The sequence below is a fragment of the Actinoplanes sp. NPDC051494 genome, assembly GCF_044454705.1.
In the GTDB taxonomy this organism is placed as follows: domain Bacteria; phylum Actinomycetota; class Actinomycetes; order Mycobacteriales; family Micromonosporaceae; genus Actinoplanes.
Window position 1 is genome coordinate 1 of record NZ_JBITDZ010000003.1, and the last position, 92,852, is coordinate 92,852.

Sequence of the window (92,852 nt, forward strand, 5' to 3'; positions counted from 1 at the left end):
CCCGGCGGGCGCGGCGCCCCCCCCCGCCCCCCGCCGCGTGGCGGGCGCGGGGGTGGTTGCGTCTGCCCCCCCCCCCCCCCGGGGGGGCGCGCCGGCGCCCCCGGCCCCCCCCCCCCCCCCCCCCCCCCCCCCCCCCCCCCCCCGCGCCTGTTTGCATGCCATGCCGCGCCCGGAGGCCGGATGACGCGCGGACCGCTCGCGAACTTTCCGTGGGGTTGCTGAGGCTTCGACGCTCGTGCATACTTGCTTCATGCCTAGAGGTCATGGAGCAAGTCTCGATGGCCTGCTGCTTGCTGTGGAGATCGTGTCACCCAGTTCGGTGACGATGGATGAAGTGAACAAGATGCGGGAGTATGCCGCGGCGGGAATTCCCCGGTACTGGATCGTCGCTCAGGACGAAGCGCAAACCGTGGACATGTATGTGCTCGGACCGGATCGGACTTATGAAATGGCGGCGAAGGTGCCGCTCGCCGAGGTCCTCCGGTCGCTCCCGGGGAACTACGGGCTTGACGGGCCTGCTCGCTGACCTTGTTCGTGGGCTGACCAGGTAGCGTTCGGGGCGTGTCCGCGCCGTTGTTTCTTGTCGACGATCTGCCTACTTCCTCCCGGTACACGCTCGGGGGCAAAGAGGGGCATCACGCTGCTGATGTGCAGCGGCTGAAGGCCGGGGAGGCGGTGCTGCTCTCCGACGGCCGGGGTGGGCTGGCCCGGGGTGAGGTCGCCGCCGTCGGCCGGGGCAGTGTCGACATCAAGGTGGGGAAGCGGACGCTCGTACCCGCCTCGGATCCGCGGCTGGTCGTCGTGCAGGGGATCGCCAAGGGTGACCGGGGTGAGCTGGCCGTGCAGGCGATGACCGAGATCGGGGTCGACGAGATCGTCCCGTGGGCCGCGTCGCGGTCGGTGGCGCAGTGGCGCGGCGATCGCGGCGTACGCGCGAAAGAGAAGTGGGTCTCGACCGCGCGGGAAGCCGCCAAGCAGGCCCGCCGGCCGTGGCTTCCGGTGGTCTCCGGTGATCCGGATCTTTCCACCAAGAAGGTGGCCGTGCGGTTGGGTGCGGCCAGTGCCGCGTTCGTGCTGCACGAGGAGGCGACCGACCGGCTGACCGCCGCGAAGCTGCCCGACGCCGGGGAGATCGTGCTGGTCGTGGGGCCGGAAGGTGGGATCACCGATCAGGAGCTGGGTTCGTTCGTCGCGGCGGGGGCGCAGCCGGTGAAGCTCGGCGAGTCGGTGCTGCGGACCTCGACCGCCGGGATGGCCGCGCTGGCCGTGCTGTCCGCGCGTCTCGAGCGATGGTGAGAGGCGCACCCGGGCGGCCGATGCTGACGGATAGGGAAGGCTAGCCTAAGCTTCGCCCATGGTCCTGACGCGTACGCCGGCGCCCGCGCGTCCGGAGCCGTCCGGGGGGCTTGCCGGTACCCAGGCGCGCCGTGGGATCGGGCTCGTCGTGGCGGTGACCGTTCTCGCTCTGGTGTGTCTGCTCAGCATCGCGCTCGGCACCCGGAACATCTCGCCGCACACCGTCTGGGACGCGTTCGTCCACTACGCCGACACCGACGACCAGTCGATCGTGCGGGACCTGCGGGTGCCGCGGACGATCCTGGGACTGCTGGCCGGGGTCGCTTTCGGACTGTCCGGTGCGGTCATCCAGGCGGTCACCCGTAACCCGCTCGCCGACACCCAGGTGCTCGGCGTCAATTCCGGTGCCGCGCTGTTCGTGGTCCTCGCCGTCGGGGTGTTCGGGCTGACCAGCCTCTCGCAGTACATGTGGTTCGGTTTCCTCGGTGTCGCCTTCGCGCTGACCCTGGTGTATCTGCTCGGCTCGGTGGGCCGCGGCGGTGCCACCCCGGTGCGGCTCACGCTGGCCGGCATCGCGCTCGGCGCGGTGATGGACGGGATCTCCGGCGGTATCCGGCTGGTCCGTCCGCGGGCCTTCGACTACCTGCGGTTCTGGGATGTCGGGTCGCTGTCCGGCCGGCCCGCCGACGTGGCGCTGACGATCGCGCCGTTCGTGCTGGCCGGGGCGGTGCTGGCCCTGGTCGTGGCGCGGTCGCTGAACGCGGTGGCGCTCGGTGACGACCTGGCCCGTACGCTGGGGGCGAACATCGGCCGGACCCGGGTGCTGGCCACGGTCGCGGTGATGCTGCTGACCGGGGCGGCCACCGCGGCGGTCGGGCCGATCGGGTTCGTCGGGCTGATGGTCCCGCACGTGGTGCGGTGGATCGTCGGGCCGGACCAGCGGTGGATCTTCGTGTACACGGTGGTGCTCGGGCCGGTGCTGCTGCTGGTCGCCGACATCCTGGGCCGGCTCGTGGTGCGCCCCGGCGAGCTGCGGGTCGGTGTGATCACCGCGTTCGTCGGTGCGCCCGTGCTGATCTGGTGGGTTCGCCGTGCCAGGGTGAGTGGCCTGTGAGCAGAGTAGATTTCGGCCGGCGGGTGCTCGTCCTGCGGCCGTCCACCGGGGTGAACGCGCGGGTCGCCCTCAGACCCTTGCTGGTCACCGGCATCCTCACGCTGCTGGCGCTGGCCATCGGTGTGCTGGCGCTGGGCACCGGGGAGTTCACGCTCAGCCCGTCGCAGGTCGTCGAGGCGCTGGCCGGGGAGGGCACCCGGGCGGCCCGGCTCGTGGTTGTGGAATGGCGGCTGCCCCGGGTGTTGCTCGCCCTGGTCATCGGCGCGGCGCTGGGGCTGGCCGGCGCGGTCTTCCAGGCGCTCACCCGCAACCCGCTGGGCAGCCCGGACATCATCGGGTTCAACACCGGCGCGTACACGGGTGTCCTGGTCGTCACCGTTCTTTTCGGCAACGGCTACTATTTCCTGGCCGGTGGTGCGCTGGCCGGTGGGCTCGCCACCGCCGCGGTCGTCTACCTGCTCGCGTTCAAGCGCGGGGTCCAGGGCTTCCGGCTGATCATCGTGGGGATCGCGATCAGCGCCATGCTCGCCTCCGCGAACCAGTGGTTCATCATCAAGATGGACCTGCAGGCCGCCTACGCCGCCGCATTGTGGGGTCAGGGCAGCCTCAACGGGCTCGGCTGGGCGCAGGTCACCCCGGCGGTGGTCATCGTGGGCGTGCTGGTCCTGGTTCTCATCGGGTACGGCCCCCGCCTCGCCCTGCTCGAGATGGGTGAGGATGCCGCGGCGGCGCTGGGCGTGCGCGTGGAGCCCGTACGTCTCGCGTACCTGGTGGTGGGTGTCGCCCTGACCGCCGTCGCGACCGCGACCGCCGGTCCGATCTCGTTCGTCGCGCTGGCCGCGCCGCAGCTCGCCCAGCGTCTGACCCGGACGCCCGGCATCGCCCTGGTCCCGTCCGCCGCGATGGGGGCGTTCCTGCTCATGCTGAGCGACTGGCTCGCGCAGCGGGCGTTCGCGCCGACCCAGCTGCCGGTCGGTGTGGTGACCGTGTCGGTGGGCGGGCTCTACTTCGTCTGGCTGTTGATCCGCCAAGCTCGCCGATAAGGACATCCATGAGCCTGACCGCCCGTGACATCACCATCGGATACGACAAGAAGACGATCAGCGAGCATCTGTCCCTGGAGGTGCCGGAGGGCCGGTTCACCGCGATCATCGGCCCGAACGCGTGCGGCAAGTCGACGTTGCTGCGGGCGCTCTCCCGGTTGCTCAAACCGAACGCGGGTGAGGTGCTGCTGGACGGCCGGGACATCCATTCGCGCCCGGCCAAGGAGGTCGCCCGCCGGCTGGGGTTGCTGCCGCAGTCGTCGATCGCGCCGGACGGCATCTCGGTGGCCGAGCTGGTCGCCCGGGGCCGGTTCCCGCATCAGAAACTGATCCGGCAGTGGTCGCCCGCGGACGAGGCCGCCGTGGTGTCGGCGATGGCCGCGACCGGGGTCACCGAGCTTTCCGGGGAGCTGGTCGACACGCTGTCCGGCGGTCAGCGGCAGCGCGTGTGGGTGGCGATGGTGCTGGCCCAGCAGACCCCGATCGTGCTGCTGGACGAGCCGACCACGTTCCTGGACATCGCGCATCAGATCGAACTGCTGGAGCTGTGCGTACGCCTCAACCGGGACCAGAACACGACGATGGTGGCCGTGCTGCACGACCTGAATCAGGCGGCCCGCTACGCCGATCATCTGGTGGTGATGAAGGCGGGGGCGATCGTCGCCCAGGGTGATCCGCGGGAAGTGATGACCGCCGATCTCGTGGAGCAGGTGTTCGGCCTCGGTTGCCGCATCATCGACGACCCGGAGACGCACACCCCGCTGGTGATTCCGCGCTCCAGCTTAGGCTAGCCTTACTTCTCCAGGAGAAGAGGAGTCCTCATGTCCAGCAACCCCTTCGACGACGAGAACGGCACGTTCCATGTCCTCGTGAACGACGAGGAGCAGCACTCGCTCTGGCCGGCGTTCAAGGAGATCCCGTCCGGCTGGCGCAGCGTGTTCGGCCCGTCGTCGCGTCAGGAGGCCCTGGACCACGTGGACCGCACGTGGACCGACCTGCGGCCGAAGAGCCTGCGTGACAGCATGTCGCCGCAGTGAGCCGTTCCGGTTCGCGCGTCCTGCGCCGGGTCGTCACCCGCAACGGCAAGCGGCTCTGGACCGGCACCGCGCTGATCGGTGTGCACCAGGCCTGTGAGGCGTCGATCCCGATCCTCATCGGCGTCACCGTCGACCAGGCGGTCGGGCCCGGTGACGGCCGGTCGCTGCTGCTGTGGGTGGGTGCGCTGGGCCTGCTCTTCGTCGTGCTGAACACCGCGTACCGGTTCGGGTCGCGGCAGCTGATGAAGGCGATCGCGGAGGAGGGCCACCAGCTGCGGCTCGAGGTCACCGCGAAGATCCTGCACCCGCGCGGGGCCCGGACCGGGTTCCGCGCCGGTGATCTGCTGACCGTGTCCACCACCGACGCCGACGAGACGTCGTACCTGCTCGACTATGTGCCGAGGATCGCGGGCTCGATCGTCGCCACCGCCATCAGTGCCGTGACCCTGCTGCTGATCAGCGTCCCGCTGGGCCTGGCCGTGCTGGTCGCCACCCCGATCGTGCTGGTCGTGCTGCAGGTCAGCGCGCCGCTGATCACCAAGCGGGTCGCCGAGCAGCAGGCCCAGGCCGGGCGGGCCACGTCGCTGGCCACCGACCTGGTCACCGGGCTGCGCCCGCTGCGGGGCATCGGCGCCCAGGACGCGGCCGCCGACCGCTACCGCACGGTCAGCCGCCGGTCGCTGGCGGCGACCCTGCGCGCGGCCCGCACCCAGGGCGGCTACCAGGCCGCCTCCACCACGCTGAGCACATTGCTGGCCTGCGGCATCGCGATCCTGGCCGGCTGGTTCGCGCTGACCGGGCGGATCACCGTGGGCCAGTTCATCACCGTGATCGGTTCCGCGCAGTTCCTCATGGAGCCGTTCGGTCTGCTGGCCATCGTGCCGAGCTGGATCGCCGAGGCCCGCGCCTCCGCCGACCGGGTCGCCCAGGTCACCGACGCCGGGATGATCCTGCCCGAGGGGGTGGCCGAGCCCAGCGACCAGCGTTGCGAGCTGCGCCTGTCCGGGGTGCGGCACGGCCCCCTGGAAGGCCTGGACCTGCACGTGCGTCCCGGTGAGTTCGTCGGTGTGGTCGCCCGCCGGCCCGGCGACGCCGAGGCCCTGGTGAAACTGCTCGCGATGCCCACCGAGTTCGAGGGCACGGTGCAGATCGCCGGCGTCGCGCTGGAGAGCGTCGAGCGGTCCCGGGCCCGTGGCCTGCTGCTCGTGGAACCGCACAACACGGACCTCTTCACCGGCACCATCGGGAGCAACGTGGCCCTGTCGAACGACGAGCACCTGGCGGAGGCGCTGACCGCGGCCGCCGCCGACGACGTGCTCTCGCTGTCCGCCGAGGGGCTGGACGCGCCCGTCGCCGAACGCGGCGCGAGCCTGTCCGGCGGGCAACGTCAACGCCTCGCCCTGGCCCGCGCGCTGCTCGCCCGCCCGCCGGTGCTGGTGCTGCACGACCCCACGACCGCGGTCGACGCGGTCACCGAGCACGCCATCGCGCAGGGCATCCGCGCGCTGCGGCACGGCCCGGACTCCGGCTTCGGCACCATCGTGATCACCAGCAGCCCCGCGCTGCTCGCCGCGACCGACCGCGTGGTCGTGCTCGGCGACGGTGTGGTCACCTCCGAGGGCTCGCACGCCGAGCTCGGCGACGCGAACGACGACTACCGCCGGATGGTGCTGCGATGACCCTCCCCATCGCCACGGCCAGGGAAAGCCGCGCCTGGCTGGGCGCCGAGCTGCGTACCCGCAAGGTCGAGGTCGCCTACACGCTGGGCGCGGGCATCGTCGCGGCCACCGCGACGATCATCCCGGTGTACGTGCTCGGCATGCTCGTCGACCGGGTCCGCGAGGGGGCCGGCACCTCCGCCATCGGCTCGATCTCACTGGTCATCCTGGTGTCCGCGCTCATCGGGGGCGCCGCGACCGGCCTCTCGGCGTACCTGTCCGGGCGCCTCGGCGCCCGGATGCTCGCCGACCTGCGCGAGAGCACCGTCGCGACCGCGTTGCGCCTGCCCGCGCTGGTGCTGGACCGGGCCGGCCGCGGCGACCTGCTCTCCCGGGTGGGCGCGGACATCGCGGCCATCGGCAAGGCCGTCTCCGACGTGCTGCCGCAGGTTATCTCGGCGCTGCTGCTCGGCCTGCTCAGCCTCGTGGCGATGGCCGGCATCGACTGGCGGCTCGGCCTGGCCGGTGCCGTCGCGGTGCCGTTCTACGTGTTCGCGCTGCGCTGGTACCTGCCGAAAGCCGCACCGCGCTACGCGGATCAGCGGGTGGCCATCGCCGAACGCTCCCAGCTGCTGGTGGAGAGCATGCAGGGACTGCGGACGGTGCACGCGTACCGGCTCGAGGACCGGCACCTGGGTGAGATCGGTACGGCCTCCCGCAAGGCCCGGGACATCTCGGTGAACGTCTTCATCCTGTTCACCCGGTTCGGTGGCCGGATCAACCGGGCCGAGTTCTTCGGGCTCGCGGTGATCCTGGTGACCGGCTTCTGGCTGGTCCGCAACGGCTCGGTGACGGTCGGCGAGACCTCGGCGGCGGCGCTGCTGTTCCACCGCCTGTTCAACCCGGTCGCCATGCTGATGTTCACCTTCGACGAGATGCAGTCCGCGGGTGCGAGCCTCAGCCGGCTGGTCGGCGTGGTGCGGATGGACGTGCCGGTGGTGCCGTCCGGCGAGCGTCCGGCCGGATCGGCGCTGACCCTCGACAAGGTCGGCTTCAGCTACGACGGCACCACACCGGTGCTGCACGAGGTGTCGCTGCGGATCGAGCCGGGGGAGCGCGTCGCCCTGGTCGGTTCCACCGGGGCGGGGAAGACCACGGCGGCGTCGATCGCCGCCGGCATCCTGCGACCGACGAGCGGTTCCGCGTACGTGGACGGGGTCCCCGTTGCTGATCTGCCCCCGCGGACCGTGGCCATCGTCAGCCAGGAGACGCACGTCTTCGCCGGCCCGCTCATCGAGGATCTGCGCCTGGCCCGTCCGGGCGCGTCCATCGACGAGGCGGTGGCCGCGTTGGCGAAGGTCGGTGCGCTGACCTGGGCGCAGGCGCTACCCGAGGGGCTGGACACGCTGGTCGGCGACGGTGAGCACGAGCTGACCGCGGCCCAGGCACAGCAGCTCGCCCTGGCCCGGCTGGTCCTGCTGGACCCGGCCGTGGCGGTGCTGGACGAGGCGACAGCGGAAGCGGGCAGCGCGGGCGCCCGGGCCCTGGAGGACTCCGCCGCGGCGGCGCTCGAGGGACGTACGTCACTGGTCGTCGCGCACCGCCTCACCCAGGCGGCGGCGGCGGACCGGGTCATCGTGATGGAACACGGGTCCATCGTGGAGTCCGGCCCGCACGACGAGCTGGTCGCGGCCGGTGGGCGCTATGCGAGCCTCTGGGCCGCGTGGTCGTCGCGTACCCCTGCGTAATTGCTGCCGTCGGTGGCCCGGGCCGTTTCGGTCCGGGCCACTGTGTTTCTCCGATGAGAGGTTAGGCTAACCTAAATCCGCGTCGGTGACGCGCGCCCTCAGGGCGTTCCACATCGGAGGTGCGGGTTTCATGACGGCTGGGCTGCAAGGGATCGAGTCTTCGCTGGCGCGGTGGAACAACCACACCACGCCCGCCGAGGTTTCCACCGTGGTCGATGCCTTCGTCGCCACGGCGGCCCGGAACCCGGACGCCCTGGCGCTGGTCGCGGGCGAGACCCGGCTGACCTACGGCGAACTCCGCGGACGGGTCTTCGCGCTCGCCCGGCACCTGCGCGAACGCGGTGTCGGCGCCGAGGACGTGGTCGGTGTCGGCATGCCCCGCTCCGCCGAGATGGTCGTCGCGGTCCTCGGCATCATGGTCGCCGGCGCCGCGTTCGTACCCGTCGATCCCGCCTGGCCCGCGCAGCGCCGTGAGCAGGTCCTCGACGAAGCCGGAGCTGCCCTGGTCCTGACCGAGCTTCCCGACGGTTCCGGTGACACCCCGGTGACCCCGATCGACCCGCGCGGGCTCGCGTACGTCATCTTCACGTCGGGGTCGACCGGCCGCCCGAAGGGCGCCATGATCCGGCACGAGGCGATCCACGAACGGCTGCGCTGGCAGCGCGACGAGATCCTGCACTTCGGCCCGGGCGACGCGACGCTGTTCAAGGCGCCGCTGTCGTTCGACATCAGCGTCAACGAGATCCTGCTGCCGCTGGTCTCCGGCGGTTACGTCGTGGTCGCCGAACCCGGCGGCGAACGTGACCCGCAGTACCTCCTCGACCTGATCGCCACCGAGGGCGTCACGTTCGTCTACCTGGTCAGCTCCATGCTCGACGTGCTGCTGCAACTCGCCCGCGACACCCACCAGCTCGACGGCCTGCGCCATGTCTGGTGCGGCGGCGAGGTGCTCACCCCGGAGCTGTTCGACCGGTTCCGCACCCAGCTCACCACCACGCTGTACCACGGCTACGGCCCGGCCGAGGCCACCATCGGCGTCTCCCACGTCATCTACCGCGACCACGCCGAACGCATCGCCACCTCGATCGGCCGGCCGAACCCGCACACCCAGCTCTACGTCCTCGACGACGACCTCACCCCGGTCGGCGCGGGCGTCACCGGCGAGCTGTACGCGGCCGGGTTCCTGCTGGGCCGCGGCTACGTCAACGCCCCCGCGCTGACCGGCGCCCGCTTCGTCGCCAACCCGTTCGGCGCGCCCGGCACCCGGATGTACCGCACCGGCGACCTGGCCCGCTGGACCGGCGACGGCAGCCTCGAGTTCGTCGGCCGGGCCGACAACCAGGTCAAGATCCGCGGCATGCGCCTCGAACTGGAAGAGGTCGAAGCGGTCGCCTCGAGCCATCCCGCGGTGCGCCAGGCCGTCGTGACCATCCAGGACAGACACCTGATCGGGTACGCGGTGACGTCCGCTCCCACCACCGCCGATGACCTGCGTACCTGGTGCGCGGACCGGCTACCCGAATACATGGTCCCGTCGGTCTTCGTGCTGCTCGACGCGTTCCCGCTCACCGCGAACAGCAAGGTGGACCGGCGCGCCCTGCCCGTACCCGTGCTCGGCCCGGCGCGGTCCCGGGCCCCGCGCACCCCCGCCGAGACCGCCCTGTGCGAGGTGTTCGCCACCGTCCTCGGCCTGGAGTCGGTCGGCGCCGAGGACGACTTCTTCGCGCTCGGCGGTGACAGCATCGTGGCCATCGGCGCGGTCCGCGCGGCCCGCCGGGCCGGGTTCACGGTGCGCGCACGGGACCTGTTCGCCAACCCCACCCCGGCCGGCCTGGCCCTGGTGGTGTCGCCGGTCGCCGCGGTGGAGACCGCCCAGGTGGAGGCGGTGGGCGAGGTGCCGCCGACGCCGATCCTGACCTGGCTCGACGAGGTGGGTGACGGGGAGCGCGGGTTCTTCCAGGCGACGACGCTGCCGGTCGGGCCGGGGGAGCCTTCCGTGCTGGTGGACGCGCTGCTCGCGGCGCACGACGTGCTGCGGGGATCGCTGGACGGGGCGGTGCTGACCGTCCACCCGGTGGGGTATCTGAGCGCGGCCGACGTGCTGCGGACGGGGGAGGACCTCGAGGCGACCGTTGCCCGGTTGAGCACGGACCGGCTGGTGGCGTTCTCGCACCTGCCGGCGAGCGGTGAGCTGATCGTGGCCGTGCACCACGCGATCGTGGACGGGGTGTCGCTGCGGGTGCTGGCCGAGGACCTGAGGTCGGGGCTGCCGATCGCGCCGGCACCGACATCGTTCCGGCAGTGGGCGACAGCTCTGCGGGCGGCGGACTTCAGCGCCGACCTCCCGTTCTGGACCGCGGCTGCCGCCCTTGCGGACGGAACGTTCGTTCTGCCGGCGCCGGGGGTGGGTGACACCGTCAGCACCGAGGAGAAGCTGACCGTCGTGCTGTCCGAGCGGGTCACCGACCGGCTGCTCAGTGTCGTCCCCGCGGCCGTCCACGGTGGCGTCAACGACGCGCTCGTCGCGGCGCTCGCGCTGGCCGTCTCACCGGACCAGCCGTTCCTGCTGGAGCTGGAGGGGCACGGCCGCGAGGAGGACGCCGTCGACCTGGATCTGTCGCGGACGTTCGGCTGGTTCACCACGCTGTTCCCGGTGCCGCTCGACGTCTCCGGGCTCGCTCCGGCCGCCGCGGTCAAGGCCGTGAAAGAGCAGCTGCGGGCAGTGCCGAACAACGGCATCTCGTACGGTGCGTTGCGCTATCTCGCGAACCGTGAAGAGCTGGCCGTCCAGCCGAGGGTCCTGTTCAACTACCTCGGCCGCTTCGATGCCGGTGCGGAGGTCGTGGAGCGCCGTGACCCGCGGATGCCGCTGCCCCGCGCCCTGGAGGTCAACGCCGTCACCGTCGGCTCGCAGCTGTCCGCGGTCTTCAGCTGGCCGGGCCGCGTCCTGTCCCGCGACGACGTGCGGGCTCTCGCGGACCGCTGGGTCGAGCAGCTCACCGCCATCGCCGACGATCCCGCCGTCACCGGGCACACCCCGGGTGACTTCCCGCTGGTGCGCCTCAGTCAGTCCGACGTGGACGCGCTCGGCCCCGACGTCCGTGACGTGCTGCCGCTGACCCCGTTGCAGGCCGGCCTCTACTTCCACGCCACCTACGCTCCCGGCGCCGACCCGTACGTGGTGCAGCAGCTCATCCACCTCGACGGCCCGCTGGACGCTGAACGGCTGCGCCGGGCCGCGTCCGCGCTGTTCGACCGGCACCCGAACCTGGCCGCCGCGTTCCGGGCGACCGCCGGTGGTGAGCTGGTCGCCGTCGAGGGCGGCCCGGTGCGGGCCCCGTGGCGGTACGTGGTCAGCGGTGACGTGGACGCGATCGCCGCCGCCGAGCGGGCCGAGCCGTTCGACCTGTCCCGGCCGCCCGGTATGCGGTATGCCCTGGTGCGGACCGGTGCGAGCGGGCATGTACTGGTCCAGACCGTGCACCACATCGTGGCCGACGGCTGGTCGGTGCCGCTGATCCTCAACGACCTGCTGGCGCTGTACGCCGGGGAGAGCCTGCCGAGGCCGCCCGCGTTCAAGGACTTCCTGACCCATCGCGGCGACGGTGACCCGGACGCGTACGCACGTCTGCTCGGCGGCGTCACCGAGCCCACCCTGCTGGCGCCCGGCGCGGACCGGCCCGCGGCGACCGTCACCGCCTCCGTGGACGGCGCGGCTGTCCGCGCGGTCGCCCAGCGGCACGGCGTGACAGTCGGCAACGTCATCGCCGCGGCCTGGGGCGTGCTCGTCGGCCGGGTCACCGGGAGCTCCGACGTGCTGTTCGGCTCGACGGTGTCGGGGCGTGGCGGGGACCTGCCGGGTGTCGACGCGATCGCCGGGCTGCTCATCAACACCGTTCCGGCCCGGGTGCGCTGGACCGGTGGGGAGACCGTGAGCGACGTGCTGCGCCGGTTCGCCACGGATCAGCGGGAGGTCGTCGAGCACGAGCAGACCTCGCTCGCGGAGGTACAGCGGCGGCTGGGCCTGCCGGAACTGTTCGACAGCCTCGTGGTCATCGAGAACTATCCGGCCGCGTCCGCCCCGGAGAACGGTGGGCTGCGGATCACCGGCATGGACGTGATCGAGGCCCCGCACTACCCGGTGACGCTGATGGTCAAGCCCGGCGACACGATCACCGTCACCCTGACGCACCGGCTCGACCCGCCGGCCGCCGAGCGCCTGCTCGACCAGTACCTCCGCGTCCTCACCGCCGACACCGCGACTCCCGTCGCCGGTCTGCGACTGATGTCCGACGAGGACCGTGCGGGCGTCCTCGCTCGCGGCGCTCTCCACGAAACCGGCCACCTCCCCCTCGTCGCCGAGATGATCGGGGCGGTGGACCCGGCGCGGATCGCGGTCCGGGCCGGCGAGGTCGAGCTGACCTACGCCGAGTTGTGGACCCGTTCCGGTGCGGTCGCGGCCACGCTGCACGAGACCGGGGTACGCCGCGGCGATGTCGTCGCGGTAGCCACCCGGCGTACGGCCGACCTGCCCGTCGCGCTGCTCGGTGTGCTCCGGGCCGGCGCCGCGTACCTGCCGGTGGACCCGGGATATCCGGCCGCCCGGGTCGAGTTCATGCTGGACGACGCGCGACCGGTGGTGGTGCTGGCCGACGACGCGAGCAACCGCGCGCTGCCCCCGCACGACCTGCCCGTGGTCCGGATGCGTGCCGCCCTGGGAGAAGCAGCTCGGAGCGAAGCTCCGCAGGCCACGGTCGGTGCGCTCGACGCCGCGTCCGTGGTCTACACGAGCGGTTCCACCGGGCGCCCGAAAGCCGTCGTCGGCACCCACGGTGCCCTCGCGAACCGGCTGGCCTGGGCCCGGGACCGCTGGGACGGCGCGGTCCGGGTCGCGAAGAGCTCGATGAGCTTCATCGACGGCACCACCGAACTGCTCGGCGGCCTGGTCGCCGGCGCCACCGTGGTCGTCGCCGACGAGACGGCCGCGTCGGACGGGACGGCACTCGCCCGTCTCGTCGCGGCGTCCGGGGCCACCCAGTTGCTCGCCGTGCCCAGCCTCGCGGCGGCGCTCGCGGAGACCGCACCGGAGCAGGTCCGTGGCCTCGAACGGTGGCTCACCAGCGGTGAGGCCCTGGACGCCGGCACGGTCGCCGCACTCGCGGCCGCGTCGCCCGGGGCCGAGCTCGTCAACTCGTACGGTGCCTCCGAGAACACCGGGGACGTGCTGGCCGGGACCGTCACGCCGGGCGCGACCGTCACCCTGGGCCGGGCCGTCCCGGGCGTGCGCGTCCTGCTGCTCGACGCCGCGCTCGAACCGGTCGCCCCCGGTGCGGCCGGCGAGATCTACGTGGGTGGGGTGCAGCTCGCGCGCGGTTACCGCGGCCAGGGCGGCGCCACCGCGGCCCGTTTCGTGGCCGACCCCTTCACCCCCGGCGAGCGCCTGTACCGCACCGGTGACCTGGGCCGATGGGCCGGCGACGAGGTCGAGTTCCTCGGCCGCAACGACGACCAGGTCAAGGTCAACGGCCACCGGGTCGAGCTGGCCGAGGTCGAGGCCGCGCTGCTGCGGCGGCTCGGCGTGCGGGAGGCCGTCGCCGTGGCCCGCGACGGAAGAAGCCTGCACGGGTACGTCGTGGGCGAACCGGGCGAGGTGCTGGACCCGCAGGCCCTGCTCGCCACGCTGCGTTCGGAGCTGCCGTCCTACCTGGTCCCGGCCACGGTGACCGTGCTCGACGCCGTACCCCTGCTGCCGAACGGCAAGCGTGACCGCCGCGCGCTGCCGGACCCGGTCGCCGCCGTCGCCGTTGCTCCCCGCACCCCGCGGGAGGCGCAGGTCGTGGCCCGTTTCGCCGAGGTGCTGGGCGCGGAGCCGGTCGGCGTGCACGACGACTTCTTCGCCCGCGGCGGGGACAGCATCACCGCGATCCGCCTGGTCAACCTGCTGGGCCGGGACGGGGTCGTGCTGTCCACCCAGGACATCTTCCGCACCCGCACCGCGGCCGCGATCGCCGCCACCGCCGACGGACCGGCGGACGTCCCGGAGCCGGACGCAGCCGTCGCCGCCGAGGTGTGGGACCTGTCCCCCCTCCAGCAGGGCGTGTACTACCAGGCCACGTTCGCCGACGGTGCCAACACCTACATCGCGCAGAACGTCTTCGACTTCGACCGGCGGCTCGACGTGCCGGCCCTGGAACTCGCGTTCGCCGCGTTGCTGGACCGGCACCCCACGCTGCGCGCGTCGTTCGTCGGCGAACCCCGCCCGCAGCAGCACATCGCCGCGCACGTCCCGGCCGTCGTCACCGTGCTCGAGGGCGACCCGGACGCGATTGCCGCGTCGGACCGGGAGCGTCCCTTCGACCTGACCGCACCGCCGCTGGTCCGCCTGACCGTGGTGCGCAACCCCGACGGCACCGACCGCATGCTGCTGACCTGCCACTTCCTGCTCTGGGACGGCTGGTCGCGCGAGCTGGTGCTGCGGGAGTTGTTCGCCCTGTACGACTCCCGGGGCACCCGCGGAGCCCTGCCCGGGGACGGCCCCGGCTTCCCCGACTACCTGGCGTGGATCGCCGCGCAGGACCGGGACGCCTCGGCCGCCGCGTGGAAGGCGGCGCTGGACGAGCCGACGATCGCGGTGCCGGAGGCCGCCGGCCGGGAACCGATGCTGTCCGAACGGGTTCTCGCCACGCTGCCGACCGCGATCACCACCCGCCTCACCGAGCAGGCCCGCCGGGCCGGGGTCACGCTCAACTCGGTGCTGACCGCGGCGCTGGGCCTGGTGCTCGGGCACCGCACCGGACGCGGCGACGTCACGTTCGGCACCACGGTGGCCGGCCGGCCGACGGCCCTGCCGGGCATCGAGAACGTCATCGGCCTGTTCCTCAACACCGTGCCGGCCCGGGTCGCGGCGACCCCGGCCACGAGCGTGGCCGACCTGGCCCGGCGTGCGCAACGGGACCGTCTCGACCTGGCACCGCACGAGTACCTCGGGCTCGGCGACATCCAGCGGGCGGTGGGGCACGACCAGCTCTTCGACACGCTGTACGTGTTGCAGAACTTCCTCGCGGACAGCACCTTCGCCGACCTCGAGGCCGCGCAGGGCATCGTGGACGTGCAGTACACCGACACCACGCACTACCCGCTGACCTGGGTGCTCACCCCGGGCGCGAACCTGCGCGTGAAGCTGGAATACCGCCCCGACGTCATCACCGAGACGCTTGCCCGCGAGATGGTCGACACGCTGCTGGCCGTGCTCCGGACCCTGGCCGACGACCTCGACGTCCCGGCCGGCTCGATCCCGGTGCCACCCCCGGCGCCCGCGTCCGTCCTGACGTCCGGGTCCGGGTCCGTCCCGGCGTCCGGGCCTCTCCGCGGCCGCGAGACCGACATCCCCGAGGTGACCATCGCGGACATGCTTGCGGCGCAAGCTGCGACAACACCCGATCTCACCGCGCTGGTCTTCGGCGAGCAACGCCTGACCTACGCCGAGCTCGACGCCCGGATCAACGCGGTCGCCCGCGGCCTGATCGAACGCGGCGCCGGTCCGGAGCAGGTCGTCGCGCTCGCCCTGCCCCGCACCATCGACATGGTCGTCGCACTGTTCGCCGTGCTGCGGGCCGGCGCCGCCTACCTGCCGCTCGACCGCGACCTGCCCGAGGACCGCCGGCAGCTGATGATCGACGACGCCCGGCCCGTCCTCGTACTGTCCTCGCTGGACGGCGTCGCCGACCCCGACGATTCCCCCGTGCACGTGCACGTGGACGTCGACCTCGACCGGCCCGCGTACGTCATCTACACCTCCGGCTCGACCGGCCGTCCCAAGGGCGTCGTCACGCCGTACCGTGGCCTGACCAACATGCAGTTGAACCACCGGGCCGAGATCTTCGCACCGACCGTGGCCCGGGCCCGCGCGGCCGGCGTCGACCGGCTGCGCATCGCGCACACCGTCAGCTTCTCCTTCGACATGTCGTGGGAGGAGCTCCTCTGGCTGGTCGAGGGCCACGAGGTGCACGTCTGCGACGAGGAACTGCGCCGCGACGCCACCGCGCTGGTCGCCTACTGCCGCGAGCACGGCATCGACGTCATCAACGTGACCCCCACGTACGCGCATCATCTGTTCGACGAGGGCCTGCTCGACGGGCACCGGATGTGGCTCGTGCTGCTCGGCGGCGAAGCCGTCACCGACGCGGTGTGGTCCCGGCTCAGCGACCCGGACGGCCCGGCCGGCTACAACCTCTACGGACCGACCGAATACACGATCAACACCCTGGGCGCGGGTACGAACGACAGCGCCACCCCCACCGTCGGCAAGCCCATCTTCAACACGGCCGGACACGTGCTCGACGACTGGCTGCGCCCGGTCCCGTCCGGGGTGGCCGGCGAGCTGTACATCGCCGGCGCCGGCCTCGCCCGCGGTTATCTCGACCGCCCGGCGCTGACCGCGTCCCGGTTCGTCGCCGGCCCGGACGGCAGCCGGCTGTACCGCACCGGTGACCTGGTCCGCGAGCGCCCGGACGGCAACCTCGACTTCCTCGGTCGCACCGACGACCAGGTGAAGATCCGCGGCTACCGCATCGAACTGGGCGAGGTGGAGAGCGCCGTCGCCGCGGTGCCCGGTGTGCGCCAGGCGGCCGTCCTCGCCCGGGACGGCAAGCTGCACGCCTACCTGGTCGGCCCGGTCAGCCCGGCCGACGTGCGCGCGGCGCTGATCGAACGGCTGCCGTCGTACATGGTCCCGTCGCTGTACGCGGTCGTCGACGCGCTGCCGCTGACCGTCAACGGCAAACTCGACGCCCGGGCGCTGCCGGCGGCGACCCCGATCCTCGGCGTGGGCCGCGGTCCGCGCGACGACCGGGAACGCCTGCTCGCCGGCATCTACGCCGAGGTGCTGAGCCTGCCGCAGGTCGGCATCGACGAGGACTTCTTCGCGATCGGCGGCGACAGCATCTCGTCGATCGCGGTGGCCGGCCGGGCCCGCAAAGCCGGCCTGCACGTGACCCCGCGCGACGTGTTCCGCCGCCGCAGCGTCCAGGCCCTCGCCGCGGCGCTGCCCGCGACCGTGGTGGCCACCGTGACCGACGACGGCTCCGGTGACATCGCCCTGACCCCGATGCTGGCCGAGACGGTGAAGTCCGCGACCCCGCTGGGCCACTTCTACCAGTCCATGGCCTGGCACACCCCGGCCGCGCTGACCCGGGCCGGCCTGGAGAGGATCCTGCAGGCCCTGCTGGACCGCCACGACCTGCTGCGCGCGAGCTTCGACGGAACCCTGCACGTCCCCGCACCCGGTCTACGAGCCGCCGGCCTGATCACCGAGGGACCGATCGACGAGGAGGCCGAGGTCGCCCGGCTCGACCCGGCGAACGGCATCATGCTGCGCGCCGCCTGGGACGGCCACCGTCTGCTGCTGGTCATCCACCACCTGGTCATCGACGGTGTGTCGTGGCGCATCATCACCGAGGACCTGCGGCGCGCGGCCGGTGGCGACGACCTCGAACCGGTCGGGACCTCGTTCCGCACGTTCGCGGCGGCGCAGCGCGAGCACACGAGCGAGGCGGACTTCTGGCGCACCACCCTGGCCGGCCCGCGGCCGCTGCTCGGGGACCGCCCCGCCGACCCGGTTGCCGACACCGCCGCCACCGTCCGCTCGATCACCGTCACGCTGCCCGCCGAGGTGGCCGTACCGCTGCTCACCACCGTGCCGGCCAGCTTCCACGGCGGCGCGAACGACGTGCTGCTCACCGGGCTCGCCGTGGCCGTGAACCGCTGGCAGGGCACCACGGACCCGACCCTGATCAGCCTCGAGGGCCACGGCCGCACCGGCGATCACGACCTGTCCCGCACCATCGGCTGGTTCACCGCCATCCACCCGGTCCGGCTCGAACCCGGCACCACCACCGACCTCCTGGCCGCCACCCGTGCGGTCAAGGAGCAGCTGCGCGCGGTGCCCGCCGACGGCCTCGGTTACGGCGCGCTGCGCTGGCTGGGCGATTACGACCTCGGCCCGGCCCCGGAGATCCTCTTCAACTACCTCGGCCGCTTCGGCGCGGACAGTGGCGGCGACTGGAGCCAGGCCGCCCCGCTGCGCGAGGGCGTCGACCCGGCCAACCCGGCGATGCCACTGGAGATCAACGCCTACACGACCGGTGACGTCTTCGAGGCGACGCTGTCCTGGCCGGCCGGCCTGCTGCCCGAGGAACGGGTCATCGCGCTCGCCGAGCACTGGACCGCCGTCCTGCGCGAGCTGACCACCACGGACCTCACCGGGCACACCCCGTCGGACTTCCCGCTGGTCACCCTCACCCAGGACGACGTCGACGCGTTCGCCGGGGCCACCGACGTGCTGCCGCTGCTGCCGCTGCAGGAGGGCATGTACTTCCACGCTGTCACTTCCGACGTGGACACGTACGCGGTCCAGCAGATCGCGGAACTCACCGGTGAGGTCGACCCGGCCCGCCTGCGTGCCGCGGTCGAGACCGCGGTCGGCCGCCACGACGCGCTGCGCGCCTCGTTCCGCGAACTTCGCGACGGCCGCATCGTGCAGGTCATCGCGGCCGAGGTCCAGGTCCCCTGGCGGGAGATCGACCTTTCCGGTACGACGGCACAAGCCGACGCGCTCGCCGGGACAGCGGCGGCTGAACTGGCCCAGCCGTTCGACCTCGCGCGACCGCCGGTGCTGCGCTACGCGCTCGTCTCCCTGAACGCCACCGAACACCGGCTGATCGAGACGATGCACCACATCCTGGCTGACGGGTGGTCGTATCCGCTGGTGTTCTCCGACATCGTGGCCGCCTATCACGGCCGGGAGCTGCCGGCACCGGTGGCCACGTTCCGCGACCACGTCGAATCGGTCGTCACCCGGGGCCGCGACGCCGCCCGGGAAGCCTGGTCCGCGGCGCTGTCCGGCGCCGAACCCACCACGTTGTACCCGGACATCAGCAGCGTCTCGCACCACGAGAGCTCTTTCTCGTACATCGACCGGGTTGCTGCCCTGGCCGAAACGGCCCGGGCCCACGGCATCACGGTGAGCACGCTGATCCATGGTGCCTGGGGTCTGCTGCTGGGCCGGCTGCTCGGCCGTGACCGGGTCGTCTTCGGTTCGACGGTCTCCGGCCGCGGCGGTGAGCTGCCCGGTGTCGAGGGCATCGTCGGCCTGCTCATCAACACGGTGCCGGTGCCGATGACCTGGCGCCCGGACGAGCCGCTCGCCGACGTGCTGCGCCGGCTGCAGGAACAGCAGACCGACGTCCTCGACGTGCAGCAGGTCGGCCTCGCCGAACTGAACCGGCTCGCCGGAGCGCGCGAACTGTTCGACTCGATGGTCGTGGTGGAGAACTTCCCGCCGGTCGACGGCGGTGACGCGCAGGGTCTCGGCGTGCGCGGCTTCACCGGTACGGACTCCCCGCACTACCCGGTGTCACTGGTGGCGTTCCCCGGCGACCGCCTGACCCTGGAGATCAAGTACGACGCGGCCGTCGGTGCCGCGGCGGCCGACCGGCTCGTCACCCAGATCGCCCACGTCGTCGAGCAGCTGATCGACAACCTGGACCGGCCGGTGTCCGCTCTGTCACTGGGCGCCGAGGTCTCCGTCGCCGCGGAAGCACTGTCCCTGCCGCTGGACATTCTCGACATCTCGCTGGACGTGCCCGAGGCGATCGCGGTCGACGGTCTCACCTACGCGCGGCTGGAAGCGCAGGCGAACCAGCTCGCCCACGAACTGATCGCGCGGGGGGTCCGGCCGGAGTCGAAGGTCGCGGTGCGGCTCCCGCGCGGAGCCGACCTGGTCGTCGCGCTGCTCGCCGTCGTCAAGGCCGGTGGCTGCTACGTACCCGTCGACAGCGCAGCTCCCACGGCCCGTCAGGAATACATCCTGGCGGATGCGGCACCGGTCTGCGTGATCGGCGACGGCGGCATCCCGGTGGCCGCACCCGGCCGTCCGGACACCAGGCCGCAGGTCGCCCTGACCGGCGACAACGCGGCTTACGTCATCTACACCTCAGGATCGACCGGCAAACCCAAGGGCGTCGTGGTCACCCACCGCGACGTGCTCACCCTGTTCGCGGCGGCCTGGCAGAACTTCGATCTCGGTACGGACGACGTGTGGACGATGTTCCACTCGTACGCGTTCGACTTCTCGGTCTGGGAACTCTGGGGTCCGCTGCTGCACGGCGGCCGGCTCGTGACCGTGCCCCACGACGTCGCCCGCGACCCCCAGCGCTTCCGGGCGCTGCTGCGCGACGAACGGGTCACGGTGCTCAGCCAGACCCCGGCCGCGTTCTACCCGCTGATCGAAGCGGACGCGTCCGAACCCGACCGGCTGCCGCTGCGGTACGTGGTGTTCGGCGGCGAAGCACTCGACCTGTCCCGCCTCACCGCCTGGTACACCCGTAACGAGACCCCGCAGCTGGTCAACATGTACGGCATCACCGAGACGACGGTCCACGTGTCGTTCCGTGCGCTGGACCCGGCGGACGTGACCCGGCCCAGCGTCATCGGCACCGCGCTGCCCGGGCTCACCGTGCACGTGCTGGACGCGTACCTGCAACCGGTGCCGGAAGGCGTGACCGGCGAGATGTACATCTCCGGCGACCAGCTCGCCCGGGGTTACCTCGACCGGCCCGCCCTGACCGCGTCCCGATTCGTGGCGAACCCGTTCGGTCCCGGACGGCTCTACCGCTCCGGCGACCTGGCCCGCTGGGAGGATGGCGAACTCGTGTACCTGGGACGCTCGGACCACCAGGTGAAGGTCCGGGGCTACCGCATCGAACCCGGCGAGATCGAGGCCGCCCTCCTGTCCCTCGCCGGCGTCGCCAACACCGCGGTGGTCGTCCGCGACGGCAAACTGGTCGCCTACCTCGTGGCCCGGGCCGGCACCCGCCCGGACGTCGACGCGGTCCGGGCCCACCTGGCCTCGGTGCTCCCGGGATACATGGTGCCGGCGGCGTTCGTGACCCTCGACGCCCTGCCGCTGACCGTGAACGGCAAGCTCGACCGTGACGCGCTGCCCGCCCCGGCCCACGCGGTTACGGCCCATCCGGTGGCGCCGGCGCTCGACGAACCGGCCGCGGTCACCACGTTGCGAGGGCTGTTCGCCGAGGTCCTGGGCCTGGACACGGTGCCAGCCGACGGAGACTTCTTCCACCTCGGTGGCGACAGCATCGTGGCGATCCAGCTCGTCAACCGAGCCAAGCGCAGCGGAGTCAGAATCTCCCCGCGCGACGTCTTCCTCAAACGAACCCCGGCCGCCCTCGCCCCTTCCTCTGCCGCGCTCAGCTCTGCCGCGCTCAGCTCTGCCGCGCTCAGCTCTGCCGGGCCTGCCGGTTCTGCCGCGCCTTCCTCCGCCGGGCCTGTTGGTTCTGCCGGGCCTTCCTCTGCCGGGCTTGCCGGTTCTTCCGCGCCGGCTTTCGAGGGCTCGTCGTCGCCTATCGCCGGTGACGGTGTCGGGGAGGTTGCGCTGCTGCCGATCGTGCTGCGGCTCGCCGAGCTCGGCGGTGGCATCAACCGGCTGCACCAGGCCGATCTGCTGCGCACCCCGGCCGGGGCGACGACTGCCCGGCTCCAGGCGGCGCTCGACCAGCTGGTTGCCCAGCACGACTCGCTACGGCTGCGGCTGAGCCGCCCGGCACCGATGCTGTGGTCCCAGGAAGTCATGGCCACCGGAGCGGTGTCCCTGACCACTGTGGACGGCGTCGACCCGGAAACGATCCGCAACGCGGCCGAGGACGCGGTGACCCGGCTGGACCCCGATACCGGGCGAATCCTGGAAGCGGTCTTCTTCGACGCCGGTCCCACCACACAGGGACGGTTGCTGCTGGTCGCCCATCACCTCGGCGTCGACGGGGTGTCGTGGCACATCCTCATCGAGGACCTGCGGCAGGCGTACGAGGGTGCTGCTCTCGAGCCTGTGGGTACTTCGTTGCGGACGTTCGCCCGTACCGTGACCGAGGAGGCAGGCACCGCGGCAAGGCTGGCCGAATTCCCGCGGTGGCAGAAGACGCTCGCACCCGGCGCCGACCTGGACCCACAGGCGGTCACGTTCGGGCTGACGGTCGGGCAGACCCGCGATCACGAGGTCACCATCCCGGTGGACCCGAAGACCCTGACCGGCGACGTGACGGCAACACTGTTGACCGCCCTGCACACCGCGGTCAACCGCTGGCGAGGCACCGAGAACGACCTGCTCATCGACCTGGAACGGCACGGCCGCGAACACATCGGCGACGTCGACCTGACCCGGACAACCGGTTGGTTCACCTCGATCGCCCCGGTCCGCCTCTCCCCGCCATCCACTGCCCCCACGCCATCCACTGCCCCCACGCCATCCACTGCCCCCACGCCATCCACTGCCCCCACGGTGCCCGAGGCTCCCGCGCTGCCCAAGGCTCCCGCGCTGCCCGAGGCCCCCGCGCTGCCCGGCGCTCCCACACCGCTTGGTGGTCCCGCGCTGCCCGGCGCTCCCGCGCCTTCGGTGCTCCCTGAAGGCGATGGTCTCGGTTACGGCCTGCTGCGGTACGTAAATCCCCGCAGCGCCGCCGCCCTGTCCCGGCTCGGCAGCCCGCAGGTGCTGTTCAACTACCTGGGCCGCTTCACCGACGACGAGGGGGACTGGTCGAGCGCTGACGAGGACATCCGGGTCCGCCCCGACGACGACCTGGGCACGCCGTACCTGCTGGAGATCAACGTCGCGGCCCGCGGCACCTCTCTGCACGCTGTCCTCACCTACGCCGACGAGGGCCTCGGCCTCGACGCTGTCACCGCGATCGCCGACGGCTGGGCCGCTGAGCTGGCTCCCGCTGCCGAGCAGGTCTGGCCGATGTCCCCGCTGCAGGAAGGCCTGTACTTCCAGGCGAAGCTCGCCGGCGACGCGGACGTCTACATCGCCCAGAACGCTTTCGACGTCAACTACCGCCTGGATGTCCCGGCGTTGGAGCGCGCCTTCGCGGCCGTGCTCGCTGCCCACCCGGCCGCCCGGTTGTCCTTCACCGACGACGGGGCGGTGTTGCGCCGCGAGGTGCCGGCGACCGTCGAGGTGATCGAGAACCCGGCGGACCTCGACGCGGTGATGGCCGCCGACCGGGCCCGCCCGTTCGACCTGACACACGCACCGCTGGCCCGGCTCACGGTGATCAGGCTGCCCGGTGACCACGACCGGCTGCTGCTCACCTACCACCTGCTGCTGTGGGACGGATGGTCGCGCGAGCTGGTGCTGCGGGACCTCTTCGGTGCCTACGCCGGCCGGCTGATCCAGCCGGAGGCGGCGAGCTTCACCGACTACCTCGAATGGATCGCCCAGCAGGACTCCCAGGCTTCCCTCGCCGTCTGGACCCGCGCCCTCGACGCCGCCGAACCGACCATCCTGTACCCGGCCGCCGTCGGCACCGAGCCGGTCCTGGCCACCAGCGTCGCCGTCCAGTTCACCGAGGAGCAGACCGCCCGGCTCACCGACCAGGCCCGCACCGCCGGGGTAACCCTGAACACCGTGCTCAGCACCGCGCTCGGCCTGGTGCTCAGCCACGCCTCCGGCCGCCCGGGGGCACTGTTCGGCACCACGGTGGCCGGCCGGCCCACAGAGCTGGACGGCATCGAGGAAGTCGTCGGCGTCTTCCTCAACACGGTGCCGCAGCGCGTCACCTTCACCGCGACCGAGCCGGTGCACGAGGTCCTGCGCCGCGTCCAGGACGAGCGCATCGAGCTGATGGCCCACGAATTCGTAGGCCTGGGCGACATCCAGCGCGCAGCCGGCCGCGGCCAGCTCTTCGACAGCCTCTACGTGCTGCAGAACTTCCTGGACGACGACACCTTCGACGACCTGGAAGCCGAGCACGGCATCGTCGACGTCGACGCGGTCGACGCGACGCACTACCCGCTGACCTGGGTCGCAACCCCGGGCCGAGCCCTGCGGATCCGCCTCGAATACCGCTCCGACGTGGTCACGGCGAACGAAGCGACATCCCTGCTGGACCGGCTCCGGACCGTACTCGAGGACTTCGACGCCACCCGCACCGTCGGCGCGATCTCGCTGCCCGCACCGGAACCCCAGGCCGGCGTCGTCGCGGAGATCCCCGACATCACCATCGCGGAGATGCTCGCCGAGCAGGCGGCCCGCACCCCGACCGCCGCGGCCCTCACCCACGACGGCACCACCCTCAGCTACGCCGAACTGGACGGCCGGGTCAGCGCCGTCGCCCGTGGCCTGCGCTCCCACGGCGCGGGACCCGAGACGATCGTCGGCCTCGCGCTTCCCCGGGGCGTCGACATGGTGGTCGCGCTCTTCGCCGTACTGCGGGCAGGAGCCGCCTACCTACCCCTGGATCTCGACCTTCCAGCCGAACGCCGGCAGACGATGATCGACGACGCGCAGCCGGTATTCGTCCTGACCTCGTTGGCCGGTCTGTACCTGGAGATCGGTGAGCCCTGGCTGGACGACTTCGCGCCGGGCACCCCGGGCCGCCTGGACCGGCCCGCCTACGTCATCTACACCTCCGGCTCGACCGGCAAGCCCAAGGGCGTCGTCACGCCGTACCGCGGGCTGACGAACATGCAGCTCAACCACCGTGCGGCGATCTTCGGACCGACCATCGCCGCGGCGGGCGGCCGGATCCTGACCATCGCGCACACGGTGAGCTTCTCCTTCGACATGTCGTGGGAGGAACTGCTCTGGCTGGTCGAGGGGCACCACGTGCACGTCGCCGACGAGGAGCTGCGCCGCGACGGCCGGGCCCTGGTCGCCTACTGCGCCGAGCACGCGGTCGATGTCGTCAACCTCACCCCGACCTATGCCCAGGCCCTGCTGGACGAGGGTCTGCTCGCCGGTGCCCACCGGCCCTGCCTCGTGCTGCTCGGTGGCGAGGCCGTCTCGGAGAAGCTCTGGGCGACGCTGCGCGACACGGACGGCGTGGCCGGCTACAACCTTTACGGACCGACGGAATACACGATCAACACCCTGGGCGGGGGTACGGAGGACAGTGCCACAGCCACGGTCGGCAAGCCCATCTTCAACACGGTCGGGTACGTCCTGGACAGCTGGCTGCGTCCCGTCCCCCGGGGTGTCGCGGGTGAGCTCTACATCGCCGGCGCCGGTCTGGCCCGGGGTTACCTCAACCGGCCCGGCCTCACCGCCGCCCGTTTCGTCGCGGGCCCGGACGGCAGCCGCCTGTACCGCACCGGCGACCTGGTGCGCCAGCGACCGGACGGCAACCTTGACTTCCTCGGCCGTACGGATGATCAGGTCAAGATCCGTGGTTACCGCATCGAGCTGGGCGAGGTCGAGACCGCGGTGTCGGCGGTTCCCGGCGTGCGCCAGTCGGCGGTTCTCGCCCGCGACGGCGCCCTGGTCGCCTACCTCGTCGGCGATGCGACCCCGGCGCTGGTGCGAGCGGCCCTCGCCGACCGGCTGCCGTCCTACATGGTGCCGTCGCTGTTCGCGACCGTGGACGTGCTGCCGCTGACCGTCAACGGGAAGCTCGACACCGCGGCGCTTCCGGCGCCCGCTCCCGTGGCCCAGTCCTCGCGGCCGCCCGCAGACGACCGGGAACGCCGTCTTTGCGAAGTCTTCGCCGAGGTGCTGGGCCTGCCCGGGTTCGGGGTCGAGGACGACTTCTTCGACGCCGGCGGCCACTCGCTCACCGCGCTGCGGCTGATCGGCCGGGTGCGTGCCGAACTGGGCACGGACCTGTCGCTGCGGGCGCTCTTCGATGCTCGTACCCCGGAGAAGGTGGCCCGGACCACCAGCGGCCCCGCGCGGGCCGCCCTGAGCGCCCGGACGCGTCCTGCGGTGCTGCCGCTGTCGCCGGCGCAGCAGCGGCTCTGGCTGCTCGACCAGCTCGACCCGGGCTCCAGCGCTTACAACTATCCCCTCCTGGTCCGTCTCGGCGGGCACCTGGACCTCGGCGCCCTGTCGCTGGCCCTCGCCGATGTCGTGGCCCGGCACGAGGTGCTGCGCACGGTGATCCGTGGGTCGGCTCAGCACATCGAGGAGCCACCGGCCACCATCCCGGTCGAGACGGGCACCACTGTCGAGGACCTCGTCGCGCGCCCGTTCGACCTCGCCGCCGACCTGCCCGTCCGGGCCGCGGTCGTCGACGAGGGGGAGACCAGCATTATCGCGCTGGTGCTGCATCACATCGCGATGGACGAGTGGTCGGACGGGCCGCTCCTGCGTGATCTCAGCACCGCCTACCTCGCCCGGACCGCTGGTCAGGTCCCCGGCTGGGAACCGCTCCCGGTGCAGTACGCCGATTACGTCCTCTCGCTGGCTCCGGCGTCGCCTGACTACTGGTCGACGGCGCTGGCCGGCCTGCCGGACGAGATCACGTTGCCGGCGGACGGTCCGCGTACCGTGCAGAAGCGGCCGGCGGGCCTGGTGAGCGCGACCCTGCCGGCGTCCTTGATCGACCGCTTGCGGGAGATCGCCCGAGCCGAGTCGGCGAGCCTGTTCATGGCGTTGCACGCGGGCCTTGCCGCGCTGCTGACCAGGCACGGCGCGGGCACCGACATCCCGATCGGCAGCCCGACCTCGGGACGCGGGGACGCGGCTCTGGACGACCTCGTCGGCTTCTTCGTGAACACGATCGTGCTGCGGGCCGACCTGTCCGGCGATCCGACCTTCACCGAGCTCCTGCGCCGGCTCCGGACGGCGGACCTGGCCGCGTTCGAACACGCGGACCAGCCGTTCCAGCAGGTGGTGGAGCTGATCAACCCACCACGGGTGCCGGGGCGCAACCCGCTGTTCCAGACGATGATCGGTTACTTCCACCGGTCCGCCCCCGACGACACGATCCTCGGGATGCCGGTCCTCGACGCACCCGGTTTCGCCGCCGACCCCAAGGTCGACCTCAACGTCACCTTCATCGACGGCGGCCCCGACGGCGTGGAGGTGACCTGCGAATACGATGCCGACCGCTTCACCGCCGGCACCGCGACCCGCCTGCTCGAGCGCCTCGCGCTGCTCATCACGTCGTTCGTCGCCGACCCCACCGTTGCAGTGTCCCGTGCGCCGATGCTCGTCCCCACCGATGAGGCAGACCTGGCGGCCTGGTCCACGGCCCTGCCCTCCCGGGCGGGAACGAACACCCGGCCTGCCGGCCAAGCGCTGATCACGTCGGCGGGCGAGCTGTCCTTCGAGGACCTCGGCCGGGCCTCGGACTCGCAGGCCGCGGCCCTCGTCACCCGCGGTGCCGGGCCGGACAGCGTCGTCGGCATCCACCTGCCGCGCACGGCTGACCTGGTGATCGCGGTGCTCGCCGTGCACAAGGCCGGAGCTGCGTACCTGCCTCTCGACCCGGCCTTCCCGCCGGCCCGCCGGGCCTTCATGATCGAGGACGCCCAGCCGGTGGCGATCATCGACGAGGCGTTCCTGGCCACGGTGACGCCGGCGGCGGGGCCTGCCGTCGCCGAGCCTGATCCTGACTCCGCCGCGTATATCATCTACACCTCCGGATCGACGGGACTGCCCAAGGGCGTCGTGGTGACGCATCGCAACCTTGCTGCGTTCCTCGACGCGTTGCCATTGAATCCGGGCGAGCGTCAACTTGCCGTCACAACCTTGTCGTTCGATATTTCGGTGCTAGAGATTCTCGGCACGCTGCGGGCCGGCGGCACGGTGGTCCTCGCCTCGCCCACCGAGGTGCGTGACCCCCGCCTGCTCAGCGCACTGATCGACAAACACCGGATCACCGCGATGCAGGCGACCCCCGCACTCTGGGCGGCGCTCCTGGAGGCGTCCGATCAAGACCTTTCCGCGGTACGGGCTCTGGTCGGCGGTGAGGCTCTACCGACATCACTGGCAATGGCGTTGCACACACGTACGGCCGAAGTGGTCAATTTGTACGGCCCGACGGAGGTCACGGTGTGGGCCACGAGCGCAGAGGTGGGCCCGGACTGGAACGGCTCGATCGGGCGCACCCTGCCGGGCGTCTCCGCGCAGGTGCTGGACGAGCATCTGCAGCCCGTCCCACCGGGCGTCGCCGGTGAGCTCTACCTCGGTGGTGACCAGGTCACCCGCGGCTATCACGGCCGTCCCGCGCTCACCGCGTCGCGTTTCGTCGCGGGTCCCGGCGGCAGCCGCCTCTACCGAACCGGTGACCTGGCCCGGTGGCGTTCCGGCCGGCTCGACTACCTGGGCCGTACCGATCATCAGGTGAAGGTGCGTGGCTTCCGGATCGAGCTGGAGGAGATCGAAGCGGTCGCGCTGTCCCACCCCGCCGTGACCCGGGCCGTGGTCGTCGCCCGGGCAGACCGGCTGGTGGCCTACCTGACGACAACACCGGAGTTCTCCCAGGCGTCGCTGACCAGGCTCTTCGAGGAGGCATTGCCGGGCTACATGATCCCGGCGATGGTCCATGTCCTCGACGCGTTGCCGCTGACCCCGAACGGCAAGGTCGACCGCAACGCGTTGCCCGACATCGAGATGCCCGCCACGGTCGCCGAGCCGCCCCGTTCCCGGACCGAGGCTGCCGTTGCCCAGCTCGTGGCGGAGGTGCTCGGCGTCCCATCGGTCGGTGTGCACGACGACTTCTTCGCCCTGGGCGGCCACTCGCTGCTGCTCGTGCGGTTGGCGACCGCCCTGCGCGAGACGCTGGGGGCGGAGATCCCGGTAGCCGACCTGTTCACCGCACCGACAGCAGCATCGGTGGCCCGCCTGGTGGACGGCGCGATGCCCGAGGGTGATGCGCTCGCCCCGGTCCTGCGCCTCGCGGACGGGCTGGGCTCGCCGTTGTTCTGCCTCGCCCCGGCAAGTGGTCTCGCCTGGCAGTTCGCCGGGCTGACACGCTTCCTCGGCGTACCGCTGATCGGTCTGCAGTCGCCTCTGCTCTCCGGCGGCGAGCCGCCGGCGGACCTGGCTGACCTCGCGGCCGGGCACGCTGACCGGATCGTCGCGCTTCAACCCTCGGGATCGGTACGCCTCCTGGGCTGGTCCTTCGGCGGCGCGCTGGCGTTGTCCGTGGCCGCCGCGCTGTGGGAGCGCGGGCGGGAGGTGAGCTTCCTCGGCATGCTCGACGCCCGCCGCGACGCGGTGCAGACACCGTCGACGGTGGCCGGACTCCTGACCGAGATGGGCTACACGGTCCCGGATCCGGCGCTGACCGTCGCCGACGCCGTGCGGTTCGTCCAGGAGGCCGGGGGAGCGGTCGCGGCTCTGACCGGCAAGCAGATCGAACGGATCCTCGAGAACTACCTCGCCAGTGACCGGCTGATGGCGGAAGCCTCCCACCCACCGTTCGACGGAGAGGTCTTCTTCGTCGAGGCGACCGTTGCCGAACAGGGTTTTGCCGGGCCCGGCGCCCCGGCATGGCAGCCGCTCGTGACCGCGATGACGATTCACGAACTGCCGGTCGGTCACTCCGAACTGCTGGACCCGGCGACGCTGGAAAAGCTCGGCCCGCTGCTGGCCGCCGCACTGCGATAGACCGGAACCGAGGGGTCAGCACCGTTGTCGGCGCTGACCCATCGGTGTAACGATTCCATTCTCGCAATGCTGCGTCCTCAATGGTGTGGAGCCTCATGACCCATCTTCCGGAATGGCGTGCGAACTGAACCACATCGAATGTGGTGCGCAGCCTCGATAGCGTGGACCGTGCCGCATATCTCGCAGACGCGACAGCGGAGATGCACCCCACCCAGCGTTCGCGCCTCCTCAACGGTCCTCGGCCGGGTGATGTTGCTGCCTCGGAGGAAATCTCTCTGAACCGGTTTCCCCGTGACGCACGTGTGGAGGGCGTACGTCTCATCGAGGATCACGGAAGGGGCGCAGAGATGCGATCCACGCGAATGCTTTCCATTGCCGCGGCTGCTGTGAGTGGCGCGCTGCTGCTGTCGGGGTGTGGGGACAAGGCACCCACGGCTTCTGCGCCCGCTCCGGAGTCTTCTGCCGCCGCGGGGGGTGCGGCCGGTTCGGATCAGACGGTGGCCGATAGCACACAGCTGCAGAACGGCACCGCCAAGACCAGTAAAGCCAATCCGGGCACGGGGGACTGGGCGGCTCCTGAAGGCGGTGTCCTCGATGAGGCCAAGATGATCGAGGCGGAGAAGTGGGTGCAGCTCACGGCCACCCGGCTGGAAGGGCTCGGCGAGGTTCTGGTGAACGGTGCCGGGCTCACTCTTTACCGGTTCGATGAGGACGAGGCGAAGCCGTCGAAAGCGACCTGTAACGGCGAGTGTGCGACCACATGGCCGCCGGTGACCGTCAAGGCGGGCGGCAAGGTCTTCATCGCCGGTGTCGACAAGAAGGACGTCGGCTTCGTGAAGCGGGATGACGGCAAGCTGCAGGTGACCGTCGGCGGGTGGCCCGTCTACCGGTTCGCGAAGGACACCAAGGCCGGGGACACCAAGGGGCAGGGTGTCGGGGACACCTGGTTCGGGGTCCGGCCGGACGGGGGCCGGTCCGGTGCGGGCAAGAACGGTGCGGGCCAGGACGCGGCCGAGGAGACTCCGGAGATCGAGGAGAGCACGCCGCCGGCCCAGGGTAAGCAGGGTCAGGGCGAGCAGGGTGAGGGCGAGCAGGGTCAGGGCGAGCAGGGTCAGGGCGAGCAGGGTGAGGGCGAGCAGGGTCAGGGCGAGCAGGGTCAGGGCGAGCAGGAAAACACTCCGGCCAAGCGCGTCGTACTGTTCAGCGGCTTCTCGTTCAATGTCTTCGACGACGAGGCCGCGTCGCAGGTGATCGAGGCGGACACCGTGCCCGACGGGGGTTGTGTCAACGCGATCGACGCGAAGACGGCTTCCTCGATCGCGTTCGACGGGCTGGTCAAGATCTGGAGCGGGCCGGACTGCACGGGGGAATCGAAGGAGCTCGGGGCCGTCAACGCGGAGAACGTCGGTGGTATCGCTGACCTTCGCGACATCGACTTCAACAACAAGATCGCCTCGGTGAAGGTGCTCAGCTGACCGCACGAGAGCTGGCCGGACGGGAGCTGGCCGGACGGGAGCTGGCCGGACGGGAGCTGGCCGGACGAGAGCTGGCCGGACGGGAGCCGGCCGGACGGGAGCCGGACGAACAGCGGGAGCCGGACGAACAGCGGGAGCCGGCCGCGTAGCGCGGGCTGACGGCGTACCGAAGGCATGAAGAAGGCGGCGGGATGAACCCGCCGCCTTCTCTCGTGTCTTGTGTCAGGACTGGTTGGAGAGGTCCGTCACCGCGGTCGCGGGGTCGCCGTCGGTGGCGGCCTTGAGCTGCGGGACCAGCACGTCCAGCGCGTAGAGCAGAGCGTTCGGGCCGCTGTAGGCCAGTGCGCCGCTCAGCGGGGTCTCGAACGACGTGTAGATGGTGCGGTCCTCGGACGCGACCTTGAGGCGGGCGAAGACCGGGGAGGCCAGCATGTCCTTCTTGGTCGCGCCGTTGACGAACAGGACGTCGCGGTCGAGCAGGTCGAGGCGTTCCTCGCTGACCTCGTCCTTGTCGGTCTGGGCGGCGAAGCCGAGCGCGTCGAACAGGGCGCGGCGGGGGTCGTTGGCGCCGAGCAGCCAGTGCACGCCCTTCTCCGGGCCGAAGTCCGCGACCAGGGTCTTGCCGGCGAACTGCGGGTTGGCGGCCTTGGCCTCGGCCACCTTCGCGTTGACCTTGTCCACGAGCGCCTGCGCCTCGGCCGGCTTGCCCAGGGCCTTACCGGTGGTCAGGGTTTGGACGTCCCACGGGGTCTCTTCGTCCGCGTAGTCCTTGGACTGGATGACCGTCGGCGCGATGTCGGAGAGCTTCTTGTACGTCTCCTCGTTGATCGTCTCGTAGACGGCCAGGATGAGGTCGGGCTGCTGCTTGAGGATCGCCTCGAAGTTGATCTCGGCGGAGAACGTGGTGAGCTGCTTGCCGCCGAGAGCGGTCTGCACCCAGGGGTAGGTCGGGTATTCGGTGAACCATTCCCGGGTGGCGACCGGGACGACACCGAGAGCGAGCACCGGGTCCTGGTCGTTCCAGCCGACGGTGACCACTCGCTCGGGCTGCTTCTCGATGGTGGTGGCACCGAACTTGTGCTCGATCGTCACCGGGAAGGCAGCCGCGGAGGAACCCGAGGCCGCGGGGGCGGCGGCGTCGTCGGAGTCGTCAGAGCCGCAGGCGGCGGCCGTGAGGGCGAGCAAGCCTGCGGCCGCGACGGTGAGGACCCGTCGCCAGCCTCGGATGCGGGGGGTCATATGTGCTCCTGTGAGGTGGTCGTCCGTTGGCTCGATAGTGAGGTTAGGTTAGGCTACCTTTGCTTCGCGATGGGGGTATCCCCGCGACCTTTTTGGAGGACCACAGACATGCAGCGGACCCTGCTCGGCGGCAAGATCCACCGCGCCACGGTGACTCAGGCGGACCTGCACTACGTCGGTTCCATCACCATCGACAAGACCCTCATGGACGCCGCCGACCTCGTCGAGGGCGAGCAGGTGCAGGTGGTGGACATCGACAATGGTCAGCGACTGGTGACCTATGTCATCGAGGGTGCGGCCGGCTCCGGCGTGATCGGCATCAACGGCGCGGCCGCCCGGCTGATCTCGGTGGGCGACCTGGTCATCATCATGTCGTTCAAGCAGGTCGAGGAGTCCGAGCGTGCGGACTACGTGTCGCACGTGGCGCACGTCAACGAGCGCAACGAGCTCGTCGAGATCGGCACCGACCCGTCGCAGCCCGTCCCCGGCTCCACGGACCAGATCTCCAGCAAGGTCCTGGTGCACTGAGCAGCGGCAGGAGGGACGGAGGGGCATGGGCGCGCTGACGGTCTGCCGGGACTGCTGCTGCGGCGACGCGGTCAAGCACCCCGGCGTCGATCATGACGCGCAGCTCGAGGCCATCCGAGCCGCGGCCGGCGAACGGCACCGGGTACGCGTCAGCGAGTGCCTCAAGGTCTGTGAACGATCCAATGTGGTCGTGGTGCACCCGGCGCCGGCCGCCCGCCGGGGCGGCGCCCGCCTCGTCTACCTCGGCGACGTCCTCGAAGATCACCAGGTCAGTGCCGTGATGGACTGGATCGATGCCGGTGGGCCGGGCGTCGCGGCGGTCCCGGAGGTCCTCACCGGACGGGTCTTCGATCCGGCCGACTACGCGGACTGACGATCCAGTTCGGGTCTATGCTTGCGCGCGACGATCGAGCAAGTTGCACACGAACCGAAGGATGCGCACGTGGCAGACGGCCCGGCCGCCCCCGGCGGCGAGCGAGATATCCCCAAGCTGGACACGACAGTGCCCCAGACGGCACGGATCTGGAACTACCTGCTCGGCGGTAAGGACAATTTCGCCGTCGACCGGGAGGTCGGCGATCAGATCATCGCCAACCTGCCGCAGCTCGCCGAGAACGCCCGGCTCTCCCGTGCCTACCTCGCGCGGGCGGTGCGCTATCTCGCCGCCGAGCAGGGCATCCGGCAGTTCCTCGACATCGGCACCGGGCTGCCGACCGCGGACAACACCCACGAGGTCGCCCAATCGGTCGATCCGGAGGCCCGGATCGTCTACGTGGACAACGACCCGCTGGTGCTGGCGCACGCCCGCGCGCTGCTGACCACCAGCGAGAAGGGCGCCACCGACTACATCGACGCCGACATCCGCGACAGCGCGACGATCCTCGAGGAGGCCGCGCGCACGCTGGACTTCGACCAGCCGGTCGCGCTCATCCTGATGGGCATCCTCGGTCACGTCGAGTCCGACGACGAGGCCCGGGCGATCATCACGTCCTTCGTGGATCATCTGCCGTCGGGCAGCTTCGTCGCCATGTACGACGGCAGTGACACCAGCCCGGACAACACCGAGGCGGTCCGGATCTGGAACATCTCGGCCAACCCGAAGTACCACCTGCGTACCCCGGAGCGTTTTGTCGGGCTCTTCGAGGGGCTGGAGATCGTCGAGCCGGGTGCGGTGTCGGTGACCCGCTGGCACCCCGAGCCCGGCGCGGAGCTGGCGGATGAGATCGACCAGTACGCCCTTGTCGGCCGTAAGCCGTAACCAGAGAGCCATGCCGGTGAGCGCACCAGAGCAGAACGGCGGGCCCACGGTCCGCCGGCTGCAGCTCGGCGCCCGTCTGCGGAGTCTGCGCCTGGCCGCGGGGATCTCCCGCGACCAGGCCGGCTACGAGATCCGCGGGTCCGAGTCCAAGATCAGCCGGATGGAGCTGGGTCGCGTCGCGTTCAAGGAGCGCGACGTCACCGACCTGCTCAAGCTGTACGGCGTCACCGATGAGGGCGAGCACGAACGGCTGCTCGCCCTGGCCCGGGAGGCGAATTCACCGGGCTGGTGGCACTCGTACGGGGATGTGCTCACCACCTGGTTCCAGAACTATCTGGATCTCGAGCAGGCGGCGGAGCTGATCCGTACGTACGAGATCCAGTTCGTCCCGGGGTTGTTGCAGACCGACGCCTATGCGCGCGCGGTCATCATGCTCGGTCACGGCACCGCCTCGCCCGAGGAGATCGACCGCCGCGCTGACCTGCGGATGGCCCGCAAGCAGCTGCTGACCCGCGAGCAGTCGCCGCGGCTCTGGGCGGTGATCGACGAGGCGGTGCTGCACCGGCCGATCGGTGGCCGCGAGGTGCTGCGCGAGCAGATCCGTTACCTGCTCGACATCTCGACCCATCGCAACGTACGTCTGCAGGTGATCCCGTTCCTGTCCGGTGGCCACGCGGCGGCCGGCGGCGCGTTCTCGATCCTGCGCTTCGCCCACCAGCACCTGCCCGACGTGGTCTACATCGAGCACCTGACCAGCGGTCTTTATCTGGACAAGCGCGAGGACGTCGACCACTACGCCGCGGCGATGGGCCGGCTCGTCATCGAGGCGGAGCAGCCGGACCGTACCCAGGAGATCCTGCGCAAGGCACTGAGGGACCTGGCCGACTGAAATACTGCGTGCCATGCACGTATTCGGGGAGAACGTGAAACTGCGGGCCATGGGCCCGCCCGACGCCGAGGCGCTCTGGACGTGGAACCACGATCCCGAGGTCATGCGCTGGATGCAGGAGAACTACGCCCAGCCCGTCGAACGCACCCGCACGTGGCTCGAGGAACGTCCCCGCAACGACTACGGGGACGTGCTGTTCGGCATCGAGACCCTGTCCGGCGGCACCCTCATCGGCCTGGTGCGCCTGCACGGCGCCGAGCCGGAGACCGGTTGTGCGGTGCTGGACATCTACATCGGCGAGAAGGATCACTGGGGCAAGGGCTACGGGACCGATGCCGTACGCACCGTGTGCCGCTACGGGTTCGACAAGATGCGCCTGCACAAGGTGTCGCTGACGGTTGTCGCGGAGAACGAGCGCGCCCGGAAGGCGTACGAAAGAGTGGGTTTCGTGGTCGAGGGCCGGCTCCGGAGCTGTTTCCGGCGGGACGGCCGCTGGCACGACGAACTGACCATGGGTCTGTTGGAGGGGGAACTGACATGAGGACCACCACGCTCGGCAGCAAGGGCCCCGAGGTCGGGGTCATCGGCCTCGGCTGCATGGGGATGACGCACGCGTACGACATGGCGGTGCCGCGCGACGACGCCACGTCGATCTCGGTGATCCATCAGGCGCTGGACCTGGGGATGACGCTGATCGACACGGCTGATGTGTACGGGCCGTTCACGAACGAGGAGCTTGTCGGGCGCGCGCTGGCGGGTCACCGGGAGCGGGCGGTGCTGGCCACCAAGGTCGGGCTGCTGTCGGCCGGGACGGCGGGGCTGGTGCGCGACGGCAGCCCGGAGCACGTCCGGACGTCGATCGACGAGAGCCTGCGCCGGCTCGGCACCGACCACGTCGACCTGTACCAGCTGCACCGGGTCGACACCGCGGTGCCGATCGAGGAGACCTGGGGTGCCATGGCCGAGGTCGTGGCCGCCGGCAAGGCGCGGCAGATCGGGCTCAGCGAGGTGAACGTCGACGAGATCAAGCGGGCGCAGGCCGTGCATCCGGTGGCGTCGGTGCAGTCCGAGCTGTCGGTCTGGACCCGTGACGTGCTGCCCGACGTGCTGCCGTACTGCGTGGAGCAGGGCATCGCGTTCCTGCCGTTCTCGCCGCTGGGCCGCGGGTTCCTGGCCGGCCGGTTCGCGTCGTTCGACGACCTGCCGCAGGACGACTTCCGTCGTGCGCTGCCGCGGTTCCAGCAGGACGCGCTGCGGGCCAACCTGGAGATCGTCGCCACGGTACGCGCCATCGCCGGCCGGATCGGTGCGACGCCGGCGCAGGTCGCCCTCGCCTGGGTGCTCGCGCAGGGCAATCAGGTCATCCCGATCCCCGGCACGAAGACGCCGAAATACCTGGCGGACAACGCCGGTGCCGCGGCCGTGACGCTCGGCGAGCCGGAACTCGCCGAGCTGAACGCGCTGCCGGCCCCGGAGGGTGGGCGTTACTGAGCGGGCCTGCTCGTGAGGTAGCCGCCCATGGTCGTGAAGTAGTCATGGGCGGCCAGCTCCACGCCGTCCTGGGTGCGTACCCGGGTGATCAGCAGTGCCCTGCTCCGGCCCCGCCGGGCGCCGGCGCCGGCCACCACGGCGACGCCGTCGCCCTCGCGGTAGAAGATCCGGCCCGGGGTGCCACCGTAGACGGCCTCCGAGACACCCGCGGCGACGATCTCCAAGCGCTGTCCCTTGTGGAAGCAGAAAGCCTGCGGGTACGGCGCTGACTGGGCCCGGACCAGCCGGGACAGCTCCTCGGCGGTCCAGGTCCAGTCGATGCGGATGTCCTCCTCCGAGCGCTTGTGGAAGAAGCTCGCCCGGGAGCGGTCCTGCGGCACGAAGTCAGTGCGGCCCGAGGCGATCTCGGCGAGCCCGTCGACGGTGATCGGCCCGAACAACTCCAGCGTCTTGTGGAACAGGTCGGTGGTCGTGTCGTCCGGGCCGACCGGGACCGCGCGCTGCAGCACGATCGGTCCCGCGTCGAGGGTCTCGTCCATGAGGTGCGCGGTCACGCCGACCTCGGGTTCGTCGTTCAGCAGAGCCCAGATCAAGGGCGAGAAGCCGGCGTACGCGGGCAGCAGCGCGTCGTGCACGTTGAGTGTCCCGAACGCGGGCAGGGAGAAGATCCGCGGCGGGATCCAGGTGCGCCAGTTGGTGGCGACGATCACATCCGGGGCGACCTGTTTGAGGGCTTCGTAGAGCTCGTCGTCGTCCGGTCGCTCACGGACCAGGACCGGCACCCCGGCGCCGGTGGCGAGCTCCTCGACGGAGTCCGACCAGACCTTCTCGTAGGCCCCCTCGCTGCGCGGATGGGTGATGACCATGACGACGTCGTGCTCCGAATCCAGTAATGCCTGCAAGGTTCTGTGACCCCACGTTTGGAAGCCGAACATGACGACGCGCATGAATATCTCCCTCATCGAACACCGTGGACGCAGCGGCTGTGGCTTAGGTTAGGCTAACCGAAACTCAGGGTCAGATCGGCCCTGCCGTGAAGGGGCGGACATGTCTGTACCTGAACTCGATGTCGTGGGGATCGGCTTCGGCCCGTCCAACCTGGCCCTGGCCATCGCCGTCTCCGAGCACAATGGCGCCGGCGGTGCCCCGGTCACCACGCGGTTCCTCGAGCGACAGGCCTCCTTCGGCTGGCATCGCGGCATGCTGCTCGACGACGCCACCATGCAGGTGTCCTTCCTCAAGGACCTGGTGACGTTGCGCAACCCGACCAGCGAATTCAGCTTCCTGCGCTACCTGCACACCCGGGGCCGGCTGATCGACTTCATCAACCACAAGAACCTGTTCCCGCTGCGGGCCGAGTTCCACGACTACTTCATGTGGGCCGCCGAGCAGGTCGCCGACCAGGCCACGTACGACGCCGAGGTGCTCTCGGTGACCGCGGTCGAGGACGGCCGGGGCGAGATCTCCGCCGTCGACGTGGTGTCGCGCCAGGGCGGCCGGATCGCCACCCACCGGGCCCGCAACATCGTCATCGGCACCGGTCTGCGGCCCCGGCTCCCGGAGGGCGTCACCGCCTCCGAGCACATCTGGCACACCAGCGACCTGCTGCACAACCTGCCCCGGGTGCGTGGCACCGCTCCCCGCCGCTTCGTGGTGGTGGGCGCCGGGCAGAGCGCCGCCGAGGCGGTCGCGACGCTGCACACCGCATTCCCCGAGGCCGAGGTCTGCGCGGTCTTCTCCCGGTACGGGTACTCGCCGGCCGACGACAGCTCCTTCGCCAACCGCATCTTCGACCCGCAGGCCGTGGACGAGTTCTACAACGCACCGGAGAACGTCAAGCGGCAGCTCATGGACTACCACGGCAACACGAACTACTCGGTCGTCGACATCGACCTGATCGACGACCTGTACCGCCGGGCGTACCAGGAGAAGGTCCTGGGCCGGGAGCGGCTCCGCATGATCAACATGTCCCGGATGGTCCAGGTGACCGACACCCCCGGCGGCGCCGTCGCGAGCGTCCAGTCGCTGGTGACCGGCGAGGTGACCACCATCGAGGCGGACGTCGTGGTCTGTGCGACGGGATACCACCAGGCCGACCCGTACGCCGTCCTCGGTGACGTGGCGGACCTCTGCGGCCGTGACGAGCAGGGCCGCCCCCGGGTCGAACGGGATTACCGCGCGGCGACCGATCCGAGGCTGCGGGTGGGGGTCTACCTCCAGGGCGGCACCGAGCACACGCACGGCATCACCTCGGCCCTGCTCTCGAACACCGCGATCCGCGTCGGCGAGATCGTCGACTCGGTCGTCACCCGCCGCTCGGCACCGACCCCGGCCCACGTCCCGGTCGGAGTCTGACCGCCGCCCGCCCCCGCGTCTCCCGGTCGGCTAGCGGCCGCCGCCCGGCCCATGTCTCCCGGCCGGCTTCCGGCCGCCGCCCGGCCCATGTCTCCCGGTCGGCTTCCGGCCGCCGCCCGGCTCACGTCCCCGGTCGGCGGGTTGACCGCCGGCCGGTCCGGGAAGGGCATGGCAGGCCTCTGCGGTCCGGGAGGGCGTGGTAGGCCCCTGCGATCCGGGACGGCGTGACGGGACCCTCCGGGACGGGCGATTTGTCGGAGTTGGACTGGTGTCGACTGTCACATCTGTCGGCACCGAGAAATCTCACTCTCCGTACATCGTCAGGGCCGCAGGGTGCTCGCAGAAGGCCTGTAATGACGCCGTTCCGCTCAGTCAACAGGCCTCCGCCGAAGATATTTCGGTGAACAGCCGGTTTCCGGGAAAAGCTTCTGGCATCGGTGGTTGTCAACCGGCCACGGCCGTCACGGAACGTTGATCTGGCCTCTGACCTGCGGTTTCACGAATTGCGCCGGGTAAAGATCGACTGAACTTCTACTGTCGACTCATCCGTTCAGCCGGACTGCGTACATGATCGTTGTTCTTGTTCGTCGCATAGTGGAAACTTCGTCCTCGCGTTGATCCCTCCCCCTCGACGCTCAAGGACGTGTGATGAGTCACCCCCACGAAACCGCCTCTCCGACCGCCAAAAAGCGCAGCCCGCTGCCCTGGGTGCTGTTCGCTGTCTTCCTTGTCGCCCTCGGCGTGGTGCTCGTGCCGCGCCTGCTCAGCAAGCCCGCGGCACCGTCCCCGGTCGCCGAGAGCGAAGCCGACCCGCTGCTCGTCTCGGTCGGCAAGTGCGACGCCGGCAAGACCGGGCTCGTGAAGGTCTCCGAGCAGAACACCAAGCTCACCGTGAACGGCGCCGGCAAGAGCTTCCCCGTCGGTCTCGACGAGAAGGCGATGGACTGCGTTCTCGAGACGCTCGGCATCCCGGGCGCGCTCAGCTCGCGGATGTCGACCACGGTCGGCGCCGACGGCCGCCTCGAAGGTGAATGGCCCGGGTACAGCGTGACCTGGACGAACGACCCCGAGAAGGGGCTGGACTTCACGGTCACGCGTACCGAGTGACCTACCGCCTCACAGCGACAGGATGGCCGTGAGGCGCGGATCGTCGAGGGCGTGCGCGGCGGTGACCGCGTACGTCCCGGGGACCGTGTGCCAGCCGTTGTCCCAGATCTGCCAGGTGCGCTCGGGCAGCGGGATCCGGACGGTCACCGACTCACCGGGATGCGCCTCGACCGGCGTGAAACCGGCCAGCCAGCGGGCCGGTCGCTCCGGGACCACCCCGGCCGGCCCGACACCCACCGGGTCCTCGCCGGACGGGCCCACGTACACCTGGACCACCTCGCGCCCGGTGCGGGCACCGGTGTTCGTCAGCGTGACCACCGCCTCGGTCCCCGTCACCGCGAGACTGTCGTATTCCCAGGTCGTGTAGCCCAGGCCGTGGCCGAACGCGTACAGCGGCGGGATACCGGAACGGTCCCACGCCCGGTATCCGATGAAGACCCCCTCGTCGTAACTCACCACGCCGTCGCGCGGCCGCACCGCGAGGACCGGGCAGTCCTGTTCCCGGCGCGGCCAGGTGGTCGGCAGCCGGCCGCCCGGCTCGCGCACACCCAGCAGCACGTCGGCCAGCGCCGCGCCCGCCTCCTGGCCGGGGAACCACGTCAGCACGATCGCCGCCACCTCGCCGGCCCACGGCATCACCACCGGCGAGCCGGCGTTCACCACCACGATCGTGCGGGGGTTCACCGCGGCGACCCGCGCGACGAGCTCGTCCTGCTTGCCCGGCAGCGCGAGCGACGTGCGGTCGAAGCCCTCGGACTCGACCTGCTCGGTGGTGCCGACGACGACGATCGCGACGTCCGCCTCGCGGGCCAGCTCCTCCGCCTCGGCGAGCAGGCTCGCCGCGGAGACCCCGGGACCTTGATGGCCCAGCGTCGCGGAGACCGTGTGCGCCATGCCCCGCTGGAGGGTCTGCCGCAACCTGACCTCGACGGGTACGCCGGAAACGAGCGCGACGACCGCCCGATGCTCCCGTGGTGACAGCAGCAGGTCCGCCCGGCCGGTGCCGGCCGGATGCAGGGAACCGGCATAGAGCTCGTGCTCACCGACCCACAGTTCGAAGCTGCCGAAACCGGACACCGCGAACGTGTGCTCGCCGTCCTCGGTGGGCGTGAACGTGGTCCGCAGCTCGACCCCGGTCACCTCGTCCACCGCCGTCGCGCCGGGCAGGTCACCGATCCAGCGCACCGCGGCCACCGGCACCTCGAACGTGTGGTCCGCGCCGAGCAGCGTCACCTGGGTCGGCGCGGGGAGCGCGGACAGGAACGGGCGCGGGTCGGCACCGACCGCGTATCTGACGTCGACCCCGGGCAGCGCCCGGGCCAGCCCCTCGACGGGAGAGACGACGTGCGGCGGGGACACCTGGGCACTGCCGCCACCGAGCACCCGGGCGTCGGCGGCGAGCGCGCCGATCACCGCGACCCCGGTCAGGGCGGTGGCCTCCAGCGGCAACGCGAAGTGCTCGTTACGGACCAGCACGAACGACCGCGCCGCCACGTCGTGCGCGACCGCGTCACCGTCCAGCTCCGGCAGCTCCGGAACCGCCACGTCGCCCAGCGCGCCGACCCGGGCCGCCAGCCGGAGCACCCTTCGTACCTTGTCGTCGATCAGATCCTCGGAGACCTTGCCGTCGCGCACCGCCGCGACCAGGTGCGGCCCCCAGGGGTTCTCCAGGGCGGGCATGGCGATGTCGAGCCCGCCGAGCGCCGCACCCACCGTGTCGCGGGCGGCCCGCCAGTCGGAGACCACCACCCCGTCGAAGCCCCAGTCGTCCTTGAGCACGCCGGTCTGCAGCGGCCCGTTCGCCGCCATCGGCAGACCGTTGACGCCGTTGTAGGCGCTCATCACACCCCAGCCGCCGGCCGCCACGACGCGTTCGAACGGCGCCAGGTAGACCTCGCGCAGCGCGCGTTCGCCGATGCGCACGTCGACGGTCATCCGCTCGGTCTCGAAGTCATTGCCCACCAGGTGCTTCACCGTCGTGCCGACACCGTGGTCCTGGACGCCGACGACGAACCCGGCGCCGATCTCGCCGGAGAGCAGCGGGTCCTCGGAGTAGCACTCGAAGTGCCGCCCGCCCAGCGGGGTGCGCTGCAGGTTGACCGTCGGGCCCAGCAGCACGTGCACACCCTTGCGGCGGGACTCCTGGCCCAGCAGCCGGCCGGCGGTGCGGGCCAGCGCCGGGTCCCAGGTCGCGGCGAGCGCGGTGGGGGAGGGCAGGGCGATCGACGGGTCCTCCGGGGCCCAGCCGGTGCCGCGTACCCCGATGGGACCGTCGGACATGACCAGCGAGCGCAGTCCGATCCGCGGTATCGCGGGCAGTGACCAGAAGTCCTGACCGCCCAGCAGTGACACCTTCTCCTCCAGCGTCAACTGCTTGACCAGGTCGTCCGTAACATCCATGGAAGCGCTCCCATCCTTGGCAGTGGCGCCGATCGTACGTACGGCCACTTTAGGATCTTCCGGTGACCTCCGAACGCTTGATCATCGCCCAGCGACGACTGGAACGCGCCGCCCGCCGGGCCCAGGCCGACGGCCGGGTGCCCGCGCTGTCCGTGGCGCTGCACCGCGCCGACCGCCCGCTCTGGGCGTTCACCGTCGGTGACTCCGGCAACCCGGGCCACCCGCTCGACGCCGGCAGCCGCTTCCGGATCGGCTCGGTGACCAAGACGTTCACGGCGGTCCTGGTGCTGCAGGCCCGCGACGACGGCCTGCTCGACCTCGACGACCCGGTCTCCGCCCACCTCGACGTGCCCGCCCACGGCGCGGCGACCATCCGGCACCTGCTCTCGCACACCGCCGGCTTCCAGCGCGAACCCCACGGCGACGTCTGGGACACCCTGATCGCCCCCGGCGACCGCGAACTGCTCGCCGACCTAGCCCGCGCCGAACGGGTACTTCCCAACGGCCGGCGCTACCACTACTCCAACCTGGGCCTGGCGGTGCTCGGCCAGCTCGTCGCCCACCTGCGCGGCGGCACCTGGCAGACGGTGCTGCGCGAACGGATCCTCGAACCGCTCGGCCTGACCGCGACCGAGGTCGAGCCACCCGCCGACGCCGCGGTCGGCTACCTCGTCGACGCCTACTCCGACGCCGCCCGCCCGGAACCCCAGCTGCACCTCGGCGGCGCGTCCCCGGCCGCCCAGCTCTGGAGCACCGCCGGCGACATGGCCCGCTGGGCCGCGTTCCTCACCAGCCCGGAGATCGTCGACCCGGGCGCGCGGGTGCTCGCCCCGGCGACCCTCGACGAGATGCGCTGGCCGCGGACCACCACCGACGAGACGATGTGGGCCGGCGGTTTCGGCCTCGGCCTCATCCTCTTCCCGCAGGGCAAAAGGGTCATGCACGTCGGCCATGACGGCGCGATGCCCGGCTTCCTCGCCGGCGTCTACGGCCGCCGCGGCGGCGAGGGCAACCCGGGCGCGCTGGGAGCGGCGGTCCTGGGCTCCTCCGGAACCGCCGGCGAGATCAACGAACTGGTCCACGACCTGCTGCGCGTCGCGGTCGAGGAGGACCCGGCGGACATCGCGGTCTGGCGGCCGGGCGCCGCGGCCCCGCCGGGATACCGATCCGTGCTCGGACCGTGGTGGGGTGAGGGCTTCCAGCACGTCTTCAGCTGGCACGACGGAGCCCTCCAGGCCCGTGGTGCGGACGCCCCGGCGGACCGCCCACCGTCGATCTTCCGCCCACTGCCCGAAAACCCCGACCTGCTGCGTACGGTCTCCGGGCGCGAAGTCGGCGAACTGCTCCGTCTCACCCGGGACGACGCGGGAACGGTGGTCCGTATGCACTGGGCCACCTACCGCTTCACCCGGGTCCAGGAGACCTTCGACGGCGTCTGGATCTCCGAGGGCCCCTGACCCCCTTCACGGCGACCGGAGCACGGGATAGGCGGCGAATGCGATCACCAGGACCCCGGCGAACGCGCTCCCGACCGTCTTGAGGATCTCGATGCCCTCCGCGTGCAGCAGCGCCGCGATGAGTCCCGCGATGGTCGCGACGACCATCGCGGTCAGCACCGCCGCGCCGACGTAGACCCGCACCCGCGGGCTCACGGCCGAACCCCGGTTCGACTACTCCCCGTGTCCGTGCTGTAGCGCACGGAGTAATGTCCGTGGTGGTACATGGCGGTCTCCTCGTTCTCCTCAGCGGGCGTTCGTGGCGGACATGTGTGCTGATGGGCCCCTGGCTGCAACCAGGGGCCCGCGTCATATCGACGCGGCTACCCATTGCATCTCTCTAATTACTCAAGGTAGTGCACATCGTCGCGTCCGCACGCGGTGGCGCGAGTGATTTCGTACGTACTTCGGTTGTTTTTTGGGTACAGAGCAGTTGCTTTTAGGGTGCATTGGGTATCTTGTAGCGTTTTAGATGCATATCCCTGACGAAGCTCCTGCTCCCGGGGCTGGGCACCATCCCGCTCAGCGCGCGTGACGTGTGCCAAGGTCGCCGACCCGGCCCGGAGGCGCCGAAACGGGCCGTAATGGCCTCGGCGGGGCCGCACCCGAGCGGATACGATGGCACGACCCTTCGCGCGCGCCGCCGCAACCAGGCGGGGCCGGGACAGAGAGCCGAGACAGAGAGCAGGTGGCATAGGCCGTACGGCCGCCCCTATGACCGGCACCGAACACAGCAGTGCCGCCGCTCGGGTGCAGACCAAGATCTCGGTCGCTGATCCGAAGATCATGGTCAACCTGCTCGGCCCCAAGGACGAGATCCTCCGATTCGTCGAGCGGACTCTCGCCAGTGACGTGCACGTGCGTGGCAACGAGATCACCATCACCGGAGCCCCCGCCGACAACGCGACCGCCGAGCGGCTCTTCTCCGAGCTCATCGAGCTCATCGAGAAGGGCGAGACGCTGTCGCTCGACGCCGTCCGGCGCACCGTCGCCATGCTCGAGCAGAACACCACCGAGCGGCCGGCCGACGTCCTCACCCTCAACATCCTGTCCCGGCGCGGGCGCACCATCCGGCCCAAGACGCTGGGTCAGAAGCGCTACGTCGACGCCATCGACGAGAACACGATCGTGTTCGGGATCGGCCCCGCCGGCACCGGCAAGACGTACCTCGCCATGGCCAAGGCCGTGCAGGCGCTGCAGGCCAAGCAGGTCAGCCGGATCATCCTCACCCGCCCGGCCGTCGAGGCCGGCGAGCGGCTCGGCTTCCTGCCCGGCACGCTCAACGAGAAGATCGACCCCTACCTGCGCCCGCTGTACGACGCCCTGCACGACATGCTCGACCCCGAGACGATCCCGCGTCTCATGCAGGCCGGCACCATCGAGGTCGCCCCCTTGGCCTATATGCGCGGTAGGACATTGAACGACGCGTTCATCATTCTCGACGAGGCGCAGAACACGACTCCCGAGCAGATGAAGATGTTCCTGACCCGGCTCGGGTTCGGCGCCAAGATCGTGGTCACCGGCGACGTCACCCAGGTCGACCTGCCCGGCGGGACGACCAGCGGGCTGCGGATCGTGCGGGACATCCTCAAGGGTGTCGACGACGTGCACTTCGCCGAGCTCTCGTCCTCCGACGTGGTCCGCCACCGGCTGGTCGCGGAGATCGTCGACGCGTACGCCCGCTACGACGCCGAGCTGGAGCAGGCCGACCAGCAGACGGTCCGCGCGGTCCCGGGCCGGGCCGCGGGTGACCGGAGCAACCGGCGCCGCTGACACCCGGGCAGCCAACGGCGGCGCACAATGAAGGCGTGTCACAACTTCACATGTCGGCCCGGACCGGTGCTCAACCGGCCCGGGCCGTGTCGCCACCAACCGCCATCGCCGGGTCCACCGGCGAGGAAACCGCATCGGAAGCAGGGGTAAAGCACCACATGTCCATCGAGATCGCCAACGAGTCGGGAGTCGAGGTCGACACCGACGCGATCCTCGCGGTGGCCCGGCACGCCCTCGAGGAGATGGGTGTCAACCCTCTCGCCGAGCTGTCGATCCTGCTCGTCGACATCGACTACATGACCGAGCTCAACCATCGGTGGATGGGCAGCGACGGCCCGACCGACGTGCTCGCGTTCCCGATGGACGAGGGCAGCGTCGACCACGGGCCCGGCGAGGCCGGCACCGGCGAGCCCGCCCTGCTCGGTGACATCGTGCTCGCCCCCGAGGTCGCCGCGAAACAGGCGGTCACCGCGGGACACACCGCGGCCGACGAGCTGCACCTGCTCACCGTGCACGGTGTGCTGCACCTCCTCGGCTACGACCACGCCGAGCCGGACGAGGAGCGCGAGATGTTCGCCCTGCAGGCACGGCTGCTGCAGAGCTGGCGCTCCGGGCGGCGGACCGGCGGTTAGCCGATGGACCCCTCCGCAGCACTACCCGCCCTGGCAGAGGGCGCGTCCACGGCCACCGGCCTGCCCGACTTCCAGCTGATCGCGTACGCGGTGGTCCTGGTCTTCCTGGCCGGGCTCGCCTCGATGACCGACGCCGCCCTGGCGACCGTCTCCCCGGCCCGCGCGGGGGAGATGGCGCGCGAGGGACAGCGTGGTGCCGCCGCGCTGGCCGCCGTGGCCGGCGACGTCGTGCGCCACCTGAACCTGCTCCTGCTGCTCCGGCTGATCTGTGAGCTGACCGCCACGACCCTGGTCGCGCTGGTCGCCGTGGACAGCTGGGGGGTGGGCTGGCGGGCCGCGCTGGTCACCGCCGGTGCGATGACGCTGGTCAGCTTCGTCGTGGTCGGGGTCGCGCCGCGCACGGTCGGCCGCCAGCATGCGTACGCGGTGGGCCGGGCGACCGCGCCGCTGGTCCGCTGGATCGGGCGGGTGCTCAACCCGCTCGCGTCGCTGCTGATCCTGATCGGTAACGCGGTGACCCCCGGCAAGGGGTTCCCGGAGGGGCCGTTCGGCAGCCAGGTCGAGCTGCGGGAACTGGTCGACCTCGCCGAGCAGCGTGGTGTCGTGGAGCACGGCGAGCGGGAGATGATCCACTCGGTGTTCGCGCTGGGTGACACGATCGCCCGTGAGGTCATGGTGCCGCGTACCGAGATGGTGTGGATCGAGGCGCCCAAGACGCTGCAGCAGGGCCTGTTCCTGTTCCTGCGGTCCGGCTTCTCCCGCATCCCGGTGATCGGCGAGAGCGTCGACGACGTGCTGGGCGTGCTCTACCTCAAGGACGTCATCCGGCGCACCCAGAACGGCGATCCCGCGGCCTCGGCCGTGGCGGTCGCGGATCTGATGCGCCCCGCGACGTTCGTGCCCGAGTCCAAGCCGGTCGACGACCTGCTGTCGGAGATGCAGGCGGCCCGCACCCACCTGGTGATCGTGGTCGACGAGTACGGTGGCACAGCCGGCCTGGTCACCATCGAGGACATCCTCGAGGAGATCGTCGGCGAGATCACCGACGAGTACGACGTCGAGCGCCCGCCGGTGGAGCACCTGGACGACGGCGCGGTGCGGGTCACCGCGCGGCTGCCGATCGAGGACCTCGGCGAGATCTTCGGCGTGGAACTGCCGGCCGACGAGGTCGAGACCGTCGGTGGCCTGCTCGCCCAGACCCTGGGCCGGGTCCCCATCCCCGGTGCGACCGTCGACGTCGGCGGCCTGCACCTGATCGCGGAGGGCACGACCGGCCGCCGCAATCGCATCGACTCGGTGCTGGTGCGCCGGGTCGAGTCGTCGTCGGAGCAGACCGACGGCGACGAGAACGCCCCCGAGACCGAGGAAAGACAGCACGCCGATGCCTGACCAGACCATTCCAGCCGGAACCGCGGACGCCGATCTCAGTGCGGAGGACGCGAAGCTGGTCACCCTGGCCCGCGGCGCCCGAGCCCGGGTAGGTGCGGCCGAGGGAGCATCGGTACGCGACCAGGACGGCCGTACCTATGCGGCGGCGACGGTGTCGTTGCCCAGCTTGCAGGTGACCGCGCTGCAGCTCGCGGTCGTGTCCGCGGTGGCCGCGGGCGCCAAGTCCATCGAGGCGGCGGCGGTGGTGACGGAGACCGGCGTGCTCGACGGTGCCGGCCACGCGGCCGTGCGTGACCTCACCGGCGACGCCCCGATCCACGTGGCGGCCCCGGCCGGCACCCTGCTCGGCACGGTGACCCAGTGACCGATGCCGAGGGCGACCGCGGGATGTCCGCGGGAGAACGCAACGCACAACGCCGCCGCGAGCGTCAGGCCGCCAAGCGCGAGGCCGCGAACATCGCCGGCGAACGCGGTTCGGCGGCCCGGCGCAGCACCGGAGCCTTCAAACGAGGCGCGGGCGGCGCCGGCGGTTCGACCCGCGACGGCGCCGCGGCGGGCCGCGGCAGCGCAACCGGCCGTGATGGTGCTGCCGGCCGTGATGGTGCTGCCGGCCGTGATGGTGCTGCCGGGCGCGGGAACGCGGCCGGCCGGGACGGCTGGGCCGCGCGTGGCGGTGCCGCCGGCCGTGATGGTGCGGTCGGCCGGGACGGCGCGGCCGGGCGCGATGATGCTGCTGGGCGTGGCGGTCCTGCTGGGCGCGGTGGTGCTGGGCGTGGTGCTGCTGGGCGTGATGGTGCTGCTGGGCGTGATGGTGCGGCTGGGCGTAAGGGTGCGGGTTCGCGGGGTGGGGCCTGGGGTCGCGGTGCGGTTGCGCCCAGTGAGCCCGGCACCGACGGCGGCTGGGTGCCCCGGCGGGGTGCCGGACCCGGCGGTCCCGGTCCGAAGCGACGGTTCATCCGGCCGGTGCCGACCTCTGAGGCCGGCAAGGCCCGGGCGGCGGCCGCCGCGCGTGCCACGAAGCCCGAGGCGCATCCGAAGAAGCCCGGCGGGAAGCACCAGCACGCCGCCGCCGCTCGGCAGCAGGTGACCGAGGATGCCTACCGTGCCGGTTTCGCGTGCTTCGTCGGGCGGCCCAACGCGGGCAAGTCCACGCTGACCAACGCGATCATCGGCCAGAAGATCGCGATCACGTCCAACAAGCCGCAGACCACCCGGCACGTCATCCGGGCCGTGCTCCACCAGGAGAATTCCCAGCTGGTGCTGGTGGACACCCCGGGGTTGCATCGGCCGCGGACGCTGCTGGGGGAGCGGCTCAACGATCTCGTCCGGGAGACCTGGAGCGAGGTCGACGTGATCGGGGTGTGCTTCCCGGCCGACGAGCCGGTGGGCGCCGGCGACCGGTTCATCTCGGCGGAGATGGCCGAGCTGAAGGCCACCGTGATCGCCGTCGTCACCAAGGTCGACCTGGTCGATCCGGCGACGCTGGCCAAGCGGTTGCTCGCGGTCAGCAAGCTGCACGACTTCGCCGACATCGTGCCGGTCAGCGCGATCTCCGGGCACCAGGTGGAGACGCTGGTCGACGTGCTGACCCGGCACCTGCCCGAGTCCCCGCAGCTGTACCCGGACGATGTGCTCACCGAGGAGCCCGAGCAGGTGCTGATCGGGGAGCTGATCCGGGAGGCCGCGCTGGAGGGTGTGCGCGAGGAGCTGCCGCACTCGATCGCGGTGCTCGTCGAGGAGATGCTCGTCGAGGGCAAGACCACGAAGATCTACGCGAACCTGTTCGTGGAGCGGGACAGCCAGAAGTCGATCGTGATCGGTACGCAGGGGGCCCGGCTGAAGGATGTCGGGGTCCGCGCCCGTGCCGAGATCGAGGCGCTGCTCGACCGGAAGATCTACCTCGACCTGCACGTCCGGGTGGCCAAGGAATGGCAGCGCGACCCGAAGCTGCTGCGCAGGCTCGGTTTCTGAGCCCGGTTCACACGGGGCCGCCCGCCGCGCTCGACGCGGCGGGCGGCGCTCCGATCAGAACGACATGACCTTGGCGTCGCCGCTGCCGACCCGGACGCTGATCACGTTCGTGGCGGTGGCGATGTTCCGCAGGTCGGTGGTGAAGTCGCCGGAGCCGGTGTCGTTCTTGAGCTGGTAGTCGCCCTTGGGCACGATCAGTTCCACGTTGCCGCTCGAGGCCCGGGCGGAGATCGAGGCCGGCTGCAGGACGTGCAGCTCGACGTCGCCCGAGCTGGCCTCCGCGGTGAGCGGTTTGCCGCCGGTCAGCTCGAGGCCCTCGATGTTGCCCGAGGTGACGGTGAGCGTGGCCGCGCCGCTGAGGGCGTGCGCGTCGATGCTGCCGGAGGTGGCCCGGGCGGTGACGTCCCCGGCGATCCGTTCCAGGCGGATGTCGCCCGAGGAAACCTTCACGTCGGCGGCGCCGACCCCGACCAGCGCGATGGCCCCGGAATGCAGCTCGCCGCCGACCTTCACCCCGGCGGGCGCCTCGACCTCGTACGACACCGAGCAGTTGCGCCCGCACGTCGTGTCCAGGCTCAGGGTGCCGCCCGAGACCTGGTACGACTTCGCGGGATCGCGCCCGTCGCTGCGTACGATCCGGGTGATGTGGGTCTCGGACGCCGACCCGGTCGTGACCGTGACGTCACCGCTGCCGCCGCTGAGCACGATGTCGGTGATCTTGGTCTTCTCGGTGTCGTTGTAGGTGAGCTTCGCGCCCATCCCGTTGCCGCAGCCGGTCAGAGCGGTAGCCGCCGCGGCAGCGACCAGAATGAGAGCACCAACACGTACGTTCATGCTGGAAACGCTATGAGCTGCCCGGCCCGGGGGCTATCGGACCCTTCCCGGAGATGACCCTGAGATCCGGCTCAGGGTCTGTCGTACCCAGGAGGCAGAATGTCGGGGTGCCTGCCGGATACCGACGCCAGCTCTACCGCGACGACGCTGTCGTGCTGCGTGTCCAGAAACTCGGCGAGAGCGACCGCATCATCACGCTGCTGACCCGGCGCAACGGCCGGCTGCGCGCGGTCGCCCGCGGGGTGCGGCGCACCAACTCGAAGTTCGGCGCCCGGCTGGAGCCGTTCGGTCACATCGACCTGCAGCTCGCCGGTTCCCCCGAGGGTGTCGGCAGCAACCTGCACTCGATCAGCCAGGTCGAGGGCGTCAACCTGTTCGGCAAGAAGTTCCTCGAGGACTACCCGCGCTACACCGCGGCCAGCGCGATCGCCGAGACCGCCGAGCGCCTCAGCCCGGTCGAGCGCGAGCCGTCGCTGCGGTTGTTCCAGCTGACCCTCGGCGCGTTCAAGGCCCTGGCGGCCGGCGAGCACTCCACCAGCCTGGTCCTCGACGCCTACCTGCTGCGGGGCATGGCGTTCGCGGGCTGGGCGCCGGCGTTCGCGGAGTGCGCGGTCTGCGGCACCGGGGGCCCGCACGGCGCGTTCTCCGTCCCGGCCGGCGGCTCGGTCTGCCCGGACTGCCGCCCGCCCGGTGCGGCCCATCCGGCCCCGGCGACCCTCACCCTTATGGCAGCTTTGACGCATGGTGACTGGCCGTTCGCCGACACCGCCGCCCCTTCCGTACGCCGTGAGTGCAGCGGCCTCGTCGCAGCGCACCTGCAGTGGCACATGGAGCGCAACCTGCGCGCCCTTCCCCTGGTCGATCGACGGGAGTCCCCCCAGTGACACGTCCGCCCACCCCGCACATCTCCGGCGCCACCCCGCCGGCCCTGCCGAAGGACGCCGTCCCGAAGCACGTGGCCGTCGTGATGGACGGCAACGGCAGATGGGCCAAGGAGCGGGGCCTGTCCCGGACCAAGGGCCACGAGCAGGGCGAGCACTCGCTGTTCGACACCATCGAGGGCGCCCTCGAGCTCGGCATCCCGTACCTCTCGGCCTATGCGTTCTCCACCGAGAACTGGAAACGCTCACCGGAAGAGGTCCGCTTCCTCATGGGCTTCAACCGCGACGTCATCCGCCGCCGCCGCGACGAGCTCACCGACCTGGGCGTCCGCATCGTCTGGTCCGGCCGGCCCGGCCGGCTGTGGAAAAGTGTCATCACCGAGCTGCAGACCGCCGAGGAGCAATCCCGCGGCAACTCCAAGCTGACCCTGCAGTTCTGCGTCAACTACGGCGGTCACGCCGAGATCGCCGACGCCGCGGCGGCCATCGCCCGTGACGTGGCGGACGGCAAGCTCAAGGCCGACAAGGTCAACGAGAAGACCCTGCGCCGCTACCTGTACCACCCCGAGATCCCGGACGTGGACATGTTCCTGCGCCCCTCCGGCGAGGAACGCACCTCCAACTTCCTGCTCTGGCAGTCCGCCTACGCGGAACTGGTCTTCCTCGACACCCTCTGGCCGGACTTCGACCGCCGCCACCTCTGGTACGCATGTGAGCTCTACGCCCAGCGCGACCGCCGCTTCGGTGGAGCGATCCCCAACCCGGTTGCGCCCACTGTCTAAAGTCACGCGATGACGACTCGCTGGCTCTACCTGGTCCGCCACGGCGACGCCTCGGAGACCGCCGGTCTGAGCCCGGCCGGCCGGCGGCAGGCCAAGCTGCTGGCCGGCCGGCTGTCCGGCATCCCCTTCACGTCGATCACCCACAGCCCACTCCAGCGCGCGGCCGAGACCGCAGCCATCCTGACCGCGCCGGTCGAGCCCGGGTCGGTCGAGCCCGGATCGGTCCAGGCCGGGTTGGTCGAGCCCGGATCGGTCCAGGCCGGGTTGGTCCAGGCCGGGTTGGTCCAGGCCGGGTTGGTCCGGGCTGGGTCGGCCGAGCCTGCGCCGGCCGAGCCTGCGCCGGCCGAGTCCTGGGATGCGGCCGGTGACTACATCCCGTTCGTCCCGGACCCGATCCCGCCGGCCTTCACCGCCTTCTTCGACGGCTACACCCCGGAGGGCCCGGAATCCGGCTGGGCCGAGGCGGCGCTGGCCCGCTTCGCCCGTCCGTCCCCGGCCGAGACCCACGACCTGATCATCACGCACGCTTTCCTGGTGGCATGGTTCGTCCGGGACGCACTGGGCGCCCCACCGGCCCGCTGGCTGGGCATCCCGGTGGCCAACTGCGGTCTCACGGTGATCCGCTACACCACCGGCCGGCCGCCGGCCCTGGTCCAGCTCAACGACCTGTCACACCTGCCGCCGGACCTGCACTGGACAGGCTTCCCGCCAGGAATCGCCCCCAGCTGATCCGCCCGCCGTCCGCTTCTGCCTGCTCCGCTTCAGCCTGCTCCGCTTCCGTGCGGAAAGAGCGGTCGTTCTCGCGGGAAGCGTGCGTGGGTGCGGCGAGGTTGGCGCCCTCACGGATCGCCGCGTAGGCCCGGCCGCCCAACCGGATCGGCAGCAGCAAGCGGGTTCTTCCGGTGGCCTTCAGGTAGGACCGGATCATGGCGTCCATGCTGATCACCTCCGGCCCGGCCAGGTCGGCCACCAGGCCGCGGGGTGGGCCGAGCGCGAGTTCGGCGAGCCGGGACGCCACCTCGTCCGCGTCCACCGGCTGGAACCGGACGCCGGCGGGCACCGGGATCACCGGGAGGCCGGCCAGCTTTCTGACCACCAGGAGGAGCAGGTCGTGGAACTGGGTGGCGCGCAGCGTGGTCCAGGGCCGGCCGGAATCCTCGATCACCCGCTCGGCGGCGCGTTGTTCCGCGAAGTAGCCGAACATCGCCCGGTCCACGCGGCTGACCATGGGTACCCGGTCCGCTCCGACGACCGAGATGAAGAGGATGTGGGTTCGGGGCCCGGTTGCGCGTACCAGATGGTGGGCCTTGGTTCGGTCGTCCCTGGGTCCTCCGGCCAGGTGCAGGACGGTGCTGACGCCTTCGGTCGCGTGCGCGATGCCCTCGCCCGTGGCGAGGTCTCCGGTCACGTGTTCGACGGTGGCGGTGGCGGTGTCGGTGTCGGGGCGGGGGTTGCGGGTGAGGACGCGGACGCGGCCCGGGAGCAGCGGAAGGACACGGCGGCCGAGAGTTCCGGTGCCGCCGGTGATCAGGATCTGTGCGGTCATGTTTGTCACCATCGTCGGGGTTCAGGGGTCAACCGGATGACACCTGGCGACGGAGGATTGTGACGTGACTGGTGAGCGGGACCTGCTGTCCCAGCGGTTCGAGGAGAACAGGCCGCGGTTGCGGGCGGTGGCCTACCGGATGCTCGGGTCGCTGGCCGAGGCGGACGACGCCGTGCAGGAGACGTGGCTGCGCGCGAGCCGTTCCGATGTGCGTGCGGTCGAGAGCCTGCCCGCGTGGCTGACCACGGTGGTGGCCCGGGTCAGTCTGAACATGCTGCGCGCCCGGCGGTCGCGGCGGGAGGAGCCGATGGTGCCGGATCCGATCGTCGACCCGGTGTCCGGGGTGGATCCGGAGCATGACGCGGTGCTGGCCGACGCCGTGGGCATGGCGCTGGCGGTGGTCCTGGCGACGTTGAGCCCGGCCGAGCGGCTCGCGTTCGTCCTGCACGACATGTTCGCCGTGCCGTTCGAGGAGATCGCCCCGATGATCGAGCGTTCGCCGGCGGCGGCCCGGCAGTTGGCCAGCCGGGCCCGGAGACGGGTACGCGGTCAGGCCACCGCTCCCGATCCGGACGTGCGCCGGCAGCGGGAGGTGGTGGACGCCTTCTATGCCGCCGCCCGGGCCGGGGACCTCGAGCGGCTGGCGGCGGTGCTGCACCCGGATGTGGTGCTGCGCTCCGACAGGGGACCGGGCGGGCAGCGGCGCAGCGTGGTGCTGCACGGTCCGGACGCGGTGCTGGGTCAGGCGCTGCTCGGCGAGCGGTTCGCGGCGATGGTGCACCCGGCCCTGATCAACGGCGCGGCCGGGGCGGTGATCCGGTCCGGCGGCACGGTGCTGTCGATCATGGCGTTCACGGTGACCGGCGGCCGGATCATCGCTGTCGACGTGCTGAGCGACCCCGGCCGGCTCGCCGCCCTGACCATCACCGCCTGAAGGCCGTCGCCCGGGCGGTGCCCGCTGTCGTCGGGTGAAGGCCGTCGCCCGGGCGGTGCCCGCTGTCGTCGGGTGAGTGCCGTTGCCTGGGCGGGGGCCGCCGTCATCGGGTGACGGCTACCGCCCAGGCGACGGCTGTCACCCGATGATGGCGGCGACTGCGGCGTCCTTGTCGGACAGGTCGGGCAGCACCACGTGGGCTCCGGTGCGGGTCAGGTCGGCCAGGCTCGTGCCGCCTGTGGCCACGGCCACCGCGCGGGCGTCGTTGGCGAGGGCTCCGGCCACGTCGAACGCGGTGTCGCCGATGACCACGGGACGGAACTTCTCGGCGTACTTGGCCTCGGCTCTTTCGAGGGAGCGGCGCACGAGCGTCTCGCGTACGTGATCGTCGGTGCCGTAACCACCCACCTCCGCGTCGAAGACGTCCTGCAGGCCGAAGGCCGCGACTTTCGCGGCCGCGACCTGGGGAACGTTGCCGGTGACCAGCGTCTGTACCACGTCGTCACGGGCGGCGAGGGTGTCGAGCACGGCCCGGACGCCCGGCAGCAGCGTGCCGTGCTCGGCGAAGAGATGACGGCTGCCGTCGATCTCCTCGATGTAGCGCGCGAAGAACCGCTCGGGCGTGCAGTCGGTCACGCCGTGCGACGCGAAGACCTCGGTGCAGATGTCCAGATCCGTGCGTCCGCCGAAGTCCGGGGTGACACTCCAGGCCACGCCGGTGACCTCGGTGAACGCGGTCTTCCAGGCTCGGCCGGCGACCCCGCCACCGTTCAGCAGGGTCCGGTCGATGTCCCACATGACCAGGTATCTCACTGCTCGGCCAGCCGTCGCTCGACGTGCTCCACCTTGGCGTGCAGGGCGTCGACGGCCCCGGGACGCACGTCGGCCTTGAGCGACAGGCTCACCCGCGGGGCGTGCGCGGCGACGGCGTCGACCGCCTGTTTGACGACGGCCATGACCTCGTCCCACTCGCCCTCGACGGTGGTGAACATCGCATCGGTACGGTTGGGCAGCCCGGACGCCCGGACCACCCGGACGGCCTCGGCGACGATGTCGCCCACGGATTCGGAGACGCCGATCGGCGTGACGGAGAAGGCAACCAGCATGTCGCCATGTCTACCAGTCGCGTGCGGCCGGTAAGAGGTGGTCTCGGACACGCCGGACCTGGGATCGCACGTTGACCTGGGTCTTTATGCTCACCCGATGACGAGATCGGTGCGACTCGCAGCGGCGCTCGGCGTCGGTTGGGCGGGCGCCGCGCTGTGGGCGCACGGCGCGGTGATCCTGCAACCGCTGGCCGAGCCCGGGTCGCGGTGGTGGGGCTATGCGGAGAACAACTCCTACTGGCCGCGGGAGGTGCGCTGGGGCGCCGTTGTCGCGGTGGCGGTGGTGCTGTTCGCCGTCGCGGACACCGGCCGTCGTCGTGGCCGCACAGTGACTGCCGGGGCGCTGCTCTGGATCGGGGCCGACGTCGCGCTGGACCGGGCCGATCCCGGCCACGCGGCCCTGATCCCGGCCGCCGTCCTCGCCGGTGCGGCCATCACCGCGACGGCGCTCTGGCTCTGCCGCACCAGCGACCGGGCCGGGATCTCCGGTCTTCCGGCCGTGCTCTGCCTGCTCGCCGCGTTCAGCCTGCTGACGCTCGAGTCACCGACCGACGAGGAACCGGAGCTGGTCCCCTCGGCGACGGCCGGCTATCTCCTGTTCGCGGTCGCCGCCCTGGTCTGCGTTCTCGCCGCCCTGCCCGGCACCTGGTCACGGCGCCGGCAGGGCCTCGTCCTCGTGATCGGCGCGACGGGGCTGAGCCTCGCCCTCGTGCCCGGGCCGTTCGCGGCCGACGCGGTGCTCTGCCTGGCCCTGGTCGCCGCGACGGCGGTGGTCACCCGCCCCTGGACCGGCCCGGCCCGCGCTCTCGGGGTGGCGCTCGCCCACGGCCTGATTCTGCCCGGAGTCCTCATGTTCGCCCTGGTGACCCTGCTGGAAGCGGCCCGGCCGTTCACCGCCCTGGCCGGCAACCCGCCGATCAACTCCGCGGACTCCGACCCGTCCATCGTGCTCGTGGTCGTGGTCGCCACCCTCGTCTGGGCCGGCCTGGGCAGACTGTTCATGGTGGTCACGGCCGAACTCCACCCCGAGCCCGAACCGGCCGCCGGCAAGCCTGCGACATCGTGGGAAGCAGCCTGAACCCGCCGGCCCGCAACCGATGGGGTGATGGCATGTTTTGTGGTCGTCATTGATGAGCATGGGTAAGCGAACGGGTGGCGGGCACCCGGCCAGGAGGATCTGATCCATGCGCTTGCCGACCGACCGACCCCGGACCGCCGCTCGGGTCGCTTTCTGCGTGCTGACCGTGGGCGTGGCGTTCGCGCTGGGGGCCTGTGCCGAGGGTGCGGAGCCGACCGGCAGCGCGCCCGGCACGGGGCTGACGTCAGCCGGTGAAGGAGCCACGCCGGGGGCCACCTCGACGAAGGCCGGGTCCGCGGGCGGGGAGTCCGCCATCCTCGCCGGCAAGCGCCAGTTCGTGTTCCGTCCCATGCAGACGGCCGGGTCGGTCCTGCATGTCGATGACCGGGGTCATCTCGCGCTGACCGATGGGGAGAGCAGCACCAGCCTGTTCGTGCTGCTGCCGGCCGCTGCGGACACGTATCGGATCCGGATGGCCGGCAAGATGGCCGGCAAGGAAGCCTCCGGGGAGCAGCGGTGCATCGGGCTGACCGAGAACACCGCCGGTTCGGCGACGCTGGATGCCGTTCCCTGTGATGCCGGCGCCCCGGGGCAGCGGTTCGGGTTGGAGAAGGAGAAGGGCCAGACGTACGCCATCCGGACCGACCAGGACCACTATGTCCGGGCCAACGACGAGACGGGTGTGGAAGCGGTCGCCGATCCCGGGACGACGTTCAGCCTGATCGACAACGGTGCCGCACCGGCGGGTGCCGGAGACTAACAGTGCCGCACCGGCGGGTGCCGGAGACTAACGGCGGCGGCGGAAGCGGCTGAACCAGGAGCGTCTCGGTGGCGGAGGCTGCTCCGCGGGTGCGGCCGAGGCGGCCAGGACGTCGGTGGCCAGGATGTCGGTGGCCAGGATGTCGGTGGCCAGCGCCGTCACCTCGGGGATCATCGCCGGGGTGACCAGGGTCAGCGCGGCCAGTGAGTCGAGGATGGTCACGACGCGCCGCTGGGAGGCCTGCACCGCCTGGATGAACCGGTGGCCCACCACCTCGCGGACCTCGTCGCGGCAGGACGGGTCGACCCAGGCGGCCACCGTCAGGGCGTACAGGGCCGCCTCGGTGATCCAGTCCTCGATGCCGAACGCGAGTTCGGTGAGCAGCCGGCGATGGGCGGTCGTGTCCGTCGGGTGGTCGCGGCCCAGCTCGGCCGAGTGCAGCACGCCGAGGCAGGCGAAGACCTGGACGCAGCGTTCCCACCAGCCCGGCGGGAGGTCCGCGAGCTCCGGCGGGGGTGCGGGCGGGAAGACCAGCAGCGCCAGGAGGTCGTCGATCGGGAGCTGGCCCATCGGCAGGGCCTGGTCGTACGCGGCGATCGGGTGGGCCCAGACCGGGGTGACCACCTGGCGGGTGAGGTCCGACGCGGCGGAGGACGGCGGCGGTATCGCGGGAACGGCGAGCTTCCCGTCGTACCTCCAGAGGGCCCGGCCCGGACGCAGCGGGGTGACCATGTCCGGGGGGATCGGGCCGCCGATCTCGATGTCGGCGCCGGGGAAGCGGCGGCGCACGACCGCGATCGCGCTCGGCACCTCGAGGGCGGACAGCGCGAGCCGGCCCAGGTCCTGCTCCGCGTGCTCCGGCGATGGGGGCAGCTGGGCGAGCACGTTGATGCTGGCCTCGGTGGGCCCGGCCGGGAGCCCCAGCCACGGCCGGCCCTGGGAGCAGTGTTCGAGTTCGTAGTGTTCGTGACCGGCGGGCGGGTGGTCGCGCGTGTAGTCGGCCAGGTCGACGAGGTGGCGGGTCTGGCCGTCCCGGTCGTAGCGCAGGCGGTGCAGGGTGTGCACCACGCAGTCGTCGGCGGGGTCGCGGCGGACCGCGTCCTCGAGCAGCGCCTGTGCCTCGTCGAAGCGGTCCGTCTCGGCCAGCCAGTTCGCCAGGTCGGCGCAGAGGTCCAGTTCGGTGGGGTAGCGGGCGTACGCGTCCTTGAGCACCTCGATGCCCGTTCCGGCCTGACCGTCGGCTTTGAGCGCGTACGCGTACCAGACCATGGTCAGTTTGCTCGGATCGAGACCGACGGCGTGCCGGCCCCAGACGACAGCCTCGGCCGTCGCGCCCAGCCGGCGTCCGAGCCCGGCCGCCGTGGCATGCACCATCGCCGCGCCGGGGTGGGCGGCGACGGCGCGTCTGGCCAGGTCGAGATAGACCTCGTTGGCGGTACGGACGTCATCGGCCGCCGGGTCGCCGAGCGGGCGCATGACCGTGGTGAAGACCTGGGCCACCACCTGCGGGTCGAGGGCCGGCACGTCGAGGGCGCGGACCCAGCTGACGTCGGCCCAGGGCTTTCCCGGTTCCGCGGCGGTGGCCTGGGCCAGCAGCATCAGGGCGCGTGCCGGGTCGGCCGGCGCGAGCAGGTGCGCGTGGGCGACGACGGTGCCGATGAAGATGGGTTCCTCGATCGGGAACAGCGCGGTGCCGCCGCGGACGGCCAGGGCGGCGAGGAGTTCGTGCACCTCGGGCAGGCCGGGGGCGTGCGAGATGGCGCCGGCCAGGTGCGCCGCGGCGTGATGCAGGTCGTCCTCGGCCAGGGCGAGACGGGCGAGCGACAACTCGCCGTGTGCTTCCTCGATCGCGGAGCCGGCGCCTTCTGGCATTGCGGCAGGTTAGATGATGGCCGGCGGGCCCGCCCGCCGGGGTCAGTCCCGCGCGTCCTGGCCGGCCGCCTGGTGGATGGCTTCGCCGGCGATCTCGAGGCGGACCCGCTTGCCGACCAGCCAGCCGCCGGCTTCCAGGGCCACGTTCCAGACCAGGCCGAAACTCTCCCGGTCGATCTCGGCGGTCGCGCTGAAACCGAAGATGTCCTGACCGTACGGGTCCCGGCGCGCGCCGCCGAACTCCACGGTCAGGTCGACGCTCCGCCGGACGTCCTTGACGGTCAGCTCGCCGCTGAGCACGAAGCGTCCCGGGGACGGCGGCGGCAGGTCGGCGCCCGAGCCGCGGCGGGTGAGCGGGTTGTTGCGCAGCCGGGCCCACTGGAAGATGTCGTTGTTCTCCTGCCACGCGAGCCCGGTGCTGCTGAACTCGATGGTGGGGAAGTTCTCGACGTCGAGGAAGTCGCCGCTGTGCAGGTGCACGTCGCGGTCGGCGTTGTGCGTGGTGAGGCTGGCGCTCTCGATCGAGGCGGTGACCGACGAAGCGGCCGGGTCCTCGCCCACGATGATCGTCGCGGAACCGCGGGCGAATTCGCCCCGGACCGCGCTCACCATCATGTGCTGCGCCTGGAAGCCGATCCGCTTGTGGGCCTCGTCGAGAAGGTATACGCCCGGCTCCGGAATGGTCACGCCATTCCACTCCCGGGTGGGGCGGTCGTTCATTGTGGAGGGTCCCCCATTAGTGACTTGACTCACTATCACTCCTGTCGGCCCCGCTCGGGGACTTAGTAGATCTTAAGTGATCTCCTGGGATGTCCGGCCAAATGGTGTTCCCGTTTATGGAGGACACGCATTCAATGCCCGATTCGCGAGGTCGGAAAGGTGACGTAGACCGCTTTCGTTCTGGTCCGACCGCTACCAACAGTAACGCGGGTCGTATGACGCGGAGTCACGCATCGCGCGGAAGTGGCCCAGGTTACGTCACGCAGAGGCGAAGGAGTTCGCTCGGTGTCCACATAGCCGACACCTTCCGTTGAGAGCGATCGGCGATCACGACCACGAGCGCTCCCATGAAATGGGCGGCACCGATGTCGTACCCGCTCTTGATCTGAGCATTCCGGACAGCGAATTGTCGCCCTCCGACGTATCCCGGCGCGGTTTCTACGCGGTGCCGGACTGCTCGGCGCCGGTGCCGCGGCCTCCGTGCTCGGCACTCCCGCAGCTGCTGCCCAGGCGTCGCCGACGCGAGGTTTGACGTGGCTCGCGGGTGACCACCACATGCTGGCAACCCCTGGGCTGTACGCGATCTAGGCAGGTCAACGCGCTCCGGGTATCCCCAGGCGCCAGAGCGGATGACCATGGCCGCACGCGCCGATCTGGTGAAGCGGGTCATGGGGGCAAGGAGACCTCCGCGGGAACCGCCACTCCCTGATCGTGCCGGTCGGTCTGCACGCCAACCTGGGCACCCCATGCATGGGTCATGCTGTGTTTGCTTGATTTGCTTTCTCTGTTTGCGCTAGATTGGTGCCGGAGGTGATCCGCATGGCGACCATCGAGGTCGACGAGTACACGAAGTTCACCGTGGCGTTCGCGGCTCGAGTGGCAAACCTTTCGGAGAGCGCGATCATTCGTCGCCTGGTTGAAGGCAGCGCCCAGGCTGACGACAAGCGCCCCCAGTCCATCGACCAGGGCGTCACGATCTATGCCGACTATGAAGGACATCGGGTCCGCGCCAGATACACCGAGCCGGCCCGAGTTGAGATCATCGACGGCCCACTCGCAGGTCAGTCATTCAAGACGCCGACCGGTGCCGCACGCGCGGTGGTCAGGAACTACAACCCCACCATCAATGACAACCGAAACGGTTGGACCTTCTGGCAGATAGACAACGAGTCCGGCGCGCGAACACCTTTGCAGTCGATCCGGCCCGGCACTGTCAGGTCCGGAAGAGGTTCCCTGAAGGGACGCATTGTCGCTTCCGGCGACTGGGACTCGGCCGAGGTCAACGACAGCATCGCCGATGACTTCGGGCTCGCACCATGAGCCTTCTCCTCGACACCCACATCGTTATCTGGTGGCTCACGGACGATCCCACCCTTGCCGATGAGATCAAGGATCGCCTGGACCAGGAGCTCGACGTTTATGTCAGTTCAGCAACGGTGTGGGAAGTCGCGATCAAACAAGCGCTTGGCAAGCTCGACCCGCCCGACCTTCCCGAGCAGATACGCGATAGCGGCTTCCGGCCCCTGAATATCACCGCCGAGCACGGAATAGCGGCGGGACGGCTGCCGATGCACCACCGCGACCCCTTCGACCGCATCCTGATTGCCCAAGCTCAACTCGAAGGTCTGACATTGGTGACCCGTGACATTCACGTCCAGAAGTATGACGTCGATGTCCTGACCGCTTGAAGGCGCTTCCGCGAGCCCGACTTGCAGCCGGACAGTGCGTGCGCTGATCACAGCTCGATCGCGGCAGCCGAAAAGCAGGATCGAACAAAGGATCGAGACGGACTGATAATCCTTTACGGTCAGCCTCATCGGAGGCAACTGCCGAGCGTTTCTGAATGGAATCTGTCAGTGGTTGTTCGCCGTCCCGCCATCAAGTCGACAAGCTCCGTTCTGGTCGCTTGACGAGGGTGACGCCGACCGCGTACATCGATTCTCGGCAGGAGCAACCAGATGGGTCACGGCCACGACCACTCTCATGCAGACGAGCACGTCGGCGCAGATGTACCAGCGGCTCTGGATATATCGATTCCGACCAGTGAGCTATCGCCCTCCGATGCCTCCCGCCGCCGTTTTCTGGCCGGCGCTGGTCTTCTCGGTGCGGGCGCTGCCGCCTCGGTGCTGGCGAACCCGTCAGTGGCCGCCGCTTCGGGGCTTCCCCACGCACACGGCCCCTCCGGGGGCGGTACCGCCAAGGGCGAGTTTAATTTTCTCGCGGGTGACCATCACATCCACACCCAGTACAGCTCCGACGGCCAGTACCGGGCGATCGACCAGGCCAAGAACGGTCGCGCGTACGGACTGGACTGGCTCGTCATCACCGATCACGGCAGCAACGCGCACGCCAAGATCGGTGTGGACAAGGTCAACCCGGACATCCTCGCGACCCGGGCGGAGCTCAAGGACCTGCTGACGTTCCAGGGCCTGGAGTGGAACATCCCGGCCGCCGAGCACGCCACCGTGTTCGTGCACCCGGGCAAGAACGAGGTCGCGGTCCTCAAGCAGTTCGAGAACACGTACGACGGGTCCCAGCTGCCCGCCACCAACACCGAGGCGCAGAACGAGGCCGCCGCGATCGCCGGCGTCAAGTTCCTCGGCGAGCAGGTCCGCCGGCGCAAGGTCGACGGTGCGCTCTTCCTCGCCAACCACCCGGCCCGGCGCGGCATCGACTCGCCGCACGAGATCCGCAACTGGCGCGACGCGGACCCGACCGTCGCCATCGGCTTCGAGGGCGCGCCCGGTCACCAGGCCGCCGGCATCAAGGCCCCGTACGGTCGCGGCGGCGCCCGCGGTTACTACGACAACAACCCGTCGGCCGCGTCGTACCCGGGCTACCCGCTGGAGAGCTACCGCACCTGGGGCGGCTTCGACTGGATGACCGCGACCGTCGGCGGCCTCTGGGACAGCCTGCTCGCCGAGGGCCGGGCCTGGTGGATCACCGTCAACTCGGACAGCCACGTCAACTACCTGGACCAGTCGGTACGCGGCCCGGGCAGCGACTTCGAGCTCAACGGAAAGTACAACGACCCGGTGTACGGCGGTGGCCCGCTCAACACCACGGCCGGCGACTTCTGGCCCGGCTACTACGGCCGGACGAACGTGGGTGCGACGTCGTTCACGTACAAGGCCGTCATGGACGGTCTGCGGGCCGGCCGCATCTGGGTGGACCACGGCCGGCTGATCAAGAACCTCGACGCCCAGGTACGGGTAGCGGGTGACCGCCGGGCCGCCACGGGTACGCCGCTGGGTGGCGTCCGGCACGTCAAACGCGGCACGACGACCGAGCTCACCCTCGACATCGACCTGCAGGACGTCCCGAACTGGGCCCACTTCATCCCGTCGCTCAAGCGCGTCGACGTAATCGTGGGCTCGGTGACCGGCCCGGTCGCGGACAAGGACGCGTTCACGGCACCGGACACCAGGGTCGCGAAATCCTTCGAGGTGACGCCTGGAGCGAGGAAGCTCACGGTCACCTACTCGCTGGGCCGCCTCGATAAGCCGTTCTACCTGCGGCTGCGCGGAACCGACGGCAACCGCACCCAGCCCGGTCTGATGGGTGCGAGCGTCGACCCGTACGGTCCGCAACTCGATGTCATCGGCGACGCCGATCCGTGGGCCGACCTGTGGTTCTACACCAACCCGATCTGGGTCCTGCCCACGTGACGACGCCCAGCTTCCCGGGCACACCCAGCTTCTCGAACACGCCCAGCTTCCCGGACACGGCCGCGGCGGATCACTGGCTGATCTCGCTGCAGCCGGTTCCGGCGCTGGCCTGCACACACCTGAGGCGTACGCCGTCCCCGCACGTGGCGGTGTCTCTGGGGGAGGAGATCCGCGAGGGCCGGGCGGTCGTCTTCCCGGGCTCGCGGCATCTGCTGGGCGATCTGACGGTCGGCGAGATCCTCGACCGGAGCGCCATCGAGCAGGTCAGAGTGCTGGGTGGTGCCACTGCGGACCGAACCGCGACGGTACGAACAAACGACTACGTCCGCCCGCAATGGACGGACGGCTCGCTGGTCCTGACGGTGCTGCCGGCGGCAGGGGGAGTGCTGGTCCCGTTCGAGACCCGCGACCCCACGCCCTGCTGCGCCGACCACGCCTGACAATCAGATGTGCTGCGTCTCGGTGGTCGCGGGGTGCAGCTCGGTGGTCGTCTCCTTGACGAACTTCCCGGTGCTCGTGCTGCGGTTGACTTCCTGCTCGCCGCCGCTCTTGTCGCCACCCACGTGCTCGGTCGTGGTCCCCTTGGGGTCACGCTCCGTGGTGCTCTCCTTGACGAACTTCCCGGTCCGGGCGCTGCGGTTGACGTCGTGCTCGTTGCCTGCCATCAGTAAGCCTCCTCATGCTCCGTCAATGTCTTGCTATTGACGTGCCCACTCCCGGAACCCCAAAACATGAGCCGGAATGAGGATCAGTCCACACTCCCCGGTTCAGCGACCCACGGGACGTCCTGCCCGGTCGTGCTCGCCACGGTGTCGAAGTCTCTGTCGTAGTGCAGCAAGGCAAGTCCTTGCAGTTGCGCTGTCGCGGAGACGAGAAGGTCGACCGGTCCGGCCGAGCGATGGGTGCCTCGGCTATGAAGAGCCTTCTGGATCTCGTGCGCGCGCTCGAACACCTTCTCGGGAGTGACCACCCAGGTGAAGGTCTTGTTCAGCTCGGATTGGATCGCTTTGCGATCAGCCGCGGACCGGGCGCTGAAGAAGAGCTCAAGTTCGGTGCTGGAGCACACGCCGAGCAGGCCGGAATCGATCTCCCTCCGCCAGCTCCTTCGCAGCTCGTCGTTCCGGCCCAGCCGGATCAGGGCGCTGGTGTCGACGAGAAACCGCTTGGTCTTCATCGGTACTTCCGGATGGCCAGGAGCTCGTCGAACTGGCCGGATTTCACCCGCTCCGCAAGGCTTTCCATGCCTTCGTGTCTGGTCTGCTGCTCGGCGGCCTCACGAAGTGCGGCGTTGAGCGTGTCGTGGGTGTTCGTTGTTCCGTAGCGTCGAGCCGCGAGGGCAAGCGCTTCCTCGTCGAGATCCTCGGGACTTTCCGGCATGAAGCCCTCCCGGTGGCTGAGTGTCGTCATTCTATTTGCCTCCCCAGGCCGTGGTCGGGCCGAACAAGCCCGTGCGTGCACAGTAGCGCAACGACTAGGGGTGGCGCAACGCCTAGGTGTCAGCCGACAATGGGGTTGAAGAAGCCGGCCACGATGCTCGTGGTGAGGGCCGCCGCGGACAGCAGGGCCGCGCCCACCAGCAACGCGGTGTCGGCCCGGCGGAAGTGCTGGCGGCGGGCGTGGGTGCGGGCGATGCCCGAGTCGAAACCCCGGGCGTCCATCGCGGTGGCCAGGCGTCCTCCGCGGCGGAGGGCTCCCACCAGCAACGCGAACGCCGTCGAACTGAACAGGCGCAGCTTGGCGACCGGGTTGCGGCCCGCGTCGATGCCGCGGGCCCTTCGGGCCAGCGTGAGCATCTGCCACTCCGACGTCAGCAGCGGCACCATGCGGAACGCCGCCAGCGCGCCGATCGCGAACCTGGCCGGCGCCCTGGCGTTCTGCACGAGAGCGTCCGCGAGGTCGGTCGGGTCGGTGGTGGCGAAGACGATGATGCCGGGCAGCGCCACCGCGAAGACCCGCAGGACCAGTCCGAGCGCGTCCTTCACCACGCCGGTCGTGATGTCGAACGGTCCGAGTGTCACCAGGAGTGAGCCGCTGCGGTCCGCCGCGAACAGCGTCATCGTCACCAGGATGCCGGCCGCGCCCAGGGCGAGTGGCCACGCGCGCCGGGCCAGGAGGCCGTAGCGGACGCCGAAGAACGGCAGGACCGCGAGCTCGACGGCCAGGGCGATGGCCGGGGTGAGCGGGTCCAGTGTCGCCACCAGGGGCAAGGAGAACAGCAGGGCCGCGCCGAGTTTGGCCACCGGGTTGCGGCGGGCGAGGGGCGCGGCCGGATTCGCCACCGGCTCCAACGCGAGGGTCATAGCGGGCCCAGGCTGCCGCGCGAGCAGGAAGCGGGGCAGGAAGCGGGGCAGGAAGCGGGGCGGGAAGCGGGGCGGGAAGCCGGGCAGGAAGCCGGGCAGGGAGGCGGGGTCATAGCGGGTCCGGGTTTTCGTGGCGGGTGCGGGCCGGGAGGGTCAGAGGGCCCGGGGTGGGGTGCCGGCGGGGGAGGGGACCGGCCGGGGTGAGGTCGTGGACCCGGTCGGCCAGGGAGCGGACAAAGGCCTCGTCGTGGGTGACGGCCAGGATGCCATGGCCCCGGTCGCGCAGGCCGGCCAGCAGGGCGACCAGGTCGATCCAGGTGCGGCGGTCCTGGCCGAACGTCGGTTCGTCGAGGATGAGCAGGCGGGGGGCGGTGGCCAGGGCCGTCGCCACGCTGAGGCGGCGGGCCTCGCCACCGGACAATGTGTACGGGTTGGCGCCCGCCAGCGCCGTCAGCCGCAGCCGGTCGAGCAGCTCGTCGACGGTCGCCGAGACCGCGGCGGGGGAGCGGCCCAGCCGGCGGGGACCGAGGGCGAGTTCGTCCGCGACCCTCGACGTGACGAACTGGTGTTCCGGGGTCTGGAAGACCGAGCCGATGCGCTGGGTCAGCGTGGCCGCGCGCCAGCGGTGCGGCGGTTTCGGGTCGCCGAACGCGGTGACCCGGCCGGCGTCCGGGGCGAGGAGGCCGCCGAGCACGAGGGCGAGGGTCGACTTGCCGGCTCCGTTCGGGCCGGTCACCGCGAGGGCCTCGCCGGCCCGGACACCGACGCTGTGATCGGTGAGCCGGGTACGCACGGTGACGCCGGTTGCGCGTACCAGGAAGTCGGCGGGAGTGGCGACGGCCCGGTGCCGGGGCAGGGGATAGCCGGGCACCCAGACCCCTCGTTCGGCCAGCGACGGTCCGTGACCGGCGAACACGACCTCGGGGGCGCCGTCGGCCGCCACCCCGCCACCGGGTTCGAGCACGATCGCGCGGTCGACCAGCGGGAGCGCCTCGGCGACCCGGTGCTCGACGATGATCAGCGTGGTGTCGCGGTCGAGGACCCGGGTGATCGCGTCGCGGACCAGCTCGGCGCCCTCGGGGTCGAGGTTGGCGGTCGGTTCGTCGAGCAGCAGCAGCCCGGGGCGCAGCGCCAGGACCCCGGCCAGGGCGAGACGTTGCTGCTCACCGCCGGAGAGGGCGTCGGTCGGGCGGGTTATCGGGTACGGGAACCCGACCCGATCCAGCGCGTCGCTCACCCGGGGCCAGATGTCGGCGGCGGGCACGCCCCGGTTCTCGAGCCCGAACGCCACGTCGTCCCCGCTGCGCGCCATCACGAGCTGGGTCTGCGGGTCCTGGAAGAGGATGCCGGGCGTCATCCCGTCGACGGTGACCGTGCCCTCCTGCTCACCGGAGTCCTGCGGGAGCAGCCCGGCGACCGCGGCGAGCAGGGTGCTCTTGCCGGCGCCCGAGGGCCCGAGCAGGAGCACCCGTTCACCGTGCTGGATGCGCAGGTCGACACCGCGGACCGCCCAGGCCCGGCGCCCGGCGTGGCGCCACCCGAATCCCCGCAGCACGACCTCGGGCATGGCTAGACCAGCTCGCGCCGGCCGGCGGCGAACCGGTCGAGCACCCCGGTGGGGGCCAGCGCCCGGGTCAGCGCCCAGCTGCCGGCGCCGGCGACGACCGTGCTGCTGACGATCGTGAGCAGGGCGTACGGGATCCGGTAGTCCCACAGCGCGTACTTCGCGTTCCAGGCGAAGAAGTCGAACAGAGCCGCGCTGAGCCCGGTCAGAGCACCGGCGAGCAGGGCGGCCGGCAGCTTCCACGAGCGGTAGGCGAGCAGCACGAACGCGAGCTCGGCGCCGAGGCCCTGGACCAGGCCCTGCGGGATGACCACGGCGCCCCACTGCGCGCCGAGCAGCGCCGAGACGATCGCCGCCACGGTCTCGGTGTACAGCGACGCGCCCGGCTTGCGGATGATCAGACCGGCGAGCACGGCCGGGATGAGCCACACGCCGTACAGCAGGGTCTGGGCCGGTGGGAAGAAGCTGAAGGCCCCGCCGGTCGCGCCCCAGACGATGTTCCACGCCCAGAAGATGACGCCGAAGGCGACGGCGATGACGGAGGCGATCACGATGTCGATCGTGCGCCATCGGTACTCGGTACCGCGGTATTTCATGGTGCCTCCCAAGGGAATTGGGAGGAGACGCACGCCGATGACCGGGTTGTCCCCGGGCACGGCGCAGCTGGAGAAGACCGAGCTCCCTGCGCTGGCATTACCCAGATCAGGTTCTAGGGTCTGCGGTGTCACCCGCACTCTCAGCGCTGCGCGCTCCCCTGCCGGATTGCATGTGTTTCGATGACGCTAACACCATGCGGCGGTGCGGAACAGCGTGGAGGCTCACATGGAGATCAAGGCCCGCGGTTTTACCTTCGACGTCTTCGCGGGTGGTCCTGAGGACGGTGCGCCGGTGTTGCTGCTGCACGGGTTCCCGCAGGACCACCGGGAGTTCGACCTGATCCTGCCGCGGCTGCACGCGGCGGGGTTGCGGACGTTCTCGTACGACCAGCGCGGTTACGCCCCGGGGGCCCGGCCGGCCGCGGTCGCGGACTACGGGCTGCCGGAGCCGACGGCCGACGCGGTGGCCGTGCTGGACGCGCTCGGGATCGAGAAGGCGCACGTCATCGGCCATGACTGGGGTTCGCAGGTGGCGTGGTTGCTGGCCGCCGGGCACCCGGACCGGGTCAGTACGCTCACCGCGATCTCGGTGCCGCATCCGCGCGGGCTCGGCGTGGCGCTGCGCAACCAGCCGTCGCAGCGGGCCCGGTTCGCGTACATGAAGGTGTTCCAGTCGGCGGTGGCCGAGCGGTTGCTGCTGGCCGGCAACGGATCGGTGTTGCGGCGGCTGATGCGCCCGATCGGCGCACGGGCCGCGATGTACGCCACCGCGATGGCCGAGCCGGGCCGGTTGACCGGGGCCCTGAACTGGTATCGCGCGTTGTCCGGCCGGCACCTGAAGGGAGTCGGCAAGATCACCGTGCCCACCACGTACGTCTGGGGTGACGGTGACCCGACCGTCGGCCGGCCCGCCGCACTGGCCAGCGCGACCTGGGTGGAGGCGGAGTACCGCTTCGTCGAGCTGCGCGGCATCGGGCACTGGGTGCCGGAGGAGGCGCCGAACGCGCTGGCCGAGGTGGTGCTCGCCCGCATCGGCGTTTGACGCTTTCCCAACGTGGGAACACCGGTCGCCGTGGCCGCCGAGAAGCATCTGAGCAAGCATGAGACCGAAAAGCAGCGTTGGAACCGCAACTTCGCGGATCTGTTGCAGGAGTTGCGGGTCGCCCAGACGGGCGTGCAGATTTTGTTCGCGTTCCTGTTGACCCTGCCGTTCAGCAGCGGATTCCCGAACACTACGGCGTTCATGAAGGACACGTACGTCGTCGCGCTGATCTCCGCCGCGTTCGCGACCGCGATGATCATCTCGCCGGTGGCGTTCCACCGCGCGCTGTTCCGCCAGGGCCGCAAGCCGGAACTGGTCCGGTACGCGCACCGGATGGCGACCGGCGGCCTGGCCTTCATGCTCGTCGCGATGGTCAGCAGCGTCCTGCTCATCACGGACTACCTGCTGAACATCTGGGCCGCGGTGATCCTCACGGTGATCACCGCCGGCTGGTTCCTGACGTTCTGGGCCGCGATCCCGTTCGCCCGCCGCAACTGGATGGACGAGGACGACGAGGAAGACGAAGAAGAGGACGAGGCCGCTACCGACCGGGTTTGAGGCCGAGGTCGCGCAGCTCCAGCGCGGCCAGCGCCTCGACCGCGGCGGCGTCGCCGTTGCGCCAGGACTGGGCGATGTCCGGCCCCAGCTTCGTCAGCTCGTTGAGGGGCCGGCTCGCCAGCGCGCGCAACGCCAGCAGGTCACGCCCGGCCGGCTCGCTGCGGACCCTGGCGGCCACCCCGGCGCGGCGCATCCAGCGCAGCCGCAGCGGCAGCCAGAGGAACAGCACCAGCGCGAGCGGCACGGCGATGATCAGGACCGCCATGGTCACCGCCAGGTTGTCGATGATCTCCTGCTGCTGGCGGCCCGCCTCGGCCATGTTCGCGGCGGAGCCGGCCGCACTGTTGAACGGCGAGGTCAGCTCGTCACCGACCAGCGGGACCCGGCCGACCTTGCCGCCGATGTCGGTCAGGTTGCCGGCGATCCCGGTGCCGGCCTCCTGCAGTTTCTGCCCGGGCACGGCGAGCTTCTCGACCTGGTCGTTGATCCACAGGCCGGCCCGGATCCAGGCGTAGACCCAGAACACGACCAGCAGGTCGGTGATGAGTTGACGGACGGCGACGGGGACGCGATCGGCGTAGAACTTCACGCGGTCAGGATGCTGGTTTTTCCTTCGCGGCGCACTCCGTACAGGTCCCGAAGATCTCCATCGTGTGCGAGACATCGACAAAACCGTGCCGACCGGCGACCTTCTCGGCCCAGCTCTCGACCGCCGGTCCCTCCACCTCGACGGTGCGGCCGCAGGAGCGGCAGACCAGGTGGTGATGGTGACCGCTGCTGCAGCGCCGGTACAGGTGCTCGCCACCGGGCGGGCGCATGACGTCGATCTCGCCGGCGTCGGCGAGTCCCTGCAGTGTGCGGTACACCGTGGTCAGCCCGACGCGTTCGCCGCGTTCGCGCAGGATGGCGTGCAGATCCTGGGCGCTGTGGAAGCCCTCGCAGTCGGCCAGCAGATCCCGTACCGCGGTTCGCTGCTTGGTGTTCCGGACAATTGTTTCCTCGCTCATGAGACCTCCCGCGCGTGGCTGACGGCATCGGCGACGATGTGCGCGACGTGTTCGTCCACCAGTGAGTATGCGATCTCCCGGCCGCGGCGGTTACCGCGCACCACGCCCGCGCCGCGCAACACGCGCAAATGCTGCGAAACGAGCGGCTGCGGCGCGCCGAGCTTCTCGACGAGCTCGTGCACGCAACGCTCACCCGCGCCGAGTTCGGCGACGATCGCCACCCGGATCGGCGCGGACAGGGCGCGCAGCAGCTCACCCGCGGCCTCGTACGCCTCGTATCCGGTGGTCTGACCCGGCACGGCCTCGGCGGTCATCGGGCACCTCCCTGCAGCACGACGTCGGGTGGTTCGGAAAGGTGTTCCGGCGGCAGCTTGCGGCGCAGCACGCGCCGGACCGCGGCTCCCACGGTGATCGCCAGGAAGACCGCGATGGCCAGGATGACGATGGTCGCGCCGGGCGGGGTGTCGAACTCGCCGGAGACCCCGACGCCGGCCGCCGCGGCGACGACACCGATCAGCATGGCCACCGCCATCGTCGTGCGGAAACCGCGGGTGACCTGCTGCGCGGCTGCCACCGGCACGACCATGAGAGCACTGACGAGAAGCAGGCCGACGGTGCGCATGGCGATCGTGACGGTCACGGCGGTGGTCACCGCGAGCAACAGATTGAGGGTACGGACGGGAAGCCCCGAAACCTTCGCGTACTCCTCGTCGTTGCAGACCGCGAACAGGGCCGGCCGCAGCGCGAGCATCGCCACGAGCACGGCGGTGCCCAGGACCGCGATCACGATCAGGTCCTGCCGGGTCGTGGTGATCAGCGAGCCGAAGAGGTACTGCACGAGGTTGCCGCTGTTGCTGTCGGAGAGGCCGACCAGCACCACGCCGCCCGCGATGCCGCCGTAGAAGAGCAGGGCCAGGGCCAGGTCGCCGGAGGTGCGGCCGCGTTCGCGGACGAGCTCCACGCCGATCGCGCCGAGCACCGAGACGATGACCGCGGTGAGCACCGGGGACTGGTGCAGCAGCAGCCCGACGCCGACGCCGGTGAGCGCGACGTGACCGATGCCGTCGCCGATCAGCGACAGCCGGCGCTGCACCAGGTAGATGCCGAGCGCGGGCGCGGCCAGGCCGATGATCAGCGCGCCGACCAGGGCCCGGATCATGAAGTCGTACTGGAAGAGTTCCACTAGTTCGCCGGCATCCGGTCGGTGGGGGCCACGCAGATCACCGGGCGTTCCGGCTCGGCGTGCGGGTGGACGTGGTCGTGACCGGCGGTGGCGTGGTGCCCGGCGGGTTCGGGGACCTTGCCCTCGTACGCGATCCGCCCGTCGTGCACCACCACCGCCTTGTCGATGAGCGGTTCGATCGGGCCGAGCTCGTGCGCGACCAGCAGGATCGTGCCGCCGCGGGCGGCGAAGCGGCCCAGCACCCCGGCGAACGCCTCCTGGCTGGCGGAGTCCACGCCGGCCGTGGGCTCGTCGAGCACCAGCAGGTCGGGGGCGCCGGACAGGGCCCGGGCGATCAGGGTGCGCTGCTGCTGACCGCCGGAGAGCGTGGTGACCGGGTCGTCGGCCCGGTCGAGCAGCCCGACGTCGGCGAGCGCGGCCCGCACGGCGGCGCGGTCCGCGGCCCGGGCCGGCCTGAGGATGCCGCGCCGGGCGAGCCGTCCGGACGCCACGACCTCACCGACCGTGGCCGGGACGCCGCTACCCGCGCCGATGCGCTGCGGGACGTACCCGATCCGGGCCCACTGGCGGAAGCGCCGTTGCGGCGTACCGAAGAGGTCGATCTCCCCGCCCGCGAGCGGGACCAGGCCGAGGACCGTGCGCACCAGCGTGGATTTTCCGGAACCGTTGGCGCCGAGGATCGCGACCACCTGGCCGTCACCGACCTCCAAAGTGACGTCGCGCAGCACGTGGCGACCGCCGTACCGCACGGCGCCGTGGCGCACCGAGACGATGCTCATGAGGTGCACCCCAGGGCGGTGGTGAGCGCGGTCAGGTTGGCCCGCATGACGGTGAAGTAGTCGGCGCCGGGCTCGGACACGCCCTCGAGCGGGTCGAGGACCGCGGTGCTCGCCCCGACCTCACGGGCGATGGTCTCGGCGACCTTCGGACTGACCAGGGTCTCGAAGAAGATCGTGGTGGTTCCCGTGGCTCTCGCCTCCTCGGCGGCGTGGGCGAGGCGCTGCGGGGACGGCTCCGCCTCGGGGGAGATCCCGGTGACGCCGACCTCGGTCAGCGCATACCGGTCGGCCAGGTAGTGGAAGGCCTCGTGACTGGTGACGATCTCGCGACGCTGACATGTTCTCAGCCGGGCCGCGTAGTCGGTGTCGAGCGTCGCGAGCTCGGCGCGGACGGCCTGCGCGCGGCTCGTGTAGTCGTCCGCGTGCGCGGGGTCGGCCTGCGCGAGGCGGGCGGCGACGGCGTCGGCGATGGTCGCGTAGCGCTCGGGGTCGAGCCAGACGTGCGGGTCCAGCCCGTGGCCTTCCTCTTCCTCGCCCGGGTGGTGCTCGTGCGCCTCGGCGCTCAGCAGCTCGACCACCGTGCCGACGTCGAGCGAGCGGTCCGCGGCCTCCTGCTTGACGGCCTGGTCCACGGCCGGCTGGAAACCGCCGAGGAGGACGACCACGCCGGCGTCGACGATCTGGCCGACCTGGCGCGGGCTGAGCTCGACGTCGTGGGGCTCGGTGCCCGGCTTGGTGAGGCTGGTGACGGCGACCTGCTCCCCGCCGATCCGCTCGGCGAGATATTGCAGCGGGTAGAACGCGGTCACCACGTCCAGCCGGCCACCGGAGAACCCGCTCGCGCGCTGGGCGCAGCCGGCCGTCGGCACCAGCGTCAGCGCGGCGACGACCGCGGCGAGGACCCTGCGACGCGGCTGCATGTCATCAACAATGACCGATAATGGGAATGATTGTCAAAAGCGCATGCTTCAGATCACCTTCGCGATCACCGCGCCGAACAGCAGGGCGAGCATGACCAGGCGGATCGCGCGTACGGACGTGGTCTGCACCGGCCACGTCGTGAACGTGAGCCCCGACAGCCCGGCGGCGAGCAGGAACAGCAGCGCGGCGCCGAGGATCCCGGGCAGCAGCAGGCCGGCGAGGAACACCGCCAGCGCCAGCACGAAGGCGGTCGTCGGGTTCACGCGCGACAGCCTGCGCAACAAGCTTCCGGCCGGGGGCGGGGTCACGTCGTCTCCTGGGGGTGTGCGTAGGCTCACGTCATGCTGGTGCTGAACCGCTTCGTCGTCCCGCCCGAGACGCAGGACCCGTTCGTCGAACGGGCGCACGCCGCCCTGGCCGCCCTCGCGGCAAGCACCGGATACCGCTCCGGACGGCTCACCCGCGCACTGGACGACCCCGCCTACTGGACCCTCGTCACCGAGTGGGAATCCGTGGGAGCCTACCGGCGCGCGCTCGGCGGTTTCGACGTCAAGGTGCACGCGACCCCGCTTCTTGCCCTCTCGCTCGACGAACCGTCCGCGTTCGAGACGCTCGCCACCGCCGATCCGGGCGCCCCGGTGGCCGTGGCGGCCTCCGACCGGGCCGCCGACTTCCCCCGCTGAGCCGTAGGCTTGACCCCATGACCGCTCCGGTGCACCTCCCTGCCCCGCCGCAGGGTCCTGGGGTCTACCCGCCGTTCCCGGCGCCGCCCGTCGAGGGCCGCCGGCGCCGCCGCGGCCTGGCGATCGGGATCGGCGCCGGCGCGCTGGTGCTCGCGATCGTGGGCGGGCTCGCCGCGGTCATCGGGCTGGGCACGGTCATGACGCGCGCGCTCAGCGAGCAGGTCGAGGCGACGATCGACGACTACTACGGGGCGCTGCTCGACCGCCGCTACGGCGAGGCCTACGACATGCAGTGCGAGCAGCAGCGCCGGGACCGGACCCAGGCCGAGTTCACCGCGGGGGTCACCGGCGAGGAGCCGGTCGTCCGCTGGGACATGGTCTCCTTCTCGCTGCAGACCGGCACCGCGGCCGTCGACCGGTGGTATTCCGGTGGACCGGCCCGCCAGGTGACCGTCAACCTGGACCAGAACACCAGCACCGGCAGCTTCGAGCTGTGCGGCTTCACCGAGTAATCTGCTCTTTTGTCCCTGTCCCACCACAAACTCCGCCGACAACCAGCCGGCGTAGGAGGAACATGCCCGCCGACCGTATCGACGCCGTCGTCAGCCTGGCCAAGCGCCGTGGCTTCGTCTTCCCCTCCAGCGAGATCTACGGGGGCACCCGCTCGGCGTGGGACTACGGTCCGCTCGGCGTGGCGCTCAAGGACAACGTCCGCCAGCAGTGGTGGAAGACGATGGTCCAGCAGCGCGACGACATCGTCGGCCTCGACTCCGCCGTGATCCTCGCCCGCGACGTGTGGACCGCCTCGGGCCACATCGACGCGTTCGTCGACCCGCTGACCGAGTGCCAGTCGTGCCACAAGCGTTACCGCGCCGACCACCTCGAGGAGGCGTGGGAGGCCAAGCACGGCACCCCGCCGGCCTCGCTCAGCGAGCTCAACTGCCCCAACTGCGGCAACAAGGGCACGTTCACCGAGCCCAAGATGTTCAACGGGCTGATGAAGACCTACCTCGGCCCCACCGAGAGCGCCGACGGCATGCACTACCTGCGCCCCGAGACGGCCCAGGGCATCTTCGTCAACTACAACAACGTGGCGACCTCGGCCCGCAAGAAGCCGCCGTTCGGCATCGCGCAGGTCGGCAAGAGCTTCCGCAACGAGATCACCCCCGGCAACTTCATCTTCCGGACCCGCGAGTTCGAGCAGATGGAGATGGAGTTCTTCGTTCAGCCCGGCACCGACGAGACCTGGCACGAGTACTGGCTCGAGCAGCGCTGGAACTGGTATCGCGACCTCGGCCTCTCGGAGACCAACCTGCGCTTCTTCGAGCACCCGGCGGAGAAGCTCTCGCACTACTCCAAGCGCACGGTCGACATCGAATACCGCTTCCAGTTCGGGGGCACCGAGTTCGCGGAGCTCGAGGGCATCGCCAACCGCACCGACTACGACCTCTCGACCCACTCGAAGCACTCCGGCGTCGACCTGTCCTACTTCGACCAGGAGAAGCAGGAACGCTGGGTCCCGTACGTCATCGAGCCGGCCGCCGGCCTCACCCGGGCCGTCCTCGCGTTCCTGCTCGAGGCCTACGACGAGGACGAGGCGCCCAACACCAAGGGCGGCGTCGACAAGCGCACGGTCATGCGCTTCGACCCCCGCCTCGCACCGGTCAAGGTCGCGGTGCTCCCGCTGTCCCGCAACCCGGAGCTGTCCCCGAAGGCCCGCGGTCTCGCCGAGCTGCTCCGCAAGCGCTGGATGGTCGAGTTCGACGACTCCCAGGCCATCGGCCGCCGTTACCGCCGCCAGGACGAGATCGGCACCCCGTTCTGCGTCACGGTCGACTTCGACACCCTCACCGACGACGCCGTGACGGTCCGCGACCGCGACACCATGAAGCAGGAACGCGTCTCCCTCGCCCAGATCGAGGACTACCTCATCAAGCGCCTGCCCGGCTGCTGATTTTCTGGCCTCCGCTGTGCCCGACGGCCCCGTTCCCCTCCCGGGGCGCGGGGCCGTTCCCGTGCAGCAGGGCTGTGGTCAGGGCCTGGGTCAGCCAGGTTCTGGTCCGGGGGAGTGGCCACGAGAGGTCGTCGGTCAGGGTGAAGTAGGCCCTGTTGCTGAGGTGGAACCAGAGGATGTCGGTTGCCTCGGCGGCGGTCATGCCCGGTTTGAGAGCGTGCAGGGCCGCCAGGCGGGCGGCTGTCACCGCCAGGCCGTTGCGCAGGCCGGCATGGGCCAGGTCGAGGGCCTCCTGGACCGTCGGCTCCTGGGGGGCCGCGGCGTAGACCTGGCGCAGCAGTGGTGACCAGCGTGCGAACTTGGCCGCTGAGATGTCGACGATGGACCTGAGCAGGTCGCCGGGGTCGGTGAGCTCCGCCAGCTGGACGAGGAGCTCCCGGTTCTCCGGAGAGGTCGTCGTGGTCTCGATCAGGTCGCGGAGCAGGCCGTTCTTGCCGCCGCCGACCGCGTAGACCGTCGCCGGGGCGACCCGGGCGGCGCGGGCGATGTCCTCCACCCGGGTCGAGAAGTAGCCGTTCGTCAGGAAGAGGTCGTGGGCCGCCGCCCGGATCGCTTCCTTCGTCGCTCGGGCGTACTCGGCCCGTCGTCCTGTTGCCACGCTCACATCGTAGACGAGCGTCGGTTCAGTAGAGTGCACTCTGATCAACAGAGGAGACTCCATGAACTTCGTTCTTGTCCCGGGCGCATGGCACGGCGGCTGGTCCTGGCACCCGGTCGGGCAGCGGGTCCGGTCGGCCGGTCATGGTGCGTACGCGCTGACCCTGCCCGGCCTGGCGATGGGTGACGACGCGACCGGGCTGCGGCTCGCCGACGCCGTCGACCACATCGTGGCCGAGGTCGAGCGCCGCGACCTGCGCGATGTCGTCCTGGTCGGGCACAGCTTCGCCGGGATCCCGATCACCGGGGCGGCACCGCGGCTGGGCGGGCGGCTCGCCGGCATCGCGTTCGTCAGCGCTTTCGTGCCGCTGCGCGGCCAGTCGATGGCCGACGCGATGGGACCGGAGATGGGCCCGTGGATCCGCGGCACCATCGACGCGTCCCCCGACGGCACCATCGGGGTGGACTTCGCCTCGTTCCGGGCGTCGCTCATGCAGGACGAACCCGAACACCTGCAACGCCTCGTGTACGACCAGCTGACCCCCCAGCCCGGTGGCTACATGCTCGACGCACTCGACGTCGACGGGGTCGGCACCCTGGGCGTACCCGTGAAATATGTCCTTGCCGAACGTGACCTGGCGCTCGCCGCTCCCGGCGCGGAACTGGCCGCCCGGGCCGGCGTGGAACCGATCATGGTGCCGGGCACCCACGAAACGCTGCTGACCCACCCGGACGAGGTGGCGAAGGCCATTCTCTAGAAGGTGAAGCCACCCGGGCGGTCGTTGCGGTCGGCGATGAGGCCGGCGAGGGTCGCCACGGCGATCTCGGCCGGGGTCCGGCTGCCGATGTTGAGGCCGATCGGGCGGTGCACCCGGGCGATCTCGTCGCCGGGGACGCCCAGGGCGCGCAGGGCCTCGACGTGCGGGCCCTCGTGGTGGGGGTTGCCCATGATGCCGATCCAGCGGGCGTCCGTCGCGAGGGCCTGCCGGAGGATGTCGCCGATCTCCGGGCGGTGGTGGTCGGTCAGCACGATGTCGGTGTGCTCGCTCACCTCCGCGGCGGACAGGTCGTCGACCAGGGCGTCGCCGTGCGGGCGGGGCGGGCCCTGCAACGAGGTCGGATCCGGCTCGACCAGGGTGCATCGGAAGCCCAGGTCGAGACCGAGGCGGAGCAGGGCCTCGGAGACCGGGGACGCGAAGACGGCGATGAGATGGCGGGGGCTCTGCACAGGCTGCACGTTTTGACTCTCCCAGACCGGCGTGTGCCATGCTCGACGACGTGACTCTCGCACTCTCCCGTACCCCACTGAAGATCGGCGCGCACGAGGCGTGGCCGCCGGTGGTGCTCGCTCCCATGGCCGGTATCACCAATGTCGCTTTCCGGTCGCTCTGCCGGGAACAGGGCGGCGGCATCTACGTGTGCGAGATGATCACGACGCGGGCGCTGGTCGAGCGGATCCCCAAGACGCTCAAGATGATCGAGTTCGGGCCGGACGAGGATTTCCGCAGCCTGCAGCTCTACGGCGTGGACCCGGACGTGACCGCCGCCGCCGTGCGCATGATCGCCGAGGACAACCTCGCCGATCACATCGACCTCAACTTCGGCTGCCCGGTGCCCAAGGTGACCCGGCGCGGCGGGGGCAGTGCGCTGCCCTGGCGGCGCAAGCTGTTCGGCCGGATCGTCAAGCAGGCCGTCGAGGCCGCCGCGCCGTTCGGGATCCCGGTCACCATCAAGATGCGCAAGGGCATCGACGACGACCATCTGACCTACGTCGAGGCCGGGCTCATCGCCCAGGAGGCCGGCGTCGCGGCGGTCGCCCTGCACGCGCGTACGGCCGAACAGCGCTACTCGGGTGTCGCCGACTGGGACGCCATCGCGACCCTCAAGCAGGCCCTCGACGTCCCGGTGCTCGGCAACGGTGACATCTGGGAAGGCGCCGACGCGATGCGCATGGTCGCGCACACCGGCGTCGACGGGGTCGTCGTCGGCCGCGGCTGCCTCGGCCGCCCGTGGCTGTTCAAGGATCTGCAGGCGGCGTACAACGGCGTCGAGTCGCAGGAGCTGCCCACGCTGGCCGAGGTCACCGCGATCATGTCCCGGCACGCCCACCTGCTGGTCGACGCGCTCGGGGACGAACGCCACGGCTGCGCCGACTTCCGCAAGCACGTCGCGTGGTATCTCAAGGGCTTCCCGGTCGGCGGCGACCTGCGCCGCGAACTGGCCATGGTCACGTCCCTGGCCCAGCTCGACGACCTGCTCGCCAAGCTCGACGGCGACCAGCCGTTCCCGCGTGAGTCGCTCGGCCAGCCCCGCGGCCGGATCAACGCCCCCGGCAAGGTCTCCCTGCCCTATGGCTGGCTCGACAGCCGCGACGACGACACCGTCCCCGAGGGGGCCGAGATGGAGAACAGCGGCGGATGAGCTACCCCATCGTGGAACTGCGGCAGTACACCCTGCACCCGGGCCGCCGCGACGAGCTGATCGAGCTCTTCGACCGCGAGTTCGTGGAGACCCAGGAAGCCCTCGGCATGGGCGTGCTCGGCCAGTTCCGCGACGTCGACGCACCCGACCGGTTCGTCTGGCTGCGCGGGTTCCCCGACATGGCGAGCCGCGCCGCGTCCCTGGCCGCTTTCTACGGCGGCCCGGTCTGGGCGGCCTACCGCGACCGGGCCAACGCCACGATGATCGCGTTCGACGACGTCCTGCTGCTGCGCGAGCTCCCGGGCGGCACCGGGCTGCCGCTCACCGGCACGCGGCTGCGGGAGGACCCACCGTCGCGCGTCGTGGTGACCCTGCGGTTCGCGGACGCGCCGTTCACCGCGTACCCGTCGTCGGCCGGCTTCACCACCGAGTACAGCGAGAACACGTTCCCGGCGCTGCCCGTCCGCGAGGGCGAGCACGTGCTCGTGACGGTCACCCGCTGCGCCGACCAGGCCGCCGCCGACGCCCACGTGGCCACGCTCGGCGACGCGGAGCAGGCTCTGGTGCTCGCCCCGACGTCGCGCTCGCTGGTGCGCTAGTGCGGCGGTCTGCCGATTTCCCATGACGAGTCGCCTTTCCGATAAATGCGTCCAGATCATCGGGTAAGCGAATTATTGTTCGGCCATGGAACAGACGGCGGGCCGGACACAATGTCCAGCCCGCCGTTTCTCAGACGTCTATGTCGTTCTCGATGCGCTTGAGCTGATGCCGGGCCATCGCCAGGTTGGAGCGGTCGCGGCGCAGGGCCACGTACAGGAAAAGGCCTTTGCCGGAGCGGCTCGTGAGCGGTCTGATCATGTGATATTGCGAATCCAATGTGATCAGGATGTCCTCGATCTTCTCGGAGATGTTGAGCATCTCCATGGCCCGCAGTTTCGCGCGCACGACGTCGGTGTTGCCGGCCGCCGCGACCGTCAGATCGAGGTCCTTGCCGCCGCCGGCCGTGCCGAGCGCCATCCCGCTGGTGTGGTCCACCAGGGCGACGCCGATCGCGCCGTCGATGTCCATGACTTCCTTCAGTGCGGTTTCCATGTCGGGCATGGGGTTTCCTCCGTTGTCAAAGGGATGGTGGGTGGGCTTCAACGGCCCCGGAAGGTGCTCTGCAGGGTCGCCATCGGCGTGCGCCGGGCCAGCGGTGCGGCCTGGGCCGGGATCTCCGGCCGCACGGTGGCGGGGGCCTGCAGGATCAGGACCCGCTCCAACCGGCGTACGGCGCGACGGGCTTCCAGGTGCACCAGCGCCAGGTTGGCGTTCCTGCTGGTGACCAGCGTGAGCAGGGCGTTCGGGCCCGCGGTGTACGAGGTGATGTATCCGCCGTCGCACTCGACCACCGATTCCCGCAGGTCGCCGTGGTTGACGGCGTGCGCGAACCGCCGGGCGAGCGCGAGATGCGCGGCGGCGAGGGCGGCGAGGCTGTCAGGCTCGATACCGTGCGCGTCGTGCGCGACAACCATGCCGTCGGCGGTCGCGAGGACACTTCCGGACAGCTCAGGCAGCCTGGTGCGGAGGTTGCTGAGTTCCGTCAGTACCGCCGGATCCACCGTCATCGGTTCCGGACTCCTTCCTGGATCGAGATCGCCCGGGCGGGGCGCGGGTCATCGCAGGGCCCTCAACGCCGTACGAATGCGTTTGAGCAGGACCTCGTCGGCGTTGGTGTGCGGCTGCGGCGGTTCCGCGGCCAGCTCCTTGGGCAGCTTGGCGCCCGGTTTGCGCCGAGCCAGCCGCGGCGGCCGGTCAGCCGCAACCCGGTCGGTCACAGCCCGGTCAGCGACTGGCGGCGGGTCACCGGAGGCCGCGGCGGGCCGGGTCGCGACGGGGACGGGGACGGCGGAGACGGGGACGGCCGCGGGGGAGACGGGGACGGGGACGGCCGCGGGGGAGACGGGGACTGCTGCGGGAGGGGCCGGGACGGCCGCGGGGGAGACGACCGGGACCGGTGGCCGGTGTACGTCCACAGAGGTCCCGTGCGCACGCGGCAGCCGTACAAAATCGGGGTTCTCCGCCGCCCGGACCGTGGGCAGCTCGATCAGGCCGAGTGCCGCCAGCCGGCGCAGTTCCTGGACCGTGGCGAAACCGGCGCGACCCAGCAGCTGCGCCAGATCCGCCGGGGTGCGCTGGCCGTCCGCGTGCACCAGCAGCTCCCACTGCGCCGACGTCAGCGTGACCCGTTCCCGGGGCGGCCGGGCGACCGGGATGACCACCGCGGTGTCGATCCCCGGGTTGGCGATGATGTCGGCGAGCAACCGGGCGCGGCGCCGGGACTCGCGGGTGAGCGCCGCCGGGTCGATCCGGACCACGTCGCCCAGCCAGTGCCGGGCCCCCTCCAGGAAATCGGCGAGCGCGGCCACCGGCGAGAGCGCGAAATACGCCGCGTCGTAAGTGGCCCCCAGCACGCACAACTCGAGTTCGCCCTGGGTGAGATGGCCCTGGTGGACCAGCAGCCGGCCGGCCGAACCCTGCCCGCTGCCCGCGTCCAGAGCCGCCTGCCAGGTCCGGGCCGCCAGCCGCCCGGACGCGGTGAGCAGTTCGCCGACGCCCGGTGCGGCCGCCGACTCGGCGTACGTGACCTGCCCGTCGACGAGGTACACCGTGCCGCCCGGCGCCCCGCCGACGATCAGGGCGCCGGTCCGTCGCTCGCCGGCTATCTGCGTGAGCAGACGCCCTGGAGCGGGAGACTTCGCGGGCGCCACCAGATACCCCCTAAACAGAGATGAGTTGTTCGGCCAGCAGCTGCATGCGCCGGCGGGCCACGGCGAGGTTGCCGCGGAGCCGGTCCAGCCACACGTACAGCACCAGCCGGCTGTCGAAGTCGGTCTGGACGAGCCGCAGCAGGTGGTAACCCCCCGCGGTCGTGATGATCAGGTCCTCGAGCAGGTCGTGCGGGACCGCCGAGACGAACAGCGACCGGCTCTGCGCCGCCTGCACGACGTCCGCCGTGCCGACGGCCGCGGCCTCGTGGTCCTCGTTGGGTGCGGCTCCGGAGGTCGCGACCGGGAACCCCGTGGTGTAGTCGACGATGCTGGCGCCGATCGCGCCGGGGATCGCCATGGCCTCCTGCAGACAGTTCTCGACCCCGGGCACGTCACTCCTTGGGGTGCTTCGTAGCGAAGATTCAGCCGAGGTGGGGGGCGTTACAGTGGGCCATCCTGCGCGCACGCGGAGATCTCGGGTCGCACCCGTTGTGCGTCATGATGCTCGATGCGCCGCACCGGCCCCGCGCAGCCGGTTCGCGTTCGCCGGGTGGCCCGTACGCCGATTGCGCGTAACATGATCGCCACTTTCGATGGCGTCTCGAGGAGGTCCGCGCACATGCCCAGTCGCTGGGAACAGGTCGTCGTCGACGCGGAGGATCCCGCCCGGCTGGCCCGCTGGTGGGCGGAGGCCCTCGGCTTCCGGATCGTCAAGGAGACACCCGACGAGGTGGAGATCCGGCGCGGCCCGGACGAACTGCCCGGGCTGCTGTTCGTGCCGGTCCCCGACGCCAAGACGGTCAAGAACCGGCTGCACCTCGACCTGCGCCCGGACGATCAGGAGGCGGAGGTCGAGCGTCTCGTCGACATGGGCGCCCGCCCGGCCGAGGTCGGCCAGCACGAGGACGCCGGCTGGGTGGTGCTCGCCGACCCCGAGGGCAACGAGTTCTGCGTACTGTCGTCTAGTACGTGAACTGCCCGATCAGGGTGTTGATGTCCGACGCCGCGGCGCTGACCCGCTCGGCCGACTGACGGGTGGTGTTCGCACCCTCCGCGGTCGCCCCGCTCGACTCGGTGATCCCGGTGACCGTGCCGCTGATCTCGTTCGCCGCCGCCGACACGTCACCCACGTCCCGGGCCATGAGCTCGGTCGTCGCCGACTGCTGCTCGACCGCCGCCGCGATGGTGCGCTGCCCGTCGTCGATGGTCGCGATGACCGCGGAGATGGTGTCGATCGCGGCGGCCGTCCGCTCCGTCATGCCCTGGATCGCGGTGATCTTGGTGGTGATGTCGCCGGTGGCCTGGGCGGTCTCCTGGGCCAGTTCCTTGACCTCGGTCGCGACCACCGCGAAGCCCTTGCCCAGCGCCCCGGCCCGGGCCGCCTCGATCGTCGCGTTCAGCGCCAGCAGGTTCGTCTGCTCGGCGATCCCGGTGATCAGCTGGACGATGTCGCCGATCTCCCGGCTCGCCTCACTCAGCGTGGCCACCAGTGCCGACGTGTCCGCGGCGTTACGACTCGCCTGATTGGTGGTGACCGCGGCGTCGGAGGTCTGCCGGGCGATCTCCCGGATCGACGTGGAGAGCTCCTCGGTCGCCGTCGACATGCCGGTCACCGACTCCGACACCTGCCGGGCGGCCTCATCCGCGGTGCGCGCCTGCGTCGAGGTCCGCTCCGCCGAGGTATCCAGCTTGCCCGCGAGTTCCCGCAGGTCACCACTGGCGGCCGTGAGCGTGCCGACACTGGTTGCGGTCGCCGCCACCGTCGTCCGGATCGCGTTCAGCGCCTCGTTCAGCGCCTCGGCCATCTCACCCAGCTCGTCCCGGTTCACCACCTCGGCGTGCACGGTCAGATCCCGCCCGGCCGCCGCCCGCAGCGACGTCAGCATCTGCGCCAGCGGCCGGCGCACCGCACGCAGGGTGAGTACGGCCACCATCGCGGTCAGCAACGCCCCCAGCAGACCCGCGGCCAGGATCAGCCAGTTGCTCGTCCGGCCGGCCTCCCGGCCCGCCGCGGTCGCGTCCGCGACCGCCTGCAACATGGCGTCGTCGATGGCGCCGAGTTCCTCCTCCAGCGCCGCGAACTTGTCGAGAAAAGCGGGCAGCTGCGCCACCGCCGCGGCATGATCGGTCGCGGCGAGTGCCACGATGGCCTCGGCGGCGTCCCCGTACGCGACCACCTCCGGCCGGGCCTTCGCATAGCGCTCGGCCAGCGCGCCCGAAGCCGTCTTCGCCGCCGCGTCGAAATTCGTCACCAGCGTCTCGACGTGCTCGCCGACCTCGTCGACGGCGAACGTCGTGCGCTGGGCGGCGGTCGTCGCGTACATCGCCGACATCACGTCGGCCCGCAACCCGTCGTGCATCATGTCGGCGTTCCACTGACGGCTCATGCCGTCGCTGATCGTGGCGATGTCACCGGTCGCCGTGTCCTGGTGCGACGTGCCCCACTCAGCGGCACTGCCGACCAGCACCACCGAGGCGATACCGATAACTGCCATGGTGACCAGCCGTGTCCCGATTTTCACGTAAACCTCATCGGCGAGCATCGACACAGCCTTAGTAAGATCCATCACGCTTACTCAATCGTGGCCCTAGGGTTGATCCATGTCGCGGGACGCTGAACGCTGGGTAGCCGAACCCGCCAAGGACAGCGGGTACGGCCGCACCCAGTTCGAACGGGACCGGGCCCGGGTGCTGCACTCGGCTGGCTTCCGGCGCCTCGCCGCCAAGACCCAGGTGCACACCGCCGGATCCGACGACTTCCTGCGCACCCGGCTCACCCACTCCCTGGAAGTCGCCCAGATCTCCCGCGAGATGGGCTCCCGGCTCGGCTGCGACCCCGACGTCGTCGACGTGGCCGGGCTGGCCCACGACATCGGCCACCCCCCGTTCGGCCACAACGGCGAGGCCGCCCTGCACGTGATCGCCGAACCCTGCGGCGGCTTCGAGGGCAACGCACAGACCCTGCGCGTGCTCACCCGCCTCGAGGCCAAGGTCGAGGGAGCCGGCCTCAACCTCACCCGCGCGTCACTCGACGCCGCCTGCAAATACCCCTGGCCCCGCCGGGGCCACGACCGCAAGTTCGGTTACTACCCCGACGATCTGCCGGCCTTCACCTGGGTACGCGAAACCGCCCCACCCGGCGAACGCAAGTGCCTGGAAGCGCAGGTCATGGACTGGGCCGACGACGTCGCCTACTCCGTGCACGACGTGGAGGACGGGGTGCACGGCGGCTACCTCACGTTGCGCCCCCTGCTCGACGACCCCGGCGAACGCGCCGAACTGTGCGCCGACGTCGCGGCCACCTACTCCGACGAGACCGCCGCCGACCTGGGCGAGGCCCTCGACCTGCTGCTCGCCGACGAACTCGTCATCGCCGTCGCCGGGTACGACGGCACCTACCGCGCCCAGGCCGCCCTCAAACGGATGACCAGCGTGCTCACCGGCCGGTTCGTCGCCTCCGCGGTCGGTGCCACCAGCAGCCGCCACGACCGCGAACCGGTCCGCCGTTACGCCGCCGACCTCGTCGTGCCCCGCACGGTGCGTAATCAGTGCGCCCTCCTCAAGGGGATGGCACTGCGCTACGTGATGCGGGCCCGCGCGGCCGAACACTGGTACGAGCAGCAGCGCGAGATCCTCACCACCCTCGTGACCGAACTCGCCCGGCGCGGCCCGGACCGTCTCGACCCCATGTTCCGGGAGATGTGGCACGCTGCCTCGGACGACGCGGGCCGGCTACGCGTGGTGGTCGACCAGGTCGCCTCGCTCACCGACCCGGCCGCGGTCGCCTGGCACCGGACCCTCGTGGCAGGCGACGGCTGACGCGAGGCAGTATGTAGCCGTGGCGGGCAGGGTCAAGGACGAAGACATCGCGCTGGTCCGCGACCGGACCTCGATCGCGGACATCATCAGCGAGACCGTGACGCTGCGCTCGGCGGGCGGCGGCAACCTCAAGGGCCTGTGCCCTTTCCATGACGAGAAGACCCCGTCCTTCACCGTCTCTCCTGCTCGCGGCGTGTTTTTCTGTCATGGCTGTGGGGTAGGCGGAGACGCTATAAAGTTTTTGATGGATGCTGAGCACCTAACTTTCGTGGAGTCGCTAGAGAGGCTTGCCACCAAAGCCGGTCTTCAGCTTCGATATGAAGAAAACGGCTTCCAAGGTGGCGGGGTAGCGCGTCAGCAGCCTGGTCAGAGACAACGCTTGATCGCCGCACATGCTGCGGCTGCTGATTTCTACGCCAGCCAGCTCGGGAAAGCGCATGCTCGACCTGCCCGTCAATTCTTGGCTGAGCGCGGTTTTGGGCGAGCTACTGCCGAAAAGTATGGTTGTGGTTTTGCGCCTGAGGGTTGGGATCTCTTAACCAAGCACTTGCTTCAAAAAGGGTTTAGCGCGGACGATCTGACTGTAGGCGGCTTGGCCAAGCCATCACGGTCTGGTTCACTCATTGATCGCTTTAGGCGGCGCCTGATGTGGCCTATTCGCGATCTGTCTGGTGATGTAATTGGCTTCGGGGCCAGAAAGTTGTTTGACGATGATGATGGCCCCAAATATTTGAATACACCCGAGACTCCTCTCTATAAAAAGAGTCACGTGCTTTACGGTATTGACCTCGCGAAGAAGCCGATGGCGAAGCAAAGCCAGGCGGTTATTGTCGAAGGCTATACCGATGTCATGGCGTGCCATGAAGCCGGTGTCCTGACCGCAGTGGCTACGTGCGGTACCTCCTTTGGAGTAGAACACATTGGAGTGCTGCGTCGATTCCTCATGGATGCCGATGTTTTTGGTGGAGAGATTATTTTCACTTTCGATGGCGATGCTGCGGGACAGAAAGCTGCAATGAGGGCTTTTTCTGAAGATCAGCGGTTTGTCACGCAGACCTTTGTGGCAGTTAGTCCGGGCGGCATGGATCCGTGTGAACTGCGACTAGCTCGAGGTGACCTAGCTGTCCGGGATCTAGTTGCGGGCCGTGAGCCGCTCCTTACCTATGCATTGCGCAGTATTGCTGGACGCTATGACTTGGATACCGCTGAAGGGCGTTCTAATGCTCTCCGAGCAACAACGGACTTCATGCTTCAGCTGCGTAGATGGGATCTACGAGAGCAATACCTGCGGCAACTGAGTCAAATCATCGGCGTTGACCCAGAGGAAGCGCGAGAGGTGTTGAAGGCTGCCGATCGGCGCACTGGTGCTCAGATTGAGAATCCACGCAAGCCAGCATTGGAAACAGAAAGTCTTCAGACAAGAGTGGAGCGGGAAGTCCTGAAGCTAGCATTGCAATATCCGGTCCTCGCTGGAGCAATGTTTGATGCAATCGAGGTCGATATGTACCAAAATCCTATATATCGGTCTGTAAGGCTGGCGGTTGCGGGTGCCGGTGGTGCAGTGAAGGGACTTGCTGGCGCCGTCTGGATTGAAGGCGTCCGGGACGCGTGTGATGACATTGCCGCGAAAGCTCTTATCAGCGAGCTCGCAGTGGAGGAGCTGCGCCTAGATGGCGAAGTTGATCTCTATTACGTCTCGAAGCAGCTTGCACGCCTGCAGCTGGGTGCAGTTACCACCCGGATCAAGGATCTGAAGTCCAAGGTGCAGCGGATCAACCCGGTGGCCCACAAGGACGAATACCTGGCTCTCGCCGGGGAACTCTTCTCGCTCGAGCAGCACGCCCGCGCGCTGCGCGACCAGGCAGCAGGTGCATTGTGATCAAGCTCTTCCGGCGTCGTCCGAAGCTCCCCGCCGACCGTACGCCGCCGCTGGAGGCCGAGGAGCGCGTGCTCAGCTGGGCCGCCCTCGACGGCGGTGCGGTGCTGGTCGCCACGAACCGTGGCCTGTGGCTGCCGGACGGCAAGCGGCTCGGGTGGCACGAGATCCACAAGGCGGCGTGGTCCGGGCGGGAGCTGGTGATCACCCCGGCCGAGGTGGCGCACGAGCGCAACGGCTATGTGGTGCTGGTGGACGCCCCGCTCATCGGGTTCCTGCTGCTGGAGCCGGGGGAGTTGCCGGATCAGGTACGCACCCGGGTGACGCGCTCCGTCGCGTACACGTCGCATCATCCGTTGCCGCCCAACGGCGGTGTCCGGGTCGTCGCGCGGCGGGTCAGCGGTGTGGACGGTCTGACCTGGTCGGTGCGGTACGACGCGCGAACCGCGGTCGACGCCGATCCGGTCGTGGAGGCCACCGACATCCTGGTCGCGTCCGCGCAGGAAGCCACCGCGCCTCCCCTATAACTACGTCGTTTTTGTCAGACCCTCTGGTTAGGGTCGGGCAGTGACTCTCATTCACGCCCGCGGGCTGGTCAAACGGTTCGAAGGCTTCACCGCCGTCGCCGGCATCGACGTCGATGTGGCATCCGGCGAGGCGTTCGGCTTCCTCGGGCCCAACGGCGCGGGCAAGAGCTCGACCATGCGCATGATCGGCTGTGTCTCCCCGCCGTCGGGTGGGGTGCTGCGGATCCTCGGCATGGATCCGCTGACCGACGGCACGAAGATCCGGGCCCGGCTCGGCGTGTGCCCGCAGCTGGACAACCTGGATCTGGATCTCACCGTCCGGGAGAACCTGACGACGTATGCCCGTTTCTTCGGTATCCCGCGCAAGGTCGCCCGGGCCCGGGCCGACGAGCTGCTCGACTTCGTGCAGCTCACCGAGCGGGCCGACAGCAAGGTGGAACCGTTGTCCGGCGGCATGAAGCGGCGGCTGACCATCGCCCGCGCGCTGGTGAACGAGCCGGAGGTGGTGCTGCTCGACGAGCCCACCACGGGTCTCGACCCGCAGGCCCGGCACCTGGTCTGGGAGCGGCTGTTCCGGCTGAAGCAGCAGGGCGTCACCCTCGTGCTGACCACGCACTACATGGACGAGGCCGAGCAGCTCTGCGACCGGCTCGTGGTGATGGACGCCGGCAAGATCGTCGCGGAGGGCTCACCCCGCGCCCTGATCGACCGGTATTCCACCCGTGAGGTCGTGGAGCTGCGGTTCGCCGCGGAGTCCCAGGAGCCGTTCGCCGACAAGCTCGACGGCATCGGTGAGCGCCTCGAGATCCTCCCCGACCGCATCCTGCTCTATGTCCACGACGGCGACGCGGCGGTGTCCGAGGTGCACGGCCGGGCCCTGTCCCCGGCCGGGGTGCTGGTCCGCCGCAGCAGCCTCGAGGACGTCTTCCTGCACCTGACCGGCCGGACGCTGGTGGACTGAGATGACCCGTTACGTGCTGGAGTATCACCTGGTCATGTATCGCCGGGTGTGGCGGGGCAGCGTGCTGTCCTCGTTCGTGATGCCGCTGCTCACGATGCTCGGTTTCGGCGTGGGCGTGGGGGCCTACGTCACCGGCGGCGTGGACGGGGTGCCCTATCTGGACTGGATGGTCCCCGGCCTGATCGCGTCGACGGCCATGCAGGTCGCGGTCGGCGAGTCCACCTGGCCGGTGCTGGGTGGCTTCAACTGGCAGCGCAACTTCTACGCCCAGGCCGCGGGGCCGCTGCGGGTGTCCGACATCCTCGACGGCAACCTGCTGTTCGTCGTCGTGCGCACCCTGATCACCGCGGGGGCGTTCCTGGCCGTCGCCGCCGCGTTCGGCACGATGCACTCCTGGTGGGCGCTGACCACCCTGCCGATCGCGGCGCTGGTCGGCCTCGCGGTCGCGACGCCGACGTTCGCGTTCGCGGCGACCATCCGCACCGACAGCTATCTGGCGGTGCTGCACCGCCTCGGCGTCATCCCGATGTCCCTGTTCTCGGGAGTCTTCTTCCCGGTCGAGTCCCTCCCGGAGGTCCTGCGATGGATCGCGTACGCGTTCCCGCTCTGGCACGCCGTCGACCTGAGCCGCGCGGCCACGCTGGGCGTCGCCCCGTCCTGGCCGGCCGCCTGGCACCTGCTCTATCTCGCGTTGTGGGTGGGCGTGGGCTGGGTGCTCGCCCTGCGGCAGTTCCGTCGACGGCTCGTGGTCTGACGTGGTGACCTTCGTCCTGCCCCGCCTCATCGCCTTCGAGGGCGCGGGCCGACGCTCCGGCTCGGTGGTCGAACGCAACGTGGCCACCCTGCGCTGGACGTACTGGCTGGTGATGTTCTCCGGTTTCCTCGAACCGGTGCTCTACCTCTTCTCGATCGGGGTGGGCGTCGGCACGCTGGTCGGCGATCTCACGCTCCCGGACGGCCGGGCGGTGGCCTACGCGTCCTTCGTCGCCCCGGCCATGCTCGCGGCCTCGGCCATGACCGGCGCGCTCTCGGAGACCACGTTCAACTTCTTCGGCAAGATGAAATTCATGAAGCTGTACGACGGGATGCTCGCGACCCCCGTCAAGCCGATGGAGATCGCGCTCGGGGAGCTGGCCTGGGCCATGATCCGGGGCAGCATCTACGCGGCGGCTTTCCTCATCGTCATGGTCGTGATGGACCTGACCACGGCCCCCCGCGCGGTGCTCGCGTTCCTGGCCACCATCCTGATCGGGTTCGCGTTCGGCGGCGCGGGCATGGCCCTGTCCACGTACATGAAGAGCTGGCAGGACTTCGACATCGTGGTCTCGGTCCAGTTCGCCCTGTTCCTCTTCTCCGGCACGTTCGTCCCGGCCGGGTCCTACCCCACCGCCCTGCGCTGGCTGGTGGAGTTCACCCCGCTCTACCGGGCGGTCGACCTCACCCGGGCGATCTGTCTGGACGCGCTCGGCTGGTTCCAGCTCGTCGACGTCGCGTACCTGCTGGTCCTGTTCGCGATCGGCCTGTTCGTCGCCGGCCGCCGGATGAGCGGCCTGCTGCTGAAGTAGCCGGGGTACCGACGGACGGGTTGCCTCGTATTCCACGGCCATGGTCGTCGTGCTGATCGGCCTGGCGGTGCTCAGCTCCATACGAGCCGCAGGCAGACCCCTATGGCGGCCGTTGAGCTGACCGCATTCATTGGTTCACGATCGGCATCGAGTACTGGGCTTCACGGCCGCCTGGCTCGACACAGCCACCGTCCATGCCCAAGGGTCGCCCAGCGCTCGGCTTGTTCGGTGGCGTGGCCGGCGCGGATGAGCCGGACGACCATCAGGGCGGGATCGATCCACGACGTGCCTCGGCAGGGCATCGACCAGTCCACCACCGTGATGTTCTGCTGGTCGATGAGGAAGTTCTTCGTGGTCACGAGATCGGTGATCGAGCCGGCCCCGACCGTCTCTGCCTCGGCGACCGGTCCCGTTCGTTCTTCGACGGCGCTGCGGACCTGGGCCGGGATTTGATGCCATAGCTCACGCCGCAGTTGTGGCGTTACTACGACCTGAGCGCCAGCCACCCGCCGCCCCGCAGAGCGTCCGAGGTGGCGGGCAGCTGCCGCCGGTCGGTGAAGACCAGCAAGCTCCCCACCCGGGAGGGATACGGCGAGGCAGTCCGCGAGGATCAGGGCGAGCCAGGCGGACTCGATGCTCGACGCCAAGCGCTGCGCGTTGCGGGTCTGCAGCTCCAGGTACCACGCGGTGGGCCGGGGAGGCCGGTTGCAATAGCCGCGGGTCCACCACCGGAATACGCGCTGGACCTGCGCAAGCGTGGCCGGCCCGGTGGTCCGCTCGCCCGCAGGCCGTCCGCAGAGCTTGTACGTGGCCTTCCGCGGCGCTGACCTGGGTGATCGCTGTACGTCTGCTGGGGTGAAGGAGGTTAGAGACGCGGCGGGGCGGGCATCACGACTGCAGGCCGGGACGCGTAACGGCCGGTTGGACCCGTAGCGCCCCTGGAAGGAGATCGCTCATGAAACTTCTGCGTAAAGCCGACCATGCGGCGCACGACAAGGACGACAAGGCCGCCCGGGAAGCCGGGGAGCGCAGCTACGACCTGGAAGCGACGAACACGACGCGGACAGGCGAGAGCAAGGACGACGTGAACCTCGACGCCCCCGGTCCGAAAGACGGCCCGAGCAGCCCCGCGAAGCTGCACGGCAAGGGGATCTGGGCGGCGCTGAAGCGTACGTTCAAGCAGTTCTCCGAGGACAACATCAGCGACTGGGCGGCCGCGCTCACCTATTACGGCGTGCTGTCGATCTTCCCGGGCGCGCTGGTCCTGGTGTCGGTTCTCGGTCTGCTGAGCAACGACGGCAAGCAGACCGTCCAGGACACGCTCAACGATGTCGCGCCGCCGCAGATCCAGGACCTGGTCAACCAGGTGCTCGGTCAGGTTTCCGATTCCGGCACCGCGAGCCTGGCCGCCATCGTCGGTCTGCTCGCCGCGTTCTGGTCGGCCTCGGGGTACACCGCCGCGTTCATGCGGGCCTCGAACGCGATCTACGACGTCCCCGAGGGCCGGCCGATCTGGAAGACGCTGCCGATCCGGGTCGGTGTCACCGCGGTGGTCGGCATCCTGCTGATCCTGTCCGCCGTGATCGTGGTCTTCACCGGTGACCTGGCCCAGGCGGTCGGCGACACCATCGGCCTGGGCTCCGCGGCGGTCACGACGTGGAACATCGCCAAGTGGCCGGTCCTCATTCTGCTGATCAGTCTGATGTTCGCGATCCTCTACTGGGCCTCCCCGAACGCCAGGACCGGTGGTTTCCGCTGGGTCAGCCCGGGTGGCATCTTCGCCGTCGTGCTGTGGGTGCTCGCTTCCGGCGCGTTCGCGCTCTACCTGGCGAGCTTCGCCAACTACAACAAGACGTACGGGACCCTGGGTGGTGTCATCGCGTTCCTGGTCTGGCTCTGGATCTCGAACATGGCGATCATGCTGGGTGCCGAACTCGATGCCGAGCTGGAACGCGGCCGGGCCATCGCCGCCGGTCACGACCCGGACGACGAGCCGTTCCTGCAGCTGCGCGACGACCGCAAGCTCAAGAAGGGCAGCGAAAAGGGTCTCAGCACGAACTGACGAACGCCGCCGCCAGGGCGGCCGCACAACCGGCACCGGCGGGGGGGGGGGGGGGGGGGGGGGGGGGGGGGGGGGGGGGGGGGGCGGGCGGGGGGGGGGGGGGGGGGGGGGGGGGGGGGGGGGGGGGGGGGGGGGGGGGGACGT

The 92,852-nt window shown here is 70.5% G+C and carries 81 protein-coding genes and 1 riboswitch; of the genes, 50 read left to right on the top strand and 31 right to left on the bottom strand.

What is annotated here, in order from left to right; translation table 11 throughout:
• The first annotated feature begins 250 nt into the window (after positions 1 to 250).
• From ACIA6A_RS12540 to ACIA6A_RS12585, 10 genes are all read left to right on the top strand, one after another.
• The gene (locus tag ACIA6A_RS12540; protein WP_396097659.1) at positions 251 to 526 is read left to right on the top strand and encodes a Uma2 family endonuclease; all 276 of its coding nucleotides are present in this window, start codon (positions 251 to 253) and stop codon (positions 524 to 526) included.
• Between the two features lie 35 nt (positions 527 to 561).
• Positions 562 to 1,296: a 16S rRNA (uracil(1498)-N(3))-methyltransferase gene (locus ACIA6A_RS12545; RefSeq protein ID WP_396097660.1), complete on the top strand. Its 735-nt coding sequence runs from the start codon at positions 562 to 564 to the stop codon at positions 1,294 to 1,296.
• Positions 1,297 to 1,354: 58 nt separating this feature from the next.
• On the top strand, positions 1,355 to 2,410 hold the full coding sequence (locus tag ACIA6A_RS12550) for an iron chelate uptake ABC transporter family permease subunit (protein ID WP_396097661.1): 1,056 nt from the start codon (positions 1,355 to 1,357) through the stop codon (positions 2,408 to 2,410).
• A 23-nt stretch (positions 2,411 to 2,433) separates the two neighbouring features.
• Positions 2,434 to 3,453 carry a FecCD family ABC transporter permease gene (locus tag ACIA6A_RS12555; protein ID WP_396098526.1) on the top strand — a complete coding sequence of 340 codons (1,020 nt, stop codon included), beginning with the start codon at positions 2,434 to 2,436 and terminating at the stop codon, positions 3,451 to 3,453.
• 8 nt (positions 3,454 to 3,461) lie between these two features.
• Complete coding sequence (locus ACIA6A_RS12560; protein WP_396097662.1) at positions 3,462 to 4,244, top strand: ABC transporter ATP-binding protein; 783 nt, start codon at positions 3,462 to 3,464, stop codon at positions 4,242 to 4,244.
• Between the two features lie 30 nt (positions 4,245 to 4,274).
• Positions 4,275 to 4,490: an MbtH family protein gene (locus ACIA6A_RS12565; RefSeq protein ID WP_396097663.1), complete on the top strand. Its 216-nt coding sequence runs from the start codon at positions 4,275 to 4,277 to the stop codon at positions 4,488 to 4,490.
• The gene (locus ACIA6A_RS12570; RefSeq protein ID WP_396097664.1) at positions 4,487 to 6,169 is read left to right on the top strand and encodes an ABC transporter ATP-binding protein; all 1,683 of its coding nucleotides are present in this window, start codon (positions 4,487 to 4,489) and stop codon (positions 6,167 to 6,169) included. Before ACIA6A_RS12565 ends, ACIA6A_RS12570 begins: the two co-directional genes overlap by 4 nt.
• A complete protein-coding gene (locus ACIA6A_RS12575) occupies positions 6,166 to 7,896 on the top strand; it encodes an ABC transporter ATP-binding protein (RefSeq protein WP_396097665.1) in 1,731 nt (576 codons plus the stop codon). The genes ACIA6A_RS12570 and ACIA6A_RS12575 overlap by 4 nt, the downstream gene beginning before the upstream one ends.
• A gap of 130 nt (positions 7,897 to 8,026) precedes the next feature.
• A complete protein-coding gene (locus ACIA6A_RS12580; protein ID WP_396097666.1) occupies positions 8,027 to 29,299 on the top strand; it encodes an amino acid adenylation domain-containing protein in 21,273 nt (7,090 codons plus the stop codon).
• A gap of 161 nt (positions 29,300 to 29,460) precedes the next feature.
• Positions 29,461 to 30,774, top strand: coding sequence for a hypothetical protein (locus tag ACIA6A_RS12585; RefSeq protein WP_396097667.1), 1,314 nt, complete (start codon positions 29,461 to 29,463; stop codon positions 30,772 to 30,774).
• Between the two features lie 222 nt (positions 30,775 to 30,996).
• Here ACIA6A_RS12585 and ACIA6A_RS12590 read toward each other — a convergent pair whose 3' ends face one another.
• Positions 30,997 to 32,013: an ABC transporter substrate-binding protein gene (locus ACIA6A_RS12590; RefSeq protein ID WP_396097668.1), complete on the bottom strand. Its 1,017-nt coding sequence runs from the start codon at positions 32,011 to 32,013 to the stop codon at positions 30,997 to 30,999.
• Between the two features lie 108 nt (positions 32,014 to 32,121).
• On the opposite strand from ACIA6A_RS12590, the gene panD reads away from it, so the two are divergent.
• The 6 genes from panD (at position 32,122) to ACIA6A_RS12620 (ending at position 36,179) form a co-directional block, all read left to right on the top strand.
• On the top strand, positions 32,122 to 32,541 hold the full coding sequence (panD, locus tag ACIA6A_RS12595; protein ID WP_396097669.1) for an aspartate 1-decarboxylase: 420 nt from the start codon (positions 32,122 to 32,124) through the stop codon (positions 32,539 to 32,541).
• 34 nt (positions 32,542 to 32,575) lie between these two features.
• On the top strand, positions 32,576 to 32,914 hold the full coding sequence (locus tag ACIA6A_RS12600; protein ID WP_396098527.1) for a hypothetical protein: 339 nt from the start codon (positions 32,576 to 32,578) through the stop codon (positions 32,912 to 32,914).
• 69 nt (positions 32,915 to 32,983) lie between these two features.
• Positions 32,984 to 33,799, top strand: a complete 816-nt coding sequence (locus ACIA6A_RS12605; protein WP_396098528.1) for an SAM-dependent methyltransferase — start codon at positions 32,984 to 32,986, stop codon at positions 33,797 to 33,799.
• A 10-nt stretch (positions 33,800 to 33,809) separates the two neighbouring features.
• The gene (locus ACIA6A_RS12610) at positions 33,810 to 34,688 is read left to right on the top strand and encodes a helix-turn-helix domain-containing protein (protein ID WP_396097670.1); all 879 of its coding nucleotides are present in this window, start codon (positions 33,810 to 33,812) and stop codon (positions 34,686 to 34,688) included.
• A gap of 13 nt (positions 34,689 to 34,701) precedes the next feature.
• A complete protein-coding gene (locus ACIA6A_RS12615) occupies positions 34,702 to 35,229 on the top strand; it encodes a GNAT family N-acetyltransferase (protein ID WP_396097671.1) in 528 nt (175 codons plus the stop codon).
• Complete coding sequence (locus ACIA6A_RS12620; protein WP_396097672.1) at positions 35,226 to 36,179, top strand: aldo/keto reductase; 954 nt, start codon at positions 35,226 to 35,228, stop codon at positions 36,177 to 36,179. The genes ACIA6A_RS12615 and ACIA6A_RS12620 overlap by 4 nt, the downstream gene beginning before the upstream one ends.
• On the opposite strand, the gene ACIA6A_RS12625 is transcribed toward ACIA6A_RS12620, so the two are convergent.
• The gene (locus ACIA6A_RS12625; RefSeq protein ID WP_396097673.1) at positions 36,173 to 37,126 is read right to left on the bottom strand and encodes a methionyl-tRNA formyltransferase; all 954 of its coding nucleotides are present in this window, start codon (positions 37,124 to 37,126) and stop codon (positions 36,173 to 36,175) included. The genes ACIA6A_RS12620 and ACIA6A_RS12625 overlap by 7 nt on opposite strands.
• 100 nt (positions 37,127 to 37,226) lie before the next feature.
• Between ACIA6A_RS12625 and ACIA6A_RS12630 the strand changes: the two genes are divergently transcribed.
• Together ACIA6A_RS12630 and ACIA6A_RS12635 are read left to right on the top strand one after the other, a co-directional pair.
• A complete protein-coding gene (locus ACIA6A_RS12630) occupies positions 37,227 to 38,534 on the top strand; it encodes a lysine N(6)-hydroxylase/L-ornithine N(5)-oxygenase family protein (RefSeq protein ID WP_396097674.1) in 1,308 nt (435 codons plus the stop codon).
• Positions 38,535 to 39,182: 648 nt separating this feature from the next.
• The gene (locus ACIA6A_RS12635; RefSeq protein WP_396097675.1) at positions 39,183 to 39,641 is read left to right on the top strand and encodes a hypothetical protein; all 459 of its coding nucleotides are present in this window, start codon (positions 39,183 to 39,185) and stop codon (positions 39,639 to 39,641) included.
• A gap of 9 nt (positions 39,642 to 39,650) precedes the next feature.
• Here the strand turns inward: ACIA6A_RS12635 and ACIA6A_RS12640 are convergent, their stop codons facing one another.
• The gene (locus tag ACIA6A_RS12640) at positions 39,651 to 42,041 is read right to left on the bottom strand and encodes a glycoside hydrolase family 3 protein (protein ID WP_396097676.1); all 2,391 of its coding nucleotides are present in this window, start codon (positions 42,039 to 42,041) and stop codon (positions 39,651 to 39,653) included.
• 62 nt (positions 42,042 to 42,103) lie between these two features.
• On the opposite strand from ACIA6A_RS12640, the gene ACIA6A_RS12645 reads away from it, so the two are divergent.
• Positions 42,104 to 43,498 (top strand): serine hydrolase domain-containing protein, encoded by a 1,395-nt coding sequence (locus ACIA6A_RS12645; protein ID WP_396097677.1) that lies wholly within the window; start codon positions 42,104 to 42,106, stop codon positions 43,496 to 43,498.
• 6 nt (positions 43,499 to 43,504) lie between these two features.
• Here the strand turns inward: ACIA6A_RS12645 and ACIA6A_RS12650 are convergent, their stop codons facing one another.
• Positions 43,505 to 43,693, bottom strand: a complete 189-nt coding sequence (locus ACIA6A_RS12650; protein ID WP_396097678.1) for a hypothetical protein — start codon at positions 43,691 to 43,693, stop codon at positions 43,505 to 43,507.
• Between the two features lie 558 nt (positions 43,694 to 44,251).
• Here ACIA6A_RS12650 and ACIA6A_RS12655 point away from each other — a divergent pair.
• From ACIA6A_RS12655 to era, 5 genes are all read left to right on the top strand, one after another.
• Positions 44,252 to 45,310 (top strand): PhoH family protein, encoded by a 1,059-nt coding sequence (locus ACIA6A_RS12655; RefSeq protein ID WP_396097679.1) that lies wholly within the window; start codon positions 44,252 to 44,254, stop codon positions 45,308 to 45,310.
• 158 nt (positions 45,311 to 45,468) lie between these two features.
• Positions 45,469 to 45,942 (top strand): rRNA maturation RNase YbeY, encoded by a 474-nt coding sequence (gene ybeY, locus ACIA6A_RS12660; RefSeq protein WP_396097680.1) that lies wholly within the window; start codon positions 45,469 to 45,471, stop codon positions 45,940 to 45,942.
• Between the two features lie 3 nt (positions 45,943 to 45,945).
• The gene (locus ACIA6A_RS12665) at positions 45,946 to 47,331 is read left to right on the top strand and encodes a hemolysin family protein (RefSeq protein ID WP_396097681.1); all 1,386 of its coding nucleotides are present in this window, start codon (positions 45,946 to 45,948) and stop codon (positions 47,329 to 47,331) included.
• Positions 47,324 to 47,695 carry a cytidine deaminase gene (locus tag ACIA6A_RS12670; RefSeq protein WP_396097682.1) on the top strand — a complete coding sequence of 124 codons (372 nt, stop codon included), beginning with the start codon at positions 47,324 to 47,326 and terminating at the stop codon, positions 47,693 to 47,695. The genes ACIA6A_RS12665 and ACIA6A_RS12670 overlap by 8 nt, the downstream gene beginning before the upstream one ends.
• A gap of 719 nt (positions 47,696 to 48,414) precedes the next feature.
• On the top strand, positions 48,415 to 49,302 hold the full coding sequence (gene era / locus ACIA6A_RS12675; protein WP_396098529.1) for a GTPase Era: 888 nt from the start codon (positions 48,415 to 48,417) through the stop codon (positions 49,300 to 49,302).
• A 54-nt stretch (positions 49,303 to 49,356) separates the two neighbouring features.
• Here era and ACIA6A_RS12680 read toward each other — a convergent pair whose 3' ends face one another.
• Positions 49,357 to 50,136 (bottom strand): DUF4097 family beta strand repeat-containing protein, encoded by a 780-nt coding sequence (locus ACIA6A_RS12680; RefSeq protein WP_396097683.1) that lies wholly within the window; start codon positions 50,134 to 50,136, stop codon positions 49,357 to 49,359.
• A gap of 107 nt (positions 50,137 to 50,243) precedes the next feature.
• On the opposite strand from ACIA6A_RS12680, the gene recO reads away from it, so the two are divergent.
• The 3 genes from recO to ACIA6A_RS12695 are packed head-to-tail and all read left to right on the top strand — an operon-like array spanning position 50,244 to position 52,528.
• Positions 50,244 to 51,020 (top strand): DNA repair protein RecO, encoded by a 777-nt coding sequence (gene recO / locus ACIA6A_RS12685; protein ID WP_396097684.1) that lies wholly within the window; start codon positions 50,244 to 50,246, stop codon positions 51,018 to 51,020.
• A complete protein-coding gene (locus ACIA6A_RS12690) occupies positions 51,017 to 51,799 on the top strand; it encodes an isoprenyl transferase (protein WP_396097685.1) in 783 nt (260 codons plus the stop codon). The genes recO and ACIA6A_RS12690 overlap by 4 nt, the downstream gene beginning before the upstream one ends.
• A gap of 9 nt (positions 51,800 to 51,808) precedes the next feature.
• Positions 51,809 to 52,528, top strand: a complete 720-nt coding sequence (locus ACIA6A_RS12695; RefSeq protein WP_396097686.1) for a histidine phosphatase family protein — start codon at positions 51,809 to 51,811, stop codon at positions 52,526 to 52,528.
• Here ACIA6A_RS12695 and ACIA6A_RS12700 read toward each other — a convergent pair.
• Positions 52,458 to 53,345 carry an SDR family oxidoreductase gene (locus tag ACIA6A_RS12700; RefSeq protein WP_396097687.1) on the bottom strand — a complete coding sequence of 296 codons (888 nt, stop codon included), beginning with the start codon at positions 53,343 to 53,345 and terminating at the stop codon, positions 52,458 to 52,460. The two genes, ACIA6A_RS12695 and ACIA6A_RS12700, sit on opposite strands and share 71 nt — an antisense overlap.
• A gap of 64 nt (positions 53,346 to 53,409) precedes the next feature.
• On the opposite strand from ACIA6A_RS12700, the gene ACIA6A_RS12705 reads away from it, so the two are divergent.
• On the top strand, positions 53,410 to 54,279 hold the full coding sequence (locus ACIA6A_RS12705) for a sigma-70 family RNA polymerase sigma factor (RefSeq protein WP_396097688.1): 870 nt from the start codon (positions 53,410 to 53,412) through the stop codon (positions 54,277 to 54,279).
• Between the two features lie 138 nt (positions 54,280 to 54,417).
• On the opposite strand, the gene ACIA6A_RS12710 is transcribed toward ACIA6A_RS12705, so the two are convergent.
• Entirely contained in the window at positions 54,418 to 55,092 is a 675-nt protein-coding gene (locus ACIA6A_RS12710; protein ID WP_396097689.1) for an HAD hydrolase-like protein, read from the bottom strand.
• Entirely contained in the window at positions 55,089 to 55,385 is a 297-nt protein-coding gene (locus ACIA6A_RS12715) for an MTH1187 family thiamine-binding protein (protein WP_396097690.1), read from the bottom strand. Before ACIA6A_RS12715 ends, ACIA6A_RS12710 begins: the two co-directional genes overlap by 4 nt.
• A 97-nt stretch (positions 55,386 to 55,482) precedes the next feature.
• Between ACIA6A_RS12715 and ACIA6A_RS12720 the strand changes: the two genes are divergently transcribed.
• Entirely contained in the window at positions 55,483 to 56,463 is a 981-nt protein-coding gene (locus ACIA6A_RS12720) for a hypothetical protein (protein WP_396097691.1), read from the top strand.
• Positions 56,464 to 56,569: 106 nt separating this feature from the next.
• Positions 56,570 to 57,223: a hypothetical protein gene (locus tag ACIA6A_RS12725; protein WP_396097692.1), complete on the top strand. Its 654-nt coding sequence runs from the start codon at positions 56,570 to 56,572 to the stop codon at positions 57,221 to 57,223.
• Between the two features lie 27 nt (positions 57,224 to 57,250).
• On the opposite strand, the gene ACIA6A_RS12730 is transcribed toward ACIA6A_RS12725, so the two are convergent.
• Positions 57,251 to 59,095, bottom strand: a complete 1,845-nt coding sequence (locus tag ACIA6A_RS12730) for a tetratricopeptide repeat protein (protein ID WP_396097693.1) — start codon at positions 59,093 to 59,095, stop codon at positions 57,251 to 57,253.
• A gap of 42 nt (positions 59,096 to 59,137) precedes the next feature.
• Positions 59,138 to 59,815, bottom strand: a complete 678-nt coding sequence (locus ACIA6A_RS12735; protein WP_396097694.1) for a YceI family protein — start codon at positions 59,813 to 59,815, stop codon at positions 59,138 to 59,140.
• 819 nt (positions 59,816 to 60,634) lie between these two features.
• On the opposite strand from ACIA6A_RS12735, the gene ACIA6A_RS12740 reads away from it, so the two are divergent.
• The 4 genes from ACIA6A_RS12740 (at position 60,635) to ACIA6A_RS12755 (ending at position 63,923) form a co-directional block, all read left to right on the top strand.
• Positions 60,635 to 61,135, top strand: coding sequence for a hypothetical protein (locus ACIA6A_RS12740; RefSeq protein ID WP_396097695.1), 501 nt, complete (start codon positions 60,635 to 60,637; stop codon positions 61,133 to 61,135).
• On the top strand, positions 61,132 to 61,503 hold the full coding sequence (locus ACIA6A_RS12745; protein WP_396097696.1) for a type II toxin-antitoxin system VapC family toxin: 372 nt from the start codon (positions 61,132 to 61,134) through the stop codon (positions 61,501 to 61,503). Before ACIA6A_RS12740 ends, ACIA6A_RS12745 begins: the two co-directional genes overlap by 4 nt.
• Before the next feature lie 453 nt (positions 61,504 to 61,956).
• On the top strand, positions 61,957 to 63,483 hold the full coding sequence (locus tag ACIA6A_RS12750) for a histidinol-phosphatase (RefSeq protein WP_396097697.1): 1,527 nt from the start codon (positions 61,957 to 61,959) through the stop codon (positions 63,481 to 63,483).
• A complete protein-coding gene (locus ACIA6A_RS12755; RefSeq protein ID WP_396097698.1) occupies positions 63,480 to 63,923 on the top strand; it encodes a hypothetical protein in 444 nt (147 codons plus the stop codon). The genes ACIA6A_RS12750 and ACIA6A_RS12755 overlap by 4 nt, the downstream gene beginning before the upstream one ends.
• 3 nt (positions 63,924 to 63,926) lie before the next feature.
• On the opposite strand, the gene ACIA6A_RS12760 is transcribed toward ACIA6A_RS12755, so the two are convergent.
• From ACIA6A_RS12760 to ACIA6A_RS12785, 6 genes are all read right to left on the bottom strand, one after another.
• Positions 63,927 to 64,148 (bottom strand): hypothetical protein, encoded by a 222-nt coding sequence (locus tag ACIA6A_RS12760; protein WP_396097699.1) that lies wholly within the window; start codon positions 64,146 to 64,148, stop codon positions 63,927 to 63,929.
• A gap of 83 nt (positions 64,149 to 64,231) precedes the next feature.
• Positions 64,232 to 64,657, bottom strand: coding sequence for a PIN domain nuclease (locus ACIA6A_RS12765; RefSeq protein ID WP_396097700.1), 426 nt, complete (start codon positions 64,655 to 64,657; stop codon positions 64,232 to 64,234).
• Positions 64,654 to 64,890 (bottom strand): DUF2191 domain-containing protein, encoded by a 237-nt coding sequence (locus ACIA6A_RS12770; protein WP_396097702.1) that lies wholly within the window; start codon positions 64,888 to 64,890, stop codon positions 64,654 to 64,656. The genes ACIA6A_RS12765 and ACIA6A_RS12770 overlap by 4 nt, the downstream gene beginning before the upstream one ends.
• An 89-nt stretch (positions 64,891 to 64,979) precedes the next feature.
• Positions 64,980 to 65,783 carry an energy-coupling factor transporter transmembrane component T family protein gene (locus tag ACIA6A_RS12775; protein ID WP_396097703.1) on the bottom strand — a complete coding sequence of 268 codons (804 nt, stop codon included), beginning with the start codon at positions 65,781 to 65,783 and terminating at the stop codon, positions 64,980 to 64,982.
• 109 nt (positions 65,784 to 65,892) lie between these two features.
• Entirely contained in the window at positions 65,893 to 67,350 is a 1,458-nt protein-coding gene (locus tag ACIA6A_RS12780; RefSeq protein WP_396097704.1) for an ABC transporter ATP-binding protein, read from the bottom strand.
• Between the two features lie 2 nt (positions 67,351 to 67,352).
• On the bottom strand, positions 67,353 to 67,943 hold the full coding sequence (locus tag ACIA6A_RS12785) for an ECF transporter S component (RefSeq protein ID WP_396097705.1): 591 nt from the start codon (positions 67,941 to 67,943) through the stop codon (positions 67,353 to 67,355).
• Between the two features lie 65 nt (positions 67,944 to 68,008).
• Positions 68,009 to 68,113, bottom strand: a riboswitch (TPP riboswitch).
• 56 nt (positions 68,114 to 68,169) lie between these two features.
• Here ACIA6A_RS12785 and ACIA6A_RS12790 point away from each other — a divergent pair.
• A complete protein-coding gene (locus tag ACIA6A_RS12790; RefSeq protein ID WP_396098530.1) occupies positions 68,170 to 68,985 on the top strand; it encodes an alpha/beta fold hydrolase in 816 nt (271 codons plus the stop codon).
• Between the two features lie 12 nt (positions 68,986 to 68,997).
• Positions 68,998 to 69,543 carry a DUF6328 family protein gene (locus tag ACIA6A_RS12795; RefSeq protein ID WP_396097706.1) on the top strand — a complete coding sequence of 182 codons (546 nt, stop codon included), beginning with the start codon at positions 68,998 to 69,000 and terminating at the stop codon, positions 69,541 to 69,543.
• On the opposite strand, the gene ACIA6A_RS12800 is transcribed toward ACIA6A_RS12795, so the two are convergent.
• The 7 genes from ACIA6A_RS12800 to ACIA6A_RS12830 are packed head-to-tail and all read right to left on the bottom strand — an operon-like array spanning position 69,527 to position 73,696.
• Positions 69,527 to 70,132 carry a hypothetical protein gene (locus ACIA6A_RS12800; RefSeq protein ID WP_396097707.1) on the bottom strand — a complete coding sequence of 202 codons (606 nt, stop codon included), beginning with the start codon at positions 70,130 to 70,132 and terminating at the stop codon, positions 69,527 to 69,529. The two genes, ACIA6A_RS12795 and ACIA6A_RS12800, sit on opposite strands and share 17 nt — an antisense overlap.
• Positions 70,133 to 70,136: 4 nt before the next feature.
• Complete coding sequence (locus ACIA6A_RS12805; RefSeq protein WP_396097708.1) at positions 70,137 to 70,550, bottom strand: Fur family transcriptional regulator; 414 nt, start codon at positions 70,548 to 70,550, stop codon at positions 70,137 to 70,139.
• Complete coding sequence (locus ACIA6A_RS12810) at positions 70,547 to 70,864, bottom strand: ArsR/SmtB family transcription factor (protein WP_396097709.1); 318 nt, start codon at positions 70,862 to 70,864, stop codon at positions 70,547 to 70,549. Before ACIA6A_RS12810 ends, ACIA6A_RS12805 begins: the two co-directional genes overlap by 4 nt.
• Positions 70,861 to 71,733 carry a metal ABC transporter permease gene (locus ACIA6A_RS12815; protein ID WP_396097711.1) on the bottom strand — a complete coding sequence of 291 codons (873 nt, stop codon included), beginning with the start codon at positions 71,731 to 71,733 and terminating at the stop codon, positions 70,861 to 70,863. The genes ACIA6A_RS12810 and ACIA6A_RS12815 overlap by 4 nt, the downstream gene beginning before the upstream one ends.
• Positions 71,733 to 72,512 (bottom strand): metal ABC transporter ATP-binding protein, encoded by a 780-nt coding sequence (locus ACIA6A_RS12820; protein ID WP_396097712.1) that lies wholly within the window; start codon positions 72,510 to 72,512, stop codon positions 71,733 to 71,735. Before ACIA6A_RS12820 ends, ACIA6A_RS12815 begins: the two co-directional genes overlap by 1 nt.
• Positions 72,509 to 73,432 carry a metal ABC transporter substrate-binding protein gene (locus ACIA6A_RS12825; protein ID WP_396097713.1) on the bottom strand — a complete coding sequence of 308 codons (924 nt, stop codon included), beginning with the start codon at positions 73,430 to 73,432 and terminating at the stop codon, positions 72,509 to 72,511. The genes ACIA6A_RS12820 and ACIA6A_RS12825 overlap by 4 nt, the downstream gene beginning before the upstream one ends.
• Positions 73,433 to 73,480: 48 nt before the next feature.
• Complete coding sequence (locus ACIA6A_RS12830) at positions 73,481 to 73,696, bottom strand: DUF6703 family protein (protein WP_396097714.1); 216 nt, start codon at positions 73,694 to 73,696, stop codon at positions 73,481 to 73,483.
• Between the two features lie 78 nt (positions 73,697 to 73,774).
• Here ACIA6A_RS12830 and ACIA6A_RS12835 point away from each other — a divergent pair, with 78 nt between their 5' ends.
• The 3 genes from ACIA6A_RS12835 to ACIA6A_RS12845 all read left to right on the top strand — a co-directional run bounded on the left by ACIA6A_RS12835 (position 73,775) and on the right by ACIA6A_RS12845 (position 76,070).
• Positions 73,775 to 74,116, top strand: a complete 342-nt coding sequence (locus ACIA6A_RS12835) for an antibiotic biosynthesis monooxygenase family protein (RefSeq protein WP_396097715.1) — start codon at positions 73,775 to 73,777, stop codon at positions 74,114 to 74,116.
• A gap of 17 nt (positions 74,117 to 74,133) precedes the next feature.
• On the top strand, positions 74,134 to 74,628 hold the full coding sequence (locus ACIA6A_RS12840) for a hypothetical protein (RefSeq protein WP_396097716.1): 495 nt from the start codon (positions 74,134 to 74,136) through the stop codon (positions 74,626 to 74,628).
• Positions 74,629 to 74,690: 62 nt separating this feature from the next.
• Complete coding sequence (locus ACIA6A_RS12845) at positions 74,691 to 76,070, top strand: glycine--tRNA ligase (protein ID WP_396097717.1); 1,380 nt, start codon at positions 74,691 to 74,693, stop codon at positions 76,068 to 76,070.
• On the opposite strand, the gene ACIA6A_RS12850 is transcribed toward ACIA6A_RS12845, so the two are convergent.
• A complete protein-coding gene (locus ACIA6A_RS12850) occupies positions 76,048 to 76,728 on the bottom strand; it encodes a TetR/AcrR family transcriptional regulator (RefSeq protein WP_396097718.1) in 681 nt (226 codons plus the stop codon). The two genes, ACIA6A_RS12845 and ACIA6A_RS12850, sit on opposite strands and share 23 nt — an antisense overlap.
• 61 nt (positions 76,729 to 76,789) lie before the next feature.
• On the opposite strand from ACIA6A_RS12850, the gene ACIA6A_RS12855 reads away from it, so the two are divergent.
• Complete coding sequence (locus tag ACIA6A_RS12855; protein WP_396097719.1) at positions 76,790 to 77,485, top strand: alpha/beta fold hydrolase; 696 nt, start codon at positions 76,790 to 76,792, stop codon at positions 77,483 to 77,485.
• On the opposite strand, the gene ACIA6A_RS12860 is transcribed toward ACIA6A_RS12855, so the two are convergent.
• Positions 77,482 to 77,964 carry an XdhC family protein gene (locus ACIA6A_RS12860; RefSeq protein ID WP_396097720.1) on the bottom strand — a complete coding sequence of 161 codons (483 nt, stop codon included), beginning with the start codon at positions 77,962 to 77,964 and terminating at the stop codon, positions 77,482 to 77,484. The genes ACIA6A_RS12855 and ACIA6A_RS12860 overlap by 4 nt on opposite strands.
• A 29-nt stretch (positions 77,965 to 77,993) precedes the next feature.
• On the opposite strand from ACIA6A_RS12860, the gene dusB reads away from it, so the two are divergent.
• The gene (gene dusB / locus ACIA6A_RS12865; protein WP_396097721.1) at positions 77,994 to 79,148 is read left to right on the top strand and encodes a tRNA dihydrouridine synthase DusB; all 1,155 of its coding nucleotides are present in this window, start codon (positions 77,994 to 77,996) and stop codon (positions 79,146 to 79,148) included.
• Positions 79,145 to 79,747: an NIPSNAP family protein gene (locus ACIA6A_RS12870; RefSeq protein WP_396097722.1), complete on the top strand. Its 603-nt coding sequence runs from the start codon at positions 79,145 to 79,147 to the stop codon at positions 79,745 to 79,747. Before dusB ends, ACIA6A_RS12870 begins: the two co-directional genes overlap by 4 nt.
• Before the next feature lie 130 nt (positions 79,748 to 79,877).
• On the opposite strand, the gene ACIA6A_RS12875 is transcribed toward ACIA6A_RS12870, so the two are convergent.
• From ACIA6A_RS12875 to ACIA6A_RS12890, 4 genes are read right to left on the bottom strand one after another with little or no spacing between them, the layout of a single operon-like run.
• Positions 79,878 to 80,249, bottom strand: coding sequence for a hypothetical protein (locus ACIA6A_RS12875; RefSeq protein ID WP_396097723.1), 372 nt, complete (start codon positions 80,247 to 80,249; stop codon positions 79,878 to 79,880).
• Between the two features lie 38 nt (positions 80,250 to 80,287).
• Positions 80,288 to 80,755 (bottom strand): roadblock/LC7 domain-containing protein, encoded by a 468-nt coding sequence (locus ACIA6A_RS12880; RefSeq protein ID WP_396097725.1) that lies wholly within the window; start codon positions 80,753 to 80,755, stop codon positions 80,288 to 80,290.
• A 48-nt stretch (positions 80,756 to 80,803) separates the two neighbouring features.
• On the bottom strand, positions 80,804 to 81,898 hold the full coding sequence (locus tag ACIA6A_RS12885; protein ID WP_396097726.1) for a DUF4388 domain-containing protein: 1,095 nt from the start codon (positions 81,896 to 81,898) through the stop codon (positions 80,804 to 80,806).
• Between the two features lie 10 nt (positions 81,899 to 81,908).
• Positions 81,909 to 82,289 (bottom strand): hypothetical protein, encoded by a 381-nt coding sequence (locus tag ACIA6A_RS12890; protein ID WP_396097727.1) that lies wholly within the window; start codon positions 82,287 to 82,289, stop codon positions 81,909 to 81,911.
• A gap of 228 nt (positions 82,290 to 82,517) precedes the next feature.
• Between ACIA6A_RS12890 and ACIA6A_RS12895 the strand changes: the two genes are divergently transcribed.
• Positions 82,518 to 82,871 carry a VOC family protein gene (locus ACIA6A_RS12895; protein WP_396097728.1) on the top strand — a complete coding sequence of 118 codons (354 nt, stop codon included), beginning with the start codon at positions 82,518 to 82,520 and terminating at the stop codon, positions 82,869 to 82,871.
• Here ACIA6A_RS12895 and ACIA6A_RS12900 read toward each other — a convergent pair.
• Positions 82,861 to 84,420, bottom strand: coding sequence for a methyl-accepting chemotaxis protein (locus tag ACIA6A_RS12900; protein WP_396097729.1), 1,560 nt, complete (start codon positions 84,418 to 84,420; stop codon positions 82,861 to 82,863). The genes ACIA6A_RS12895 and ACIA6A_RS12900 overlap by 11 nt on opposite strands.
• A gap of 79 nt (positions 84,421 to 84,499) precedes the next feature.
• On the opposite strand from ACIA6A_RS12900, the gene ACIA6A_RS12905 reads away from it, so the two are divergent.
• The 6 genes from ACIA6A_RS12905 to ACIA6A_RS12930 are packed head-to-tail and all read left to right on the top strand — an operon-like array spanning position 84,500 to position 90,646.
• Positions 84,500 to 85,717, top strand: a complete 1,218-nt coding sequence (locus ACIA6A_RS12905; protein ID WP_396097731.1) for a deoxyguanosinetriphosphate triphosphohydrolase — start codon at positions 84,500 to 84,502, stop codon at positions 85,715 to 85,717.
• Positions 85,718 to 85,736: 19 nt separating this feature from the next.
• Positions 85,737 to 87,596: a DNA primase gene (gene dnaG, locus ACIA6A_RS12910; protein WP_396097732.1), complete on the top strand. Its 1,860-nt coding sequence runs from the start codon at positions 85,737 to 85,739 to the stop codon at positions 87,594 to 87,596.
• The gene (locus ACIA6A_RS12915; RefSeq protein WP_396098531.1) at positions 87,596 to 88,120 is read left to right on the top strand and encodes a hypothetical protein; all 525 of its coding nucleotides are present in this window, start codon (positions 87,596 to 87,598) and stop codon (positions 88,118 to 88,120) included. The genes dnaG and ACIA6A_RS12915 overlap by 1 nt, the downstream gene beginning before the upstream one ends.
• Before the next feature lie 40 nt (positions 88,121 to 88,160).
• Positions 88,161 to 89,081 (top strand): ABC transporter ATP-binding protein, encoded by a 921-nt coding sequence (locus ACIA6A_RS12920; protein WP_396097733.1) that lies wholly within the window; start codon positions 88,161 to 88,163, stop codon positions 89,079 to 89,081.
• Between the two features lies 1 nt (position 89,082).
• Positions 89,083 to 89,835, top strand: a complete 753-nt coding sequence (locus ACIA6A_RS12925) for an ABC transporter permease (RefSeq protein WP_396097734.1) — start codon at positions 89,083 to 89,085, stop codon at positions 89,833 to 89,835.
• A gap of 1 nt (position 89,836) precedes the next feature.
• On the top strand, positions 89,837 to 90,646 hold the full coding sequence (locus tag ACIA6A_RS12930; protein ID WP_396097735.1) for an ABC transporter permease: 810 nt from the start codon (positions 89,837 to 89,839) through the stop codon (positions 90,644 to 90,646).
• A gap of 161 nt (positions 90,647 to 90,807) precedes the next feature.
• Here ACIA6A_RS12930 and ACIA6A_RS12935 read toward each other — a convergent pair whose 3' ends face one another.
• Positions 90,808 to 91,152, bottom strand: a complete 345-nt coding sequence (locus ACIA6A_RS12935; protein ID WP_396097736.1) for a hypothetical protein — start codon at positions 91,150 to 91,152, stop codon at positions 90,808 to 90,810.
• Between the two features lie 449 nt (positions 91,153 to 91,601).
• On the opposite strand from ACIA6A_RS12935, the gene ACIA6A_RS12940 reads away from it, so the two are divergent.
• Positions 91,602 to 92,708, top strand: coding sequence for a YihY/virulence factor BrkB family protein (locus ACIA6A_RS12940; protein ID WP_396097737.1), 1,107 nt, complete (start codon positions 91,602 to 91,604; stop codon positions 92,706 to 92,708).
• The last annotated feature ends 144 nt before the right edge of the window (positions 92,709 to 92,852 follow it).

Coding starts and splice junctions, on each gene's coding strand:
- ACIA6A_RS12775 (WP_396097703.1), bottom strand. CDS start 65,783: ATGACCCTCGCGTTGGAGCCGGTGGCGAATCCGGCCGCGCCCCTCGCC.
- ACIA6A_RS12760 (WP_396097699.1), bottom strand. CDS start 64,148: ATGGCAGGCAACGAGCACGACGTCAACCGCAGCGCCCGGACCGGGAAG.
- ACIA6A_RS12725 (WP_396097692.1), top strand. CDS start 56,570: ATGCGCTTGCCGACCGACCGACCCCGGACCGCCGCTCGGGTCGCTTTC.
- ACIA6A_RS12925 (WP_396097734.1), top strand. CDS start 89,083: ATGACCCGTTACGTGCTGGAGTATCACCTGGTCATGTATCGCCGGGTG.
- ACIA6A_RS12835 (WP_396097715.1), top strand. CDS start 73,775: ATGCTGGTGCTGAACCGCTTCGTCGTCCCGCCCGAGACGCAGGACCCG.
- ACIA6A_RS12655 (WP_396097679.1), top strand. CDS start 44,252: ATGACCGGCACCGAACACAGCAGTGCCGCCGCTCGGGTGCAGACCAAG.
- ACIA6A_RS12540 (WP_396097659.1), top strand. CDS start 251: ATGCCTAGAGGTCATGGAGCAAGTCTCGATGGCCTGCTGCTTGCTGTG.
- ACIA6A_RS12670 (WP_396097682.1), top strand. CDS start 47,324: ATGCCTGACCAGACCATTCCAGCCGGAACCGCGGACGCCGATCTCAGT.
- ACIA6A_RS12635 (WP_396097675.1), top strand. CDS start 39,183: ATGAGTCACCCCCACGAAACCGCCTCTCCGACCGCCAAAAAGCGCAGC.
- ACIA6A_RS12940 (WP_396097737.1), top strand. CDS start 91,602: ATGAAACTTCTGCGTAAAGCCGACCATGCGGCGCACGACAAGGACGAC.
- ACIA6A_RS12615 (WP_396097671.1), top strand. CDS start 34,702: ATGCACGTATTCGGGGAGAACGTGAAACTGCGGGCCATGGGCCCGCCC.
- ACIA6A_RS12765 (WP_396097700.1), bottom strand. CDS start 64,657: ATGAAGACCAAGCGGTTTCTCGTCGACACCAGCGCCCTGATCCGGCTG.
- ACIA6A_RS12590 (WP_396097668.1), bottom strand. CDS start 32,013: ATGACCCCCCGCATCCGAGGCTGGCGACGGGTCCTCACCGTCGCGGCC.
- ACIA6A_RS12805 (WP_396097708.1), bottom strand. CDS start 70,550: ATGAGCGAGGAAACAATTGTCCGGAACACCAAGCAGCGAACCGCGGTA.
- ACIA6A_RS12730 (WP_396097693.1), bottom strand. CDS start 59,095: ATGCCAGAAGGCGCCGGCTCCGCGATCGAGGAAGCACACGGCGAGTTG.
- ACIA6A_RS12880 (WP_396097725.1), bottom strand. CDS start 80,755: ATGACGGTGGATCCGGCGGTACTGACGGAACTCAGCAACCTCCGCACC.
- ACIA6A_RS12855 (WP_396097719.1), top strand. CDS start 76,790: ATGAACTTCGTTCTTGTCCCGGGCGCATGGCACGGCGGCTGGTCCTGG.
- ACIA6A_RS12550 (WP_396097661.1), top strand. CDS start 1,355: ATGGTCCTGACGCGTACGCCGGCGCCCGCGCGTCCGGAGCCGTCCGGG.
- ACIA6A_RS12720 (WP_396097691.1), top strand. CDS start 55,483: ATGACGAGATCGGTGCGACTCGCAGCGGCGCTCGGCGTCGGTTGGGCG.
- ACIA6A_RS12735 (WP_396097694.1), bottom strand. CDS start 59,815: ATGAACGACCGCCCCACCCGGGAGTGGAATGGCGTGACCATTCCGGAG.
- ACIA6A_RS12875 (WP_396097723.1), bottom strand. CDS start 80,249: ATGCCCGACATGGAAACCGCACTGAAGGAAGTCATGGACATCGACGGC.
- ACIA6A_RS12905 (WP_396097731.1), top strand. CDS start 84,500: ATGTCGCGGGACGCTGAACGCTGGGTAGCCGAACCCGCCAAGGACAGC.
- ACIA6A_RS12625 (WP_396097673.1), bottom strand. CDS start 37,126: ATGCGCGTCGTCATGTTCGGCTTCCAAACGTGGGGTCACAGAACCTTG.
- ACIA6A_RS12840 (WP_396097716.1), top strand. CDS start 74,134: ATGACCGCTCCGGTGCACCTCCCTGCCCCGCCGCAGGGTCCTGGGGTC.
- ACIA6A_RS12610 (WP_396097670.1), top strand. CDS start 33,810: ATGCCGGTGAGCGCACCAGAGCAGAACGGCGGGCCCACGGTCCGCCGG.
- ACIA6A_RS12580 (WP_396097666.1), top strand. CDS start 8,027: ATGACGGCTGGGCTGCAAGGGATCGAGTCTTCGCTGGCGCGGTGGAAC.
- ACIA6A_RS12665 (WP_396097681.1), top strand. CDS start 45,946: ATGGACCCCTCCGCAGCACTACCCGCCCTGGCAGAGGGCGCGTCCACG.
- ACIA6A_RS12740 (WP_396097695.1), top strand. CDS start 60,635: ATGGCGACCATCGAGGTCGACGAGTACACGAAGTTCACCGTGGCGTTC.
- ACIA6A_RS12560 (WP_396097662.1), top strand. CDS start 3,462: ATGAGCCTGACCGCCCGTGACATCACCATCGGATACGACAAGAAGACG.
- ACIA6A_RS12780 (WP_396097704.1), bottom strand. CDS start 67,350: ATGCCCGAGGTCGTGCTGCGGGGATTCGGGTGGCGCCACGCCGGGCGC.
- ACIA6A_RS12870 (WP_396097722.1), top strand. CDS start 79,145: ATGAGCTACCCCATCGTGGAACTGCGGCAGTACACCCTGCACCCGGGC.
- dusB (WP_396097721.1), top strand. CDS start 77,994: ATGCTCGACGACGTGACTCTCGCACTCTCCCGTACCCCACTGAAGATC.
- ACIA6A_RS12620 (WP_396097672.1), top strand. CDS start 35,226: ATGAGGACCACCACGCTCGGCAGCAAGGGCCCCGAGGTCGGGGTCATC.
- ACIA6A_RS12790 (WP_396098530.1), top strand. CDS start 68,170: ATGGAGATCAAGGCCCGCGGTTTTACCTTCGACGTCTTCGCGGGTGGT.
- ACIA6A_RS12640 (WP_396097676.1), bottom strand. CDS start 42,041: ATGGATGTTACGGACGACCTGGTCAAGCAGTTGACGCTGGAGGAGAAG.
- ACIA6A_RS12565 (WP_396097663.1), top strand. CDS start 4,275: ATGTCCAGCAACCCCTTCGACGACGAGAACGGCACGTTCCATGTCCTC.
- ACIA6A_RS12695 (WP_396097686.1), top strand. CDS start 51,809: ATGACGACTCGCTGGCTCTACCTGGTCCGCCACGGCGACGCCTCGGAG.
- ACIA6A_RS12810 (WP_396097709.1), bottom strand. CDS start 70,864: ATGACCGCCGAGGCCGTGCCGGGTCAGACCACCGGATACGAGGCGTAC.
- ACIA6A_RS12820 (WP_396097712.1), bottom strand. CDS start 72,512: ATGAGCATCGTCTCGGTGCGCCACGGCGCCGTGCGGTACGGCGGTCGC.
- ACIA6A_RS12715 (WP_396097690.1), bottom strand. CDS start 55,385: ATGCTGGTTGCCTTCTCCGTCACGCCGATCGGCGTCTCCGAATCCGTG.
- ACIA6A_RS12575 (WP_396097665.1), top strand. CDS start 6,166: ATGACCCTCCCCATCGCCACGGCCAGGGAAAGCCGCGCCTGGCTGGGC.
- ybeY (WP_396097680.1), top strand. CDS start 45,469: ATGTCCATCGAGATCGCCAACGAGTCGGGAGTCGAGGTCGACACCGAC.
- ACIA6A_RS12895 (WP_396097728.1), top strand. CDS start 82,518: ATGCCCAGTCGCTGGGAACAGGTCGTCGTCGACGCGGAGGATCCCGCC.
- ACIA6A_RS12825 (WP_396097713.1), bottom strand. CDS start 73,432: ATGCAGCCGCGTCGCAGGGTCCTCGCCGCGGTCGTCGCCGCGCTGACG.
- ACIA6A_RS12745 (WP_396097696.1), top strand. CDS start 61,132: ATGAGCCTTCTCCTCGACACCCACATCGTTATCTGGTGGCTCACGGAC.
- ACIA6A_RS12630 (WP_396097674.1), top strand. CDS start 37,227: ATGTCTGTACCTGAACTCGATGTCGTGGGGATCGGCTTCGGCCCGTCC.
- ACIA6A_RS12770 (WP_396097702.1), bottom strand. CDS start 64,890: ATGACGACACTCAGCCACCGGGAGGGCTTCATGCCGGAAAGTCCCGAG.
- ACIA6A_RS12700 (WP_396097687.1), bottom strand. CDS start 53,345: ATGACCGCACAGATCCTGATCACCGGCGGCACCGGAACTCTCGGCCGC.
- panD (WP_396097669.1), top strand. CDS start 32,122: ATGCAGCGGACCCTGCTCGGCGGCAAGATCCACCGCGCCACGGTGACT.
- ACIA6A_RS12680 (WP_396097683.1), bottom strand. CDS start 50,136: ATGAACGTACGTGTTGGTGCTCTCATTCTGGTCGCTGCCGCGGCGGCT.
- ACIA6A_RS12785 (WP_396097705.1), bottom strand. CDS start 67,943: ATGAAATACCGCGGTACCGAGTACCGATGGCGCACGATCGACATCGTG.
- ACIA6A_RS12845 (WP_396097717.1), top strand. CDS start 74,691: ATGCCCGCCGACCGTATCGACGCCGTCGTCAGCCTGGCCAAGCGCCGT.